The organism is Mycoplasmopsis alligatoris A21JP2 (assembly GCF_000178375.1).
Lineage (GTDB): Bacteria > Bacillota_I > Bacilli_A > Mycoplasmatales > Metamycoplasmataceae > Mycoplasmopsis > Mycoplasmopsis alligatoris.
The window spans coordinates 230,686-318,011 of the sequence record NZ_ADNC01000027.1; the positions used below are offsets into that span (position 1 = coordinate 230,686).

80 protein-coding genes, 9 tRNA genes and 2 rRNA genes are annotated in these 87,326 nt (G+C 27.7%); 74 read left to right on the forward strand and 17 right to left on the reverse strand.

The genetic code is table 4. From position 1 onward, the window contains the following. The first annotated feature begins 71 nt into the window (after positions 1-71). From MALL_RS03585 to rplQ, 11 genes are all read left to right on the forward strand, one after another. Positions 72-1,277, forward strand: a complete 1,206-nt coding sequence (locus tag MALL_RS03585; protein WP_005683777.1) for a hypothetical protein — start codon at positions 72-74, stop codon at positions 1,275-1,277. 154 nt (positions 1,278-1,431) lie between these two features. Then, on the forward strand, positions 1,432-5,124 hold the full coding sequence (locus MALL_RS03590; protein WP_005683882.1) for an MGA_1079 family surface serine endopeptidase: 3,693 nt from the start codon (positions 1,432-1,434) through the stop codon (positions 5,122-5,124). Between the two features lie 139 nt (positions 5,125-5,263). Then, positions 5,264-6,688 carry a preprotein translocase subunit SecY gene (gene secY, locus MALL_RS03595; RefSeq protein ID WP_083793875.1) on the forward strand — a complete coding sequence of 475 codons (1,425 nt, stop codon included), beginning with the start codon at positions 5,264-5,266 and terminating at the stop codon, positions 6,686-6,688. Continuing rightward, entirely contained in the window at positions 6,682-7,326 is a 645-nt protein-coding gene (locus MALL_RS03600; protein ID WP_005683955.1) for an adenylate kinase family protein, read from the forward strand. The genes secY and MALL_RS03600 overlap by 7 nt, the downstream gene beginning before the upstream one ends. Positions 7,327-7,356: 30 nt before the next feature. Continuing rightward, positions 7,357-8,103, forward strand: a complete 747-nt coding sequence (gene map, locus MALL_RS03605) for a type I methionyl aminopeptidase (RefSeq protein WP_005683881.1) — start codon at positions 7,357-7,359, stop codon at positions 8,101-8,103. Further along, entirely contained in the window at positions 8,104-8,319 is a 216-nt protein-coding gene (gene infA, locus MALL_RS03610) for a translation initiation factor IF-1 (protein WP_005683763.1), read from the forward strand. 9 nt (positions 8,320-8,328) lie between these two features. Then, positions 8,329-8,442, forward strand: a complete 114-nt coding sequence (gene rpmJ / locus MALL_RS03615; protein WP_005683995.1) for a 50S ribosomal protein L36 — start codon at positions 8,329-8,331, stop codon at positions 8,440-8,442. Between the two features lie 9 nt (positions 8,443-8,451). Beyond that, positions 8,452-8,820, forward strand: a complete 369-nt coding sequence (gene rpsM / locus MALL_RS03620) for a 30S ribosomal protein S13 (RefSeq protein ID WP_005683989.1) — start codon at positions 8,452-8,454, stop codon at positions 8,818-8,820. Between the two features lie 2 nt (positions 8,821-8,822). Next, positions 8,823-9,209 (forward strand): 30S ribosomal protein S11, encoded by a 387-nt coding sequence (gene rpsK, locus MALL_RS03625; RefSeq protein ID WP_005683897.1) that lies wholly within the window; start codon positions 8,823-8,825, stop codon positions 9,207-9,209. A 22-nt stretch (positions 9,210-9,231) separates the two neighbouring features. Beyond that, on the forward strand, positions 9,232-10,236 hold the full coding sequence (locus MALL_RS03630) for a DNA-directed RNA polymerase subunit alpha (protein ID WP_005683837.1): 1,005 nt from the start codon (positions 9,232-9,234) through the stop codon (positions 10,234-10,236). Between the two features lies 1 nt (position 10,237). After that, positions 10,238-10,600 carry a 50S ribosomal protein L17 gene (rplQ, locus tag MALL_RS03635; RefSeq protein WP_005683730.1) on the forward strand — a complete coding sequence of 121 codons (363 nt, stop codon included), beginning with the start codon at positions 10,238-10,240 and terminating at the stop codon, positions 10,598-10,600. 132 nt (positions 10,601-10,732) lie between these two features. Here rplQ and MALL_RS03640 read toward each other — a convergent pair whose 3' ends face one another. Beyond that, entirely contained in the window at positions 10,733-12,751 is a 2,019-nt protein-coding gene (locus MALL_RS03640) for a bifunctional metallophosphatase/5'-nucleotidase (RefSeq protein ID WP_005683740.1), read from the reverse strand. A gap of 331 nt (positions 12,752-13,082) precedes the next feature. Next, positions 13,083-13,871, reverse strand: a complete 789-nt coding sequence (locus MALL_RS03645; protein WP_005683893.1) for a leucine-rich repeat domain-containing protein — start codon at positions 13,869-13,871, stop codon at positions 13,083-13,085. A gap of 309 nt (positions 13,872-14,180) precedes the next feature. Here MALL_RS03645 and secG point away from each other — a divergent pair, with 309 nt between their 5' ends. The 10 genes from secG to rpsO all read left to right on the forward strand — a co-directional run bounded on the left by secG (position 14,181) and on the right by rpsO (position 22,763). Next, entirely contained in the window at positions 14,181-14,411 is a 231-nt protein-coding gene (secG, locus tag MALL_RS03650) for a preprotein translocase subunit SecG (RefSeq protein WP_005683876.1), read from the forward strand. A gap of 6 nt (positions 14,412-14,417) precedes the next feature. Continuing rightward, positions 14,418-16,643, forward strand: a complete 2,226-nt coding sequence (rnr, locus tag MALL_RS03655; RefSeq protein WP_005683818.1) for a ribonuclease R — start codon at positions 14,418-14,420, stop codon at positions 16,641-16,643. Continuing rightward, the gene (locus tag MALL_RS03660; RefSeq protein WP_005683974.1) at positions 16,643-17,431 is read left to right on the forward strand and encodes a tRNA1(Val) (adenine(37)-N6)-methyltransferase; all 789 of its coding nucleotides are present in this window, start codon (positions 16,643-16,645) and stop codon (positions 17,429-17,431) included. The genes rnr and MALL_RS03660 overlap by 1 nt, the downstream gene beginning before the upstream one ends. Then, positions 17,418-18,965 (forward strand): methionine--tRNA ligase, encoded by a 1,548-nt coding sequence (metG, locus tag MALL_RS03665; protein ID WP_005683926.1) that lies wholly within the window; start codon positions 17,418-17,420, stop codon positions 18,963-18,965. Before MALL_RS03660 ends, metG begins: the two co-directional genes overlap by 14 nt. A 97-nt stretch (positions 18,966-19,062) precedes the next feature. Next, positions 19,063-19,347 (forward strand): antibiotic biosynthesis monooxygenase, encoded by a 285-nt coding sequence (locus MALL_RS03670; protein ID WP_005683923.1) that lies wholly within the window; start codon positions 19,063-19,065, stop codon positions 19,345-19,347. An 83-nt stretch (positions 19,348-19,430) separates the two neighbouring features. Further along, positions 19,431-19,859: a peptide-methionine (R)-S-oxide reductase MsrB gene (gene msrB / locus MALL_RS03675; RefSeq protein ID WP_005683841.1), complete on the forward strand. Its 429-nt coding sequence runs from the start codon at positions 19,431-19,433 to the stop codon at positions 19,857-19,859. Between the two features lie 2 nt (positions 19,860-19,861). Then, positions 19,862-20,701 (forward strand): tRNA pseudouridine(55) synthase TruB, encoded by an 840-nt coding sequence (gene truB / locus MALL_RS03680; RefSeq protein ID WP_005683787.1) that lies wholly within the window; start codon positions 19,862-19,864, stop codon positions 20,699-20,701. Next, complete coding sequence (locus MALL_RS03685; RefSeq protein ID WP_005683855.1) at positions 20,702-21,517, forward strand: YcsE-related riboflavin metabolism phosphatase; 816 nt, start codon at positions 20,702-20,704, stop codon at positions 21,515-21,517. Beyond that, entirely contained in the window at positions 21,507-22,364 is an 858-nt protein-coding gene (locus MALL_RS03690; protein ID WP_005683802.1) for an FAD synthase, read from the forward strand. Before MALL_RS03685 ends, MALL_RS03690 begins: the two co-directional genes overlap by 11 nt. 132 nt (positions 22,365-22,496) lie before the next feature. After that, entirely contained in the window at positions 22,497-22,763 is a 267-nt protein-coding gene (rpsO, locus tag MALL_RS03695) for a 30S ribosomal protein S15 (RefSeq protein WP_005683992.1), read from the forward strand. Positions 22,764-22,806: 43 nt separating this feature from the next. Here rpsO and MALL_RS03700 read toward each other — a convergent pair whose 3' ends face one another. Further along, positions 22,807-23,430, reverse strand: a complete 624-nt coding sequence (locus MALL_RS03700) for a hypothetical protein (RefSeq protein WP_040545627.1) — start codon at positions 23,428-23,430, stop codon at positions 22,807-22,809. Positions 23,431-23,547: 117 nt separating this feature from the next. Here MALL_RS03700 and recA point away from each other — a divergent pair, with 117 nt between their 5' ends. From recA to MALL_RS03805, 21 genes are all read left to right on the forward strand, one after another. Then, positions 23,548-24,531 (forward strand): recombinase RecA, encoded by a 984-nt coding sequence (gene recA, locus MALL_RS03705; RefSeq protein ID WP_005683856.1) that lies wholly within the window; start codon positions 23,548-23,550, stop codon positions 24,529-24,531. 23 nt (positions 24,532-24,554) lie between these two features. After that, positions 24,555-25,364: a TIGR00282 family metallophosphoesterase gene (locus MALL_RS03710; protein WP_005683737.1), complete on the forward strand. Its 810-nt coding sequence runs from the start codon at positions 24,555-24,557 to the stop codon at positions 25,362-25,364. Positions 25,365-25,603: 239 nt separating this feature from the next. Continuing rightward, positions 25,604-27,108 (forward strand): 16S ribosomal RNA (locus tag MALL_RS03715). 328 nt (positions 27,109-27,436) lie between these two features. Then, positions 27,437-30,328: ribosomal RNA gene (locus MALL_RS03720) — 23S ribosomal RNA — on the forward strand. The 16S and 23S rRNA genes sit together here, the layout of an rRNA operon. A gap of 160 nt (positions 30,329-30,488) precedes the next feature. Next, complete coding sequence (locus MALL_RS03725) at positions 30,489-31,928, forward strand: APC family permease (RefSeq protein WP_005683892.1); 1,440 nt, start codon at positions 30,489-30,491, stop codon at positions 31,926-31,928. A gap of 369 nt (positions 31,929-32,297) precedes the next feature. Beyond that, positions 32,298-33,497: a substrate-binding domain-containing protein gene (locus MALL_RS03730; protein ID WP_005683851.1), complete on the forward strand. Its 1,200-nt coding sequence runs from the start codon at positions 32,298-32,300 to the stop codon at positions 33,495-33,497. A gap of 66 nt (positions 33,498-33,563) precedes the next feature. Continuing rightward, positions 33,564-35,096: a sugar ABC transporter ATP-binding protein gene (locus MALL_RS03735; protein ID WP_005683780.1), complete on the forward strand. Its 1,533-nt coding sequence runs from the start codon at positions 33,564-33,566 to the stop codon at positions 35,094-35,096. Positions 35,097-35,105: 9 nt separating this feature from the next. Further along, positions 35,106-36,404, forward strand: a complete 1,299-nt coding sequence (locus MALL_RS03740; RefSeq protein ID WP_005683773.1) for a sugar ABC transporter permease — start codon at positions 35,106-35,108, stop codon at positions 36,402-36,404. Between the two features lie 19 nt (positions 36,405-36,423). After that, on the forward strand, positions 36,424-37,329 hold the full coding sequence (locus MALL_RS03745) for an ROK family protein (RefSeq protein WP_005683830.1): 906 nt from the start codon (positions 36,424-36,426) through the stop codon (positions 37,327-37,329). Between the two features lie 154 nt (positions 37,330-37,483). Next, positions 37,484-37,560: transfer RNA gene (locus MALL_RS03750), tRNA-Pro, on the forward strand. 3 nt (positions 37,561-37,563) lie between these two features. Beyond that, a tRNA-Ala gene (locus tag MALL_RS03755) sits at positions 37,564-37,640 on the forward strand. Between the two features lie 7 nt (positions 37,641-37,647). After that, positions 37,648-37,724, forward strand: a tRNA-Met gene (locus tag MALL_RS03760). A 29-nt stretch (positions 37,725-37,753) separates the two neighbouring features. Beyond that, positions 37,754-37,829 (forward strand) — tRNA-Ile (locus tag MALL_RS03765). Further along, positions 37,830-37,922, forward strand: a tRNA-Ser gene (locus MALL_RS03770). A 26-nt stretch (positions 37,923-37,948) separates the two neighbouring features. Beyond that, positions 37,949-38,024, forward strand: a tRNA-Met gene (locus MALL_RS03775). A 3-nt stretch (positions 38,025-38,027) separates the two neighbouring features. Then, positions 38,028-38,104: transfer RNA gene (locus MALL_RS03780), tRNA-Asp, on the forward strand. A 5-nt stretch (positions 38,105-38,109) separates the two neighbouring features. Next, positions 38,110-38,185, forward strand: a tRNA-Phe gene (locus MALL_RS03785). Positions 38,186-38,401: 216 nt separating this feature from the next. Further along, the gene (locus MALL_RS03790; RefSeq protein ID WP_005683872.1) at positions 38,402-39,832 is read left to right on the forward strand and encodes a S8 family serine peptidase; all 1,431 of its coding nucleotides are present in this window, start codon (positions 38,402-38,404) and stop codon (positions 39,830-39,832) included. Between the two features lie 139 nt (positions 39,833-39,971). Further along, positions 39,972-40,496 carry a hypothetical protein gene (locus MALL_RS03795; protein ID WP_005684002.1) on the forward strand — a complete coding sequence of 175 codons (525 nt, stop codon included), beginning with the start codon at positions 39,972-39,974 and terminating at the stop codon, positions 40,494-40,496. Positions 40,497-40,504: 8 nt separating this feature from the next. Next, positions 40,505-43,177, forward strand: coding sequence for an isoleucine--tRNA ligase (gene ileS / locus MALL_RS03800; RefSeq protein WP_005683823.1), 2,673 nt, complete (start codon positions 40,505-40,507; stop codon positions 43,175-43,177). After that, the gene (locus MALL_RS03805) at positions 43,167-43,892 is read left to right on the forward strand and encodes a signal peptidase II (RefSeq protein ID WP_005683947.1); all 726 of its coding nucleotides are present in this window, start codon (positions 43,167-43,169) and stop codon (positions 43,890-43,892) included. The genes ileS and MALL_RS03805 overlap by 11 nt, the downstream gene beginning before the upstream one ends. Positions 43,893-43,939: 47 nt before the next feature. Here MALL_RS03805 and ptsP read toward each other — a convergent pair whose 3' ends face one another. Further along, positions 43,940-45,643: a phosphoenolpyruvate--protein phosphotransferase gene (gene ptsP / locus MALL_RS03810; RefSeq protein ID WP_005683871.1), complete on the reverse strand. Its 1,704-nt coding sequence runs from the start codon at positions 45,641-45,643 to the stop codon at positions 43,940-43,942. A gap of 333 nt (positions 45,644-45,976) precedes the next feature. Between ptsP and MALL_RS03815 the strand changes: the two genes are divergently transcribed. The 6 genes from MALL_RS03815 to MALL_RS03840 all read left to right on the forward strand — a co-directional run bounded on the left by MALL_RS03815 (position 45,977) and on the right by MALL_RS03840 (position 49,990). Beyond that, the gene (locus MALL_RS03815; RefSeq protein WP_005683791.1) at positions 45,977-46,672 is read left to right on the forward strand and encodes a hypothetical protein; all 696 of its coding nucleotides are present in this window, start codon (positions 45,977-45,979) and stop codon (positions 46,670-46,672) included. Beyond that, the gene (locus MALL_RS03820) at positions 46,662-47,321 is read left to right on the forward strand and encodes a hypothetical protein (RefSeq protein ID WP_005683762.1); all 660 of its coding nucleotides are present in this window, start codon (positions 46,662-46,664) and stop codon (positions 47,319-47,321) included. The genes MALL_RS03815 and MALL_RS03820 overlap by 11 nt, the downstream gene beginning before the upstream one ends. Continuing rightward, a complete protein-coding gene (locus MALL_RS03825) occupies positions 47,321-47,632 on the forward strand; it encodes a hypothetical protein (RefSeq protein ID WP_005683714.1) in 312 nt (103 codons plus the stop codon). Before MALL_RS03820 ends, MALL_RS03825 begins: the two co-directional genes overlap by 1 nt. Positions 47,633-47,641: 9 nt before the next feature. Beyond that, a complete protein-coding gene (locus MALL_RS03830; protein ID WP_005683718.1) occupies positions 47,642-48,091 on the forward strand; it encodes a PTS sugar transporter subunit IIA in 450 nt (149 codons plus the stop codon). 1 nt (position 48,092) lies between these two features. Further along, positions 48,093-48,365 (forward strand): PTS sugar transporter subunit IIB, encoded by a 273-nt coding sequence (locus tag MALL_RS03835; RefSeq protein WP_005683808.1) that lies wholly within the window; start codon positions 48,093-48,095, stop codon positions 48,363-48,365. A 119-nt stretch (positions 48,366-48,484) separates the two neighbouring features. Beyond that, positions 48,485-49,990 carry a PTS ascorbate transporter subunit IIC gene (locus MALL_RS03840; RefSeq protein WP_005683879.1) on the forward strand — a complete coding sequence of 502 codons (1,506 nt, stop codon included), beginning with the start codon at positions 48,485-48,487 and terminating at the stop codon, positions 49,988-49,990. Between the two features lie 31 nt (positions 49,991-50,021). Here MALL_RS03840 and thiI read toward each other — a convergent pair whose 3' ends face one another. After that, a complete protein-coding gene (gene thiI / locus MALL_RS03845; protein WP_005683950.1) occupies positions 50,022-51,164 on the reverse strand; it encodes a tRNA uracil 4-sulfurtransferase ThiI in 1,143 nt (380 codons plus the stop codon). Next, positions 51,164-52,711 carry a hypothetical protein gene (locus tag MALL_RS03850; protein ID WP_005683782.1) on the reverse strand — a complete coding sequence of 516 codons (1,548 nt, stop codon included), beginning with the start codon at positions 52,709-52,711 and terminating at the stop codon, positions 51,164-51,166. Before MALL_RS03850 ends, thiI begins: the two co-directional genes overlap by 1 nt. A 62-nt stretch (positions 52,712-52,773) precedes the next feature. On the opposite strand from MALL_RS03850, the gene whiA reads away from it, so the two are divergent. From whiA to lon, 16 genes are all read left to right on the forward strand, one after another. Further along, positions 52,774-53,622 carry a DNA-binding protein WhiA gene (gene whiA, locus MALL_RS03855; protein ID WP_005683937.1) on the forward strand — a complete coding sequence of 283 codons (849 nt, stop codon included), beginning with the start codon at positions 52,774-52,776 and terminating at the stop codon, positions 53,620-53,622. Between the two features lie 271 nt (positions 53,623-53,893). After that, on the forward strand, positions 53,894-54,481 hold the full coding sequence (gene infC, locus MALL_RS03860; RefSeq protein WP_005683858.1) for a translation initiation factor IF-3: 588 nt from the start codon (positions 53,894-53,896) through the stop codon (positions 54,479-54,481). Then, a complete protein-coding gene (rpmI, locus tag MALL_RS03865; protein WP_005683817.1) occupies positions 54,481-54,669 on the forward strand; it encodes a 50S ribosomal protein L35 in 189 nt (62 codons plus the stop codon). Before infC ends, rpmI begins: the two co-directional genes overlap by 1 nt. 60 nt (positions 54,670-54,729) lie before the next feature. Then, the gene (gene rplT, locus MALL_RS03870) at positions 54,730-55,083 is read left to right on the forward strand and encodes a 50S ribosomal protein L20 (RefSeq protein WP_005683734.1); all 354 of its coding nucleotides are present in this window, start codon (positions 54,730-54,732) and stop codon (positions 55,081-55,083) included. Positions 55,084-55,151: 68 nt separating this feature from the next. Further along, positions 55,152-56,270, forward strand: coding sequence for a tRNA 2-thiouridine(34) synthase MnmA (gene mnmA, locus MALL_RS03875; RefSeq protein ID WP_005683946.1), 1,119 nt, complete (start codon positions 55,152-55,154; stop codon positions 56,268-56,270). Between the two features lie 8 nt (positions 56,271-56,278). After that, complete coding sequence (gene alaS, locus MALL_RS03880; RefSeq protein ID WP_005683761.1) at positions 56,279-58,906, forward strand: alanine--tRNA ligase; 2,628 nt, start codon at positions 56,279-56,281, stop codon at positions 58,904-58,906. After that, on the forward strand, positions 58,899-59,318 hold the full coding sequence (gene ruvX, locus MALL_RS03885; RefSeq protein ID WP_005683739.1) for a Holliday junction resolvase RuvX: 420 nt from the start codon (positions 58,899-58,901) through the stop codon (positions 59,316-59,318). Before alaS ends, ruvX begins: the two co-directional genes overlap by 8 nt. Beyond that, complete coding sequence (locus MALL_RS03890) at positions 59,305-59,973, forward strand: BC85_0335 family putative methyltransferase (protein WP_005683853.1); 669 nt, start codon at positions 59,305-59,307, stop codon at positions 59,971-59,973. Before ruvX ends, MALL_RS03890 begins: the two co-directional genes overlap by 14 nt. Positions 59,974-60,115: 142 nt before the next feature. Beyond that, positions 60,116-60,598, forward strand: a complete 483-nt coding sequence (greA, locus tag MALL_RS03895; protein ID WP_005683906.1) for a transcription elongation factor GreA — start codon at positions 60,116-60,118, stop codon at positions 60,596-60,598. A 16-nt stretch (positions 60,599-60,614) separates the two neighbouring features. Further along, the gene (hpt, locus tag MALL_RS03900; RefSeq protein WP_005683948.1) at positions 60,615-61,163 is read left to right on the forward strand and encodes a hypoxanthine phosphoribosyltransferase; all 549 of its coding nucleotides are present in this window, start codon (positions 60,615-60,617) and stop codon (positions 61,161-61,163) included. Beyond that, entirely contained in the window at positions 61,141-62,079 is a 939-nt protein-coding gene (locus MALL_RS03905) for an ABC transporter ATP-binding protein (protein WP_040545631.1), read from the forward strand. Before hpt ends, MALL_RS03905 begins: the two co-directional genes overlap by 23 nt. A 17-nt stretch (positions 62,080-62,096) precedes the next feature. Beyond that, complete coding sequence (locus MALL_RS03910; RefSeq protein WP_235746472.1) at positions 62,097-63,017, forward strand: ABC transporter permease; 921 nt, start codon at positions 62,097-62,099, stop codon at positions 63,015-63,017. A gap of 100 nt (positions 63,018-63,117) precedes the next feature. Then, the gene (gene upp, locus MALL_RS03915) at positions 63,118-63,744 is read left to right on the forward strand and encodes a uracil phosphoribosyltransferase (protein ID WP_005683945.1); all 627 of its coding nucleotides are present in this window, start codon (positions 63,118-63,120) and stop codon (positions 63,742-63,744) included. A gap of 4 nt (positions 63,745-63,748) precedes the next feature. Beyond that, on the forward strand, positions 63,749-64,510 hold the full coding sequence (locus MALL_RS03920) for an MPN527 family putative ECF transporter permease subunit (RefSeq protein WP_005683748.1): 762 nt from the start codon (positions 63,749-63,751) through the stop codon (positions 64,508-64,510). Positions 64,511-64,517: 7 nt separating this feature from the next. After that, positions 64,518-66,863 carry a class I tRNA ligase family protein gene (locus MALL_RS03925; protein ID WP_005683900.1) on the forward strand — a complete coding sequence of 782 codons (2,346 nt, stop codon included), beginning with the start codon at positions 64,518-64,520 and terminating at the stop codon, positions 66,861-66,863. An 85-nt stretch (positions 66,864-66,948) separates the two neighbouring features. Further along, on the forward strand, positions 66,949-69,555 hold the full coding sequence (gene lon, locus MALL_RS03930) for an endopeptidase La (protein ID WP_005683760.1): 2,607 nt from the start codon (positions 66,949-66,951) through the stop codon (positions 69,553-69,555). 71 nt (positions 69,556-69,626) lie between these two features. Here the strand turns inward: lon and MALL_RS03935 are convergent, their stop codons facing one another. From MALL_RS03935 to MALL_RS03960, 6 genes are all read right to left on the reverse strand, one after another. After that, a complete protein-coding gene (locus tag MALL_RS03935; protein ID WP_005683983.1) occupies positions 69,627-70,094 on the reverse strand; it encodes a PTS sugar transporter subunit IIA in 468 nt (155 codons plus the stop codon). Between the two features lie 8 nt (positions 70,095-70,102). After that, a complete protein-coding gene (locus tag MALL_RS03940) occupies positions 70,103-70,945 on the reverse strand; it encodes a DegV family protein (RefSeq protein ID WP_005683806.1) in 843 nt (280 codons plus the stop codon). A gap of 178 nt (positions 70,946-71,123) precedes the next feature. After that, positions 71,124-72,728 carry an MHO_4530 family protein gene (locus MALL_RS03945; protein ID WP_005683831.1) on the reverse strand — a complete coding sequence of 535 codons (1,605 nt, stop codon included), beginning with the start codon at positions 72,726-72,728 and terminating at the stop codon, positions 71,124-71,126. Then, complete coding sequence (locus MALL_RS03950; protein ID WP_005683967.1) at positions 72,728-74,896, reverse strand: ATP-dependent helicase; 2,169 nt, start codon at positions 74,894-74,896, stop codon at positions 72,728-72,730. Before MALL_RS03950 ends, MALL_RS03945 begins: the two co-directional genes overlap by 1 nt. Before the next feature lies 1 nt (position 74,897). Further along, on the reverse strand, positions 74,898-75,542 hold the full coding sequence (locus tag MALL_RS03955) for an RDD family protein (protein WP_005683910.1): 645 nt from the start codon (positions 75,540-75,542) through the stop codon (positions 74,898-74,900). Next, the gene (locus MALL_RS03960) at positions 75,542-76,564 is read right to left on the reverse strand and encodes a glycosyltransferase family A protein (protein ID WP_005683848.1); all 1,023 of its coding nucleotides are present in this window, start codon (positions 76,562-76,564) and stop codon (positions 75,542-75,544) included. Before MALL_RS03960 ends, MALL_RS03955 begins: the two co-directional genes overlap by 1 nt. A 140-nt stretch (positions 76,565-76,704) precedes the next feature. Between MALL_RS03960 and MALL_RS03965 the strand changes: the two genes are divergently transcribed. After that, positions 76,705-77,517: an alpha/beta hydrolase gene (locus MALL_RS03965; protein WP_005683758.1), complete on the forward strand. Its 813-nt coding sequence runs from the start codon at positions 76,705-76,707 to the stop codon at positions 77,515-77,517. 21 nt (positions 77,518-77,538) lie between these two features. Here the strand turns inward: MALL_RS03965 and asnS are convergent, their stop codons facing one another. Beyond that, on the reverse strand, positions 77,539-78,894 hold the full coding sequence (asnS, locus tag MALL_RS03970; protein WP_005683981.1) for an asparagine--tRNA ligase: 1,356 nt from the start codon (positions 78,892-78,894) through the stop codon (positions 77,539-77,541). 548 nt (positions 78,895-79,442) lie between these two features. Between asnS and MALL_RS03975 the strand changes: the two genes are divergently transcribed. Next, a complete protein-coding gene (locus tag MALL_RS03975) occupies positions 79,443-80,285 on the forward strand; it encodes a PTS glucose transporter subunit IIA (RefSeq protein ID WP_005683916.1) in 843 nt (280 codons plus the stop codon). 92 nt (positions 80,286-80,377) lie between these two features. Here the strand turns inward: MALL_RS03975 and MALL_RS03980 are convergent. Beyond that, positions 80,378-80,451: transfer RNA gene (locus tag MALL_RS03980), tRNA-Gly, on the reverse strand. A gap of 152 nt (positions 80,452-80,603) precedes the next feature. Between MALL_RS03980 and mutM the strand changes: the two genes are divergently transcribed. From mutM to MALL_RS04000, 4 genes are all read left to right on the forward strand, one after another. Beyond that, positions 80,604-81,428 carry a bifunctional DNA-formamidopyrimidine glycosylase/DNA-(apurinic or apyrimidinic site) lyase gene (gene mutM / locus MALL_RS03985; protein WP_005683833.1) on the forward strand — a complete coding sequence of 275 codons (825 nt, stop codon included), beginning with the start codon at positions 80,604-80,606 and terminating at the stop codon, positions 81,426-81,428. A 2-nt stretch (positions 81,429-81,430) separates the two neighbouring features. After that, entirely contained in the window at positions 81,431-81,952 is a 522-nt protein-coding gene (locus MALL_RS03990) for a cysteine hydrolase family protein (protein ID WP_005683927.1), read from the forward strand. Next, complete coding sequence (locus tag MALL_RS03995) at positions 81,952-82,266, forward strand: Smr/MutS family protein (RefSeq protein ID WP_005683973.1); 315 nt, start codon at positions 81,952-81,954, stop codon at positions 82,264-82,266. The genes MALL_RS03990 and MALL_RS03995 overlap by 1 nt, the downstream gene beginning before the upstream one ends. Positions 82,267-82,357: 91 nt before the next feature. After that, positions 82,358-82,753, forward strand: coding sequence for a large conductance mechanosensitive channel protein MscL (locus MALL_RS04000; protein ID WP_005683776.1), 396 nt, complete (start codon positions 82,358-82,360; stop codon positions 82,751-82,753). Positions 82,754-82,785: 32 nt separating this feature from the next. Here MALL_RS04000 and MALL_RS04005 read toward each other — a convergent pair whose 3' ends face one another. From MALL_RS04005 to MALL_RS04015, 3 genes are read right to left on the reverse strand one after another with little or no spacing between them, the layout of a single operon-like run. Further along, on the reverse strand, positions 82,786-83,373 hold the full coding sequence (locus MALL_RS04005) for a DUF3137 domain-containing protein (protein ID WP_005683821.1): 588 nt from the start codon (positions 83,371-83,373) through the stop codon (positions 82,786-82,788). After that, positions 83,340-83,798, reverse strand: a complete 459-nt coding sequence (locus MALL_RS04010) for a hypothetical protein (RefSeq protein WP_005683898.1) — start codon at positions 83,796-83,798, stop codon at positions 83,340-83,342. Before MALL_RS04010 ends, MALL_RS04005 begins: the two co-directional genes overlap by 34 nt. A gap of 2 nt (positions 83,799-83,800) precedes the next feature. Beyond that, positions 83,801-84,454, reverse strand: a complete 654-nt coding sequence (locus tag MALL_RS04015) for a LemA family protein (protein ID WP_005683742.1) — start codon at positions 84,452-84,454, stop codon at positions 83,801-83,803. 308 nt (positions 84,455-84,762) lie between these two features. Here MALL_RS04015 and MALL_RS04465 point away from each other — a divergent pair, with 308 nt between their 5' ends. From MALL_RS04465 to MALL_RS04035, 4 genes are all read left to right on the forward strand, one after another. Then, entirely contained in the window at positions 84,763-85,020 is a 258-nt protein-coding gene (locus tag MALL_RS04465; RefSeq protein WP_156785642.1) for a hypothetical protein, read from the forward strand. A gap of 588 nt (positions 85,021-85,608) precedes the next feature. Beyond that, entirely contained in the window at positions 85,609-86,067 is a 459-nt protein-coding gene (locus MALL_RS04025; RefSeq protein WP_005683857.1) for a Sua5/YciO/YrdC/YwlC family protein, read from the forward strand. Between the two features lie 206 nt (positions 86,068-86,273). Beyond that, positions 86,274-86,486 (forward strand): hypothetical protein, encoded by a 213-nt coding sequence (locus MALL_RS04030; protein WP_005683769.1) that lies wholly within the window; start codon positions 86,274-86,276, stop codon positions 86,484-86,486. Positions 86,487-86,593: 107 nt separating this feature from the next. Next, positions 86,594-87,256, forward strand: a complete 663-nt coding sequence (locus MALL_RS04035; RefSeq protein ID WP_156785643.1) for a sugar phosphate isomerase family — start codon at positions 86,594-86,596, stop codon at positions 87,254-87,256. The last annotated feature ends 70 nt before the right edge of the window (positions 87,257-87,326 follow it).

The following is an 87,326-nucleotide window of genomic DNA, read 5'->3' on the forward strand; positions in this document are numbered from 1 at the left end:
TAAGAAATTTTAAAAATGATTTTATATTCATAATTTAATTATAATAAAGACGTTAATAATTAAGGAGAGAAATGAAAACAAACACAAAATTTAAATTATTATCTTTAGTTGTGCTAGGAACAACTTTACCAATAGTTGCTTTATCTTGTCAAAAGAAAACTACTCAACCTGTAGAAAAAGATAAAAATCCAAAAGAACCAGCAGGAAATAACACAACTGATAGTTCAAATGTTACACCACCACCTACAAATACACCTGGATCAACAGACTCAGAGCCAAAAAAAGAAGTAGTTGAAGTTAAAACCGACTCTAATTTAACTGACAAAGACTTTTTACCACCAGCAAACGAAGTACCTGAAACTCAAACAGAAGGTAGAGCGTTAATGAAAGCTCTTTTAGACGATAAGGAAAATTGAGTTGCAGCGCCTAACGTTTTAACAAATGAAAGTGTTATATGAGATGCAGTTAAAAAATTAGAAAGAAATGCCTTTGTTGAAGTTAAATATACTATCACAAATAATGGTTTTAAATTTGTAAGTGATAAAAACCAAGATTTAACTAAAGAAATTAAAGCTGCAAAAGATAAACCTAAAGCAGCAGGCCTAGTTGCTTATTTATCTACAGATCCTAAAGAAGCAACATTATTTTATGATGGAGAAAATTTATATATATTTGGTAAAGAAAGTGCTGAATCTAAAAAATATAGAGTGTGAACAGTATCTAAAACATTAACTGATTCACAAAAAGCTAAACTTTTACTAGAAGATTTCTATAACTATGCATTTAATTTAGATAATGTTCATCACGCAAATAATGTAAATCCAGTTATTTATTTAAGCGAAATAAAAAGAATGTGACAAGAAGTACTAATTCTAGCTGACAAAAAAGTTTATATAACAAATAAAAATAACAATGGATATAAAGAATTCATTAATAGAACAGAAGAAAATAAATTTTCAAATATAGATTGAGAAGAAATAAGAAAAGATGCGTTTTTAATGGTTAAAGGTGAAAAAATTCCATTATGAAAATATTACCCAGCATTTAATAATGCATTTATTACTAAACCTGAAGATAGACTGTTAGATTATGAAGAATCAATGAAGTCATTTGTTCGTGTAGGTTCTTACACAGCGCCTTCAAAAGATCAAAAATCAGAAACAGTAGGATTTGAATTTGCTTTATATAAACTAGTAGATGGTAAACCAGTTAAACACTTTGGTGTAGAAACATTCCAAGCTGATTTAGTTTTTGAAGATCCTAAAGCTACTAACTAATTTAAAAGTCGATTAATTTCGACTTTTTTTCTAACTTTGTATTTTCTCTTTAAATAATTTTAATTATAATTTTTACTTTTAGACCTATTTATTAGGTTTATTTTATATTTTTTAAATTTATATATTTGATATAGAGAAGTGCTAACATAAATTTATGAAAGCAAAAAAACTAAAAAATATTAAATTGTTTAGTATATTATCAATTTCTTTAGTTTCAACAACTATTATTATTTCTTGTGCAAATAATAAGATTATTGAGAATAAAGAAAATATAAATAAACTTGAAAACAATGAAGAAAATAAAGATACAGGTAAATTAATACAAGTTGATTCTAATGTATCTGATGTAAGTAAAATTGATAAAGAAAAAAAAGAAATTTCTGATAATTTAAACAGCGAATCAGTAAATACAGCTTCACTAAAAGAAAAAGCCGAATCTATAAAATTAGATCTTAAAGATGAAGCAAAGAGAGCTATTAAAGAATTTTATTTAAAACCATATTCAGCATCTTTTACTAAAGAAAACTTTTCATCTTATTTTAAAATTATAGCTGATAAAAGTCTTGAAACTAAACTTAATAATATCACCATTGATAAAAATAATATTAACTTAATTAACTTTGATATAGAGGTTTTAGACAAAAGTAAAAATGAAAAACTTAATAAAATTTTTACTTTTAAATCTGAAAATAATATTAATGAATTAATTGATAAATTAACTAATTCTAATAATTTTGATGATTATTTTGATTATGATAAATCGATTAAAAATAAATTCATTGTAGATGAAATATTTGAACAAAAGAATTTTGTAAATTATTTTATTCCAAAAAAAATAAGATATTTTGATTATAAATTAATTAGCTTCAAACAAGATGATAATAAGCAAAATGTTTCTTTAAAGATAGGTTTATATTTACAAAACAATGAAATTAAAACATTTGAAGTAACAAGTGAAAATTGAAAGGGTAAACCGTATTTTAATCTTTCAAAAGAAGAAAAAACTAAGTTAGATATTCAATGATATATTGACAAAGGAAATGAATCATTAGAATTAAGAGATTCTTCTAAATTAGTACCAACATTAATTCTTCCTTCTAAAATAGAATTAAACAGTGTTTTTAAAGTAAAAGAATTTGAAGGATATAAAATAACTTTGGAAAAAACATCTTTTCATGATAAAAATGGTTCACTAAAATATAAATTTAAAGTAGAAAATAATATAGATAAAACAGTTACACATTCTAAAGAACATTGAATGGGATTGTTAAGAAAAGAAGATGATCCAGAAAATTATAAAGATTTTAGCGATACTTATTTTTCAACAAAAGATGAATTAAAAACTGATAGTAAATTTACTAAACTAAAAGAACAAGTAGACAAAATAAACGGTTCTAATTTTACTCCTCGTAGAGTATCTAATTTTCAATACTTAGATCCTAGTTCAATGAGCGCGGAAAATTTAAAATACTTTTTAGGTTTTAGAGATCCTAATAAAGGAATAAGTGGTTCAAGAGATGAACCATCAAATAAAATAATTGCAGATAAAGAAACAAAAAATGATATTAATATTAATCACTTAAGAAACCAATATTATTTTGCATTTTATAATGTAAAAGCATCAAATCCTAATTCACAAGGTTTAAATAGAGATCTAAGTTTTAAAGTTGGCTTTATAAGAAAAGACAATCCAGAAATTAAACATCATACAAAAGAAATAACATTAAAAAACCAAAGTAATACTTTAGCTGATAAGTACTATGCCATGGAAGATTTAAGCAATTTAGGACTTGAAAATATTGAAATACAAAAAAATGTAATTCAATCTATGAGTTCAAGCGATTTCGCTCAAAAAATAAATAGTCAAAAAGATAAAACAGAAAATAAATATTATGTAAAAGTTAAATATCAAAAAGATTTCTTTATCTTTAAAAACTATAAATTAGACAATGAAACAAGCCCTAAATATGTAGAAAATTTTTATATTTATGAAGCTAAAGAAGCAAATGATCCTGAAGGCAGTGTTTATATAAAATTAGGTGGATTAAACAACCAGAAATCTATTACTTGATTGAAAATAGATGGTTTTAAAAAACAAAAAGCAACATCTTGATCATTTCCTAAATCTGAACATGAAAAATTCATAGATTTAGCAAACAATGCTAATTTAACGACGATACAAAAAGAAAATAATGAATTTTGAAGATTAAGAAAACTAGAATTTAATGCTTCTAATGGTATGTGACTTGTAAATAAAGATAAAACTAAAGTAGAGTTTTTTATGCCAAAAGAATATTATGAGCCAGTTTTTGAAAACAAACAAGGAATTATTAAAAACGCACAATTTAGATTACAACTACCAATTATGTTTAATAATAAGGTTTCAAATGTTTGAGAACGATTCGGAAAAAATAGAAATTTCTCTTGACCTGTTGCCATATTTGACTATGAAACACTTAAAAATGACAAAAAACTAGTTATAAATGAATTACAAATGCAAGGTGCTGTTGTGAATGGAAAGGTAACTAGAGAAAACTTTAGTATTAACGTTGAGTTAACAGATAAAGGAATAAAATTCGAAATCATTCCAAAAAATAAAACTTATAAATTTACTCAAAATTATCACTCGGATTTAGAAAGAGGATACAATTCAGAAAAATATGCTAATTTAACTAATTTAACACCAGAACAAATAAATAAAGATATAGCAATTTTTTATGATACGCATGGAACAAATATATTTTTAGAATATACTAGCGACATTCAAGTTGAAAAATTTAGTGAACAAAAAACAAATGAATTCAAATATAAAAATGTTACTTATAACCAATTTGAAAATCCGGTTGCTATTGAAAATAAATATAAAAAAGATGAACCATTTAAATATAATCCTAATCAAAACGTTGAACAAAAATGAACCAGCGGTTACAAACCGGATTATGAAGTAATGCCTTATGATTCCGATCTTGATATTATTAAAAATATAGGTGCTCGAACATTTGCTGCCGCTGGAGGATCATTTACTGTTATAAGAAAAATTAATGGCGATCCAAATGATTACCGTTATTATGCACTAAGTAATCAACATGTTGTAACAACAACTTTTGATATGTGAAATCGCCCAACACTAGATGATCCAAATATTAATAAAAAAGCTTATATTAGAGGGTTTAATAAACACATTTCAAATAGTTTATTTAACGCTCCAGGTTATAGCGATGGACATGAAAATATAAAAGATGTGCCTTTAAAAGTTTTTTGAAGTGGAGAAAGTCCAATTGGAAAAGATTTAACCAAAACCAATCAAAAATATGATGGTAATATTGTTATTTTTGATATTAAAGAAGCTATAACAAGGGCAAAAAGGGAATCTAGATTTGAACTTTCTGAATGATTAGAAAATTGAAAAAATCTTAAACCTTTAACCTTTACTTATGATTATAGACATGATTCACCATTTATTGATAATTTAGCTCTTGATTATGCTTTAGGATCATTTCCTGCTGGAAAAAGATCACACTATTTAATAAACAGAGCAAAATTCCAAAACGATGAAAGAATTTCGTTGTACCAAAATGGAATTACTTGCTTATACTTTTCTGGTGGAGGAAGTGGTAGTGGTATTATAAACTCTAGAAATGAATACGTAGGAGCTGTAAACAGTGGTAATTTTGGATACTTATTTGCTTTTGCTTTAGGCACAAGAAACTATGATTATATAGGTGGAAATAATGATTCAAATCCTTTTTTAAAAAATCAGGCTTTCAGTATTTTAGCTCACATGTATAGAGCAAATTTATATGATCCTAGAACTTATGCATTCAATGAACAAATGGAAGTAAAATAAAAATTTTCCTTTTTTTCCTATGTACAAGCGAAATAAATAAAAAAAATTAATAAAATTAATCACAATAAATACAAAAAATTGTGGTTATTTTTTAAATTTTATTTGCTATAATAGAAAAGAATTTAATTAAGGAGTTAATTTGTTTTTTCAGCGACTAAAAAAATTAGGTATTACAAAGTTATTTTATAAATTAAGGGCTGCTTGGGTCAATTTTTGGTCTACAAAAGAAATAACAAGAAAACTCTTTTATACATTGCTACTTTTAGGAGTTTATGTAATAGGAACAACAATAACTTCACCATTTGTAAAAATAAATGCGGGTCGTTCTATTAATGATGATTCATTTCTTAATACACTTAATTTAGTTGGTGGGGGTGGATTAAACCAATTTTCAGTTTTTGCTCTTGGAATTTCACCTTTTATTAATGCCTCACTTGTTATGATGGTTTTACAATCAAGGTTATTTCCACCTGTTTATAAATTAAGTCAATCAGGGCCTCAAGGTAGAAGAAAAATTAATATTATAACTCGTGCTATTACATTAGCAATTTCATACCCACAGGCAATATTTCTAACTCAGTCACTTTCGGCTGGTGGTCAGAGTAGTGCGTTTATTTCAATAGTCCCTGCATTTGGTCTTTCTGAATCATTGATTTCTTATTTTGTTTTACCAATGATACTAATTGCTGCTTCGTTATTTGTTTTGTTTATTAGTGAACAAATTACTAATAAAGGAATTGGAAACGGAACAAGTTTAATTATTTTCTGTGGAATTGCTACTAGATTACCAAGTCAATTTAGTTCTGCTTATAAAATTCTTGTTGGAGATTTACAAAATGAAGGAACATTTGTTGGAATAATTAATTTTTCAACTTACATCTTAATTTATTTAATTGTATTACTTATTATTACCATTATATATAATGCTGAAAGACATATTCCTATTCAACAAACTGGAGCAGGGCGTTCAAGAAATATAAAAGAAATGGGTAAGTTACCAATTAAATTGAATCCCGGTGGAATTATGCCTGTAATTTTTGCAATGATGGTTTTATCATTCCCTACAATGATAGCTAATGTTTTTCCAGGTGATAGCGCCGCTAAGTTTTGAATAAATCATAACTTGCAATTTACACAACCACTTGGTTTAGCGTTATTGATAATTATTACTTTTGTATTCTCATTATTAATGGGAATTCAACAATCTAGAGTTGATAAAATAGCAGAAGATTTTGCAAAAAGTTCGACTTTTATACCAGGAATAAGGCCTGGTGAAGAAACACAAGATTATTTAATTGGTGTTGTTTTTAGATTAAGTGTTTTTTCAGGTATATATTTAGTTATTCTAGTTTCTATGCAATTTGTACAAATAATGACAGGTGTCTTAGATGCTCAAATAGCATTTGGTGGAACAGGAATGATGATTTTAGTAAGTGTTTCATTAGAGACAATAGGTCAAGTTTTGGCTAGAAGAAAAACTACCAAGCTTGCAAAAGCAAAAAGAGTTACAAGAAACAATTTTGATCCAAACAAAAAAGGCAAAGGAAATGGATTATTATGATAAAAGTTACAAAAAATATGATTTTTATGGGGCCACCTGGTGCCGGAAAAGGCTCTGTGGCAGCTGTTTTAGCAAATCAAACTAATTTAATACATATTTCAACTGGTAATATTTTTAGAGAAGAAATTGCTAAAAAATCACCATTAGGACTTAACGTTAAAGAACTTGTTGAACAAGGTTCATATGTTCCTGATGATATAACAAATGCAATTGTAAAAGGAAAAATTTTAGAGTTATGTTCTCAAGATAAATACATAATTTTAGATGGATATCCACGTACAATTGATCAAGCTAAATTTTTAGATAATATTAAAGAAATAAAATTTAGTGTTATTGAATTACTTGCAAATGAAGAAGTAATTCTACAAAGATTAAGTGGAAGACGTTTTTGTGGACAATGTAATGCATCATATCACGTTGTAAACATGCCTTCAAAACTTGGAGAAAATTGTCAAAAATGTAACATTCCATTATTGATAAGAAAAGATGATGCACCTGAGGCTATAAAGATTCGTTTGAAAACTTATGCAGATCAAACAAAACCACTTTTAGACTATTACAAAACTTCAGGCAGATTATTATCAGTTGATGGATTACAAACTCCACAAAAAACTGCTGACGATATTTTAAAAATGTTGTAAAATATGAACTTAAGTTAACGCGAGGTAATTATGATAAATATCAAAACTAATGATGAGATTCAAAAAATTACAAAATCGTGTGCGATCTTGGCAGAAGTTAAACAAGTTTTGTTTGATTTTATAAGACCAGGGGTTTCTTTAAAAGAAATTGATCAATTAGCCTTTAAAGAAATTTTAAAAAGGAATGCCAAACCCGCCTTTCTAGGGTTGTACGGTTTTCCAGCAACAGCTTGTATATCTGTAAATGAAGAATTGATCCATGGTATACCTTCAGAATACATTTTAAAGGAAGGCGACATCGTAAGTGTCGATGTTGGATGTATTTGACAAGGTTACAACAGTGACAGCGCTTTTACAAAGGGCGTTGGAAAAATTAATCCTCAAGACCAAAGATTGATAGATGTAGCAAAAGGAGCTTTTGAAGCTGGACTTGATGCTATTAAACCAAATGCAAGAGTAGGAGATATTTCCTTTGCAGTTGGACAATATATTAAAAAGAATAAATTATATACACCTTCAGATTTCTGTGGTCACGGAATCGGTAGAGCATTACATGAAGATCCAAATGTACCAAATGATGGTAAAAAAGGAACTGGTCCACTTTTAAAAGATGGAATGGTAATCTGTATTGAACCGATGATTACTCAATCAAAAAATATTAAAATTTTAAGTGATGGATGAACCGTTGTGTCTACAAATAAGACAAATACTGCTCACTATGAACATACAGTTTTAATTAAAAATGGTAAGGGAATTGTTCTTACGAAAGGAATCTAATTGGCAAAAGATGCTATAAAAATGAACGCCGTTGTAAAACAAGCTTTTTCAACTGATTTATATGAAGTTGAACTTGAAAACGGTTTAGTTATAAAAGCTCATATATCAGGAAAAATGAGAGTAAACCATATTCGTATTTTACCTGGTGATTCTGTAGAAGTAGAAATTAGTCCATATGACTTAACTCAAGGCAGAATAACATACAGACATAAATAAGGAGATATTATGAAAGTTAGAGCAAGCGTTAAAAAAATGTGCAAAGATTGCAAAATTATCAAACGTAAAGGTGTTAATCGTGTAATTTGTAAATTACCAAAACACAAACAAAGACAAGGATAGGAGAAAATAATGGCTAGAATTTTAAACGTCGAAATCCCAAACGATAAACGTGTTGTTATTTCACTAACATATATTTATGGTATTGGACCATCTTTAGCAAAACAAATATGTGCTGAAGCAAAAATTGATGAAAATGCTCGTGTTAAATCATTAAGCGAAGAGCAATTATCAAAAATTCGTGAAGTTGCAAAACAATTCACAACAGAAGGTGACTTACGTAGAGAAGTTACTTTAAACATTAAACGTTTAATGGAAATTAAATGTTACCGTGGTATAAGACACCGTAAAGGATTACCAGTTCGTGGACAAGTTACACAAAAGAATGCTCGTACACGTAAAGGTCCTAGAAAAACAGTTGCTGGAAAGAAAGGTAAATAATCATGGCTCGTAAAACAAAGAAAAAAAACATTACTAGTGGTGTGGCTCACATACATTCTACAAACCAAAACACTATTGTTACTTTTGCTGATGAAGCTGGAAATGTTATTGCTTGATCTTCAGCGGGTGCTATTGGATACAAAGGTACAAAGAAAAAAACACCTTATGCAGCTGGTTTAGCTGCTGCTGCAGCCGCTGAAGCTGCTAAAGAACACGGTTTAAAAACAGTTAAAGTTGAACTTAAGGGATTAGGTTCAGGTAAAGATGCTGCTAGAAAACAAATTGAAGTTTCAGGAATTACAGTTACTGAAATTAAAGATGTTACACCAGTTCCTCACAACGGAACACGTCCTCCAAAACGTATTTTAAAACGTGAATCAAAAAGATAATTAAAAACGAAAGCAGGTAAAAATGGAAAAATTTCAAAAATTAGACTATTTAGAAGTACCTTCAAACTCAAACACCAGTGATTTTGAAAACAAATTTATTATTCAACCTCTTGAAAGAGGATTTGGTACAACATTAGGTGTAGCTTTAAGAAGAGTGTTATTATCTAACATTACATCTTTAGCTCCATTTTGTGTAAGAATCGAAGGTGTTACTCACGAATTTCGTGGTATCGAAGGGGTAGTCGAAGACGTTCCAAGTCTTATTATGAATTTAAGAAAAGTTCGTTTTAGCTATGATCCTGAATTAGTTAAAGATGATGATATCATCAGAGTTGAATTAAAAGCTGATCAAGTTGGTGAAATTAACTCAAGATATTTAGAAGTAGTTGACAACTTAAACGTTGAAGTTATTGATCATAACGTTCACATTGCTGAAGTTAGTCAAGAAAATGCTTTAAGGTTAGAATTATATTTACGTCCTGGTAGAGGTTTTGTTTCAAGTGAAGAAAATAAAGCACTTGTAAGCAAATTAGAAGCTCAACTAGAAACAAAAATCAAAAAAGGTAAATTTATTGCTGTTGATTCAAACTTTTCACCAGTTGAAAAAGTTAATTATGTAGTTTCTGAACTAAACTCATCAAGTATTAAAATTGAAGAAAAATTAGAATTTAATGTTTATACTGATGGTACAGTAAAACCTAAAGATGCTATTAAACAAGCAGCTGACATTTTAATTGCTCATTTTAAAGAAATTGGAAATGTAGATGAAATTAGAAATGATATTTTTGAAACAGCTGATGATAAAATTACTGATAATCAAGAGACAGATATTGATATTACTCAATTAGGACTTTCAGTTCGTTCATTAAATGCTTTAAGAAGAATTGGAAGAACAAAAGTAAGTGATATTTCAAAAATGTCATATGAAGAACTAGAACAAACAAAAAATCTAGGTAAAAAATCATTAGATGAAATTGTGCAAAAAATTAAAGAGCACGGTTTTGAATTAAGAAAAGGAGATGAATAAAATGGCTAATCCTAAACAATTATTTTCACGTGATACAAAGTGAAGACAAGGTGTAATGCGTTCATTAGTTAGTGAATTATATGCTAATGGAAGAATTACAACTACTTTAACTAAAGCTAAAGAAGTAAGAAGACATGCAGAAAAAATGATTCAAAAAGCAAAAAACCCTACTTTAGCAAACCGTCGTATCGTTGCAGGATTTTTACGTCCACTTGTATTAAAAGACCAAACACCAGTTTTAAGTCACTTATTTAATACAATCGCACCTAAATATAAAGATAGAAATGGTGGATATACAAGAATCATTAAATTGCCTACAAGACTTGGAGATAACACAAGAATGGCAATTATTGAATTAGTATAATTTAATAATAACTATAATAAAAATATAAGCTCACCACTTATATTTTTTTATATTTAACTACACACAAGGCAAATACGGCAAAACCATTATATAAAAAAGCACGAATGCAAGTGCTTTTTATATGGTTTTTAATTATTTAACAACAATGTTTTTTATGCTGCTTGCTTCACCATAAAAACTCATTTTGTGAGCAAAAGGAGTATTTGTTTTACTATCACCAAAATTAGCTTCATTACTTGTATAAACAGCATGGTTTATTAAAACATCTAATAAATCTCCACCTTCGTAATCTAATGTAACATTTTTAGATTTATCTGCATATTTTAACATAACATATCCATCACCACCAGCTAACAAGAAATCGTTTGTAACAATTGTGTACTCATTAGTAGCAACAATGTCTTTGCCATTAATTTTAATGCTTGCTTCTTCAACTGCGTATTTTTTTGTTTTTCCTTCACCTGAACCAACTATATTAAATTTAACATTTGATGAGAATTGGCCAAAAGCACCACTTTTCATTTTTGAACCCGCATGCATAATAGCTGCTTTTAAAGTATCACCTTCAACTTTGACAGCTGAAATTCTATTTCCAAACGGTAAAACTCCTAAAGCTTGGCCACGTGTTACATCGCCTATTGCAATATTTGCACGTAATCCCCCTCCGTTCATTAATCCTATAACAGTATCTGCGTTATATTTTGAATCATCCTTTTTAGCTTTAACAACTTCATCTGCTATAGCATTAGCTGCGAATAACCCTAGATTAGTTTGCCCTACTCTTCCTTTTCAGAACTCAGTTCCATCTACATTTTGTAAAGTAACATGATCAAATACAACTGTATTTTTAAACGCTACTTTATTGTTTTCAACACCAAACTTGGTTTCTAAATCTTTAATTAAGTTTTTAACGTTATCATTTTTCTTACCAAAAGCTGCTAATTCTACTTCATTAATATCTCTTAAGCTTTGTGTAACTGACTCAATTTTTCCAGTTTTTTTGTTAACTACTAAATCAATTTCTCCTAGATATTGAGTATAAGCTTCAGTTTGAGTTAAATAAGCTTGATCTCCATCTTTTTTAGCTATATCAACTTTATTGTGCGAATGTCCATCTAAAACTAAATCAACATCTAATGCATTTTTAGCAAAATAATTTGAATCTCATTTTTCAATGTTTCTTCCTATACCTAAGTGAGTTAAGGCAATAACAAAATTTACCTTTTCCTTATCTCTAATTTCAGATACTGTTTTATTTGATGATTCAACCGGATCATTAAATAAAACATCTTTTGAATTGTTAGGATGAGAAGTAATGGTTGTATCAGGAGTTGTGATTCCCATAATACCAACTTTAAATCCGTTTGCAACTTCTTTAATAATATATGGTTTAAATGGTAATTTACCTTTTTTGTCTTCACTAACTTTGTCGTTATATACAACATTAGCTGATAAAAACGGCATTGTTGAACTTGTTGCTTTGTTTAGTTCTAACATATGATCTAAACCAAAATCAAATTCATGATTTCCGATTGCTATTGCATCATATTTCATTTCTTTAGCAACTAATGAAATAGTTTTACCTTTATCACTATCAGAAAGTGGTAAACCTTGAATTAAATCCCCGGCCGATAACAATAATGTGTATTCTACATTTTCTAAAAATTCTGCTAGTGTATCCATTCCTGAATAATTATTGTATTTACCATCATCAAATTTTAATCTTCCATGTTCATCATTTGTATGAAAAATTTTTAATGTTTGTGTATCTGAATCTTTTTCAGCTAAGTTAAGTGCTTTAAAAGTTGTGTTTATTTTTGATCTTAATTCTTTTAACTCAGATTCTTTTGAAGCTACAAATTCCTTTCTCGATGTTTTTAGTGCTTCATCCTTTTTGTTCTTGTCTATAGCAACTTTCATTGCTTTAAGCTCTTTAGCATAAGTACTTAATTTTGTATTATAAGCCTCCATTGCGTTTTTATAATTTACTCTTGCTACTTCAAGACTTTCTTTATTAACAACTGGATCTTTTTTGTCTTCTTCAGTTTTGCCTGTATTGTTTGTTGTTGTATTACATGCTATTGTAATTGCACTAGTAGCAATTAAAATAGGTGTAATTGAACCTAATAACATAATTTTTTTGAATCTCATATTTCTCCTTGTTTAGTAAATTTTAGTTCTTTTCAATTATACTTAATGTTTTTTGAAAAATAAGAATATGGAAATGTGGAATTGGCTATAAAAGCAACAAAAAAAGGCAACTAGTGCCTTTTAAAACTATTTCCTCAAAAATGATTTTACATTATTCAAAGAAAGTGAACGCTAAGTTCCAAGAGCAGCTACTCACGTAAAGTAGCAACCATTCGTATCGAATGCATCAACATGATAATAACATAAAAATAAGGTGTATTTTAAATTAAATTTTATTTTTTGTTAATGAGGTGTAAATGTTTGCATAAAAAAAGCATGTTACCATGCTTTATTATTTTATTTCTATACCATTTAATTCAATTTTTCCGCCAGCAGCTTTTTTATCTTCTAATCATTTTGTTCCAGTTAAAGCTTCAATTCCAATTGTTTTTAAACTTGGAAAATGTATTAATTTAAGATTAGCTGCACCAAAAAAAGCAAATTTTTCAAGAGTTTCTAATTTAGGCGCATAAATTTTTTCTATTGATGAACCAATAAAAGAAAATCCCCCAATTGATTTAGCATTTTCAAGTCTTAATTCTTTTAATTTGTTAGTAGCATTAAACGATGTTTCACCAACAGTTTCAACATATGGAGCGTTTACATATTCCACAGCTGTGTTTTTAAACGCATGTCTTCTAATTGTATGTATTGCTTTATCAGTTATATAAACTTCTTTTAAATTTTTATCTTTTAATTCTCATAAAACGCCATCTCTTACATCAAATTTATCAATAGGAGTTCCCGGTCTTGTTTCTTCAACCTTTTCTAATTTTTCCTCTGGTTTTTTATCTTCGGTTTTTTCAGTTGTAGTTGTATCTGGAACTTTAGGTTCTTCTACTTTATCAGTATTTTCTGTTTTGTTAGCTTCAGTATTTGTTGTGTTTGTAGGATTTGTTACTTCATTATTTGTATTTTTATCACCCTTATCAGTTGTTGAAGAATCTTTGCCTGTATCTTTATTTACATCTGGTTTAACTTCAGGTTTTTTATCATCTTTTTTTGAGCAAGCGATCACTACCATTGGAGCAAGTAATGAAACGACTCCTACACTTAAAAGTAATTTAATTTTTTTAGTCATAAATAACTCCTTATATTTTTTAATAAATTAAAAATATCTTAATATACCTATATTTTACTTAACTTTAGCACTTTTTAGAAATTTATTAATTACTTTACACATGGAAAAGTCTTTTATTTTCATAAAAATTAAATATATTTTTCAATATGAAAATAAAATTTAAATTTCAATTTATAACTGCATAAATTTTTGCGTATTTATTAAAACATATTTTTTAATCTTTTTCTATTTTTTTTAGAGCACTTTAAAACTAAATATTTACAAAAAAAATACTTTAAAGTATAATATGAAAAGTTATTAGGGAGATATATGATTGCATTAGTAATTTTTATGATTATTTTATCGGTAATAATTATTATCGTATCTTTCATTATGTCACCTGATTCTAATGCGTTTTCTGGAGCTTTAGTTGGTTCAGGGGATCTAGATTTATTTAAAACATCTAAAGAAAGGGGAGTTAAAAAAATTCTTAAATACACAATGTTTACATTAGGCATAGTACTTTTGATTGCTGCCCTTGTTTTAAGAATCTTTATTTAACAATTAATGAATATAAAAGAGGAAATTTTAAAATATTTAAGAACATCTAACCAAGTTAGATCATTTTTAAATATTGCTAAGGGTTTAGGAATTAAACCAAATAAAAATAAAGACTTAACAAAAGCTTTACAAGAAAGTCAAAAAGAGTTTTTAATTTTTAAAAATGAAAAAGATGAATATTTTGCTCCTATTTTCAAAGAAGAAATAGAAGGTAAATTGTCACTTTCTAATAATGGTAGATTTGCCTTTGTTGACTATAACATAGACGAATTAGCAAATACTAAAGATAGTGTTTTTATAATTAAAAATAACTTTAATGGCGCTATTCATAATGACTTAGTAAAAGTAAAAATTTTTATTGATAAAACTAAAGAAAAAGAACAAATGCTTTTTGGTGTTGTTAGCCAAGTTGTTCAAAGAGCAACAAATACTCTTATTGGTTTTGTTAAGAAAAATGGACTTTTTGTTGATTTTGAACCAATTGATAAAAAATACAAATTTAATAAATATAAAATAATTGCTTTACAAGAAAAAGCTAGTTTAAATGATCTAGTAACAGTAAAAATTGAAGAAATAAAAAATAATTTGATTTTAGTTTCAATTCAAAAGGTAATAACGAACCAAGCTGATACAAAACTTTTTATAAAAGCTTATTTAGAAGGAGTTGATGTACCTAAAGTTTTTGGTTCAGAATTAAATGAAGAAATTGCTAAAATTCCTGAGGATATTTTTAATGAAAATATTTCTAATCGTACAGATTTTACTGATGAATTAATAGTAACAATTGATGGTGATGACACCAAAGATTTTGATGATGCAGTTAATGTAATAAAAAAAGAAAATGGAAATTTTGTACTTTCTGTTCATATCGCTGATGTTTCATATTATGTAACTGAAGGAACAAAAATTAATGATGAAGCCTTAAAAAGAGGTACGAGTATTTATTTGGCAGACCAAGTTATTCCAATGCTACCCGAAGCTTTATCAAATGGTATTTGTTCACTTAATCCAAATCAAAAACGTTTTGTTTTAAGTGCTATTATGGAAATTGATCAAAATGGTAACACACTAAAAACTGAAATAAAACAAGGTATTATTGATAGTAAATATCGTTTAACATACAAACAAGTAAATAACTTTTTTGAAAACAATCTTCTAGATCCTACTTGATTTAGAAATAATGAAAATCTGAAAATTGAGAAGTTTAATTTAGATAAATTAGCAAAAATGTTAAATGATGCTAAAGAATTAAGCTTAATTTTACACAAGTTCAAAATTAAACAAGGTTATATTGATTTTGAAATTAATGAACCTAAAATTTTATTTAATGAAGATGGTTCAGTAAAAGATATTACGTTTTATCCTCGTGGATTTTCTGAAGTTTTAATAGAAGACTTTATGGTACGAGCCAACGAAGAAGTTGCTAAATTTTTAAACAAAAATAATTTTCCTGCGATGTATAGAGTTCATGAAAAACCAGATGAAGACAGATTATTATCGTTTAAAAACGTTTTAAACACTTTAGGGATTAAAGCTAATATTCCAACCGGGAACATAACTCCTTTATTGTATTCAAATGTTATTGAAACAATAAAAGAACAACGTAATGATGAATTTATAAAACTTTTATTTTTAAGAACTATGCAAAAAGCTGTTTATTCTGGTGATAATATAGGTCATTTTGGATTAGCATCCGATTGTTATTGTCATTTTACAAGTCCTATTCGTAGATATCCAGATTTAGTTATTCATAGAATTTTAAGAGAATTAGTATTAAATAAAGAATTAAATAAAAAAGAAGACTTAACTAATTTAGTGTATTCTGTTTCTAAAGCCAATTCAGCTTCAGAACAAGGTGCTGTAGAAGTGGAAAGAAAAGTCAATGATTTACTATTTTCTGAGTATTACAAAAACAAAATAGGAACAAAATTAACAGGGCAAATTGTTAGTGTTGTTAAATTTGGTTTTTTTGTAGAATTTGAAAATAAAACAAACGCTCTTGTTCATAAAAGTGTTTTAATGGATAGTGATTTAGAACCAAATGATGCTATGACACAGTTAAAAGGAGCAAAATCAACTTACACTATTGGACAAAACATTGATGTTATTGTTGCAGCTGTTGACTTAGCTGATGGAAAAGTAGATTGTGTTCCAGAAGTGTTTTATCAAGACTTTTTAAAACAAAAAATTAACCGTCGTGCAGTAAATGATTCACATTTAAGAAAGAATTAATGAGTAGAAAATTAGTAAAAAATTCACTAGGTTTTGATAATGATTTATATGTGATTCAAGATAAAGACATGTTTAATTATTCAGTTGATACTATCCTTTTAGGGAATTATGTTTTTTTAAATAAAAGCACTAAAAAAATGTTAGAAATCGGAACTAATAATGGAGCTTTATCAATTTTTATTGCTTCAAGATATAAAGAATTAAAAATTGATGCATTAGAAATTCAACAAAAAGCTGCAGAATTAGCTCAAATAAATGTTAAGGAAAATAACTTGGAAAAACAAATTAATGTTATTAATCAAGACTTTAATGTTTTTTGAAAAGAACATTCTAAAAAGGCATTAAAAAAATATCAAAGCATAGTTTGTAACCCGCCTTTTTATCCTTATGATAAATCAAAAATCAAAAAAAATATTTCGCAAGAAAAGCTTATTGCAACTCATGAAATATACCTAAATTTAGATCAAATTTTTGCAGGATCTAGCAAAATTATAGAGCAAAAAGGATTTATAACTTTAGTTTTACCTGTAGAACGATTAGTCGATTGTTTTGAGTCAATGAGAAAGCATCGTTTTGAACCAAAACGAATACAATTTATTTATCCTAGAGTCGATGATAAACCCAAATTTGCCTTGATTGAAGGAAGATACAACTCAGGTTGAGGTGTTCACTTTTTACCAAATTTATACTTACATGATCAAAACGATAAATTAAATCATGATTATTTAGATAGTATTAAAAAATTATATAAACCAATAAAAGTAGGAGCAGAAAATGAACAAAAATAAAAAAACTTTTTATATTACAACACCAATTTATTATGCTTCTGGAAATTTGCACATTGGTCATTTATATACAACCACATTAGCATGAACTATAGCTAATTACAAAAAAAGTAGAGGTTATGATGTTAAGTTTTTAACAGGTAGCGATGAACATGGTCAAAAAATATTTTTAAAAGCTCAGGAAGCTAACATTTCTGCACAAAAATATGTTGATGATTTAGTTAAAAATTATAAAAAAATGTGAAGTGATTTTGGTATTGATTATGATTATTTTAGCAGAACTACTAACCAAAACCATAAAGAAACAATTCAACAAATTTTTGAATTATTTTTAAAGAAGGGAATAATTTACAATGGAAATTATGAAGGTTTATACTCTGTTTCAGATGAAGAATTTTTTACAAAAACTCAAGCAGTTAAAGGTCAAGACGGAAATTATTATCACCCTTTAAGCAATCACAAATTAAGCGTTGTTAAAGAAGAAAGTTATTTCTTTAAAATGTCAGAATTTCAAGAATGATTGAAGCTTGAAATACTAAATAATCCTACATGATTAAACCCTCAAAAAGTAATTAATGAATTAAATAATAATTTTATTTCTAAGGGACTAGAAGATTTATCCGTAACTCGTTCAAATGTGTCATGAGGAATAAAAACTTTAAGTGATCCAAAACACACCATATATGTTTGACTTGATGCTTTATGTAACTATATTAGCGCTTTAGGTTTTAATTTAAAGAGTAATACAAACACAGATTTTGAAAAATATTGGCAAAATGGTGACGAAATAGTGCATTTATTAGGAAAAGAAATTTCAAGATTTCATTTTATTTACTGACCAATATTTTTAAAAGCATTAGATATTAAAATGCCTTCAAAAATGATAAGCCATGGTTGAATAATCACTCCAACTGGAAAAATGTCTAAATCAAAAAATAATGTTATTGATCCTTATGATCTTTTAGCAAAGTATCATCCAGAAATGATTAAATACTTTTTTGTCTCTAAAATTAATCTAGGAGAAGATGGAGTATTTGATATTAAATTATTTGAAGACACCATTAATTCTGAACTAATTAATAATTACGGAAATTTGGTTTCAAGAACTTTAAAAATGATTTCAAACAGCTTTGATAATGGAATCAAACATAAAAAGTCTGATGATAATATTCATAAAAACATCGATACAGCAATTTTAGAATCAAAAGAAAAATTTATTAAATATTTTGATGAATTTAACTTGTCCACAGGTTTAAAAGTTGCAATAGACTTAGGTAATACACTCAATAAATACATCGATGAGACAACTCCTTGAAAATTAACAGATCGTTTAGATGAGTTAGAATTAATTTTGAGTAGATTACTAAACGGTATTTATGCAATGAGTACTTATTTAAAAGTCGTAATGCCTCAAAAAATGAATGAAGTTTCAAAAGCATTAAACATTGAATTTGATTTAGAACAAGTACAAAATTTTGAAAAATTTGATAACAAAAAAATGGAAAGTAAATTTTTATTTTTCCAAAGAATTAAATAAAAATAATTATTTGCAATATTTATGAATAAAGTAAATTTTTTACTAAATTTGATAATATTAATAAGTAAAAAGCAAAATAACAAAAGGAGATATAATTATGATCTTTTTAAGAGCCACAAAATATGAATTAAACCCTGAAAAAATGAAAGGTTTTGTCGATTATTTATACATATTTGTAAGTAAATCAAGACTAGAAACACAAAATCTATCATTTGAATTTGGCTTGAATTCTGAATCAGAAGTTATTTTAGTAGAAAGATGAAGCTCAAAAAGCGATTACCAAGCTTTCATTAAAAAAGATGAAGTAAAAAAAGAACTTAACGTTCTTGAAAAAATGGCATATAAAACAACTGAGTTGTATGCCTTTGATACAATCAGATAATTAAAACGCAAAATTATGCGTTTTTTATTTTTTTGTACCTTATTTTAATAAAATATATAAACAAGATCATTTAAGGAGATATTATGAATAAAGAAGAATTAAAGAAAAAATTAACTGACTTACAATACAGAGTAACACAAGAAAATGCCACAGAAGCACCTTATACAAATTTATATGATGAACACTTTGAAAAAGGAATTTATGTTGACATAGTAGATGGAAGCGTATTATTTAGTTCGCTAGATAAATATAATTCTGGATGTGGTTGACCAGCATTTACTAAGCCTGTCGATAAAGTAGTAGAAGTTGTTGACAAAACACATGGAATGATAAGAACTGAAGTTCGTTCTAAAAATGCTGATAGTCATTTAGGACACGTTTTTACAGACGGGCCTAGAGATAAAGGCGGATTAAGATATTGTATTAATTCAGCTTCGTTAAGATTTATTTCGTATGAGAACATGGAAAAAGAAGGATACAAAGAATACTTATCATTATTTGATAAAAAATAAATATGTTTTATTTAATTAACAAAACAAAAGGAAATTCATCTCGTAAAGAAGTGGATCTTTTTTCTAAAAAACTTAATCATGTAAAAATGGGTCACAGTGGAACACTAGATCCACTTGCAACCGGTTTATTACTAATAGCAACTCAAGAAGATACAAAATTACTTCAATATATTACTTTTAAAAACAAAAAGTACTATGTGCATGGCAAATTCGGTTATGCAACTAGCACTTATGATGTTGAAGGTGAAGTAACTTTTACAAGCAATAATATGGTTACTGAAGAAGATTTTTTAAGTAATGTTAAAAAATTATCAACTTTAAAAACTCAAATACCACCAAAATTCAGCGCAAAAAAAATAAACGGAAAAAGAGCCTATGAATTAGCAAGAAATGAGAATTTTGATTTTGAGATCAAAGCACAAAATATTGAAATTTTTGATTATAAAGTAGTTTATTTTGATTATCAAAACCAAACTTTTGGTATTGAATTTAATGTTTCAGAAGGAACATACATTCGCTCTTTAATTTACGATTTAGGACTAATGTCAAATTCGTATGCAACAATGACTGATTTGGTAAGAACTGGAATAGGTGTTTTAGATATAAGTGAGTTAAAACAAGAAGAATACGTAAAAATAGATCCATTTAGAATTATTCAACTATCACATTATAACTATACAAAAAGTGAACAAAAACTATTAAAAAACGGAGTTGGTTTTGAAGTAAAATTAAGTGATCAAGATACAATTTTGTTACTAAATCAAAACAAAGAAATTAGTGGAATAGCACAAATTAAAAATTCTTTTTTAAGTGTTAAGAAAATATTCCCTGAAAGGATATAAATGAAAAATATTAAAGAACAAATTAAAATAGCTGCTTTTGATATTGACGGAACAATTATGCCTTATGGCAACAGAGTTTTTTCAGATAATATTAAGTTAATGTTTAAAGAATTAAACAAAAATAAAATAATTAGTGTTTTAGCTTCAGCAAGAGAATTTGCAACTATTGGGGATTTTTTAGAACAACTTGAAGGTCTTGATTATTTTATTGGTGCTAATGGAGCATTTATTTACGATGTAAAAAATAAAAAAAATATATATGAAGTTTCAATTGATAAAGAAGAAATAAAAGACTTATATTTAAATTTTGAAAAAAGAATGAATGGATTTAGTATAGCCGATTATGATACTGTACACAAAAACAAAAACTTAGATATAAGTACATGATTTATCGGACCTAATTCTCATAATTATATTGACATTGATTTTGACAAAATGCGTTCTGGTCGATTACATATTGTTTGTGTAGCCACTGAAGAACCAAAAGAACTTACTATGGACTTAATGGAATTTATTAAGAAAAAAAATTATAACTTGGAAGTCAATTCAGTTTGATCTCACGGACTTTTTATTGGATTAAAGAATGTAACTAAAAGTCACACATTAGATATTTTGACAAAAAAATTAAATTTATCACATGACAATTTAATAGCTTTTGGAGATAGTTCTAATGATTATGAAATGGTAAGAGATGCTTTCTATGGAGTTGCAATGGAAAAAGCAAATCAAGAACTAAAAGATGTTGCAAAAGATGTAGCAATAGACTGTGATTATGATGGTGCTTATCATAAATTAAAGGAGTTAAATGTTATTTAAAAATCATGAACCTTTTTACGTTTATGATATAGAAAATTTTAGCGCTCAGGATAATGATGTTTTTATTATGGGGGCTTTTGAAAGTTTACACTTAGGACATTATGAATTGTTTAAAAAAGCAAATAATGACTTTTCAACACAAAGAAAAATTTTAGTTTATTTTAATAATTCTGAACAAATGACTAAATTTAATTCTACTTTTTTTACAAGTCAAAAAATTAGAGATAAATGAATTAGTAAAATAGGTTTTGATAGTGCTATAAGTATAGATTATAGTCAAATAAAGAATTTAGAAGGCAAAAATTTTATTGATTTAATTGCTAATTCTAAAAAAACAACATTTATTGTTGGAGATGATTTTAAATTTGGATTTAAAGCAAAAAATACATGAAAAGATATTTCGAAATTTAATCCTATTTATAGTGTTATCTCTGTGCCTATTTTAAAGGTAAATAATACAAAAATATCTACTTCCAAATTAAAAGAATTTATTGAATTTGGTGATATTGAAGAACTTAATGATTTGTTACTTTTTAAGTATACCTTTAGCTCTACAGTAAAGATAAATAAAGAAATTATTTTAAATGAAAATATACAAAAACTTCACAGTGGTGTATACATCATAAGAATTTTATATAATCAAATGCTTTATTATGGCTTATTGCATGTTACCTTTAATAAAGAATATTTTTTAGATTTTATTGATTTTAATTTAGAATTAAAAGATAATATTCTAGTTGAAATCATCGTTGAAAAACAACTCAGGTTAACAATTTCTCAAAATAATGATCAAATAACTCTACAGGATAGAGAAATATGTAAAAACTATTTTTTACAAAATACTTAGTTTATTTTATTATCAAAAAAAGATTTTTGAATATAATATAAAAAGTTAAATGATTAACTGAAAAATTCTATTTCTAGGTTTATATTAACAAATATATGCTTGGATAGAACATAATTAAAATATAGGAGAATTATGGTTACAAAAGATCAAAAAGCAGCTTTAGTTAAAAAATATGGAGCTAATGCTAAAGATACAGGTTCAACATTTGTTCAAATCGCTATTTTAACAGAAGAAATTGAAGCATTAAAACCTCACTTTTCAAATAACCCAAAAGACAACCACTCACGTCGTGGTTTCATGGCTAAAATTTCAAAACGTAGAGTTTTATTACAACACTTAAAGAAAACTGATTTAGATGCATACAACAAATGTTTAGCTGAACTTGGAATTCGTAAATAAATTTACATTTAAAAATTCTCCACAAAGAGAATTTTTTAATAATTTATTTAACGCTAAAAAACTTTTTCTTTAAGGCTTTTTCTAAAATGTCACCTTTGTAAATAACATCATTTCTAATTAAAATTAATTTATCAAATAATTTTATATATAAGACAAATAAAACAACTAGTATTGTTAAAAATATCACACAAATAATTCCAAAAATAGTTGAAATTATTATTGATATTTTAATTTGATCATTAAATACATAAGATAACCCTCATAAAAAACCTGAAATTGAGTTTAAAAATATTAATCAAGTAATTACAATTAATAAAATAATTATTTTTAATGAATTGATTAAAGCAATAGGTGGCTTAGTGGTGATAGCTATTTTAAACTCCATAAAACGAATTTGTACATAATTTGTCACAAATCACTTAATAACATGACTAAAAAGATATAGTATGTATAAATTATTATTATTTTTTCTGTAATTATTAATACAAAATAAATAAAAAATATTTATAACTGCAAACCCCATAAAAATAAAAGATAAGTTATTTATTATTCAACCTAAATAAGCTAATGCTTTTACTTTTGTACCGCTCAATAAAAAAGCAATCCCTATTAAAAGTGAAAGTGATGAAACTAAAAGAATTAATTTAAATTTACTTATTGCCTTCATATTACTTTAAATTATATAATTTAATAACTAAAAAATTTTGCTAAGTTGACAAAAAGCCAAATAGTTTTTTATTTGTTCACATAGTTAAATTCTATTAATAATAAGTCGGAGGTAAAGATGAAAGATGAAAATCAAAAAAATATTATTATCAAAGAAGCTTTAAGTTCGATTGGTAAAAAATTCGGAAAAGAATCTATTATGTTATTAGGTGGTGTGCCTGATATAAGTATAGATACATTTTCAAGTGGTTCTTATGCACTAGATAAAATTCTAGGCATTGGAGGATTTCCTAAAGGAAGAGTTATTGAAATTTATGGACCAGAAAGTTCAGGAAAAACAACTGTTTGTTTGCATGCCATTGCCGAAATTCAAAAAAAAGGCGGTATAGCTGCATTTATTGATGCTGAACATTCAATTGATCCAGTTTATGCTTCTAATATAGGTGTAGATGTAGATAATTTAATTCTATCTCAACCTGATTCTGGTGAGCAAGCACTAGAAATAGTTGATATATTAGCAAAAAATGGAAACATAGACTTAATAGTTGTTGATTCTGTAGCTGCACTTGTGCCTGAAGCTGAATTAAACGGAGACATGAAAGATCAACAAATTGGAATGCAAGCTCGTTTAATGTCAAAAGCTCTAAGAAAAATAGCAGGTAATTTAAACAAGAACAAAACAACAGTTATTTTTATAAATCAAATAAGAGAAAAAGTTGGTGTTATTTTTGGTAATCCTGAAACAACTTCAGGTGGAAGAGCTTTAAAATTCTATTCATCAATTAGAGTGGAAGTAAGAAAAGGTACATCAATAACTGACACTAAAGATATTATTGGAAATGAAGTTAAATTTAAAGTGGTTAAAAATAAACTTGCAGCGCCATATAAAAGTGCTGTTAGTGAAATTATTTTTTCTAAAGGAATTAATAAAACTAATGAATTATTAAACTTTGCCATCGAAAAAGGCTTAGTAATTAAAAAAGCTGCATGATATAGTATTGATGAGAAAAATGTTGCGCAAGGTCAAAAAGCAATGGAAGCTTATATAGAAGAAAACATTGAATTTAAAAATGACTTACTTAAAAAACTAGAATTAAAATAGAGCATATATAATATAATTAAAACATGAATAAAAAAGACTTAACGTTATTATTTTTGGGTGATATTTTTGGTGAACCAGGAATAGCTATTGTTGAAAAATATCTTCCTAGTTTAATCAAAGAACATAATATTGATTTTGTTATTGCACAAAGCGAAAATGTTTCAGATAGAAAAGGTTTAACTGAAACAGATTATTTAAGATTAAAAGAAGCTGGTGTTTCAGCTTTTACTCTAGGCAATCATGTCTGATCAAAATCTGACATTTTAAAAATAATTAACAATAAAGATGTTATTAGACCTCTAAATATTGAAACAACTTATCCAGGTCAGGGAACGAGTGTTTTTATGATTGGTGATAAATCTTTAAGAGTTACATCGCTTATGGGAATAACTTTTAATCATCTTTTACCTCCTTGAGAAGAAGAATATGCAAATAACTTTTTTGATTGTATAGATCAAGTAATAGAAAATGATGAAAAAACAGATTTTCACTTTGTTGATTTCCATGCTGAAACAACTTCTGAGAAAAATGTTTTAGGTCTATACTTAGATGGAAAAATTGATGCTATCTGTGGTACTCATACACATGTTCAAACAAATGATGCTAAAATTCTTCCAAACGGAACTGCCTATATTACCGATGCAGGAATGTCAGGTCCCATGAATAGTGCAATAGGCGCTAATTATGAAGAAGTTTATCAAAAAATGAGATATGGATCGCGTTTAAAATACAAAGTAAGTACTAATGTTGCTCAATTTAATAGTGTTTTAATTAAACTTTCTACAAATAGAAAGACTAATACAATTACTCCTATTAATATAATGCCTAAATAATTCAGGAAGGGGAATCCCTTCTTTTCTTTTTTATTATATTAATATATACATATACGCGCGCGTACTATATATAATAGGTTATGTTAGTCCATTACTGAATGAAAAATTCATGCTAGAAAAAAAATAAAAATTTTGTTTGACATTTTATTTTTTACCATATAATAGATAAGCAAGCCCGTTGAGGCAAACAAAAAAGTTCTTTGAAAACTAGATATATACAATATAACATGACAGTCAATTTTTTCGAGAGTTTGATCCTGGCTCAGGATGAACGCTGGCTGTGTGCCTAATACATGCATGTCGAGCGGAGTTCTTCGGAACTTAGCGGCGAATGGGTGAGTAACACGTGCCTAACGTGCCTCTTAGATTGGAATAACGGCTAGAAATGGCCGCTAATGCCGGATACTTATTAGCTTCGCATGAAGTTAATATAAAAGGAGCGTTTGCTCCACTAAGAGATCGGGGTGCGTAACATTAGTTTGTTGGTGAGGTAAAGGCTCACCAAGACGATGATGTTTAGCGGGGTTGAGAGACTGATCCGCCACACTGGGACTGAGATACGGCCCAGACTCCTACGGGAGGCAGCAGTAGGGAATTTTCCACAATGGACGAAAGTCTGATGGAGCGACACAGCGTGCAGGAAGACGGCCTTCGGGTTGTAAACTGCTGTTATAAGGGAAGAAAAAGTAGCGTAGGAAATGACGTTACCTTGACGGTACCTTATCAGAAAGCAACGGCTAACTATGTGCCAGCAGCCGCGGTAATACATAGGTTGCAAGCGTTATCCGGAATTATTGGGCGTAAAGCGTCTGTAGGTTGTTTGTTAAGTCTGACGTTAAAACTTGGAGCTCAACTCCAAATTGCGTTGGATACTGGCAARCTAGAGTTATGTAGAGGTAAGCGGAATTCCTTGTGAAGCGGTGAAATGCGTAGATATAAGGAAGAACACCAATTTGGCGAAGGCAGCTTACTGGGCATATACTGACACTGAGAGACGAAAGCGTGGGGAGCAAACAGGATTAGATACCCTGGTAGTCCACGCCGTAAACGATGATGATTAGCTGATGGGAACCATCGGCGCAGCTAACGCATTAAATCATCCGCCTGAGTAGTATGCTCGCAAGAGTGAAACTTAAAGGAATTGACGGGGACCCGCACAAGCGGTGGAGCATGTGGTTTAATTTGAAGATACGCGAAGAACCTTACCCTCTCTTGACATCTTCCGCAAAACTATAGAGATATAGCGGAGGTTAACGGAAAGACAGATGGTGCATGGTTGTCGTCAGCTCGTGTCGTGAGATGTTCGGTTAAGTCCTGCAACGAGCGCAACCCTTATCCTTAGTTAAATATTCTAGGGAGACTGCCCGAGTAATCGGGAGGAAGGTGGGGATGACGTCAAATCATCATGCCTCTTACGAGAGGGGCAACACACGTGCTACAATGGGAAGTACAAAGAGAAGCAAAACGGCGACGTTAAGCAAATCTCAAAAAACTTTTCTCAGTTCGGATTGGAGTCTGCAACTCGACTCCATGAAGTCGGAATCGCTAGTAATCGTAGATCAGCTACGCTACGGTGAATACGTTCTCGGGTCTTGTACACACCGCCCGTCACACCATGGGAGCTGGTAATGCCCGAAGTCGGTTTTGTCAACTACGGAGACAACTGCCTAAGGCAGGACTGGTGACTGGGGTGAAGTCGTAACAAGGTATCCCTACGAGAACGTGGGGATGGATTACCTCCTTTCTACGGAGTACAGTTGTTACAAAAAGTCACAACACACACATTTATAGACTAATTTATAATAAACAAGGCGTCATGTTCTGATGATATTAGTCCATCAGGTATATCTAGTTTTGAGAGAACTTCTCTCTTTTGTTCTTTGAAAACTGAATAGTAAAGAATATTGATATGAACAACGACATCAATAAATAAAATTAACAAAGATAATTTGTCAATTTGTTTTGATCATCGAGAAATTTATTACATTAGTAATAATTCATTGAAATGTCTTAAAATACATCAACAATAGGAAAATACATAACAATTAAAATTAATATATTTGAAGTTGTACTTTTAAATAAGTAAGAGTTTGTGGTGGATGCCTTGGGTCTGGAAGTCGAAGAAGGACGTGATTACCTGCGATAAGCCTCGTGGAGCTGGATATACGCTTTGATACGGGGATTTCCGAATGGGGAAACCTAATTAGGGGAAAGCCTAATTGCTTTGCAATGAATAAAATAGTTGCACAGACGAGATACGTTGTGAACTGAAACATCTTAGTAGCAACAGGAAGAGAAAATAAATAATGATTCCATCAGTAGCGGCGAGCGAACGTGGAAGAGCCCAAACCAACACATGTTGGGGTTGTAGGACAGTCTACATAAAGTTACAAAACTTTATCATAGCAGAAGAAGCTGGGAAGCTTTGGCATAGAGGGTGATACCCCCGTATGCGAAATGGTAAAGACTTTTGACTGTATCCTGAGTAGGGCGGGGCACGTGAAACCCTGTCTGAATCTGCCGGGACCATCCGGCAAGGCTAAATACTAACCAGACACCGATAGTGAACTAGTACCGTGAGGGAAAGGTGAAAAGAACCCCGGGAGGGGAGTGAAATAGATTCTGAAACCACTTACTTACAATTAGTCAGAGCCCGTTAATGGGTGATGGCGTACATCTTGCAGTATGGACCGGCGAGTTATGTTAACATGCGAGGTTAAGTGGAAAAAAGCGGAGCCGCAGAGAAATCGAGTCTTAATAGGGCGTTTAGTATGTTGACATAGAACCGAAACCAGGTGATCTATTCATGAGCAGGCTGAAGCTTGGTTAAAACCAAGTGGAGGGCCGAACCGTAGTACGCTGAAAAGTGCCCGGATGACTTGTGAATAGGGGAGAAATTCCAATCGAACTTGGAGATAGCTGTTTCTCCTCGAAATAGCTTTAGGGCTAGCGTGTGATGTTAAGTTTTGGTGGTAGAGCACTGAATGTGGAATGGCCGCGCCTAGCGGTACTGACTATAATCAAACTCCGAATACCATTACGTATCATCATGCAGTCGGAACCGGGGTGCTAACGTCCCGGCTCGCGAGGGCAACAACCCAGATCGTCGGCTAAGGTCCCAAAATCGTGTTAAGTGAGAAAGGTTGTGAGATTTCATAAACAACTAGGAAGTTGGCTTAGAAGCAGCCATCTTTTAAAGAGTGCGTAATAGCTCACTAGTCAAGAGATCTTGCGCCAATAATGTAACGGGACTAAAACACGATACCGAAGCCACGGGTACGAAAGTACGTTAGAGGAGCGTTCTTATCAGCGGTGAAGCATGACCGTAAGGACATGTGGAGCGATAAGAAGTGAGAATGCCGGTATGAGTAACGATTCGGAGTGAGAATCTCCGACGCCTATTGGGAAAGGTTTCCTGGGGAAGGTTCGTCCACCCAGGGTTAGTCAGGACCTAAGGAGAGGCTGAAAAGCGTATCCGATGGACAACAGGTTAATATTCCTGTACTGCCTAATATTAGTGATGGAGTGACGGAGAAGGATAATAATACCCATTATTGGATTTGGGGGTAAGCAACAACTGGTGAATGTAGTCAAATGCGCATTCTGTAACTGGGAGTTGTGATGCATAGTGAACGGCAACAAGTAGCGAATTTTATGATTTCATGCTTCCAAGAAAAGCTTCTAAACGTTTAAATATTAGGCACCTGTACCGAGAACGGACACACGTTCCCAAGATGAGTATTCTAAGGCGAGCGAGAAAACCAATGTTAAGGAACTCTGCAAAATGACCCCGTAAGTTCGCGAGAAGGGGCGCCCATGTAAATGGGCCACAGTAAATTATGAGGGGCAACTGTTTATCAAAAACACAGCTCTCTGCTAAACCGCAAGGTGAAGTATAGGGGGTGAAGCCTGCCCAGTGCCCGAAGGTTAAGTGGATGCGTTAGCACTAGCGAAGCGTTGAAATGAAGCCCGGGTGAACGGCGGCCGTAACTATAACGGTCCTAAGGTAGCGAAATTCCTTGTCGGCTAAATACTGACCTGCACGAAAGGCGCAATGATCTCTCAACTGTCTCAACATTGGACTCGGTGAAATTATGGTCCCAGTGAAAACGCTGGGTACCCGCATCAAGACGAAAAGACCCCATGGAGCTTTACTATAACTTCGTATTGGAACTTGGCCTAACATGTGTAGGATAGGTGGGAGACGGTGAGACTGAGGCGCTAGCCTTAGAGGAGTCGACCTTGAAATACCACCCTTGGTATGTTGAGTTTCTAACTTGCCGCCTTTATCAGGTGGGAGGACAGTGCGTGGTGGGTAGTTTGACTGGGGCGGTCGCCTCCTAAAAGGTAACGGAGGCGTTCAAAGGTACACTCAATACGGTCAGAAACCGTATGTAGAGCGCAAAGGTAGAAGTGTGCTTAACTGCGAGACCAACAAGTCGAGCAGATGCGAAAGCAGGACTTAGTGATCCGGCTGTACGTCATGGAACGGCAGTCGCTCAACGGATAAAAGTTACCCTGGGGATAACAGGCTTATCTTGCCCAAGAGATCACATCGACGGCAAGGTTTGGCACCTCGATGTCGGCTCATCGCATCCTGGAGCTGGAGTAGGTTCCAAGGGTTTGGCTGTTCGCCAATTAAAGCGGTACGCGAGCTGGGTTCAGAACGTCGTGAGACAGTTCGGTCCCTATCTGATGTGGGCGTTGGAATATTGATGAGAGCTGCTCTTAGTACGAGAGGACCGGAGTGGACATACCGCTGGTGTTCCAGTTGTTTCGCCAGAAGCATAGCTGGGTAGCCAAGTATGGAAAGGATAACCGCTGAAAGCATCTAAGTGGGAAGCCTCCTCAGAGATGAGTATTCCCTTGAAATTCCTTGTAGACGACGAGGTTGATAGGATGGAAGTGTACGTGTAGTAATACATTCAGCTGACCATTACTAATAAATTGAAAGGTTTAAAAGTAAGATGTCATTTAAGACATTTTAATGAATTATGATTAATCTTTACTATTCAGTTTTGAAAGAACAAGCCCAATGAGGGCATTTTTTTATTATTTTTGCATGATACATAAAATATTAATATATTTCTTGTTATATTCCATTTTTTGAATATAATAAAAACTATGAATAAATTAAATAATAAACAATTAGTATTTTTCGGATTCAACTTCGTTGTTGGATTTGGTTTTATTGCTACAATGTCTGAACTTGTTGTTAACAAAGGTTGAGGTATTTTAATTTTTATTATTTCTTCATTTATTGCATTAACAGTTGCTTTATCTTTTTCAAAGTTAGCACATAAATACCCAGATACAGTGGGTGGAACTTATGCTTATTCAAAGCCAGTATTTAATCGGCCATTACAATTTTTTGTTGGATGGACACAGTTTATACAAGGGTTGTTGATAAGTTCAACAACCCCTTTATTTTTTGCAACCATAATGAAGGAATTTGATAAAAATCCTGATCATGAGATTTATTATACGTTAGTATCGTTAGTGATATTTTCTATAATTATTCTTGTGGCAACATTTGGAATTAAAACAAACAAATATGTAATCTTTATTTCATCAGCACTAAAGTATTTAGTTATAGCAGGAGCGGTTTTACTTTTACTTGTAAACTTATTTAAGGGACTTTACAATGGACAAGTACAACCTGATTTAGGAGGTAGTGATACTATAGCTAAACCATCGCTTTTATTTGCTGGGATAATATCATTTATTATCGCCTTTGGTGGTATAGAAAGTGTTGCTATTATATCTAAAGATACAAACGTTAAAAACTTTAGAAAAACTTTAATGTTTATCTTTGGTTTAATATTGATATTTTACTTTATAGTTTATATCTTATTTATATTCCAACCTAAAACAGTTGGAGGACCTACTTTTGCTGGATTATATAATTCATCATTAGGATTAACAGGATTGGTATTGTTTGGGATAGGAATGTTCTTTAATAGACTATCAGCTACTTCATCGTTTATCTTTGGATACTCACGTGCTTTAGTAGCGCTAGCATTTGATGGATTTTTACCTCAAGTATTTACAAAGACCAACAAACACGGTGAATACAAAAACGCTATACTATTTTTTGGACTATTAAATATAGTTGTAATGTTTTTAATTGGATTATTACCTAAACTAATTTCATCTGATTCACAACTTAGTGAAACGTTTTCTAAACTTCTAGGAGTTATAGCCATATTCTTTTTAATGCAGTACTTTATAACCATTGTTATTGCTTTAATAATGCACAAAAAACAAATATTAAAAATAGCTATGTGAGAATACATAATATACGTTGTAGGATCAATAGTAATTATGTTTTGTATATTAAGTTACATGTTCCCTGTTATGTTTAATATTTTCCCATTAGAAGTTAAAGAAGTATGAGATATAGGTAACACAATTGTTTTAGTTAGTTTAATTGCAACAATAGTTCTAGGTTACTTAATTTCTTATTTATACTGGTATTTAAAGAAGCGTAAAGAAACAAATCAATTACAAACACAAACAAGCACACAAAATTTAGATTTAAATTCAGACACTAAAAAAAACTAATTTGCCTTAATCAATTGCCTTTTGGCAATTTTTTAATTCACTTTTTTATGCATTTATTTTTACATTTTTTATCAATATTTAGGATTTAAATTATTTTTTAAAAAAAAAACTAATAATGACCCGTTTAAAGGAATTGTTACCATACAGTAAATCAAATTATCATTTTCTAAATTTTTAACAAAAAAGTTAAGAAATCGCTCATAAATACCACTAAAATGGACTTTTTTAGCTTAAAACTATGCAAAATGAAAATTTTAAAAATTTGAAAAAAACCTATTTAAAAGGTATATTTTCATATTTTTCCACAATTTATATATATTAACTTCATTATCTTATAATAAGAATATGCAAACACAACATAGGAGATTTATGAGAACAAAAAAATTACTAATTACATTAGGAGCACTTAGTGCAATTACACTAGCTGGAGCTATTGCAGTTTCTTGTGGAACATCAAGCACAGCAAAATCTGCATCAAATACAACAACCCCAACAACTGCTCAATCACCAAGAGTAGCTATATCTGATCCAGATAATCCAAGATGATTAAAAGCACAAAAAGAATTATTAGCAGCATTTGATTCACACAAAATTGGAGCCGTTTCTTCAATCGTTAAAGATCAAACACAGCAAAATAGTTTTATTGACTCAGCAGTAGCTGGAGGAACAAAAGGACTTATTATTGGTGCTGTTGATGGAAACACAGTTTCAGGTTCAGTTACAGCAGCAGCTGGCAAAGGCGTTAAAGTTGTAGCTTATGACCGTTTAATTTCTGGAACAGATAAATACGACTGATATACAACATTTGATAACAGTAATGTAGGTGAATTACAAGGTTTATACTTACTATCAGGAATTTACAAAAAAATGGATGCACCATTTAAAACAATGGAAGAAGCAGTTGCTCATGCAACAGCAAACAAATTAAGTGAAGAATCATTTGTTTATACACTAGGTGGTGGTCCATCAGACAATAACTCAAGTTTATTCTACGGAGGAGCTAAAAAAGTTATAGACGCAGTTATGAAAGTAGATTCAAACTTAAAATTTGCAAGAAACAATGAAAGCTTTGAAGTCGCAGCAGTAGATAACTGAGATTATTCTAAAGCACAATCAGGAACACAAACATTCTTAACATCATTTGCTAAGAAAGATAAAATAGTTGCAGTATTAGCACCTAACGATGGGATGGCTAATGCAGCTATTACAGCTTTAAAACAATTAAAATTAGACACAAGTAAAATTTCAATTACAGGTCAAGATTTTAACGACGATGCAATTATGCATATTAAAGCTGGTGATCAATTAATGACAATTTATAAACCAGATTCAAGTTTAGCAAAAGTAGCTGTAGCAATTCTTAAAGAAATCATGAAAGAGGAAAATGCTTCAAAAACACCTGAGCAAGTATTTGAATTAGTTAAAGCATCATTACCTGATGATTTAAAAACAATGGTAACTTTAGATAAAACACAATACAAATCAACAGATACACACAACATTAATACAATTATTCTTACACCTACAGTGGTTACAAAAACAAATATCTCACAATACGAGGGAAAATAGTTTAAACCCATATAAAAGGGTCTTATTGCTTAAGACCTTTTTATTAATAACAATAAAAGGAGGGCTATGAATCAAGAATACATTTTAAAACTAAAAAACATTACAAAAATTTACGGCGCAACCAAAGCCTTAAGCGATGTAAGTTTTGAAGTTAAAAAAGGCCGTATTTTAAGCCTTGTTGGAGAAAATGGGGCTGGTAAAAGTACACTACTTAAAATCTTTTCAGGGGTTATACCTCATGGTAAATACGAAGGTGAATTATTTTATGAAGACAAACTCGCTAATTTTGCTACCATTAACGATTCAGTTTCAAAAGGAATTGCTATTATCCATCAAGAGCTAGCAATTTCTCCTTATTTAACTGTTTGTGAAAATATGTACTTGAATAATTACATTAAAAAATTTGGAGTTATTCAGTGAAACAAAATGAATATCGAATGCCAAAAGTATTTAAAAATGGTTGGTCTTAATATAAGTTCAGATACTGTTGCAGGTACTTTATCGGTTGCTAATCAGCAATTAGTAGAGATAGCAAAAGCACTTTCAAAAAATGCAAAATTAATATTTTTTGATGAACCTACTTCTTCACTTAATGATTCAGATAGTTTTAAACTACTTGATATTATGAAGGATTTACGTGACAAAAAAGGTGTTACATCTGTTTTTGTTTCACATAAACTTAATGAGGTTTCTTATGTAGCTGATGATATTGTAGTTATTCGAGACGGAAAATTTATTTCTTCTTATGATAAAAATACTAGAGCAATTAACGAACAGGAATTAATTAAAGACATTGTTGGTCGTTCATTAGAAACTAAATTTCCACCAAAAAACCCTGATCGCAAAATTGGGCAAACAATATTTGAAGTAAAAAATATTAATATCTTAAACCCTAAAGTTTCAAACCATTACACAGTTCAAAATGCTTCTTTCGATTTAAAACAAGGTGAAATAGTTGGTATTTCTGGACTTGTAGGTTCTGGAAGAACAGAACTAATGTTATCTATTTTTGGTAAATACTATAATAGAATAGAAAGTGGTGAAGTTTTACTTAGAGGCAAAAAAGTACATTTTAAAAATCCTAAAGACGCTATACGTAAGGGTATTATGTATGCTAGCGAAGATAGAAAAAACATCGGACTTATTCAATCTTTTTCAATTAAATACAACATAAATTCTGCGTCCGAACATATTTATGCAAAATTAGGTGTATATAGCTTAAACAAAGAGGAAAAAGGTTCACTTCAATATTCAAAACAAATGGGTGTTAAAACAAAAAATATTAATAATGAAGTTGAATCACTTTCTGGTGGTAATCAGCAAAAAGTAGTTGTTGCTAAAGCTTTATCGACCGATTTTGATATATTAATAATAGATGAACCAACTAAAGGAATTGATGTTGGTTCTAAATATGAAATTTACGAATTACTCATTGAATTAGCAAATAAAGGAAAATCAATAATTGTTATTTCTTCTGAAATGGAAGAATTAATAGGTATAACTGATCGAATTTTTGTTATGGCTCAAGGAAAAATTAAGGGTCAAATTTTAACCAAAGATGCAACCCAAGAAAAAATAATGCAAATAGGTTTATTATAAGGAGGAACAATGGAACAAAAAAAGAACTTCATGGATAAATTTCGTGAAGGTGTTGATGGCGCTGCTAATTCATTTGCTCAAGCAATTAAACCGGCAAGTGATTTAGTAAAAAAAGTATTTGCAATTCCAATGCGTAATAAATATTTTGCTGCAACAGTAAGACACATTCAGAAATTTTCAATGTATTACATTTTACTTGTAATCATTATGATTTTTACAGGGTTTAGTAATGGAAATTTATTACACCCGGATCAAATTATTTTGTTAATTCAAAATAACTCATATGTTATTTTATTAGCATTACCAATGACATTGGTCATTATTTCAGGAAACATCGACTTATCAGTCGGTAACATACTCGGATTTTTAGGATTTGTTTCCGTAATTGTCTATAACACAACGGGAAATAGTATTATTTTAACAATTATTTGTACTGTTTTAGCAGGTCTATTAATTGGTATGACTCATGGTGTGTTAATAGGATATTTAAAAATTCCAGCATTTATTATTACTTTAGGTTCTATGTTAGCATTTAATGGTGCTAGATTAGCAATTAATAATGGTGCTGCTTTATTCCCACAAAACGGATTTAATTCAACATTTGTTCAAGGTGTTATTGGAAGCTTCCCTGACATGCAAATTAATGGACAGTTTTGAATAGTTGCTTTTTCTATAATAACCTTATTTACAGTGGTTTTAGTTGCTTTAAGAGTTTATTCATATACTAAAAAAGCAAAAGCAAAATTACATGTAGAAAATGCTTTTATCTTTTTAATTAAAACAATTTTATATTCAGTATTTGGTTTAGGATTAGCAACTTATGTAGCCCTAAGCAGAAGTGGATTACAATATTTTATTCTTTATGTAATGATTGCAGTTTTATTATTTGTTTTTATAACTAAATTTACAACTTATGGACGTAGTGTGTATGCAATAGGTGGAAACAGAAAAGCTGCTGAATTATCAGGAATCGATTCAAGAAAAACTAACTTTATTACATTTACAATAATGGGTGGAATGATTGGTTTTGCAAGTGTTGTTTTAACTGCAATTTTAAATACAGCAAGTGCAACAGCCGGAATTGGTTTTGAATTACTAGCTATTTCATCAGTATTTGTTGGAGGAGCTAGTGTTTGAGGAGGAATTGGAACTATTACTGGAACAGTTATAGGATCATTTATCTTACAAATTATTAACCAAGGAATGCAAATTAAAGCAGTTCCAATCCAAATTCAAGAAATTGCCAAAGGTATGATTTTAATTGCTGCTGTTGGATACGATGTCTTTTCACACCGTAAAATAACTTAAAAATATATAATAGGTTTATATGATTAATAATAACAAAATAGCCGCTGTTGATATAGGCGGAACTAATACTCGTTTTGCTCTTTTTGATGAAAAAGGCAAAATTAAACTTAAGAAAAAAACAGCAACAAGTTTTGATAACTCTGCTCAAACATGTGATTGAATTTTGAACTTAGTTAAAGAACATAAAATTGAATACTTAGCTTTATGTATTCCTGGACCAAGTAATTATGAAACTGGTTTAATTATAAATCCTCCAAATTTAAGAGGCACATGATTAAACTTTCAAATGAAAGATTATTTAATGTCTAATTCAAATTTAAAATTTATTGCTTTTGAAAACGATGCTAATGCTATGGCTCTTTCTAACCATTTTGAATATGGAATGAATAAAAAACAAGTAAGTCAATTTTACACTGTCAGCACTGGCTTTGGTAGTGGATTAATAATAAATAATTCAATTTATCATGGAAAAAACTTTTTAGCACAAGAAATTGCTCAAATTCCAGTTAGTCAAAATAATTTTTCTTCAGCCCACCATATGAAAAATAATTTTGCTATAGAATTACATTGCTCTGGACGTGGATTGGAAATAAAAGCAAAGGCTTTAAAATTAGCAAATAATGCCCAAGAGGTCTTTGAACTAGCCAAAAAAGGAAATAGTATTGCACAAGATTTAGTAAATCAAGCTTCTGATGCTCTTGCAAGAATGTTTGCAATAAATGCTGGAATGTTAGCCCCACATAACTTTTTTATTGGAGGAAGTGTTGGACTAAACAATAAAGAATTTATTCTAGAAGCATTTAATAAAGCTAAAAAAATGTCTGATCCTGTTCATTTTGACAATGTCAATTTATATTATGATAAAAATGGTGATGATAGTGCTTTGTATGGATTATATTATTTAATAAAACATTATTTAGGTTAAAAAATAAGTTTCGGCTTATTTTTTATTTTGCTTTAAAAATATCTTTTTTATATATAATAAATAGGCTTAAAAATTAGCTTTTAAAAAAAATAAAAAATATTTGTTGATTTGTTTTTTTGATATATAATAGTAAAGCATTAAAGCAACACATTTAGGAGAAGTAGCTCAGCTTGGTAGAGCACTTGGTTTGGGACCAAGTGGTCGCAGGTTCGAATCCTGTCTTCTTCACCATGTGGGGGGATAGCTCATTTGGCTAGAGCGCCTGCCTTGCACGCAGGAGGCGGTGGGTTCGAATCCCATTCTCTCCACCATTATTATGGCACTGTAGCTCAGTTGGTTAGAGCATCCGGTTCATACCCGGAAGGTCAAGAGTTCGACTCTCTTCGGTGCTACCATACGGTATAAAAAACTAACTGTTTGATTAGGACCTATAGCTCAACGGTTAGAGCAACCGGCTCATAACCGGTTGGCTACAGGTTCGAATCCTGTTAGGTCCACCAGGGTGATTACCCAAGTCTGGCTGAAGGGACTAGTCTTGAAAACTAGCAGGGGATGCAAGTCCCGCGGGGGTTCGAATCCCTCATCACCCGCCATTCGTCTTTAATGACACCTTTAATATAGCGGAGTGGAGCAGTCGGCAGCTCGTCGGGCTCATAACCCGAAGGTCGTAGGTTCAAGTCCTGCCTCCGCAACCATATGGTCCAGTGGTAAAGTGGTTTAATACGCCTCCCTGTCACGGAGGAGAACGCGGGTTCGATCCCCGTCTGGACCGCCATTTATGGCCCTGTAGCTCAGTTGGTAGAGCAACAGATTGAAGCTCTGTGTGTCGCTGGTTCGATTCCTGCCGGGGCCACCAAAAACCCTTATCTGTGAGTACTAAGTGCTTAGAGATAAGGGTTTTTTATTATTTTTTTATTCAATTTTTAAATAAAAAATTTTTAATTTGCCTTGTTTATAGTCAAAAAAAGAAATTTTTTTAAAAGAAATAATCTATTTAGAAAATATTTTTTTTATTTTTTTTACTACTAAATTCTTAAGATAGTGAGTATATATAATAAAAATAGGAGGCTAAATGAAAAAAAGCAAACTATGATTTTTATCATTAATACCATTAAGTAGTTTTGTAGCAATAAGCAGTATACAAGTTGGTGTTGATAATAAAGCAGAATGAAAACAATTTGACAAAGACGGAAACTTGTTTTTATGAACTGGAAAAGAAAAACCTAAGGACAAAAACGGAACGGAAATTACAGGTTTTAGTTTAGTAGATATAAGTAAATTAAATAAAGAATTTTTAGAAAAATTTAACTTATATGACTCGCTCAAAGATAATTTGGGAAAATTGTATATTAAAGATTCATCCTTAATTAAGGTAGGATTTATTGAATACAAAGCTGATCTTAAAAAAATAGAAGAAACTCAAAGCAACTTTTTATATAAAATAACAACTAAACATTTTAGTCCAAAAAACGATGGTACAAGTACTCATGGACAATTAATGAGCACCGTTTTTTCAAATACTAATCAAGGAATTTATCCTTATGCTCAAGTTTATGTTGTATCAATTAGTGATTATGATAACCAATTTGCTGCTATGGAATATCTAAAAAATGAAGGTATTAAAATTATAAATATGAGCTATGGAGTAAAAAATCAAAAAAATTCTGATGCATACGATTACTCTATTTCTCAATATATAGATAAGTTAGCTTACGAAAATGACATTTTATTTGTTTCATCTGCAGGTAATGATAATCATTTAGGAGCATATTTATCAGATAAAGATGGAGCGGTTAATTCACTTGTTGTAGGATCAGTAAATAAACATGATGATTTAGAATACTTTTCTGATAGAAAATGAGATGAAAAGAAATTAAAATATTTACCATTAAAACCAAATATAGCAACTTATTATTTAGATCATATAATGGGAACTAGTGGCTCTAGTGCTGTAACTAGTGCTTTAGTTGCTTATTTAATGAATTTTTATAATGTAAAAAATCCTAGTGATATTGTTGCACTTTTATCTGCTCTTTCAAAATCAAAAGATAATCAAAGTAATCAATTGATTTACGGAATAGGAGCGGGAATAAGTAATTTAAAGGATTTATCTCAATATACAAATACCATAAATATAGCACACAAATCAAAACCTGAGTTAATAGGAGATTACTTAAAATTAAAAGATAAAGAATTTATTGAATTGACTGTGCCAAAGGAAAAAAAGGAAATTTCTATAGGATTATATTGGACCTCAGATGGAGAATATAAATTAAGTAATAATCAAAAATTTTCTCGTTATGATGACTACAATATCGAATTGTATAAACAAGAAAATAATGAATGAAAAGAAGTAATTAAGTCTACAGAAAACATTAACAACCAAGAAATTATTCGTTTTAAAAATGAATCAAACAAGGAAGAAAAATATAGAATTAAAATAAAATCTGCTACAAAAACACCACGTAATACATACATTTCTCTAAGTTATATTCTTAGATAAAAAATAATAATAAAAGATTAATCGAATAAAAGCGATTAATTTTTTTAGTTTTTTCTCCATAAATACCTAATTTGTAGCGGTTTTTTAATTATTGTATTTTTAAAATGTAATATAATTTAAAAATAATTATGGAGGTAACATGAGTATCAAAAAGAAAATTTTAATTTTTACAAGCTCAATTATTTCAATTGCTACTTTATTTACAAGTGTTTCTTGCTCTCAAAGAGCTGATGAGTACAAAAAAAATAAATTGTTAGTTGATGAATTTATCTTAAATAACGAGTTTCATGAACCACCTATTATTAATTTAGAAAAACATAAAGAATCAAATGCTTTAAAAGATATTGAATTAATTCAAAAAAACTTTAGAGCAGATACTTTATGATGTTTAGAAAGTTTTGAATCACCAAGAAACAAAACTTTTAATAACAAAGTTTTTACTTATGAAATTAGTTCAGTTAACCATATTTTAGGAACAACTCAAGCTGAAATTAAAATAAAAGTTTATTTAAAAGATTTCTTGAATGAAGAAGGTAATCCTTTTTATTCAAGATTCTATACTGTAAAAATGGATGGGTTTAAAAGTACACCAATAAATCATAAACATTGATTAAAAACAGACGAAAAAGATTCATGTGAAATTTGCATGACATACAATAATTAGGAGAAAAAATGGATTATAAAAAAACATTAATAATGCCAAATACTAAGTTTGAAATGAAAGCAAACTTAACTCAAAAAGAAGCATTATTTAGAAAAGAATGAGAAGACAACCATGTCTATAAATTGGTGTTAGAAAAATATAAAAATAGCCCTAGATTTGTTTTACATGACGGGCCGCCATATGCAAATGGTGACTTACATGTAGGTCATGCTTTAAACAAAATTTTAAAAGATATTATTGTACGTTATAAAACCTTACGAGGATTTTACAGTCCTTTTGTTCCAGGATGGGATACACACGGTTTACCTATTGAACATAGAATGTTAACAGAAGCAAAAATTAATAAAGATGAATTAACGCCGATTATTTTAAGAAAAAAAGCTGCCAAATATGCCTATAAACAAATAGAAAACCAAAAAAAACAATTCAAGACACTACAAATGTTAAGTGACTTTGAAAACATCTACATAACAATGGATAAAAAGTTTGAGGCTAACCAATTAAAATTATTCAAAAAAATGACATTAGATGGCTTAGTTTATAAAGGATTAAAACCAGTTTATTGATCACCATCTTCTCAATCCGCACTTGCTGAAGCAGAAGTTGAATATCAAGATGTAACTTCTCCATCAATTTATGTTGCTTTTGAAGTTACAGAATCAAATCAAAGTGCAGTTAAAAAAGGAGATCATCTTGTTATTTGAACCACTACTCCTTGAACATTAATTGCTAATGCTGGAGTAGCTTTAGGAGAAGAATTTAGCTATAGCAGAGTAGAATATGAAAATAAATTCTACTTTATTGCAACTGATTTAGTTGAAAAATTTGCCGAAGAAGCTCAGTGAGAAAATTACAAAATAGTTTCTAAACACAAAGCAAGTGAAATAGTTGGCGTTAAGTATTTAACTCCAATACTAAAAAAATTAGCACCTGTTATAATAGGTCACCATGTTACACTTGAAGCAGGAACTGGATTAGTTCATATTGCTCCATTATTTGGTGAGGATGACTTTTTAATCGGTAAAAAACATAAATTGGATATGATTATGCATATAGCAGATAATGGTCATGTTGATTATGAATGTAAATACAAAACTTTTTTCTATGAAAAAGCTAATAAATTTATAATACAGGATTTAACTGAAGAAAAAACACTTTTAAAAGCTAATAAAATTAAGCACTCGTATCCACATGATTGAAGAACTCATCAACCGATAATGTTTAGAGGTACACCTCAATGATTTGTATCTATAGATAAGATAAAAAAAGATATTATTGATCAAATTTTGAAAGTTAAAACATATCCTGTTTGAGCACAAAAACGTTTAGTACAAATGATAGAAAACAGAAACGATTGAACTATTTCACGTCAAAGAACTTGAGGAGTTCCAATAACTATTTTTTATGATAAAGATAAAAATCCTGTTATTAAAGAAGATATATTCGACTATGTTATAGCACTTGTAGAACAATTTGGTTGTGATGTTTGATGAGAAAAATCAACTGATGAATTATTACCTGAAAAATATAGAAATCTAGGATTTACTAGAGAAATGGATATTATGGACGTTTGATTTGATTCAGGTTCAACAAGTATTGCAATTGATAATATTGAAGGTGTCGAAGCTCCATTCGATGTTTATTTAGAAGGTATTGATCAATACAGAGGTTGATTTAACTCATCTGTTATTAATTCAGTTGCATATCGTGGCAAAGCTCCTTATAAAACATTAATAAGTCACGGTTTTGTTTTAGATGGAAAAGGTGAAAAAATGTCTAAATCTAAAGGTAACATAATTTCTCCTTTAGATATTGTAAAGAAAAACGGAGCTGATATTTTAAGGTTATGAGCAGCAAATAGCGAATACTCAAACGATGTTAATATTTCAGAAAAAATTATTGAGCAAAATAGTGAAATATATAGAAAAGTCAGAAATACATTAAGATTTTTATTAGGAAATTTAAATGATTATAAATATGATAAAAATCAAAAAAGAGAAGATATTCATCTATTTATAAAAGAAGAATTAAACCAATTAAAAATACAAGTTTTAAAAGCTTATGATGATTTTAAATTTATAAACGTGATAAAAATGGTTAATAAATACATAGTTTCACTTTCAGGATTTTATTTAAGTGTTACTAAAGATATTTTATATGTCGATAAAAAAGATTCTGAACGCAGAAAACAAACTCTTGCCAATTTTTATGAAATTGTAGAATTTTTAATTTTTGCTTTAGGCCCAATAATGCCTACAACAATAGAAGAAACATACAAACATTTTAATAACGAAAATAAAAAGATTTCATTTATGCTTGAAGATTATGATTTTACTAAATTAGCTGTAGATCAGGCATATTTAGAAAAATTTAATGAATTCTTTGAGTTAAGAGATAGAGTAAATATCTTAGTTGAAACAGGAATCAAAAATGGTTTAATCAAAAGATCTAATGAGGCCAATGTTTTTGTAAATGAACCTAGTGAATTTTTAAAATCACTTGAATTAAAACAATTATTAATGGTTGGAAATGTTGAATTTTCACAAGAAGAAAAACTTGAAGTTTTTGAAAGCGAAAAATGTCAAAGATGTTGAAACCATTTTGCTCTTAAAGAATTTAAAGATGAATTATGTTTAAATTGTTTTGAAATTATTAAGGATTTAGTACCAAATGAACAGTAAAATTATTGAATATAAAAAGAAATTTATTAATCATGTTATAACAAATAAAAAAACTATTTTAATTAACTACTTAATATTTTTTGGAATTTTTGCAGCTTTGTTGCTTATTGACCAATTAACAAAAACTTATATTTTTCAACATGGAGATGTAAGACAATTTGTTAGAGGTGGAAGTGATACAGAATTAGTTAAAAATCCATTTTGAAGAATTATAAATACTTCAAAAGAAAGTGAATGAGTAACACCAGATACTATTCTTCCTCAAAATCCAGAAATGTGAGGAGGAAATTCATTTTTAGGAACAAGATTTATTTGACACCGCGGAGTAACATTTTTACCTAAAAGTGTAAGCATAGGATTTATTCAATTTATTAGTATGATAATTTTCTTAACAGCCTTGTTTACACCGCTTTTCATCAAAAATAAAACTCTTGTTATTGCTATAGGAATAATTATTGCAGGTGATATGGGTAACATGCTTGATCGTTTTATCTTTAGAGGATATGTAAAAGATTTATTTTATTGACCATTTTTAGAAAAATGACTAAATAGAGGATTAGGAACATTTAACTTTGCTGATGTTTGTGTAATGGTTGGAGCAGGAATTTCATTTATTTCAATTTTTACAGATTTTATTTCTTCATTTATTAAAGAAAAGAATAAAACAAAAAAAGATAAAAAGAAAAACGAAAATAATAATCAAGAGACAATATAGTCTCTTTTTTATATAAAAAAATGGCCAATGACCATTTTGCTTTTTAATTATTTTAATTCTTTTTCAAGTAGTTCGATAACTTCTTGTTCAGTATCAAGCTCTAGTGCTTTATTTGCTCAAACTTCCATTTCTTTTTTGCTTAACTTATTAACTAAATCCCTACTTGTTAAAATACTTCCTGCTGACATTGAAAATTCATCTAATCCTAAACCTAATAAAATAGGTAAAGCTCTTTTGTCACCAGCCATTTCTCCACACATTCCAGCTCACTTATTGTGCTTGTGTGCTCCATCTATTACTAATTTAACTAATTTTAGAATAGAAGGATTAAGAGGTTGATATAAATAAGAAATGTTTTCGCTCATTCTATCAGCGGCCATTGAATATTGAATTAAGTCATTTGTTCCAATTGAAACAAAATCTGCATATTTACAGAATTTATCTGATAAAACAGCAGCAGCAGGAGTTTCCATCATTAAACCAACTTCAATGTCTTTTTTATCAGCTATTTCAACACCTTCTGATTTTAGTTCATCATAACATTCATCATAAACCTTTTTAGCTTGTAAAAATTCTTGAACGTTAGTAATCATAGGAAACATAATTGCTACTTTTCCAAATTTACTTGCTCTTATTAAAGCTCTTAATTGAGTTTTAAAAATATCTAAGTTTTGTAAACAAAATCTAATTGCTCTATAACCTAAAAATGGGTTCATTTCTTCTGGGAATTTATAGTATTTAAGAGTTTTATCACCACCTATATCTAGTGTTCTTATAACAACTCTTTTTCCTTTCATACCTTCAACAACTTTTTTATATGATTCATATTGTTCTTGTTCTGTAGGTCAATGATCATTATCCATGTATAAAAATTCTGATCTAAACAATCCAATTGCTTCACCATCGTTTTCTAAAACGCTTTCTAAATCTTTAGGTGTTCCTATGTTAGCTGCTAATTCTACATGGTGCTTATCTGTGGTTACAGAGGCTTTACCTTTTAATAAAATTAATTTTGATAAGTACTCTTCATGCTCTTTTAAAAGTTTATTGTATTTTTTTAACTCTTCGGCATTAGGTTCTAAAATAACTTCACCATTATTTCCATTTAATGCTATCATTGAGCCATTTTTGGCATGTTCTAAAACATTGTTTGTACCCACAACACTAGGAATATTTAAACTTCGAGCCATAATTGCTGTATGAGATGTAGGGCCTCCAATATTTGTTACAAACCCTTTTACAAATTTTTTGTTTAATTGAACAGTTTGAGAAGGCGATAAATCTTGAGCTACAATAACTACTTCTTGATCAATTTGTGTTAAATCAATTTCATCAATCCCATTTAGTGCAAATAATAATTTTTTAGCAACATCTTTAACGTCGGCTGCTCTTTCACGCATATATTCGTCATCCATATTAGCAAACATTTGAGCAAATTCCTCATAAAATTGATTGACTGCGAATTCAGCACTAAAACCATCATTACTGATTAATCCATTAACACTATCAATTGCATAAGGGTCAGTTGCAAAATTAATATGAGCTTCAAAAATAGCTGCATGTTCAGGATCTTGAGCCATTTCTTTAGTTTTTTCTAGTTTTGCTTTAACTTTTTCAATTGCATTTTTATATTTTAAAAGTTCTTCTTCTTTATTTTTTGAAAATTTTTCTATATCTACTGGTAATTCTTCAATTTTAAAGATTTTTGCTATTGCAACTCCTCTTGAAGCACCAATTCCTTTTAGTTTCATATACACCTCCGTATAATATTTTAATTTTATATTTTTATGTATTTAATTTTAAATCATAATATAGCGCAAAAAAATAAATGTGTAAATAATTACATTTTTTTAATACATTTAACTAAGCTGAACTTTAATATTATTTTTTTTGCAACACAAAAAATTTAATTATGGAAATCATTTTTCATTTTTTTATAAACAATTTTCATAATTTATGTCTAAAATGTAATAAAAAATTAAAAATTTTCATATTTTTATTATTTATTTTCATTTTCTTGTTTTTTTACTAGATAGTATTTTTTTGTATAAAATAACAATAATAAAAATGTTAAAGGAGAACTTATGAAATACAATTTTTTATCAAATTTTTCTTTAAAAAGTACTTCTTTAACTGATCCTACTCCTACAAATATAACTTTATGAATTTTAAGCTCAGTTTTAATCATCGTTTTAATTGGCGTAATAATATGAAGAATTTTTATAGTTAATAAAAAAGATTCCTGGCACAATCAAAAAAATCTTGCTGGATCAGTCTCCAAGAGCTTTTTAAAAGTAATTTCTGATTTATCATATTCAGAAAAAATTGATGTCTTAGTAAATATAGGTTTTAAAAATAAGTACGCAAAGAAAGAAATTTCACTTATTCCTGCATTAATAAGAAGAAATAATAAATTATTTTTGATAACTAATTTAGTTGAAAACAAGGCTAATAAAGAAATTATTATTAAAAACAATAAACTTTATTATGACTCAAAAAATTATTATGCAAATATTGATTTATACTGAAATTTTGAAATAATAAAATTTATTTCTAAAGAACTTATTCAGGATGTAGAAATTCAAAATATTGTTTTAACAAAAAATGAATTTTTGCACTCAAATGGTGATTCAAACTTTTTAATAAGTACAATTTATAATTTAATAGAAATTATGGATAAACAAATCATTAAAGAAATAAGTGATAACGATTTTAAAAAAATTAAAGATAAATTTTTAAGTCTCAATTTAAATAAGAATAGTGGTCAGCATGGAATTTAACATATATGGTTTTGCTGTAGCGATATTGGTATTTATTTGTTCTACAATTTATACTTATTTAATTAGAAAAATTATTTTATCGAGATATGAAGAAAAAATTAAAAATGTGTCTCCTGCCCAAGAAGCTAGAGCTATTTTAAAAACAAAAGATAAAAATATTTATATTGGATTTAGTTTTAATTTTTTCAAATTAGAAATAGATAAATACAGAAATAGAATTAATGTATTACAAAAATTTAGTTCAGAATACACAATTTATTCATTGATACATTTTACTTTTTTGGCTTATTTATACCCAAAAAAGACAAAATTAAACTGTTTTTTTGAATATTTACAAAAAGCATTAAATGTATTAATATTTGTAAACATTTTATGATTAAGCACATTTAATTTATGAATTATTGCTTTAAGTTTATTTGGTTTTATATTTATTTTTAATTTGATAATCATTATTGCTAATTGAAAAAAAGTTAATCAATCGCTTTATGTAAGTTATGAAAAATTAAAATATTTATTAACTGAAAATGAATATGCATTAGCAGTTAATCTGTTAAAAAAATATAAATATTACGAACTTGATAAATTTTTAAACTCTGGCATTAGTCCATTTGTTGAAATGATTTCTAGTTTTAATCAGTGAGGTAAATAATGGACAAAAAAACTCGAAAAAGGCATATTGAATTATTAGTAAATGTTTACGAACTAGATTATGAAACAGTTGAAAAATTTAATGATGATGAACTAAAACAAGAACTTGAAAAACATCAAGACTTAGCAATTGACAATTCAAAGAATCCTAATAAATTTTGAATTATAAAAGGCTTACCAAAACCAAAAAACTTTCAAACAACCACATCTACAAAGGGTGGATGAATTATATTTGGAATATTTATATTTATGTTACTTATAGCAGGGTTAACATTCATGTTAATTGCATTTGCAAAACATGGTTTAATTTAAGGAGAAAGAATGTCAAAACTATTTAATCCATCAATGATGGAATACGATAAAAAATTAACAGATTGAAAACAGGTAGTTAATCATGGAGTTAACATGTTGGTTGAAAATGGCTATGCTACAGCTCAATTGGAAAACGCTATCTTAGAATCAACTGAAAAATATGGTGCTTATTATGTTTTAGAAAAAGGAATAGCTTTATTGCACGCTGCTCCTGGTGATTACATTTTAAAAAATGGTACAAGCACACTAATATTAGATAAAGAAGTAGTTTTTAATAATCAAAGTGATAAAAGTGCGCGGATTATTATTACGCTTTCAGCAAAAGATTCAACAACTCATATTGGAATTTTGCAAGAATTTTCACATTATTTTATGAATGATGATTTTAAAAAAGAAGCTTTGAAAGTAAAAAGCTTAGAAGAATTTAATAACTTATTAGAAAAATATAAAGGAGAATAATATGGTTATAAAAACAGTTTGTGGCTCAGGCCTAGGTTCATCACTTTTAGTAGAAATGAACGTTAAATCAGTATTGGACAGTTTAGGAGTAGAATACGATTCAGTAGAACATACAAATATTTCTAACTTTAGTGGTGCTGGTGTGGATTATGTAGTAGTTGGAGCTGATGTAGCACCAACAATTGAATTTCCAGAAGACAAAAAAATAGTTTTACTAAACATTCTTTCTAAAAAAGAATTAGAAGAAAAACTAAAAATAGCTTTAAAACTATAAATTTAAGAAACTTAATTAGCAAGCTGATTTTAGGTTTGGGTCAGCTTATTAGGTTTATGCTGCTTTTTAAGTTTTACAAACTACTAAAAATTTATACACAATAAATTTATGGAGGAAAATTGGAATACTTAAACTGAATCTTAGGATTCTTCAAAGATTTTGTTGCTGTTCCTGCCTTTTTAGTTGGTATTTTTACTTTAATTGGAGCCTTAATTTTGAGAAAAAAAGGTTCACAAGTTGTTATTTCAGTATTTAAAGTAATTATTGGTTTCTTAATATTAGGAGGTGGAGCAGGTGTACTTGTTGGTTCACTATCTTCTTTCCAACCAGTATTTGAGGCCACATACGGACTAAACGGAGTTATTCCGAATAACGATGCTTTTGCAGGAGCATTAACAAAAGTTCCGGCTATTGCAACCTTAGGTTCTTTAATCATGGTTGTTGGAATGTTGCTAAATTTACTTTTAGCAGTAGTTTCTAGATTTAAATATGTTTATTTATCTGGACACGTTTTATTTTACTTATCACTTTCAATTGCAACTGTATTTATTACTTTAGGATTTAATCCTGAAAATGCAGGAGATTTTGCAATTATGTTAATTGGAGGAGCTACTTTACTAGGTTCGTATATGGTAATTTCACCAGCTACTCAACAAAGACATATGAACATGATAATCGGTTCTAATGAATTAGGACTAGGACACACTGGTGGATTTGGATATGCACTAAGTGGTTATATCGGTGAAGGTATTGGAAAATTTATGAAGGGAAAAGTGCTTTCAACTGAAGCTATTAAATTCCCTAAATCACTATATTTCTTTAGAAATACATTAGTTTCTTTATCACTAACCGTTTTAGTTTTTTACATATTTGCCTTTTTACCAGGTGGAATAATGTATGAACTAGGATACATTAAACATGCAAAGGCAGTTGAAATTTTATCTAGACAAAATTGAATAGTTACAATGTTAGTGCAAGCCTTTACATTTACTGCTGGAGTTGAAATTATGCTTTCAGGAGTTAGATTATTTATTGGTGAATTAATTCCTACATTTAAGGGAATTTCAGACAAATTAATTAAAGACTCTAAGGCCGCAGTTGACTGTCCAGTCGTTTTCCCTTACGCACCAAATGCTGTTTTAATCGGATTTATTTCTAGTTTTATAGCAGGAATAATAGGTATGGGAATTACTATTGGTCTTAACAAAGGTGGATTATTAGCTGTTATAATTTTACCTGGACTAATTCCTCACTTTTTCTTAGGAGCTACATCAGGAGTTTTTGGGAATGTAAAAGGTGGAATTGTTGGAGCTATTGTAGGCCCATTTGTTCATGGATTAATAATCACTTTTGTACCAGCTTTATTTATATGATTAAGTTATGTACCACAATCAAGTGATGTTCTAAACGAATTAGTTGTAAAAACAGACCCTAAAATTGTTTCTACGTTAAATTCACTTAACTGAGGAGATACCGACTATGTTGTTGGGGCCTTTCCTGGATTATTTGGTTTAATTAACAAATTTGTTGGATTTGCAGTTTGTTTAGTTCTTTACTTTGGATTAATGATTGATGGTATTATCAATAAATTTGTTAAAAAGAATAAAGCTAAAAAAGTTGCTTAATAAAAAAATCTTGGGCTACCAAGATTTTTTATTATTCTTTAATACTCAATTTAGTCGATTCAATTAAACTTTCAACAAGTTCATTTTCTAGTGTTTCAAGAAGGTCAAGTTCCGCTTCTAGAGCCATTACTATTTCCAAATTTGGCCTAGTTACAGGTTCTTTTGGCGCAAATAATTCACAAGTTTCATTTGCTTTTTCTATTGAAATATCATAGGTATCTATTTTTTTAGCTATTTTAATTGTTTCTTCTTTATCAAAACAAAGAAGAGGTCTAAAAATTTGCATATTTGTTGAATAACCAATTGTTGAAAGAGATTCTAAAGTTTGAGAAGCTACTTGTCCTAAATTATCACCATTTGAAAGTGCTAAATAATTATGTTTTTGTGCAACTTTTTGTGCTATACGATAAAAACTACGACGCATCAGTGTAATTTTATATGCTTGATTTGATGTCATGGCCAAATAATTCATAAGCTTTGAATAATTACCTAAATTTAAAATTGAAGTGATTTGATATTTATTTAAAGTTCCAGACAATCTTTTAATTTTATTGACAGTTTTTTCATCCGTTTGCGGTGGAGTTATAAAAGATAAATAATCAACTTTTAAACCTCTTTTCATTAACATAAAAGCAGCAACAGGTGAATCAATTCCTCCACTCATTAAGTGTAATACTTTTCCTGAACTACCAACCGGAAGTCCGCCCAGACCTTTATAATAATTAGCAAAAACATAAGTGTCTTTATTTCTTATTTCTACATAAAATGTTTGATCTGGAGTGTGAACATCAACTTTTAAGTGACTATTTTTTAAAATGTGTCCTCCCAAAATATTATTTAAATCACTTGACTGTATTGGGAATTTTTTGTAATTTCTTCGAGCAGCAACTTTAAAAGTTTTGGCTTCTTTTTCAATTAACAATAAAACTGTTGATTTTATTTCATCTAAATCGTGTTTTATAACTTTTACTGGTGAATATGAAGATAATCCAAATACATATTGTAAATTTTCCATATTCTCCTGTGAATAAGGTAAATACATTCTATCATATTCAACCTCAGGAGCCATTCCTACTATGTGTTTTATATTATTTGATAAGTGATTAATAAAAGTTTTACGATTTTTTTTCTTTAATACCAATTCTCCATATCTAATTAAAATTTTGTCAAACATTATTTACCTTCTTTTTTAATATATGCACTTAATATTGCATATGCATTTTTATAATTTTTATTTTCAGCTTCTTGATTAGCTTCATAAAATAATTGAACATATTGATCTTGATTTTTATTTTCTTTTACATTACTTAATTCATTAATTAAAAGAAAATACATTTTTTTATACATAATGTTTTCAGAAAGTATACGAATTAATTTTTTAAGGTCTTTTTGGTATGTGCTTAAAACTTCTTTAAAAGTTTTGAAATTTTGTGAATCTAAATGATGTTGTAATTTTCTAAAAGCATTATTACAAATATCTAAACTACTTTTAATTTGATCAGAAATTTGTGCAGTTGCCAAATTCTTTGGAAGCATGTCATGGCTATTGATTTCATAAAATAAATTATTATAATATTGCATTTCTAAAAAAGTTTTATTAATATCTATATCTAAATTTTGATAATTAAATGTTGTTAATTTCTGATAAATCAAAAGTGATAAATTGATAAAAGATTCTAAGTCTTCATAACTTGTTGATGAATTTAAACTTGTGTATGCATCAGTATAATGTTTAATATTTATTTGTAAATTTTTATTATTATTGTTTTTTTCTAAGTCAAATATTTTTGAGTATATTAAGTCTATATTAACTTTATTTTTTTTATAAATTTCTTGAATGTTTCTAATTAATAAATTTTTGTTAAAGTCCGCATAAATCTCTTTATAAATATCAATAATATTTTGAATATATTTTTCATATTCAATATTTTCAAGCACAGTTTTTACATGATGTAACTGATCTAATATATTTTGATAAATTTCAGTATCTTTTTTACTTTGAATTATTTTTTCTAAGTTGTTATAAATAACTCACTCTAAACTTATTGCACTATCAACAAAGTGAATGATGTTAATTAATTCATCTTTAATTTGATCAATTTGACTCATTACTTCTGAAAAATTTTCATGGCTATTTAACTTATTTATATGAGTTAATTTTTCAGAAATCATGTTTAAATTAGTTAATAGATTAGGGCCAATGTTTTTGATGTTTAATTCATTGGCTTTTAAGTAGCTTTTTGATTGCTCTATAGAATCTAAAAGTATTGATCATGAATCTTCAACTAGCTTTCATTTTTTATCTAACTGTCCAGCCAAAGACATAAATTTGTCAATGGAATCTTGTGTTTCTTTTAAAACTAATTTTGTTTTTTTATAAAACTTAAGAAAACTAAATGAAAACTTTTTCTTAAGTTCATGACTTAAAATTGTTACTTCAGAATTTGTTTTATAAATTTTTTTATTTATTTCAGTGTATACAGAATTAACTTGACGATAAATTTCTTTATCACTTTTTTCTCTTTTACTTAAGTTTTCAATTTTTGTATTAATATTAAAACAGTTTTGAGTTTCAATATTTAGCTTAATTTTTTTCTTACTAATTTTTTTGTCGATAATTAATGTTGCTAATTTTCTTACAAAAAAGTAAAATAAAAAAATACTAATAATTATGAAAATTATTGATAAAAAAATAATTAAATATGTTCAAATTTCTGGCATATTGCTATTATAATTTATTTTAAATAAATACTTTGTATTAAACTTGTAAAAATAAGGAAAAAATGAAAACAGAATCTTTTGCATTCCAAATAAAAAAAGAAGTTATTGACAATATTAAAAGTCCTAAACATATAAAAGCTTTTGTTAAAGGTTTTATTTTTTCTAACTCAATAATTGAAGAAAACAACTATAAAATAGTTATAAAAAACGATTATTTAAGAACCAAATTTATTAGTTTTTTAGATAAAACAAGAACTATTTATAAATATGATGTAAAACAAAAAAGTTATATTTTTATTAGCACTGGTGATTACAACTTAAATAATTTAACTGAATATCAAGCTGCTTTTTTTAGTGGTGTATTTTGTGCAAGTGGAAATATTTCAACAAAAAAAACTGCTTCGTATCATTTAGAAATTTTTAGTCATTATCAGGAAAACACTGAATTTTTAGTTGACATTTTAAATGCTCATAATTTTCAATTTAATATTTTTGAGCGTAATAACAAGGTTTATGCATATATAAAAAAACTAGAGCAAATTTGTGATTTTTTAGGTGCTATAGAAGCAAAAACATCTTATTTTGAATTACAAGATATTAAGATTTCAAGAGATATTGAAAATTCAATAAATCGTGTACAAAATATTGATATTTCCAATATTTCAAGAGTTGCAAAAAGTAATTTAAAACATAGTGCAAACATAAAATTCATATTTGACAATCATTTAGAAAAGTATTTTAATGAAAATCAATTAGTGTTTTTTAAATTAAAACTTGAAAATCCGTATTCAACTTTAAATGATTTAAGTGACATTTTATATGAAAAATATAATATAAATATGACCAAAAGTGGACTTAATCATTGATTAATTAAATTAAATACAATTGCAAAAATGTATGGTGTAAAGTAACTTATTTAGCTTGTACATAGCTAAATTAGTAAATAAATTTAATATAAAAAATAATCAATAAATATATTTGTTTAAATTCAAAAATGTAATAAAATAAATAAGCAATGATATTTAATTGCAGAAAAGTAGATTCACTTCTCACCTGATGACCATAGTCTTGGGTTTAGCTACAATTAAAAAGTATCATATTCGTTTTGGATTGATACCTTTTAATGAGAAGAAGTGGGAAACCACTTTTTAAAATTTTTAAGGAGTTATTATTCAACCAAAAATGAAGAAACCGAGTGCTGAGCACTACGTTAACAACGCAATACCTTTTAAACAAGTTTTTTTAATAGGTAGTGATGGTGAAAAAATTGGTGTAAAGTACACCAAAGATGCTATAGAACTTGCAAGAACTGAAAAAATGGATTTAGTTTTAATTCAAGTTGAACCTAAACCAATTGCCAGAATTTTAGATTATGGAAAATTTAAATATGACCGTAAAAAGAAACAAAAAGAAGTTAAAGAAAAACAAGTTTTAGTCCAAAACAGAGAAGTTAGATTAACACCAATGATTGGTGAAAATGATTTAATGACTAAAAGTAAAAAAGCAAGAGAATTCCTATTAAAAGGAGACCGTATTAAAGTATCTCTTAAATTAAGAGGTAGAGAAATGGGTAGACAAGATTTAGGGCTTGCAACTTTAAACAAGTTTTTTGCAACTTTAGAAGATATAGCAGAAATTACTAAAGAACCAAAATTAGTTAATGATCGTTTCCTCGACATGAATCTCCAACCAAACAAAACAAAAATTCAAAAATACATCAAAGATCAAAAAGAAGCTAAAGAATCTGATGCTTCTGAAAAAGGAGAATAATGCCAAAAATGAAAACCAAAAGTGCGTTAAAAAAACGTATTAAAATTACTGGTACTGGTAAAGTAATGAGAGAACAAGCATATCGTTCTCACTTAGCACAAAATAAAACTACTAAACAAAAACGCCAATCAAGAAAATCTGTTCTAATGTCAAAAAGCGACGTTAAAAGATTTAAAGCATTGTTCTAATTTGCTTACTTATTTATTTTGAAAATTATTAATAATTAATATTGAAAGGAAAATTTAAATATGGCTAGAGTTAAAGGCGGAACAGTTACAAGAGCAAGACGTAAAAAATGATTAAAGCTTGCTAAAGGATATTTTGGACACAAATCAGTAGGATATAAAGTTGCTAAACAAGCGGTTGTTAAATCATGAACATATGCATTTAGAGACCGTAAACAAGTTAAAAGAAACTTTAGAAAATTATGAATAGCACGTATAAATGCAGCAACAAGAGCTGCTGGTATGAGCTACTCAAGATTTATTAATGGACTAAAGAAAGCAAACATTTTAATTAACAGAAAAATGCTTTCAGAATTAGCAATTAATGAACCAAAAACATTTGCAACATTAGTTGAATTAGCTAGAGATGCAAAATAATTAAGACGTCTTTAAAATGATAGTTTTACTATTATTTTAGGGATGTTTTTTAAATTTTAAGGAGGGTTATGAACAAAAAAAGAGTAGTTATTGGGATGTCAGGTGGAGTTGATAGTTCTGTTGCTGCATATTTACTTAAAGAGCAAGGCTATGAAGTAGTTGGGCTTTTTATGAGAAATTGAGATAGTTTATTAAATAATGATATTTTAGGAAATGAAAAAATAACTCAAGATATTTGCCCTCAAGAACAAGATTATCAGGATGCTTTAAGTGTTTGCCAAAAACTCCAAATTCCCTTGCACAGAGTTGATTTTGTCAAAGAGTATTGACAAAATGTCTTCAATAATTTTATAGAAGAATACAAAAAAGCAAGAACACCTAATCCTGATATTTTATGTAACAAATACATTAAATTTAATGCATTTGCCAAACATGCTTTTAATGAACTTAAAGCAGATTATATAGCTATGGGTCATTACGCTAATGTTGTGGATGGTCGTTTATATAAAGCTAAAGACGAAAATAAAGACCAAACTTACTTTTTAGCGCAGCTAAGTCATGAACAATTAAAAAATGTTATTATGCCTTTAGCAAATTTAGAAAAAACACAAATAAGAAAAATAGCTTTAGAATTGAATTTGGCAACTGCCAAAAAGAAAGATTCAACTGGTATTTGTTTTATAGGTGAAAGAAACTTTACAAAATTCTTGCAAAATTATATTCCTGCTCATGAAGGTGATGTGGTTAATATAATAACAAAGCAAAAAATAGCAAAACATATTGGTTGTTTTTATTACACAATAGGACAACGAAAAGGACTAAACTTAGGTGGAAATTCTGAGCCACATTATGTTTGTGGCCATGATGTTTTAAAAAATATTTTGTATGTGGCACCAGCTAGTAGTCCAGAATTTTTAGATTCTAATTCATTGATTGCATCAAATTTAACACTAAATCATCAAAATTTTAATAAAGAAAATATTACTGTTAAATTTAGATACAGACAACAAGAAATTAAAGCAATTGTTGAATTTTTAGAAGACAAAAAAGTTAAAATTATATACAATTCAAAATCACAAGCAGTTACTCCTGGGCAACAAGTAGTTCTATATGAAGGACAAAAATGTTTAGGTGGAGCCATAATTGAAGAAGTTTTTATGGATAACAAAAAATTAGATTATTTATAGGAGAATTTATGAATTCAAAAAAAATAAGACAAGATTGATTGAACTTTTGAGAACAAAAGCAACATTTAATAGTTCCTACAAAAAGTTTAGTTCCAGTTAATGATAATTCATTATTGTGAATAAATTCTGGTGTTGCAACCTTAAAGGATTATTTTTCTGGTAAGAAAAACCCTCCTTCATTAAGATTAACTAATTCACAAAAAGCAATAAGAACCAATGATATTGAAAACGTTGGTATAACAGCAAGACACCATACATTTTTTGAAATGCTAGGAAATTTTTCAATTGGTGATTACTTTAAAAAAGAAGCTATTTACTGAGCAAGTGAATACTTAAATAACATTTTAAAACTTGATAAAGAAAAACTTTTTTTCACGTATTTTCATGAAGATTTAGAAACTAAAAAATTATGAATGGATTGTGGCTATGATGAATCACATATGATACCTGGTGATAAAAAAACTAACTTTTGAGAAGTAGGTTCTGGACCATGTGGACCAAATACTGAAATTTTTTATGACAGGGGCGCAAAATATGATTCTAGAGGAATTGAGTTGCTTAAAGAAGATTTAGAAAATGATCGTTATATAGAAATTTGAAATATTGTTTTTTCTACCTATAATTCAGATGGAGAAGGAAATTACACTGAATTAAAGCAAAAAAATATTGATACGGGTGCTGGCTTAGAAAGAATAGTTTCTATTATGCAAGATGCACCAACAAATTATGATTCTGACTTATTTATTCCTATTATTCAGGAAATAGAAAAATATGTGGAATTTAAATATGACACTAATAATTACTTTAAAAAAGACTTAGAACAAGAAAAAATAAATACTTCATTTAAAATAATTGCTGATCATATAAGAACCGTAGCAAACGCAATAGCGGATGGAGCTAAAGTTTCAAATGTTGGACGTGGTTATATTTTACGTAGATTAATTAGAAGAAGTATTTACAAAGGAATGCAATTAAAGGTAAAAAGTTCCTTATTTCTCTATAAACTAGTTAAAATAGTAAAAAGTACTTTACCTTACGAGTACGATACTAAAAAAGTCGAAAAAGCAATTAAAGAAGAAGAAGAACTTTTTGCTAAAACAATTGAAAAAGGAAGAAAACTACTGGAAAAAAACCTTGAAGATAACACAAAAATATTTTCAGGTGAAACAACATTTAAACTTTTAGAAACTTATGGATTTCCTCTTGAGTTAACTAAAGAAATATTAGAAGAAAAAAATATTTCTATTAATATGGAAGAGTTTGAACAAGCAAAACAAAATCATGCTAATGCTTCTAGAGGTAAAAAAATCAGTGGAATGGATAAAGTTATAAATTCACTATCTTTATTAAAATCTAAAATAGATAATTTTGTTGGTTATGAACAAGTAGAAATAACAAGTAAAATTTTAAAACTATTTAATACAGAAAACGAAATTGAACAAAATGATGGAATTTCATATTTAATTTTAGAAAGCACTCCTTTTTATGCAACTTCTGGTGGTCAAAAGCACGATCGTGGGCATTTAATTCAAGATAAAAATAAATTAATAATTATTGATGTATTTAAAGATAAATTCGGAAATCATATTCACAAGGTTAAAGGGAAAATAAACAAAAAATTACCTATCGAATGTTTTGTCGATAAAACAATAAGATTAGGTTTAGAAAGAAATCACTCAGGAACTCATTTACTATATTGTGCCTTAAGAAATATTTTAGGTAAACAAATAGTTCAATTAGGAAGCGATAATAATGAAGAGAGATTAACTTTCGATTTACCAGCTGATACAAAACCCACTAATGAAGAAATTTTAAAAATTGAAAAGTTAGTAAAAACTTATATCCAGCAAGATGCAAAACGTGAATATTTGCAAATGTCTATAGATAAAGCAAAACAAATAAATGCCATATTAACCCTTGAAGAAGGCGAATATATGGATCAAAATAATGTAAGAATTGTAAAATTTGATAACATAACAGCTGATTTATGTGGTGGAACACACTTAAGCAACACTGCAAAGTTAGAAAATTTTAAAATAGTAGAAGTAGAAAAAAAATCTGCTGGAGTTTTTAGAATTAAAGCTATTTCATCGAATAAATTAGTTAATGATTATTTAACAAAAGAAATTGAAAAATTCGAGTTAGAACTAAATGTTGTAATTACAAAAATAAAAGATTTTGATAAAAATTACTCAGTTTTATTAAACAATAAAAATGACTTATCTAATTATTTAGAAAGTATAAAAATTGCTATAGATAAGGCAAATAATGATTTAAAAGATTTTTCTAAGAAGTCACAAAAACAAGCTGATTTTGATTTTGAATCTGTAGAATTTATAAAAATAAAAAATTATTTATTAAGTTTTACAAGTGCACAAAACCCAGGGCAAGTTAAGCTTATTTCAACTACTTTAAGAGAAAAAAATAATCAAAGCATTAATTTAGCATATTTTGCTGAAGGTAAAAATTTAACAATTTCACTTGCTTCAAAAGTTATTGATTCAAACCAATACTTACAAAAAATATTTACTAAATTTAATGGACGTGGCGGAGGAAACGCCATTATGTCAATGGGTAAATGTTTAGCAAATCCTAATGATATTTTTGAATACATAAAGGAATTACTAAATGCGTAAAATTGCTCTTGATTTAGGAAGTAGAACATGCGGTTTTGCTATTAGTGATGAATTAGGAATAATTGCTACAGGACTTGATAACTTTAGATTTTTTGAAGACAATTATCAAGCAGTTCTTAATGAATTAACGAAGTATACTAAGCAGTACAAAATTGATACAATAATTTTAGGATATCCTCTTAAAAACGATGGTTCAAAAAGCCAAAGCACCTTAAGAGTAGAATCCTTTAAAAAAATGATTGAAGATAATATTGATATTAAAGTTGTTTTAGTTGACGAGCAATATAGTACAAAAAACGCAGAAAATATTTTAATTTTTTCAGGTATGAAAAGAAAAAAGAGAAAGCAATTTAAAGACAAACTAGCAGCTCAACTAATTTTGGAGGATTTTTTAACATATGGTACAAGATAATTCAACAATAAGAACAGCATTAATTGTTTCTGCGATAGTTTTTGTTATTTTTTCATGAACACTAGTTATTGCATTTAGAATTAAAGCACAAAAAATGAGAAAGAAAATCTTACAAGAAGAAAGCAGAAAAACTTTTGAAGAGTTAAGTTCTCTAAGAAGTGATATGGGTACTTTGCCTTATAAAATTAAAGATTATTTAAAATCAAAAGTAGATGATTATGATCTTGAAAGTTTTATAAATACTTTTTATAAAAATAATTATAAAACTTCCTTAATAGACTATGAACAAGATATTTTTGCTTTAACTGCATTTCAAGAAAAAACTAAATCATTTGCTTATTTTAATTCTGAAACATTTAATATTATTCAATGAAATGATCTAGTTGAAAAATTTAAAGACTCAATAAATTACACCCCAAGAGTTTATAATAATGAAAAAGTAGATTTAATAATAGTGAAATCAAAAAATATTTCAAACCATGAAATATTTAAAAAATATTATTCAAATTTAAATTTAAACGGAATGTTGATAATTGATCAAAAAAATCAGTCTTCACACGATAAAAAGATTATTACAAATCATTTAAAAGATCAAAATATTGTATTTGAATTTTCACATGTAAAATCACAATTTTTATACATAGTTAAAAAGTAAAAAAAGATAAATAGTTCGGTTATTAACCGAACTTTTTCTTTAATTTTAAATTTAGTTAATTAAACACTTTTTAACAATATTAATAACTTAAAAAATTAATTATTTTATAATATATAATAAATAGCAATTATTAAGGAGAAATATGTCAAATCAAAACGCACAAGAAAAAATTTATTTAGCTAAAGAAACGCTAGAAAAATATAAAAACGAATATGACCATTTAGTTAATGTTGAGCGTCCAAGTGTACAAGCTGCTTTAAAAGAAGCTAGAGCACAAGGTGACCTTTCAGAAAATGCTGAATATGATGCAGCAAGAGATAGACAAGGTACTATTGAAGGTAGAATAAGTGAACTAGAAGCAATTTTAGATAGAGCAGAAATTATTTCTACAACACTTGACGGAAAAATTGGTATTGGATCAACAATCACATACTTTTCAGAATTAGACAAAGAGAAACATAAAGTTACAATTATGGGTTCTCACGATGCTAATCCATTTGAAAATAAAATTTCAAATGAAAGCCCACTTGCAGTAGCAATGTTGGATGCTAAAAAAGGAGATAAGATTGAAGTAGATGCGCCAGTTAAATACTTCATTGAAATTTTAGATATTGTAACAAGATAACATGAGGTAGGTAATTATGGAAAAAGATTATAGAGTAAAAGAAGTTTTATATACTCAAGAGTATTTAGAACAAGTAATAAAAAAAGCAGCACAATGAGTTAATGAAACTTTTAAAGATTCAAAAGATTTAATCATTGTAGCACTTTTAAAAGGTAGCGTACCTTTTCTAGCACAATTAATTAAGGATGTTAAAGTTGATCATTCAATTGACTTTTTAACAGCGAGCAGTTATGCTGGAGGACATGCTTCTACTGGAAGTGTAAAAATTATTATGGATCTTGCAAATGATATTGAAAACAAAGACGTTCTTATAGTAGAGGATATTATTGATAGTGGAATTACTTTAAGCAAAATTAAAAAAATGCTTGAAGGAAGAAAACCAAAAACCATTAAGATCTTGACTCTATTGGATAAACCAGTAAATAGAAAAGTTGAATTAAAGCCAGACTATAGCGCAATTGTAGTGCCTAATAAATTCTTAGTTGGATTTGGATTAGACTACAAAGAAAAAATGCGTAATATTCCTTACATTGGGGTATTTGATGAAAAATACATTGAAGACTAATTCTATAATTACAATTAAAAACATTGTTAAAAAATTTGATAAAAAAACAGCTTTAAACGACTTATCTTTAGAAATTAAAGAAGGTCAATTATTTTCCTTATTAGGTCTTAACGGAGCTGGAAAAAGTACTTTAGTAAATATAATTTCTGGTCTTTTAAAAATGGACTCAGGATCTATAGAAATTGATAAATTGTTAGTAGAAAAAAACGATTTAGAAATTAAAAACAAAATTGGTGTTTTATTTCAAAAATCGCTTATGGATCCTCTCTTAAGTGTTCAAGACAATTTATTAATAAGAGCTAGTTCATATTTCAATGATAAAAATCAAATAAAAGAAGCTTTTAACAATGTAGTTAAAGAATTTAAATTAGAAACGCTTTTAAAAAAAACTTATGCTAAATTAAGCGGTGGTCAACAACGCCGTGTTAATATTGCTCGCTGTTTAATTCACTCACCAAAAATACTTTTCTTAGATGAACCTACAACAGGTTTAGATCCAATTAGTCGAAAATTAGTTTGAGATATTATTCAAAAAATGATTAAAGAAAAAAACTTAACTGTATTTTTGACTACTCATTACATGGAAGAAGCAAACAACTCGGATTATGTAGTAATAATTGATGAAGGAAAAGTCTTATGTCAAGGGACGCCTTCTGAACTTAAAAACAATTTTTCAAAAATTTCCCTAATCATCTATACACAAGACGATTATAAAAAAATTTACGATTCAGTTTCAAATAGTGGTTTAGAATTTAAAACTGAAATTGATAAAATAACTATCACATTTGAAAATTTTAAAATACTTAATAATTTCATTGCAAAACATAAAACTTTTATTAATGATTATGAAGTTTTAAAAGGAACTATGGATGATGTTTTTATCAACGTATCAGGAAAGAATGCAGGTAATTTATAATGCAAAATTCTTTTAAAATGTCACTTTACTATTTAACAAAAAGAAATTTTCTTAACTTTTTTAAAGACACGAAAAAAATATTTTTTACAATCCTTACACCATTAATTTTATTATTGTTTTTTGGATTCTTTTTGAACAAATTTTCTGATGAATCTTTCGACAAATTATTTAAAGGTCTAGAAACAACTCCAAACATAACAAATGTAAAATTACAAGAAATTCATAGACATGCATTTGTTATATCATTCTTATTTATAGGGCTTTTAAGCATAACAGCTATTTCAAATGCTGTTAGTTTGTCTTCAATAATGGTTCAAGATAAGCAAAATGAATTATTAAATGATTTTTATATTTCTCCAATTAAAAATTATCTAATTAAATTAAGTTATTTACTATTCAATATAGTATTCAACTTTATTCTTTCGCTAATGATTATTATTTTAGTAACTATTTATTTAGCTATTAGAGGCTTAATTTTTACAAATTTAGTATATTCAATTTTACTTATTGTTCCATTAACTTTAGTTAACTGTATAGTTCATTCAATAATATTTGTTTTCATATTTAGTTTTATTAAAAACTTAGGAGTCTTTAATGCTTTAGCTTCTATTTTAGGAACTTTTGTTGGTATATTTGTTGGAGCTTATTTTCCATTAAGTTCATTTCCAACTTGACTACAATCAATTTTTTCTTTAATACCAGCAACACAAATGGCTGCAATTTTTAGAAATTTACTATATACAAGCCTTTTAAGTAATTATTATGGTGCTGATATTATTGAAAAATTGCCTGAATGATTTACTAATTTTATTAACACAAAAGGTTTAATAATTACTTATAAAGTTGAGTGATTTTATAGCTTAACTTATGTTGTAGGTTTTGGTTTAGTTTTTCTATTGATGATAATTTTTATAAAAACTAATCATGCAAAAAAATAATTAAACGGGTGCTTTTGCACTTGTTTTTATACTTTTTGAAAACAATAAAAAATTACTATTTTTATAGTAAAATAAAATAAAAATATATTAGGAGAAATAAATGTTAAAAATACTTAATCACCCATTGATTGAAATTAAATTAACTGTTATGCGTGATCAAAACGCTGACCACTCAAAATTTAGAAGAAATTTAAACGAAATTGCTTCTTTAATGGTGTATGAGGTTCTTAGAGATTACAAAACTAAAGAATATAAAGTAACTACGCCATTAAGTGTTGAATATAAAGGTCAAACATTTGACAAAGAAATAGTTATAGTACCAATTCTTAGAGCAGGTTTAGGAATGGTTGAAGGACTACTTGAACTTGTTCCGCAAGCAAAGGTTGGTCACATTGGTCTTTATAGAGATGAAAAAACTTTAAAAGCACACGAATACTTTTATAAAATGCCTCAAGTTAATAAAGATAGCTATGTGTTTGTAGTCGATCCTATGTTAGCAACAGGAGGAAGTGCAATTGATGCAGTTGAAACATTAAAAAGAGATGGATTTACAAACATTTCTTTAGTCTGTTTAGTTGGAGCTCCAGAAGGAGTTAAAAACGTTTTAGAGAAATTTGGGAATGACTTTAAAATATTTTTAGCAGCATTAGATGAAAAACTTAACGAAATTGGATATATTACACCTGGTTTAGGTGACGCTGGCGATCGAATTTTCGGAACAAAATAGCAAAATGCGTTTTTCAAAAACTAATTCATCAAGAAATATCACTATTAAAATCACTTTAACAGGAATGCTACTAGGTTTAACATTATTGTTTAATTACTTAAGTGCATTTATGCCTTTTGCAGGAACATTTCTAAAGTTTGATTTTTCACTGATATTTGTTTTTGTTACCTTTTACTTTGTAGGATTTAGATACGGAATCATACTTTTAGTAATTAGATTCCTACTAGGTCCACTTATGGGCGGCGCGCCAACCGCTGATAAGTGATTAGGTCATGCAATTTTATTACTAACCCATGCCACTTTTGTTTTATTCTTTTATTTAATGTACAAAATTTTAATTATTCATTCAAAATGTAATTTAGTAAATGAATATTATTTAAATAGTCCAATTTCACAAAAAAAATATAAATTTTATTATTTAAAACTTATAGCTATATTTGCAATTTCGATACTTATTACTTCAGTTTTAATTACATCAGCATCAACATTTATTTTTAACCCATTATACTTCTGAATATACAAAAATTTATTTGGATTTGGTCATATTCAAGAACCAACATATAGAAGTTTACTTGAAAGTTATGAAGAATACCGTTTATTCTTTTTTGGTATAAAACCCTATGCCCTAGGTTCATATGCACTTTTTATACCTTTTAATTTATTAAATTTATCAATAAATTCAGCAATTTTAATAATTATATTAATGCTAGATTATAAAACAAATGTATTTAGCAAATATAAGGAAAATAGCCAAAATATTTACTAGGAGACCTATGTCAAAGGAATATTCATATTCTAAATTAGAAAAAAACTGACAAAAATTTTGAGATGAATCAAAATATTTTGAACCCAAAAATGATTTTTCGTTACCAAAAAAATATATATTAAGTATGTTTCCATATCCTAGTGGACAAGTTCACATGGGACACGTAAGAAATTATGTTATAGGAGATGCTATAGCTCGTTTTTATCGTCGTAGGGGATACAATGTTTTACATCCATTTGGATGAGATGCTTTTGGTTTACCAGCTGAAAATGCTGCTATAAAAAACAATTTTCACCCTAAAGACTGAACATATAAAAACATTCAAACAATGAACGAAGTTATTAAACAGCTTGGTATTTCTTTTGCGTGGGATTTAGAATGTATAACAGCTGATGATGATTATGCAAAATGAGAGCAACATTTATTTTTAAAATTATGACATAAAGGTTTGGTTTATAGAAAAAAAACTGAACTTAATTTTTGTGAAACAGATCAAACAGTTTTAGCAAATGAACAAGTAATTAATGAAACCTGTTGAAGATGTGATTCTAAAGTTGTAAAAAAAGAAATGGATCAATATTATTTAAAAATTACTGATTATGCAGAAGAATTATTAAAAGACTTAGATTTATTAGAAGGTCATTGACCAAGTCAAGTAATTACAATGCAGCGTAATTGAATTGGCAAAAAGATTGGAATAAATGTTTCTTTTAAAACAAATATAAAAACTAAAAATAATACTTTAAATATTTTTGAAGAAAACATTGAACATTTCGAAAATGCCTCATTTATAGGATTAAACGCTAATAGCGATATCGTAAAAGAACTTACTAAAAACGGTTATTTTACTTTAGATCAATTGGAAGTTATCGAACAAATAAAACTTAATATTACTTCTAAAATATTTAATCAAAAGTTATTTTTGAATACTGAATTTAAAGCAATTAATCCATTAAACAATCAAGAATTACCTATTTATATAATTGATTTTTCATCTTTAAATAATGACGAAACAGCTATTATTGGAAGTTTTTTGAAGAAAAGAGATTTAGATTTCATTGAACATTACAAACTAAATTTAAATACCACATTAACTTCAGATAAATTTGACTTAAGCGCTTATAAACAAGAAGTAAAATACAATTTAAGAGATTGAGGTATTTCAAGACAAAGGTATTGAGGTAATGCAATTCCTTTAGTAAAATGTAAAACTTGTGGAATTGTACCTTTAAAAGAAAAATATTTACCAATTTTATTACCTAGAAAAGTAAGTTTTACAGGTTCTGGAAATCCACTTGAAACAAATCCAGAATGAATTAAAACAACTTGCCCTAATTGTCAAGCTGATGCAAAACGTGAAACTGATACATTAGACACATTTTTTGAATCGAGTTGATACTTTTTAAGATATACAACACCTAAAGACAAAAGATTAGATCATATGTTAGTTCCTGAATATATTAATTATTGAAGCAGTGTTGATGAATATATTGGAGGAATAGAACATGCGATTTTACACTTGCTATATGCCCGTTTCTTTACAAAAGTTTTAAATGATATTGATTTAGTTCCTTTCAGAGAACCTTTTAATAACCTTTTAACCCAAGGGATGGTGCTTAAAGACGGAGCGAAAATGTCTAAATCAAAAGGGAATGTGGTAATTCCTACGGATATGATTGATGCTTACGGAGCTGATGTTACTAGGTTATTTATACTTTTTGCTGCGCCTCCTGTTAAAGAATTAGAATGAAGTGATTCTGGAATTTTAGGGTGTTTTAAATTTGTTAAAAGATTATGAACACTTTCTCAAAAAGTTTCAAAAAATGATTACATTAAGAATATAGATACATCAAGTTTAACTTTAGAACAAAAGGATGCTAGAAGAAAACTTTATCAAGGTTTAAATAAATCATTAGAAATTTTTGAAAATAGAAAAAATGAGTATTCATTTAACACTATTATTTCATGATGCATGGAAACCATAAATGCCTATGATGCAATTGAAAACAAAAATTTACTAGCTGAATATTTATATGTTACTTTAAATATATTAGAACCTTATATGCCTCACTTATCTTGAGAATTATCAAAAAAACTTTTTAACTTAAATAATTTAAATGATTTTAATGTGAATCAAAAAGCTTTAGAAAATGACTTAATTTCATATGGAATAACTGTAAACGGGAAAGCTCGTGCAGAATTGCAAGTAAATATAAATGAAACAAAAGAAGAAATATTACAAAAAGCTCGTGATTTAGTTATGCCAAAATGGGTAACAAAAGAAACTTTAATTAAAGAAATTTATGTGCCTAAAAAACTTATAAATTTTGTTATAAAAATTGAAAAAAACTAATTTTTTCCTCATTTAGTGCTTTTATAAAATAAAGCACTTTTTTTGATAAAATTAATAATACATTGCGATAAAAAGGAGACCTAAGATGTTACTACCATACATAATCATAGATAAAAAAGATATATCTTTTCCACATACAGTTTATGTGGCAAAAGTTGATGAAAAACAACAAGAAAAAATAATTATAGATTATCTATTAAAAGGAAAATTTGAACGTGTAGCTATTTTTTATAATGATACCAATTCAAAAACTAATTCTATTATCCCGGTAGCTTTATATGCTAAACCTTTAAAATTTGAAAAAATTAAATCTGAATATTTTTTAACATTTAAAGGAATTGAAAGACTTAAACTTACTGGTGACAGTTTAAATTTTGACGAAAATAATTTTACTAAATCAGAAAAACAAACTGCAGAAGAATTTGAAAACGTGTATAAAAATTTTGTAAGAGCTGATAAACTTCATAAGTCTTTTGATTCAATTATCGAAGAAATTAAAGAAACTCAAGAGACAATAAGTTCTATTCCTAATCTTTTATATGAAACATATTCTAATTTAGAAAAAATGAATGAATCTTTATTGAAACTAAACCCTTATACTGGTAAAAAATATAAACTTAGTGACGTTATGAAACTTCAAAATATCGATCGCGAAAACAATCAAGATGCCATAGAAAATCCTAATGTTTTACTAAGCACATTGTTAAGTTTTACTACCGATTTAGAAATCTATTATTCTTCATTAAATCTTTTTTGTGTTGTGAACCCACTTGATTATTTTAATAGCTTCAGTAACATAATTACCTATGCAGCAGGCTTAATAGAACTTGAAACTGATATTCAAGGAACAATAAACGATAACATGATGGTCCAACAAAAAGAATTTTTACTTCGTGAAAAAATGAAAGTAATTAAAAGTGAATTGCGTTCATTAGATGTAGAAGAAGAGCATGATGAATACAGTAAAATAATCAAAAATAAAAAATTAAAATTTATTTACCCAGAAACAGTTCAAAAAATTATAAGAGAAGAAAACGAAAAACATAGTCAAATGATTTCATCTTCACCTGATGCTAATATAACAAGAACTTATATTGATACACTTAAAAAATTGCCTTGAAGAAAAACCGCTAAAGAACATCTTGATATTAAAAAAGCAAGAGAAATTCTTGATAAATATCATTACGGACTTGATGAGGTTAAAGAAAGAATTATTGAACATTTAGCAGTTATTTTAAATAATAGAAATCATTCTAAAAGCAATAAAAATATCGTTGAAATTGACAAAGAACATGAAATTGATTTAAATTTATTTAAAAATTCAAAACTTAAAGAAAGTGACAGTGTATTTAATAATGTTCCTATTCTAGCATTGGTAGGTCCTCCAGGAACAGGAAAAACTTCTTTATCAAAAGCAATTGCTGAAGCTTTACAAAAGAGTTTTGTTAAAATTTCTCTTGGTGGAGTACACGACGAAAGTGAAATTAGAGGACATCGTAGAACTTATGTTGGCGCTATGCCTGGAAAAATAATTAAAGCTATTTTAAAAGCTGAAGTGTCAAATCCATTAGTTTTATTAGATGAAATTGATAAAATGGCATCAGACATGAAAGGCGATCCAGCTTCTGCTATGTTAGAAGTTTTAGACCCTGAACAAAATACAAAATTTCAAGATCATTATTTAGAGCACGAATATGATTTATCAAAAATTATGTTCTTAGCAACTGCCAATTATTATGAAGATATTCCAGCGCCATTAATAGATAGAATAGAAATAATTGAATTAAGTCCCTATACCATAACCGAAAAAGTAAAAATTGCTCGTAATCATTTACTAAAAAAAGTAAGAGAACAAACATCACTAAGTGACAAATTATTTCAAATAAGCGATGAAACAATTATTTACATAATTAAGCACTATACACATGAAGCCGGAGTACGTGGATTAAAGAGAATTCTAGATAAAATAGCAAGAAAGATTGTTGTTAAGGTAATTGATAATCCTAAAATGAAATCTTTTGAAGTAAAAAAAGAAATGCTTATTGACTTAATTGGGATTGTTAAATTTAGAGAAGAAGAGTTAGAAACAGAAGAAGTTAAAGGAACTGCTACTGGTCTTGCATACACCTCAACAGGTGGTTCAACCTTACAAATCGAAGTTACTGCATATCCAGGAAAAGGTGAAATTAAATTAACAGGACAGTTAAAAGATATAATGCAAGAATCAGCGCAAATAGCATTAACTTATGTTAGAGCCAACGCTGAAAAATTTAACATAAAAGATTTTGATTTTGAAAATAATATCATTCATATTCACGTTCCTGAAGGTGCTGTTCCAAAGGATGGACCAAGTGCCGGAGTAACATTTACTACTGCTATTATTTCTGCATTATCTGGTAAAACTGTAAAAAATGTTTATGGTATGACTGGTGAAATTACATTAAGAGGTAAAGTTCTAGAAATAGGTGGATTAAAAGAAAAATCATTTGCCGCTAGTCAATTAGGTTTAAAATACGTTTTTATACCTTATAATAACATAAAAAACTTAAGAGATATTCCTGATGAAATAAAAGATTTAATAACATATTTACCTGTTAAAAAATATGATGAAATTTTTGATATCTTATTTTTAAACAAAGAACATAATTTAACAATTGATAAAACTAACAACAAAGATTTATCTAAATATTAATAATAAATAGTCAAACTAATTGGCTATTTTTATTGTCTTAAAAAACAAATAAAAAGAACATTATGTTCTTTTTAATCATTCATTTCAGGAAAATGTTCTAATAATATTTTATATACTTTAGAAGGAGTTGTTGCTTTTTGAATTTTTTCATGGAATTGATCATCTAAGGAATATAAAGCAATTGCTTGAATGGCTTCGACTTGTAAATCTCTTTCTTCTTTTTTAAGAGCCAGGGTAAAAAACAATTTAGCTGGTTTTTTGTCTTCTGCTTCTCAATTAATACCATGCTTTGAAATTGACACAGCCAAAACAGGTTTTTCAACACTTGAAGAACACCCATGTGGTACTGCAATTCCATCATTTAATGAAGTATGCATCATTAATTCTCTATATTGTAGAGCGTTAAAGAATTTTTCTTCATCATTTACAAACCCTTTAAGTTTTAAATTTTTTGAAATTTGTCTAATTGCATCATCATGTGAATTTGCTTCAAAATCTAAAAATATTGCTTCTTCGTTTAATAAATCTTTTAAGTTCATATTTTACTTTATTTTAATTTAGGCATTATACTTAACGAAATTGCTTGAGGACCACAGTGAACAGCAACAGCACTTGGTGTTGTAATGATAGAATCAAGAGTTATATTTTCTAAGTTAGCATTTGTTAAAACTTCGTTTTTAAATTCTGCGTCATTTCCTGTAATTAATCTAATTGAATAGTTTTTAATTTGATTAATTCCGCCAGCAAATTTAACAAGTTTTTCAAAAACTTTTGCTACTGCAGTTTTTGTACTTCTTTTTAAACCTGAAACAGAAACATGCCCATCAAATTTTAAAATAGGGATCATTGCGATTTTAGTCATTATAAATTTTTTAGCACCTGTTAATCTTCCGCCTTTGATTATGTAATCTAGGTTTTTAGGTATGATGTATGTTTGAGATTGTTCAGAAATATTTTTTATAGTTTTTACAACTTCTTCAATGTTTTCATTTTTTTCATATAAGTCTTGTACATAGTATGCTACATCACTTAATTGATCTCCAGAAAACTTGTTGTCAACAACATAAACGTTTTGATAATTTTTAGCAATTGTTTCTGCTTGAATTGCAGTAGAAGATAAGGCTTGAGAAATTCCTAAATATACAACGTGATTATATTTACTTGAAAATTCTTTAATTGTTTCTTCCATAGTGTCGTATACAGGTAAAGATGTCATAAATTTTGAACTTTTGCCTAATAATTCTAGTATATCTTCAAAAGGTTGATTTCCATCTTCGTATAATTTTCCATCTAATTCAATTTGTAATGATAAATAACCAAAGTTATTTTTTAATGCTTCTTGTTTTGTCATTCCTGAGAATGAATCAATAATTATTCCTAGTTTTTTCATGCCTTTATTTTATCAAATAGAACAAAAAATATAATAATTATCAAAACATTATTTATTATGAAAATTTTTTAATAAAGTATTAATAAAAATTTTATTGATTCTTAAAAAATTATTATTTATTTATCTATATTAAAGACAAATTTGCAAAAAATACACCAGGTTATTGGTGTATTAATTTTTATAATAATGGTTCAAAATATCCGGTTATTCCTGCTTTTTTTACTATATGAGGATCGATAGATAAATTATTAAGTTCATATAATAGAAATACATCATTTGACTTTGTTATGTGTAAAACATTTAAGCAATCATAAAACACTGATGTATCGTTAATATATTTAGTAATATCTTTTGAAATAACAAGGATCTTAATTTTAGCTATATTAATTAAATTTAATAATGGTTTATTAATATTTTTAACATATAAAGCTGTTGGGACATTTTTTTTCTTTAAGTCGATTATTTTTTCTTTAAGTTGGTCAAAATAAAAATCATTATTGAACGAATATATTAAATATGTTGGCAGTACTTTTAAATTTTTTGTTTCTTGAAAGCGAATAAAATTTTCTTGAGAAATTGGAATAATTGTATTTTTACTTATATTTTGTTTCTTTAAGATATATTCATTTCATGATTCTTCGTAAATAAATTTTAAATAAGGAATTTGATTAAAAAATTTATAATCTTGTTCAGAAACGTTTTTTACTTTAACTTGAATAACTTTCATTGTCGTTGAATTGCCAGAGCTATAATTTTTAATATAACTTTCAACAATTTGATATTTTTGATTTATATTGTTTTCTTGATAATTTAAAAACGAAGTCATAAATTCAGAAAATTTATTATCTAATCAACTGTTATGAAACGAATAATAAACATGATCTAAACTTTTATTATTAACTTTTAAATTAAATAATTGAAATGAGAATTTATTCATTTCTTCATTTAAATTATCTAAATCTATTATTTGTCTAACATCGGTCATAGCAATAGAATTTAAAAGTGGATCAAATTCAATATATTCATTTATTTTTGATATTTTATATTTTAGTTTTTCTATTTTCTTTTCTTTTGGTTTTTTATAAATGAAAAATAAAATACCATTTTTTACATAATATTTAGTATCAGAAGATTTTAAATCGAGTCTATTTAATAAATTTTTAATTAAGTAACTATTAATATCGTGTATTAAAAAGAAAGGTTTTAGAAGTCCACATATCACTAAATAAGGACCTCGATTATGTTTAACGATTTGAGTGCTTATGTCAATTTTTATTACTTTTAATTTTTTAATTCTTTTTACGTCTCAATCAATGCTACAGTAGAATTTGTCATTTTCTTTTGGAAAAATAGTTAACTTATAATCATAAGTAAATTGCTTTTTATTTCGAGGCGCAATAATATTTACTATTGCTTCTAAAAAAGTATATTTCTTTTTATATTTAGGATTTAATTCAAAGTTTATTGTGTTGGTTTTATCGAATTTTTGTGTTAATATTTCATCAATTTGCTCAATGGTATTTTTGCTAAAAAATTCATAAAACTCATCGATTGAAATATATGTATTTTGATTAAATTTTGATTTTTCTGCATCAAAAATTATTGATAAATTTTTTGTTTTTGGTGAATTTCTGAATACTCTTTTTTCTTTGGTGTCAATAACAAAGTGAATTGTTCCTATTGAAGAGCGAGTGTTAATTAAGTTTATAATTCAAATTGCACAAGCAATAAATAATAAAATTATAATTGCTAAAGCAGTGAACATCACAACCATGTATGGCATTATTTAGTAATTACCCTTAATGATTTATGATTTTTATTAAGTGTTCTTATTTTTTTATTAATAATAAACTCAACAATTATTTCACCGTTATTAACTTCTAATACAATTCCTTCTCCAAAAGTAGTATGTGAAATAACATCGCCTTTAACAATTTTATCGCTTGTTAATTCATTATCAACTGGTGCTCCTATTTCAATTTCGGAAGTAAAAGTGTTTTTATCAACTATGTAATTTTCTAGTTTTATACCCATTTCTTTAATAAATCTTGATGGTTCTTTTTTCTCCTTGGTATCCATTAAATAACCACGAGAGTCTGAAATAAAAAGTTTGTTTCTAGCTCTTGTCATTGCAACATAAGCTAATCTTCTTTCTTCTTCAAGTCCGTCTGAACTACTTAAAAAATTATTAGAATCTAGCGCTTTATAATTAGGGAAAATTCGTTCAGTTAAACCAACAACAAAAACATTGTCAAATTCTAAACCTTTTGCAGAGTGTACAGTCATTAATGAAACATAATTAGGTTCAGTGTCATATTCATCTGAAGCACTTAAAAGAGAAACTAATTCAAGATATTCTTTAATTCCTTTGTCAGGATTTTTTTCTTCTCATGCAGCAATAGACCTAATTAATTCTTGAACGTTATCAGTTGCAGTTCCACTTAAATTTTGATCTTGTTTAATTTGTTTGTAAAATTCTAAGTCTTCAAGCATTTTATTTAAAACAACGTTAATAGGGTTTTTCATTAATGCACTTTTGTACTTAACAATTATTTTTAAGAATGGGAAAATTTTATTTTTGATTACATTTTTATTAATTGGCATAACTTTAAAATGGTTGATTAAATAATCATGCAAACTTATATTAAGATTATTAGCTTCTTTTTTGATTTTTGCTAGTGTTACTTCGCCAATTCCTCTTGTTGGAACATTAATTATTCTTTCTAAAGCAATATCAGATCCATCATAAATTACTCTTAAAAAAGCTAATGCATCTTTAATTTCAGAACGTTGGAAAAATTTTGTTCCGTTAAAAATTTTATGTGAAATACTTTCACCAAGCAATTCTTCTTCAAAAGCACGTGAATAATAATTTGAACGATAAAGTATTGCAATATTTTTAAGTTGGATTTTTTTCTTGCGTAATTCATTAATTTTTTGAACTACTCATCTAGCCTCTGCTTCCATACTAAAACCATGATAAAATTCAATCTCTTCACCAACATGATTATTAGCAATTAAATCTTTACTATATCTATTTTTATTGTGTTTAATTAACATGTTAGCAGCATCAAGAATATTTTTTGTTGAACGATAGTTATGATTAAGAACTATGGTTTTAGAATCTGGATATTCTTTATCAAAATCTAAAATTAAATTAACGTTTGCCCCACGTCAGTTATAAATTGTTTGATCAGGATCTCCAACAATTGTTAAGTGTGTATTTTCATTGCATAATTTTTGCACGATGTGGTATTGTGAACTTGATGTATCTTGAAACTCATCAACTAATATATGAGAAAAATAATTGCTTCACTTTTTAGCAACATCGCTATTATTTTCTAATAAATATTCAACTTTTAAAATTAAGTCATCAAAATCCAAATATCCCTTTTCTACAAGGTAATTAGTATAGTGATTATAAATTTTTGGAATGTAATCATCTGTACTTAAATTTAGTGATTTAGCTACATCTTCTACATTCATGCCAGCATTTTTTGCTCATGAAATATGTTGAATAATAGAAGAATATGAAACTTCATGAGGTGTAATTCCAAATCTTTTATAAATATTTTTAATAATTAGTGTTTTATCTGATTCATCAATAATCTGAAAGTCTTGTTTATATCCCAACTTTTCGGCTTCACGACGTAGTATATGAACACAAAGCCCATGAAATGTAAAAACATTTAATTTGTTCATTTCACCAGAACAATACTGCGCTATTCTTTGGTGCATTTCATTACTTGCTTTATTTGTAAATGTAACTGCTAATATTTGACGAGGTAAAATTGCCATTTCATTAATTAAATAGGCTATTTTTCTAGTTAAAACTTTAGTTTTACCAGAACCGGCCCCAGCAATTATTCTTAAATGTGAGTCAAAATATTGAACAGCTAATTTTTGTTCAGGATTTAAATCTTTTAATAAGTTAACTTTGTTTTTAATCATTTTATTCCTCGTTCTTGTTTCTTATGTAGATAATTTCACGTTCTATAACTTTTGTGGGTATCAATATTTGCTCATCATTTTTTGTAATTAGCACTTTTTTTGTATAAACAATTCTTGAATTTGAAAGTTTGTCAAGAACAGCTAATTTCTTTTTACTAAATAAAAAAAGTACATAATTTAAAAAAACTATTGTAAATCAATTTCCAGAAAGGCCTGAAACAAGGGCTATTCCGATATTATCAAGTGTTGTATTCTCTTCATTTTTTCTTGCAATAATTTCTTTTAAATCTTTATTAGAAAAAAAGGAAAGCATAATTAAAAAAATGACTATTCAATAAAAAGCACCGAAGATATTTCTTTTTAATATATCCCTATTTAAAATAAGTTCTTTGTTATTTGTAATCATTTTTATTTTGCAAACGTATTGACCTATAGTTGCAGAAACAGTAAGAATTGGAAAAACAACATAATAAGTAAAAATAAATATTATTGAGGTTATTCCAAAAGCAACAAATCCAGGTGTTGAAAATTCTTTTTTAAAAAGAATCAAAACGTACATTAATATAACAAAAGCAAAATTTATTACAAAATCAATTACATTAGCCAGCAATCTAAATCAAAAATTACTGTTTTTATAAAAATACATTATTGTTCTAGAAGTCCTAAAATTTTATATCACTTATTTATAGGTGTTTTCCTTCTTAAAACATTTACTTCAGGTAAATTTTTTAGCATATACATGTTGCTATCTCTAAAGTTTTTAAACTCATTTGTTAGTCACATTTTTTCTAAAATTTGGTCTAAACCTTCAACTAAACGATTGTTTCTTTTTTGAGTTTTTTCCTTACGATTTATCATTGTATAAAAGCTAAAAATTGTTGTTCCTGTTAACAATCCTGCTAAAAATACTTGAAGAGTATATGCTTTAAAATAATAAAATTCTTGCATGATTTTTCTTTTATCGTTTGTACAGGTGACTTCTAATGCTTTTAAAGAAGCCACAAAGTTTAACGGATTAATTCAAGTTTCGATATCAAAATATTCTCTTTGAATTCTTTCATCTACATAAACATATTTTTTTGCTTCTAGAAGAAGTGAATATGTTAATTCAAGAGAAATTTTAGAGTCATTTGAAAATGTAGGTTTAAATTTAATAAATTTTTTAGTTACAGAAGATTTGTAAATTTTATTAAAAATAAATGGGTAAGTATAAGCTAGTGGTTCAGTTGATTCGTTCAAGTCAATTAACTTATTTTCATCAATTCTTGAAGATGGTTTTCAACGAATCGAACCTATTAATCTTGGTTTAAATTCAATAATATCTGCTTCTGGAAAGTTGCTAATCATTTTAATAATTTTTTCCGTATAATGCTTTCTTATAGTGGTATCTGAATTTGTGATGTAAACATATTCACCTTTAACCATATTAAATGCTGAAGCAAAATTTGATTGATTGCTTTGACGTTTTGAGTTTACAAAAAACTTAAGTCTAGTTCCAAATTTTTTCTGGTATTCAACTATTATTTCAATAATTTCTTTACTTTTTGGCGGTTTATTTATAGCCATTATGACTTCAAAATCTTTATTTTCTTGGTCATATAAATCTCTTAAAAAAGTTTTTACGTCTCTAGTGTCTTTGTTTAATGTTGATATTATACTTAGCTTCATTTTATACCACCTTAAAATTTATATAAATATTTTAACATATTTAAAATTTATTATTTTAATATGCAATGAAAAAGCAATATTTAGTAAATTTTTTATATTTTTTTATTATTTAAAAAATAAAAAAACTCTAAAATATTGACATGTTAAAAACACAATCACTTTTAAAAGACTTAGAAGTCTTTAGCTTTATAAATCCGAAAAACAAATATAACATAATTTTTTTACATGGTTTTACTGGGTCTTATTATGACAACTTAATTATTAAAGACAAGATTACTAATTGTAATTTTTTTGCCTTACATTTGCCATGTCATGGAAAAAGCGTGTGCCTTAGTGATGAAGATTTATCAACATTAAATTTTGCGCAGATTTGAATTGAATATATTAAAGAGCAAAATTTAGATAACCTTATTCTTATAGGACATTCAATGGGTGGAGGAATAGCAGCTTATTTAAACACCTTTTTTAGCGATAAAATTTTAGCTAATATCCTTATATCACCAGCAAATCCGTCAATTATTAGTAACATGAAAAATATTAATTATTTACTTCCTAAAACACATCAAGAAGCAACTAATTTATTAAAAGGTTTAGTTTATCAATATCAAATTAATGAGCATTATATTCAAAACAATTTAATTGTTGAAACTATTGAAAACGCACAGGAAAAATTCAATGGATTAAAAGAAATGTTAAGTCCAGAGCAAATGAAAAATAGTATGAAACTTTTTGATTTAGGATTTAAAAGTATAAAAAAACCCACACTTGTAATTATGGGCAAAAATGACTTAATAGTTCCTACAAAAGAATTGAGTGAATATATAGATAATTTAAATAACAAGAATATAAAATATATAATTTTTGATAACGCTGCACACAATCCACATAAAGAAAATTCTGTATTATTTTTTGCTGAGGTTAATAACTTTTTACGCTTAAATATAGTTAAATAAAAAATTGGGGCCTCCCAATTTTTACATTCTGATATTTCCGGTTGTACGAGGATAAGGAATTACATCACGAATATTATCTAGTCCAGTTACATACATAACTAGCCTTTCAAATCCTAAGCCAAAACCACTACTTCCTGAGTCACCAAATCTTCTAAGATCTAAGTATCATTGTAAATCTTCTTGATCTATTTTTAGTTCCTTAACTCTTTCTAAAAGTTTTTCATATCTAACTTCACGTTGGCTTCCCCCAATTAATTCTCCTATACCAGGGACTAATAAGTCAAAAGCTGCAACGGTTTTATTATCATCATTTTGATGCATATAAAATGCTTTAAAAGCTTTAGGGAAATTTATAACTGCAACAGGTCCGTTAAAAAGTTTTTCAGCAATGTATCTTTCATGCTCTGTAGCTAAATCTAAACCAAATTCAATATCTTGATTTTCAAATATATCTTTAACTTTTTGTAGTTCTTTTATGGCTTGAGTATAGTCAATTATGCTTAACTTGTTATTTATAAATAAATCCAATCTTGCTCTTAATTCACTGTCAACATTTTCTTCTAAAAAGTCAAATTCAAATTTACATTTAGCTAAAGTATTACGAATAACTGTTTTTAGCATATGATCAGCTAAATTAACAACATCATTTAATTTATAAAAAGCAATTTCTGGTTCAACCATTCAAAATTCAGCAGCATGTTTTTTTGTATTTGAATGTTCCGCTCTAAAAGTAGGGGCAAACGTATAAACTTTTTTAAATCCTATAGCATAGCTTTCAGCGTGCAACTGACCAGTAACACCTAAAGTAGCTTTTTTATTTAGTCCAAAAAATGGTTCTTTACTATCATCACTAACATTAAAGGTTTCTCCAGCACCTTCACCATCATTTGAAGTAATTATTGGACTTGCCATTAAAAAGTAATCATGTGCAATAAAATATTTGTGGATTTCTTGAGCTAAAACTGATCTGATTAGCATTGCTGATTTTAAAGTTTTTGTTCTATGTCTAATGTGAGGAATTTCTCTTAAAGTTTCAACATTGATTTCTTGATTTTGAATAGGATAATCATTATCCGTATTTTTTAAAAGTTGAATTTGACTAGCTACAAGTTCAATTGGTTGTTTTGAACCAGGAGTTGCAACTATTTTTCCAGTTACTTTTATACTTGCCCCTATTTTTATTTGATCTAATAGTTCAAAGTCGAAATTCGTTCCTTTTATAACAATTTGTAGTGATTTAACTGTACTTCCATCGTTAAGATTAATAAATCTTAATTTGTTATTACCACGATTTGAATCAACTCACCCTTCTAGTTCAAAATTTTCTCAATTATTATAATAATTTGGTCTTAGTAATAGTAGTTTAACTGTATGCATTTTTCTCCTTATTAAGTATTTATTATTTTATCACAAAATTGTTTTTCTAAATTTTGAGATTTTAGAAAAAACTACACACATTAACCTATATTCAAGGTAAATATGTGTAATTATCTTAAAAATCTATTTTTTCAAAAACTAATGTTACTTGAATTTTATCACCGTCTAAAAGTTTTTTACTTCCACCATTAGTTGTGCTAAATGTGTGTAGTCTATAATCCTTAGTACATTGAATGTTTATAACTTCTTCTAAATCAGTTAAGTTTTCTGAACCAGTTCCAAATATTTAATTTAATTTGTAATACTACAGAGGGAAATGGTGATTCTGAAGCAAATGAAAATCTTGATTCTTTGTTTAATTCTGAAAACATTTTTTCTCCTCTTAATTTGTATTAATTAATTATAAAAAATTATTTATTTTCTAAATACTATACAAAAAAATGATAAAAAGTTTTTATATTAATTTAAGGAATCAATAACATAATTTTTTTTGTGTTTTTTTACAAATTACTATATATAAAAATATAATTAAATTAATAGGAGAACATATGGGATTTTTTAGTAATTTATTCAAAAGTAAAAAACACGAAACAAAGTGTGAAATTAAACCAGAAACAAGAGCTATTGTTGAAGCTTTTGGAGGTATTTCAAATATAACTGGTTTTAACAATGGAGCAGTTAGATTAAGATATGATGTTAAAGATTCGGATTTAGTTGATGTTGAAAAACTTAAAAGTTTAGGAGCTTTAGAAGTTCTAGTTTTAGGTAAAAAATATGTTGAAGCAAAATTTGGTGATTCATCTGAACAAATTAATATTGAAATTAGAGAGGCTTGTCCTTTATTAAAAGAAGAAGAAGCAAAAAAACTTAAATTAAATAAAGGAAACTTAGCACCTGAATCGCTACATTGCGACCCAGAAAAGAAAACATGTGAAGTTATTAATGCTGACATGGTGGATGTACTTGTTCCAGCTGATGGAAAAGTTGAAGATTTAGCTTCGTTAAATGATGGAGTATTTTCAGAAAAACTCTTAGGTGATGGATTTGTAGTTAATGTTAAAGACAAAAAGGTTGTTGACATTATCTCACCAGTTGATGGAAAACTAGTTGTAGTTTTTCCTTCAAAACATGCTTATGGTATTCAATGTGCAAGTGGTCTTGAAATTTTAGTTCATATAGGAATTGATACTGTTAAACTAGGTGGTTTAGGATTTACAAGTTTAGTTAAAGTTAATGATACAGTTAAAGCAGGTGATAAATTAGCAACAGTTGATGTTGAAAAAATAGTTTCAGAAGGATTGAATCCAAATGTTATTTTAGTAGTTACACCTGATTCAAAATTAAAAAATATTAAGCAAAAAGATTCTAAAACTTTTACAATTTATAAATAATAAAAGGCGTTGCCTTTTTTTATTATTGTTTTTTTATAAAAAAAATAAATAAAAACAACTATGGATAAGTTGTTTTGGTCAATCTAATGAAATGGAGCGGGTGAAGGGAATCGAACCCTCATAGTCAGCTTGGAAGGCTGAAGTTCTGCCATTAAACTACACCCGCAATTGCTAAATTATTATAACACAAATTTTTATGTTCAAAGACTTTTTTTGATTTTTTTTAATTAAAAAAACCATTGTTTTTTTTAATGAAAATTATTTATTAAAAAACTTTACTATCTTATTTAACTTTTATTTATTATATATAATATAACTATGCCAGAATATCCAGAAGTTACAGTTGTTTCTAATTCCTTAAACGAATTAGTTAAATTTAAAAAAATAACTAAAGTAGAAGTTAATTTAGAAAAAATAATTAAAAATACTGATGTTAAAAATTTTATTAATTCTCTTGAAAATAGAGTTATTTTTTCAATAGAAAATATCGGTAAATACATCATTTTTAGTTTTGATAATGATCTAAAAATGATTAGTCATTTAAGAATGGAAGGAAAGTTTTTTTACGAAAATTTCTTATCTGATCGTAATAAAAAACATGATTTAGTTATTTTTACTTTTGAGGACAATTCAAAATTAATTTACAATGATACTCGTAGGTTTGGTACTATGGATTTAGTACAAGGTGATTTAAGTACTTTTACTAAAATATCTAAATTAGCTAATTTACCAAATCCCCTTGATGCAAGCAAAATAATGCAAAAAGTAAAAAATAAAAAAATACCAATAAAAACAGTTTTATTAGACCAAAGTATAGTTTTAGGAATAGGAAATATTTACGCTGATGAGGTTTTATTTGCTAGCAAAATTAATCCATTAAGTCCTGCAAGCAATATTTTGTTAAAGGAATGGAAATTAATTTTACAAAACGCAAAAGATATAATGAACCAAAGTACCAAACAAGGCGGTTCATCTGTAAATACTTATGGTTCTGTAAATAATGTTCAAGGAACATTTCAAAATGAATTAAAAGTTTATAATCGTGCAACTTTAGCTTGCTTAAGATGTAAGAATAAATTAGATAAAATTAAAGTTAATGGACGAGGCACAACATTTTGTGCTATATGTCAGAAAGTTAGGTAATTATGAAAAAGTTATTTATTGTTATAGATATGTTAAATGGATTTGCAAAAAAAGGTGCTTTATATTCACCTTTAATTGAACTTTTAATTCCACATATAAAAGAAGAAATTGTTAAATACAAAAACAATTTATTTATTTGTGATGCCCATAGTAAAGACGATATAGAAATGAGTTCTTATCCTTTACATTGTTTAAAAGGAACAGAAGAAGCTGATGTTGTTAGTGAATTAAAACCCTATGTACAAACTAAATTAGAAAAACAATCTACAAATGCATTTCATATTTTTGATAAAAAGTTCATCGATAAATATGATGAATTTGTAGTAGTAGGTTGTTGTACAGATATTTGCATTTTACAGTTTGTTTTATCTTTAAAAACATACTTGAATCAAAATAAAATTAATAAAAATGTTGTTGTCCTTAAAAAATGTACTGCAACTTTTGACACTGACTTGCACGATGGAAAAACACATAATGAATTTGCACTGGAACTTATGAAAAACTCAGGAGTTATAATTAAATAATGTCAAGAACTGTTGATTTACATGGTTTATTTGTACAAGATGCTTCAATTTTAATAGTTTCAAACTTAAATGACTTAACTAAAAATCGCATCTCTTCTATATTATTTATAACTGGTAAAGGGACTGGTGCTTTAAAAAGTGAATTAGAACATATTTTGTCAACTTATGATGTTGAATATGAAATATTAAATAAACAAGGAGCATATTTAGTTAAAAATAAAATTCAATATTATATATATGAAGAAGATGAAATAGCAAGCCAAAAAGATATAGATAAATTATATGATGAAGAAATTAGTAGAAAAAAATGATAAATAATTTAATTTTTTTCAGTTAAATGAAAATTTTTATGATAATTTTAAATTTTATAAATTTTTTTCATATGATAAGTCTATAATATGAGACATGATAACAAAATCAATGAAACAAGCCAAAGACGCCCTTAAAAAAGGCAATATATTTATGTTGGCTGTAGCATTCTTGATCGGGGTTGTATTCAACGCCGTTGTAACATCATTGGCTAACGATGTTATTATGAGTGCTATAGCAAAACACCTAGGATTCGAAGAACTTGCTAAAATGCAACACAATGGTATTTTATATGGTAAATTCTTAGCAGCTGTTATTAACTTCTTTGTAGTAGCTGTATTCTTGTTCTTTATGTTGACTGGATATTTTTTACTAGTTAACTTCAAAAATAGAAAAAAAGTTGTGGTTAAGGAAGCTCCTAAACCTTCAACAGATGAATTAATCCTAGAAGAATTAAAAAAATTAAACGAAAAATTAGAAAGTAGAAAATAAAAAAAATAGCTCGCACAATCGCGAGTTATTTTTTATTCAGCTAAATAAGGTAAAACCATCACTAAACCAATTGCTGCATACAATGTATATAAGTCAAACATTATATCTGAGTATATTAAATTGATTAGTCTTTTTTGACTTCATGCAAATGGATAATCTATTTTCATAAAACCTGAGCCACTTGCTCCAGTAATTATCAAGTCGTTGTTAATTGAATAGATTTGAACACCATTTAGTATTTTAGTACTGTTAATGTGATCTTTTAATTCTAGAATTTTTTCCATTGAATATGGTGTAAAAACAGTTCTAGATGCTATTTCATCATTACTTCTTAATTGAAATTCTTTATTAAATGTTTCGTTTTCTAATTTAACTTTGTTAAGTTTTAAATGGTTAGATCCATCCAATAATGATCAGTTAAATTTTCTGTTTTTTAACATATCTAAGTTAATTGAAACTACAAAACTATATTGATCTAAAGTTGATCTTTCACCACCTACATTTAACTCAACTTCATAGTTAGAAAATTTTGCTTTATATTTTTTTAAAATTAAAAGTTCCATTGTATCAATTTGTTTTTTGAATTTTAAATCTCTAGCATTATCACCAAAAGGACACATAACTTCTTTTTCTTTTGAGTTAAACCAGTATTTGTGTACTTAATAAATTCAAATAGATTTGTTAAAGTAAATAATTCTTTATAAATAACTTCTTCATTGTGTCATTTACGCATTGCATTTAAAGCAGTATATCTACGATCTAATGCTACTTTTATTACAAAATAAGCAATACCTATTAAAACCACTCCTACTAGTATCATAGGTCATAAAGTACCTATTTTTGCAAGACTTATAAGCCCTAATAGTAGACCTATAAACCCAGCTCCTGCACCAACTCCTAATGAAATTTTTATATTTTTTAATCTTTTGTTATATTCAACAAAAGCATCTTTCATTGACTCATTAATTAACTCTAAACATTTTTCTTTGTTTAAGTCTTGAAATTCTTGAAATGAAAGTATTTCTTTTACACGTGCTATATCCATAATTAGTTAAAACCTAGTTTAACATCCTGTCTTTCTTGTTGAGTAGCAACAAATAAAGGTTGTGTTGTTAAACTCATACTTTGTGCAACAATGCTTGCTGGTCATGTAACAATTGATGTATTTAGTTCTGTTACATAGTTATTGTATAAACGTCTAGCAGCACTAATTTCACGTTCTAAATAAACTGATTCAGCCATTAATTCTTCAAATAATTTACTTGCTTTTAGGTCTGGATAGTTTTCTGAAACAGCTAATAATCTTCCAAAAATAGAATTGTTTAAATTATCCATTTCTCTTTGTTGTTCTACAGATTGTGAATGGTTTGATGCTAAGTTTCTCATTTGTGTAACTTGTGCTAAAACATCTTTTTCATGTGTCATGTAACCTTTTGTTGCGTCAAAAAGTTTTGTTAAAGTAGAACTTCTTTTTGTTAATTGAACATCAATTGTACTTGAGGCATTATTGATGTTAGTTTGTAATCTTCTAAGTTTATTAAAAGTAATAATGTGTATAACAATTGGAACAATCAAAATAAATGAAATGTATCAAATTATATTTGCTGCTGTTGTGCTTTTTGCTTTGATTGATGTGTTATCAGCATTTGGGTTATATCCTTCTGGATTTGTTTGTTTTGAATTATCAAATAAATTTCCCATGATTCTCCTTTTTTAGTTTGTTTATAATGTTAAATTAGTTGTTTTTGTTGAATAAAATTTTAGCTTTATCATAAGCTAATTTTCTTGCTTTTTTAGCAACATAATCTCTAGCTGCTTTTATTAATTCATTTTTTCTTGCTCTAAGTTCTTTTTTAGCTTTTTTAAGTAATGCTTTTGCAGCTTTTTTAGCTTCTTCAGTAACTGCATCTTTAACACCTTTTGCAGCTTCTTTAGCGGCAATAATTGCTAATTTTCTTGCTTCTTCATTTGCAGCTTTGAATGCTTCTGAATCAAGAAAAGCTTTTAAAATGCTTTTTTCTTCTTTATCATTAATTTGACTTTTATCAAATTTCTCTAATTTAGATTCGTCGATTGTTTCTTCAACAATTTTTTCTTCATCAACGTTTAATGAATCTACATTATCATCATTAGCGTTATTTTCTTCAATTTCTGTTGGTTTACTTGTATTTGTATTAGTTGTTCCAACGTTTGTGTTTGTATTTCCTGTGTTTGTGTTAGATGTTGCAGGATTTGCATTTGCATTTGTGTTTGTGTTATTTGCTTAGTATTTGGTTTTGTTGTTGTGTTTGAACCATTTGAACATGAAACTACAGCAACTACTGGTAAGAACGACATTGTTGATAATGTCAAAATTACTCTTTTTTTCATATATTCTCCTAAATTTTTATTGTGAAACGTTTAAAACCGGTTTTCTATTTTTTTACTTACTTAAATTTATGCATTATATATACATATATATTTTTGGTGAATTATCATAAAGTTATTTTTATTAATATTTTTTAAATATAAATAGTACTTTTTAAGTAAAAATGTTTTTTATTTTCGTAAAAAAAATTAATTTTTCTAAAAAATAAGCGTTTTTTTAAATTAAAAAAACTGATTTAATTTTAAGAAAAATAACTATATTTCAAAAAGAAAATTATTTACTAAAATATATATAACCAAATAAAATATTTTTAAATTTGTGTCTAAAAAAGTGAAAAAAATCATATTCTAAAATTTGCAATAAATTATGTTTTTTATACTTATAACTTATAATTATCAAGAAACAATAAATTTTATAATTGGATCATAAAAGAAACATATTTATGTATATAAAAAGGATGTATTTAAATTTATTGTAAAATTCAATTATGAACTTTTCAGATATATTTTTATGCTCAACTGACACGGTTTGTGGTATTGGCGGACCAATTAATAACGAATCTCTTAAAAAAATTTATTTTTTAAAGGATAGGCCATTAGACAAGAAAATAATGATTGTTGTAGGTTCTATAGATCAAGCAAGACAATTTAAACAGTGAAATAATAAAGCTGACGAATTTGCTCAAAAATATTGACCAGGTGCAGTAAGTATTATTGTCAATAATCAAGGTTTTAGAATGCCAAATTCTTTAAAAATGCAAAAATTTTTGTTAAAGAATGGACCAATGTATTTAACAAGTGCTAATCTTTCAGGGAATGATCCATTAAATTTAGAGCAAGCAAAAAATGTTTTTAAAGAAATTACTAACGTTTATGATTTTTGTAAACCTTCTAATAAACCTAGTGATATTTATAATGTAGATACTAATCAATGACTTTATAGATAAAATTAACTTAATTTACTTGCTCAAAGGCTTTTAAGTAAATTAAAAAATCAATTTAAAAAATAAATTTTTAGGAATAGTTTTTACAATTACTTTCTATATTTATATTTTTGTGAATCAAAAAATTGTTTCAGGAATTAGTGAATAAATTTTATTTTATAAACTTGAAATAATATATTTTATTTTGATAGAATAAGAAAAAGGAATTCATGATAGAACACGTAAATTTACAAGGTTGTGCTTGCCCAGCTTGCATGCAAAGTGTTTTAGTAGTAAATCAAACAGACTTACCAACTAATGCATTAACAAATACAGATATTGCTATTATTGCAATTTCAGTAATTTTAATAATTGTATTAGCAAGTGCTTTTGTTTATTTATTAAAAAGACATTTTAAAAACAAGCACAAAAAAGTAATATAACTAGCTATAATTTCATAATTGTGGAAATTTTTTCCATGTTTTTTGTTATTTTTATTCATTAAGCATTATTTTTAATGAAAAAAATAAAAAAATGAAAAAATATAAGAATGAATGTCAAGATAAAAAAATTTCAGTCAAAAACCGAATTGATGCGCCATTTACTTATTGAAACTACATTAATTGCTAAAAAAAATTCTTTTTCTAGCATTTGTGTAACACCACAAAAAAAACTTTTACCATACTTAAATTTGATTCAAAAATATTGACTTAAACAAAAGTATGTTTTTAATTCTCTTAGATGATTTATTTCTAGCGAAGTTATTGATTCACAAAATTGCACACAGATTTTTTATTCACGATTAAAACACAACTTTTTTGACCATTTTCCATGAAGCCCAATTAATACTTTTTACCCTTGCACAAAAGGCAATATAAAAGAAAACGCTTTGATTTTTGAAAGGCAGATTGTTTCTAAAAATGGACTTGATTTGCTTGTCTGTGTAATGGACGATTCTGGACAAATAGTATTTTTAAAAAATGATTTAGTACCTGAAAAAAGAATGGATGTAGTTAAACTTTCTAATGAAAAAAACGTTTTAACCTTAGGAATGGCTACTATTTTAGAAACAAAAAAAATAATAGTTATATATGATGGAAATAACCGAGAGTTAATTGAAAAAATCACAAATCCTAGAATTCATTTAGAACATGCTATTAGTTTTTTAAATTATCATGCAGACACAACTTTATTAGTTTTAGAACAAAAATAGATTTTGTTCTTTTTTTGTATTTTTTTAGATAAAGTCCGTATAATTGTGTAAAAGGGTACCATTTAAATGC